Source organism: Myxococcus faecalis, assembly GCF_050039385.1.
Classification (GTDB): domain Bacteria; phylum Myxococcota; class Myxococcia; order Myxococcales; family Myxococcaceae; genus Myxococcus; species Myxococcus fulvus.
Map to the genome: position 1 here is coordinate 173015 of NZ_CP144336.1, position 115343 is coordinate 288357.

General features: G+C 69.9%; 97 protein-coding genes and 6 tRNA genes (2 of these 103 running past the window's edge). 39 read left to right on the forward strand and 64 right to left on the reverse strand.

All coding sequences use genetic code 11. From position 1 onward, the window contains the following. The 3 genes from glyS to VZQ01_RS00470 form a co-directional block, all read right to left on the reverse strand. A protein-coding gene (gene glyS / locus VZQ01_RS00460) for a glycine--tRNA ligase subunit beta (RefSeq protein ID WP_426746635.1) crosses the window boundary here: on the reverse strand, positions 1–812 show its 5' end (the start). It extends 1294 nt beyond the left edge of the window; 812 of the gene's 2106 nt are visible here — the first part of the coding sequence; its start codon is at positions 810–812; its stop codon lies beyond the left edge, outside the window. Continuing rightward, positions 802–1794: a glycine--tRNA ligase subunit alpha gene (glyQ, locus tag VZQ01_RS00465; RefSeq protein WP_046713338.1), complete on the reverse strand. Its 993-nt coding sequence runs from the start codon at positions 1792–1794 to the stop codon at positions 802–804. The genes glyS and glyQ overlap by 11 nt, the downstream gene beginning before the upstream one ends. Before the next feature lie 86 nt (positions 1795–1880). Continuing rightward, on the reverse strand, positions 1881–4181 hold the full coding sequence (locus tag VZQ01_RS00470; protein ID WP_426749041.1) for a serine/threonine-protein kinase: 2301 nt from the start codon (positions 4179–4181) through the stop codon (positions 1881–1883). A gap of 184 nt (positions 4182–4365) precedes the next feature. Here VZQ01_RS00470 and VZQ01_RS00475 point away from each other — a divergent pair, with 184 nt between their 5' ends. Next, on the forward strand, positions 4366–4755 hold the full coding sequence (locus VZQ01_RS00475; RefSeq protein ID WP_141331606.1) for a hypothetical protein: 390 nt from the start codon (positions 4366–4368) through the stop codon (positions 4753–4755). Positions 4756–4764: 9 nt separating this feature from the next. Here the strand turns inward: VZQ01_RS00475 and VZQ01_RS00480 are convergent, their stop codons facing one another. Continuing rightward, positions 4765–5964 carry a cyclic nucleotide-binding domain-containing protein gene (locus tag VZQ01_RS00480; protein ID WP_426746636.1) on the reverse strand — a complete coding sequence of 400 codons (1200 nt, stop codon included), beginning with the start codon at positions 5962–5964 and terminating at the stop codon, positions 4765–4767. 234 nt (positions 5965–6198) lie between these two features. Between VZQ01_RS00480 and VZQ01_RS00485 the strand changes: the two genes are divergently transcribed. Then, the gene (locus VZQ01_RS00485; RefSeq protein WP_426746637.1) at positions 6199–6345 is read left to right on the forward strand and encodes a hypothetical protein; all 147 of its coding nucleotides are present in this window, start codon (positions 6199–6201) and stop codon (positions 6343–6345) included. 6 nt (positions 6346–6351) lie between these two features. Here VZQ01_RS00485 and VZQ01_RS00490 read toward each other — a convergent pair whose 3' ends face one another. After that, positions 6352–7086: a TetR/AcrR family transcriptional regulator gene (locus VZQ01_RS00490; protein WP_223751576.1), complete on the reverse strand. Its 735-nt coding sequence runs from the start codon at positions 7084–7086 to the stop codon at positions 6352–6354. Between the two features lie 139 nt (positions 7087–7225). Between VZQ01_RS00490 and VZQ01_RS00495 the strand changes: the two genes are divergently transcribed. From VZQ01_RS00495 to VZQ01_RS00510, 4 genes are all read left to right on the forward strand, one after another. Further along, positions 7226–7858 (forward strand): hypothetical protein, encoded by a 633-nt coding sequence (locus VZQ01_RS00495; protein WP_267696497.1) that lies wholly within the window; start codon positions 7226–7228, stop codon positions 7856–7858. A 166-nt stretch (positions 7859–8024) separates the two neighbouring features. Beyond that, positions 8025–9152 carry an efflux RND transporter periplasmic adaptor subunit gene (locus VZQ01_RS00500; protein WP_267696498.1) on the forward strand — a complete coding sequence of 376 codons (1128 nt, stop codon included), beginning with the start codon at positions 8025–8027 and terminating at the stop codon, positions 9150–9152. Further along, a complete protein-coding gene (locus VZQ01_RS00505; RefSeq protein WP_426746638.1) occupies positions 9149–12742 on the forward strand; it encodes an efflux RND transporter permease subunit in 3594 nt (1197 codons plus the stop codon). The genes VZQ01_RS00500 and VZQ01_RS00505 overlap by 4 nt, the downstream gene beginning before the upstream one ends. 96 nt (positions 12743–12838) lie before the next feature. Continuing rightward, positions 12839–15718 (forward strand): sensor histidine kinase, encoded by a 2880-nt coding sequence (locus VZQ01_RS00510; protein ID WP_223785772.1) that lies wholly within the window; start codon positions 12839–12841, stop codon positions 15716–15718. An 8-nt stretch (positions 15719–15726) separates the two neighbouring features. Here the strand turns inward: VZQ01_RS00510 and VZQ01_RS00515 are convergent, their stop codons facing one another. Then, positions 15727–18531, reverse strand: a complete 2805-nt coding sequence (locus VZQ01_RS00515; RefSeq protein ID WP_223751571.1) for an aminotransferase class I/II-fold pyridoxal phosphate-dependent enzyme — start codon at positions 18529–18531, stop codon at positions 15727–15729. 259 nt (positions 18532–18790) lie between these two features. Here VZQ01_RS00515 and glsA point away from each other — a divergent pair, with 259 nt between their 5' ends. From glsA to VZQ01_RS00530, 3 genes are all read left to right on the forward strand, one after another. Beyond that, positions 18791–19954: a glutaminase A gene (gene glsA / locus VZQ01_RS00520; RefSeq protein ID WP_223751570.1), complete on the forward strand. Its 1164-nt coding sequence runs from the start codon at positions 18791–18793 to the stop codon at positions 19952–19954. 256 nt (positions 19955–20210) lie between these two features. Continuing rightward, a complete protein-coding gene (locus VZQ01_RS00525) occupies positions 20211–21407 on the forward strand; it encodes a porin (protein WP_223785774.1) in 1197 nt (398 codons plus the stop codon). A gap of 423 nt (positions 21408–21830) precedes the next feature. Continuing rightward, positions 21831–23249 carry a sigma 54-interacting transcriptional regulator gene (locus VZQ01_RS00530; RefSeq protein WP_223751568.1) on the forward strand — a complete coding sequence of 473 codons (1419 nt, stop codon included), beginning with the start codon at positions 21831–21833 and terminating at the stop codon, positions 23247–23249. Positions 23250–23252: 3 nt separating this feature from the next. Here VZQ01_RS00530 and VZQ01_RS00535 read toward each other — a convergent pair whose 3' ends face one another. From VZQ01_RS00535 to VZQ01_RS00555, 5 genes are all read right to left on the reverse strand, one after another. Further along, positions 23253–24653 carry a serine/threonine-protein kinase gene (locus VZQ01_RS00535; RefSeq protein WP_426746641.1) on the reverse strand — a complete coding sequence of 467 codons (1401 nt, stop codon included), beginning with the start codon at positions 24651–24653 and terminating at the stop codon, positions 23253–23255. A 3-nt stretch (positions 24654–24656) separates the two neighbouring features. Further along, complete coding sequence (locus VZQ01_RS00540; RefSeq protein WP_223751566.1) at positions 24657–26147, reverse strand: hypothetical protein; 1491 nt, start codon at positions 26145–26147, stop codon at positions 24657–24659. 165 nt (positions 26148–26312) lie between these two features. Further along, positions 26313–30194 (reverse strand): serine/threonine-protein kinase, encoded by a 3882-nt coding sequence (locus VZQ01_RS00545; protein ID WP_267696502.1) that lies wholly within the window; start codon positions 30192–30194, stop codon positions 26313–26315. Between the two features lie 13 nt (positions 30195–30207). Then, positions 30208–32079, reverse strand: coding sequence for an OPT family oligopeptide transporter (locus VZQ01_RS00550; protein ID WP_426746642.1), 1872 nt, complete (start codon positions 32077–32079; stop codon positions 30208–30210). Between the two features lie 84 nt (positions 32080–32163). Then, a complete protein-coding gene (locus tag VZQ01_RS00555) occupies positions 32164–32913 on the reverse strand; it encodes a MerR family transcriptional regulator (protein ID WP_426746643.1) in 750 nt (249 codons plus the stop codon). A 54-nt stretch (positions 32914–32967) separates the two neighbouring features. On the opposite strand from VZQ01_RS00555, the gene VZQ01_RS00560 reads away from it, so the two are divergent. Together VZQ01_RS00560 and VZQ01_RS00565 are read left to right on the forward strand one after the other, a co-directional pair. Continuing rightward, on the forward strand, positions 32968–33477 hold the full coding sequence (locus tag VZQ01_RS00560) for a GyrI-like domain-containing protein (RefSeq protein ID WP_426746644.1): 510 nt from the start codon (positions 32968–32970) through the stop codon (positions 33475–33477). A gap of 59 nt (positions 33478–33536) precedes the next feature. After that, positions 33537–34913, forward strand: coding sequence for a hypothetical protein (locus VZQ01_RS00565; RefSeq protein ID WP_223751561.1), 1377 nt, complete (start codon positions 33537–33539; stop codon positions 34911–34913). Positions 34914–34924: 11 nt separating this feature from the next. Here VZQ01_RS00565 and VZQ01_RS00570 read toward each other — a convergent pair whose 3' ends face one another. The 29 genes from VZQ01_RS00570 to VZQ01_RS00710 form a co-directional block, all read right to left on the reverse strand. Continuing rightward, a complete protein-coding gene (locus VZQ01_RS00570; RefSeq protein WP_223751560.1) occupies positions 34925–35929 on the reverse strand; it encodes a carbohydrate kinase family protein in 1005 nt (334 codons plus the stop codon). A gap of 34 nt (positions 35930–35963) precedes the next feature. Further along, positions 35964–36698 (reverse strand): DNA repair protein RecO, encoded by a 735-nt coding sequence (gene recO, locus VZQ01_RS00575; RefSeq protein WP_141326210.1) that lies wholly within the window; start codon positions 36696–36698, stop codon positions 35964–35966. 8 nt (positions 36699–36706) lie between these two features. Continuing rightward, positions 36707–37093: a helix-turn-helix domain-containing protein gene (locus VZQ01_RS00580; protein ID WP_223751559.1), complete on the reverse strand. Its 387-nt coding sequence runs from the start codon at positions 37091–37093 to the stop codon at positions 36707–36709. A 22-nt stretch (positions 37094–37115) separates the two neighbouring features. Beyond that, on the reverse strand, positions 37116–37877 hold the full coding sequence (gene tgl, locus VZQ01_RS00585; protein WP_141326208.1) for a social motility TPR repeat lipoprotein Tgl: 762 nt from the start codon (positions 37875–37877) through the stop codon (positions 37116–37118). Between the two features lie 33 nt (positions 37878–37910). Beyond that, the gene (locus tag VZQ01_RS00590) at positions 37911–38375 is read right to left on the reverse strand and encodes a social motility and stimulation tgl protein (protein WP_426746645.1); all 465 of its coding nucleotides are present in this window, start codon (positions 38373–38375) and stop codon (positions 37911–37913) included. Positions 38376–38400: 25 nt separating this feature from the next. Further along, complete coding sequence (locus tag VZQ01_RS00595; protein ID WP_426746646.1) at positions 38401–39129, reverse strand: hypothetical protein; 729 nt, start codon at positions 39127–39129, stop codon at positions 38401–38403. 129 nt (positions 39130–39258) lie between these two features. Beyond that, positions 39259–39999: a lytic transglycosylase domain-containing protein gene (locus tag VZQ01_RS00600; RefSeq protein ID WP_426746647.1), complete on the reverse strand. Its 741-nt coding sequence runs from the start codon at positions 39997–39999 to the stop codon at positions 39259–39261. Continuing rightward, the gene (locus VZQ01_RS00605; protein WP_141326205.1) at positions 39996–40346 is read right to left on the reverse strand and encodes a phasin family protein; all 351 of its coding nucleotides are present in this window, start codon (positions 40344–40346) and stop codon (positions 39996–39998) included. The genes VZQ01_RS00600 and VZQ01_RS00605 overlap by 4 nt, the downstream gene beginning before the upstream one ends. A 171-nt stretch (positions 40347–40517) precedes the next feature. Further along, positions 40518–41009, reverse strand: a complete 492-nt coding sequence (locus tag VZQ01_RS00610) for a hypothetical protein (protein WP_223751556.1) — start codon at positions 41007–41009, stop codon at positions 40518–40520. Positions 41010–41227: 218 nt separating this feature from the next. Further along, on the reverse strand, positions 41228–45442 hold the full coding sequence (gene rpoC / locus VZQ01_RS00615; RefSeq protein WP_141326203.1) for a DNA-directed RNA polymerase subunit beta': 4215 nt from the start codon (positions 45440–45442) through the stop codon (positions 41228–41230). A 133-nt stretch (positions 45443–45575) separates the two neighbouring features. After that, positions 45576–49805: a DNA-directed RNA polymerase subunit beta gene (rpoB, locus tag VZQ01_RS00620; RefSeq protein WP_223751555.1), complete on the reverse strand. Its 4230-nt coding sequence runs from the start codon at positions 49803–49805 to the stop codon at positions 45576–45578. A 178-nt stretch (positions 49806–49983) separates the two neighbouring features. Then, on the reverse strand, positions 49984–50358 hold the full coding sequence (rplL, locus tag VZQ01_RS00625; protein WP_223751554.1) for a 50S ribosomal protein L7/L12: 375 nt from the start codon (positions 50356–50358) through the stop codon (positions 49984–49986). Between the two features lie 99 nt (positions 50359–50457). Next, positions 50458–50979: a 50S ribosomal protein L10 gene (gene rplJ / locus VZQ01_RS00630; protein ID WP_141326200.1), complete on the reverse strand. Its 522-nt coding sequence runs from the start codon at positions 50977–50979 to the stop codon at positions 50458–50460. A 387-nt stretch (positions 50980–51366) separates the two neighbouring features. After that, complete coding sequence (gene rplA, locus VZQ01_RS00635; protein ID WP_426746649.1) at positions 51367–52077, reverse strand: 50S ribosomal protein L1; 711 nt, start codon at positions 52075–52077, stop codon at positions 51367–51369. A gap of 34 nt (positions 52078–52111) precedes the next feature. Further along, positions 52112–52558, reverse strand: coding sequence for a 50S ribosomal protein L11 (gene rplK, locus VZQ01_RS00640; RefSeq protein WP_015349101.1), 447 nt, complete (start codon positions 52556–52558; stop codon positions 52112–52114). Between the two features lie 134 nt (positions 52559–52692). Further along, entirely contained in the window at positions 52693–53235 is a 543-nt protein-coding gene (gene nusG / locus VZQ01_RS00645) for a transcription termination/antitermination protein NusG (protein WP_046713309.1), read from the reverse strand. Continuing rightward, complete coding sequence (gene secE, locus VZQ01_RS00650; protein ID WP_223751553.1) at positions 53235–53678, reverse strand: preprotein translocase subunit SecE; 444 nt, start codon at positions 53676–53678, stop codon at positions 53235–53237. Before secE ends, nusG begins: the two co-directional genes overlap by 1 nt. A 101-nt stretch (positions 53679–53779) precedes the next feature. Continuing rightward, positions 53780–53855: transfer RNA gene (locus VZQ01_RS00655), tRNA-Trp, on the reverse strand. Between the two features lie 23 nt (positions 53856–53878). After that, positions 53879–54043 (reverse strand): 50S ribosomal protein L33, encoded by a 165-nt coding sequence (rpmG, locus tag VZQ01_RS00660; protein WP_015349099.1) that lies wholly within the window; start codon positions 54041–54043, stop codon positions 53879–53881. Positions 54044–54144: 101 nt separating this feature from the next. Further along, positions 54145–55335: an elongation factor Tu gene (tuf, locus tag VZQ01_RS00665; RefSeq protein WP_267696508.1), complete on the reverse strand. Its 1191-nt coding sequence runs from the start codon at positions 55333–55335 to the stop codon at positions 54145–54147. 17 nt (positions 55336–55352) lie between these two features. Beyond that, positions 55353–55428, reverse strand: a tRNA-Thr gene (locus VZQ01_RS00670). 26 nt (positions 55429–55454) lie between these two features. Continuing rightward, positions 55455–55530: transfer RNA gene (locus tag VZQ01_RS00675), tRNA-Gly, on the reverse strand. A 9-nt stretch (positions 55531–55539) separates the two neighbouring features. Next, positions 55540–55623, reverse strand: a tRNA-Tyr gene (locus VZQ01_RS00680). A 75-nt stretch (positions 55624–55698) separates the two neighbouring features. Then, a tRNA-Thr gene (locus VZQ01_RS00685) sits at positions 55699–55771 on the reverse strand. 128 nt (positions 55772–55899) lie between these two features. Continuing rightward, positions 55900–56706, reverse strand: coding sequence for a 23S rRNA (guanosine(2251)-2'-O)-methyltransferase RlmB (rlmB, locus tag VZQ01_RS00690; protein ID WP_223751716.1), 807 nt, complete (start codon positions 56704–56706; stop codon positions 55900–55902). Between the two features lie 5 nt (positions 56707–56711). Beyond that, complete coding sequence (locus VZQ01_RS00695) at positions 56712–57161, reverse strand: hypothetical protein (protein WP_426746650.1); 450 nt, start codon at positions 57159–57161, stop codon at positions 56712–56714. 63 nt (positions 57162–57224) lie between these two features. After that, positions 57225–58220: an ATP-grasp domain-containing protein gene (locus tag VZQ01_RS00700; protein ID WP_223751718.1), complete on the reverse strand. Its 996-nt coding sequence runs from the start codon at positions 58218–58220 to the stop codon at positions 57225–57227. Between the two features lie 84 nt (positions 58221–58304). Next, the gene (cglB, locus tag VZQ01_RS00705; protein ID WP_223751719.1) at positions 58305–59588 is read right to left on the reverse strand and encodes an adventurous gliding motility lipoprotein CglB; all 1284 of its coding nucleotides are present in this window, start codon (positions 59586–59588) and stop codon (positions 58305–58307) included. A 251-nt stretch (positions 59589–59839) separates the two neighbouring features. Then, positions 59840–60232 carry a hypothetical protein gene (locus tag VZQ01_RS00710; protein ID WP_223784642.1) on the reverse strand — a complete coding sequence of 131 codons (393 nt, stop codon included), beginning with the start codon at positions 60230–60232 and terminating at the stop codon, positions 59840–59842. Between the two features lie 87 nt (positions 60233–60319). Between VZQ01_RS00710 and VZQ01_RS00715 the strand changes: the two genes are divergently transcribed. The 4 genes from VZQ01_RS00715 (at position 60320) to hrpB (ending at position 66306) form a co-directional block, all read left to right on the forward strand. After that, entirely contained in the window at positions 60320–60958 is a 639-nt protein-coding gene (locus tag VZQ01_RS00715; protein WP_426746652.1) for a HEAT repeat domain-containing protein, read from the forward strand. Positions 60959–60992: 34 nt separating this feature from the next. After that, positions 60993–61697, forward strand: coding sequence for an HAD family hydrolase (locus tag VZQ01_RS00720; RefSeq protein WP_223784643.1), 705 nt, complete (start codon positions 60993–60995; stop codon positions 61695–61697). A 71-nt stretch (positions 61698–61768) separates the two neighbouring features. Further along, complete coding sequence (locus tag VZQ01_RS00725; RefSeq protein WP_426746653.1) at positions 61769–63436, forward strand: hypothetical protein; 1668 nt, start codon at positions 61769–61771, stop codon at positions 63434–63436. Between the two features lie 305 nt (positions 63437–63741). Further along, entirely contained in the window at positions 63742–66306 is a 2565-nt protein-coding gene (hrpB, locus tag VZQ01_RS00730; RefSeq protein ID WP_426746654.1) for an ATP-dependent helicase HrpB, read from the forward strand. A 12-nt stretch (positions 66307–66318) separates the two neighbouring features. On the opposite strand, the gene VZQ01_RS00735 is transcribed toward hrpB, so the two are convergent. Continuing rightward, a complete protein-coding gene (locus tag VZQ01_RS00735; RefSeq protein ID WP_141332227.1) occupies positions 66319–66795 on the reverse strand; it encodes a GNAT family N-acetyltransferase in 477 nt (158 codons plus the stop codon). Positions 66796–66873: 78 nt separating this feature from the next. Between VZQ01_RS00735 and VZQ01_RS00740 the strand changes: the two genes are divergently transcribed. The 3 genes from VZQ01_RS00740 to VZQ01_RS00750 all read left to right on the forward strand — a co-directional run bounded on the left by VZQ01_RS00740 (position 66874) and on the right by VZQ01_RS00750 (position 70044). Next, positions 66874–68043, forward strand: coding sequence for an MFS transporter (locus tag VZQ01_RS00740; protein WP_223751725.1), 1170 nt, complete (start codon positions 66874–66876; stop codon positions 68041–68043). Between the two features lie 14 nt (positions 68044–68057). Continuing rightward, positions 68058–69110, forward strand: coding sequence for a hypothetical protein (locus VZQ01_RS00745; RefSeq protein ID WP_141332229.1), 1053 nt, complete (start codon positions 68058–68060; stop codon positions 69108–69110). A 124-nt stretch (positions 69111–69234) separates the two neighbouring features. Further along, complete coding sequence (locus VZQ01_RS00750; protein ID WP_426746655.1) at positions 69235–70044, forward strand: hypothetical protein; 810 nt, start codon at positions 69235–69237, stop codon at positions 70042–70044. A 90-nt stretch (positions 70045–70134) separates the two neighbouring features. Here VZQ01_RS00750 and fdxA read toward each other — a convergent pair whose 3' ends face one another. The 4 genes from fdxA to VZQ01_RS00770 form a co-directional block, all read right to left on the reverse strand. Beyond that, complete coding sequence (gene fdxA / locus VZQ01_RS00755) at positions 70135–70470, reverse strand: ferredoxin FdxA (protein WP_223751727.1); 336 nt, start codon at positions 70468–70470, stop codon at positions 70135–70137. 108 nt (positions 70471–70578) lie between these two features. After that, on the reverse strand, positions 70579–71667 hold the full coding sequence (gene asd, locus VZQ01_RS00760; protein WP_426746657.1) for an aspartate-semialdehyde dehydrogenase: 1089 nt from the start codon (positions 71665–71667) through the stop codon (positions 70579–70581). 73 nt (positions 71668–71740) lie between these two features. Next, the gene (locus tag VZQ01_RS00765; RefSeq protein ID WP_223751729.1) at positions 71741–72094 is read right to left on the reverse strand and encodes a rhodanese-like domain-containing protein; all 354 of its coding nucleotides are present in this window, start codon (positions 72092–72094) and stop codon (positions 71741–71743) included. 97 nt (positions 72095–72191) lie between these two features. Beyond that, positions 72192–73343 carry an acyl-CoA dehydrogenase family protein gene (locus VZQ01_RS00770; RefSeq protein ID WP_223751730.1) on the reverse strand — a complete coding sequence of 384 codons (1152 nt, stop codon included), beginning with the start codon at positions 73341–73343 and terminating at the stop codon, positions 72192–72194. A 160-nt stretch (positions 73344–73503) separates the two neighbouring features. Here VZQ01_RS00770 and VZQ01_RS00775 point away from each other — a divergent pair. Further along, positions 73504–73575: transfer RNA gene (locus VZQ01_RS00775), tRNA-Cys, on the forward strand. Between the two features lie 98 nt (positions 73576–73673). Here the strand turns inward: VZQ01_RS00775 and VZQ01_RS00780 are convergent. Next, positions 73674–75326: a right-handed parallel beta-helix repeat-containing protein gene (locus VZQ01_RS00780; protein WP_267696515.1), complete on the reverse strand. Its 1653-nt coding sequence runs from the start codon at positions 75324–75326 to the stop codon at positions 73674–73676. Between the two features lie 120 nt (positions 75327–75446). On the opposite strand from VZQ01_RS00780, the gene VZQ01_RS00785 reads away from it, so the two are divergent. The 3 genes from VZQ01_RS00785 to VZQ01_RS00795 all read left to right on the forward strand — a co-directional run bounded on the left by VZQ01_RS00785 (position 75447) and on the right by VZQ01_RS00795 (position 79596). Continuing rightward, positions 75447–77228 carry a SpoIID/LytB domain-containing protein gene (locus VZQ01_RS00785; RefSeq protein WP_426746658.1) on the forward strand — a complete coding sequence of 594 codons (1782 nt, stop codon included), beginning with the start codon at positions 75447–75449 and terminating at the stop codon, positions 77226–77228. Between the two features lie 121 nt (positions 77229–77349). Beyond that, positions 77350–78594, forward strand: a complete 1245-nt coding sequence (locus tag VZQ01_RS00790) for a TonB family protein (RefSeq protein ID WP_426746659.1) — start codon at positions 77350–77352, stop codon at positions 78592–78594. Positions 78595–78657: 63 nt separating this feature from the next. Beyond that, on the forward strand, positions 78658–79596 hold the full coding sequence (locus VZQ01_RS00795; protein ID WP_223751734.1) for a cation diffusion facilitator family transporter: 939 nt from the start codon (positions 78658–78660) through the stop codon (positions 79594–79596). A gap of 83 nt (positions 79597–79679) precedes the next feature. Here VZQ01_RS00795 and gcvP read toward each other — a convergent pair whose 3' ends face one another. The 3 genes from gcvP to gcvT form a co-directional block, all read right to left on the reverse strand. Next, a complete protein-coding gene (gcvP, locus tag VZQ01_RS00800; RefSeq protein ID WP_223751735.1) occupies positions 79680–82589 on the reverse strand; it encodes an aminomethyl-transferring glycine dehydrogenase in 2910 nt (969 codons plus the stop codon). Positions 82590–82677: 88 nt separating this feature from the next. Further along, entirely contained in the window at positions 82678–83070 is a 393-nt protein-coding gene (gcvH, locus tag VZQ01_RS00805) for a glycine cleavage system protein GcvH (protein ID WP_223751736.1), read from the reverse strand. 30 nt (positions 83071–83100) lie between these two features. Further along, positions 83101–84186 (reverse strand): glycine cleavage system aminomethyltransferase GcvT, encoded by a 1086-nt coding sequence (gene gcvT / locus VZQ01_RS00810; RefSeq protein ID WP_426746661.1) that lies wholly within the window; start codon positions 84184–84186, stop codon positions 83101–83103. Between the two features lie 95 nt (positions 84187–84281). Between gcvT and metF the strand changes: the two genes are divergently transcribed. From metF to VZQ01_RS00830, 4 genes are all read left to right on the forward strand, one after another. Beyond that, positions 84282–85154 (forward strand): methylenetetrahydrofolate reductase [NAD(P)H], encoded by an 873-nt coding sequence (metF, locus tag VZQ01_RS00815; RefSeq protein ID WP_223751738.1) that lies wholly within the window; start codon positions 84282–84284, stop codon positions 85152–85154. Next, positions 85151–85573 (forward strand): hypothetical protein, encoded by a 423-nt coding sequence (locus VZQ01_RS00820; protein ID WP_223751739.1) that lies wholly within the window; start codon positions 85151–85153, stop codon positions 85571–85573. Before metF ends, VZQ01_RS00820 begins: the two co-directional genes overlap by 4 nt. Before the next feature lie 177 nt (positions 85574–85750). Further along, a complete protein-coding gene (locus VZQ01_RS00825) occupies positions 85751–86302 on the forward strand; it encodes a hypothetical protein (protein WP_426746662.1) in 552 nt (183 codons plus the stop codon). 173 nt (positions 86303–86475) lie between these two features. Further along, a complete protein-coding gene (locus VZQ01_RS00830) occupies positions 86476–86988 on the forward strand; it encodes a hypothetical protein (RefSeq protein ID WP_223751741.1) in 513 nt (170 codons plus the stop codon). A 9-nt stretch (positions 86989–86997) separates the two neighbouring features. Here the strand turns inward: VZQ01_RS00830 and VZQ01_RS00835 are convergent, their stop codons facing one another. Together VZQ01_RS00835 and VZQ01_RS00840 are read right to left on the reverse strand one after the other, a co-directional pair. After that, positions 86998–88443, reverse strand: a complete 1446-nt coding sequence (locus VZQ01_RS00835; RefSeq protein WP_426746663.1) for a sensor histidine kinase — start codon at positions 88441–88443, stop codon at positions 86998–87000. A gap of 494 nt (positions 88444–88937) precedes the next feature. Next, entirely contained in the window at positions 88938–89894 is a 957-nt protein-coding gene (locus VZQ01_RS00840; RefSeq protein ID WP_408890668.1) for an ADP-ribosylglycohydrolase family protein, read from the reverse strand. Positions 89895–90164: 270 nt separating this feature from the next. Between VZQ01_RS00840 and VZQ01_RS00845 the strand changes: the two genes are divergently transcribed. The 3 genes from VZQ01_RS00845 (at position 90165) to VZQ01_RS00855 (ending at position 93067) form a co-directional block, all read left to right on the forward strand. Next, on the forward strand, positions 90165–91373 hold the full coding sequence (locus VZQ01_RS00845; protein ID WP_223751744.1) for an OmpA family protein: 1209 nt from the start codon (positions 90165–90167) through the stop codon (positions 91371–91373). A 406-nt stretch (positions 91374–91779) separates the two neighbouring features. Further along, positions 91780–92400 carry a TIGR02265 family protein gene (locus VZQ01_RS00850; protein ID WP_426746664.1) on the forward strand — a complete coding sequence of 207 codons (621 nt, stop codon included), beginning with the start codon at positions 91780–91782 and terminating at the stop codon, positions 92398–92400. A gap of 31 nt (positions 92401–92431) precedes the next feature. Continuing rightward, positions 92432–93067, forward strand: coding sequence for a TIGR02265 family protein (locus tag VZQ01_RS00855; protein ID WP_426746665.1), 636 nt, complete (start codon positions 92432–92434; stop codon positions 93065–93067). A gap of 22 nt (positions 93068–93089) precedes the next feature. On the opposite strand, the gene VZQ01_RS00860 is transcribed toward VZQ01_RS00855, so the two are convergent. Then, positions 93090–94205 carry an esterase/lipase family protein gene (locus VZQ01_RS00860; protein ID WP_426746666.1) on the reverse strand — a complete coding sequence of 372 codons (1116 nt, stop codon included), beginning with the start codon at positions 94203–94205 and terminating at the stop codon, positions 93090–93092. Between the two features lie 315 nt (positions 94206–94520). After that, positions 94521–95384 carry a bifunctional methylenetetrahydrofolate dehydrogenase/methenyltetrahydrofolate cyclohydrolase FolD gene (folD, locus tag VZQ01_RS00865; RefSeq protein WP_426746667.1) on the reverse strand — a complete coding sequence of 288 codons (864 nt, stop codon included), beginning with the start codon at positions 95382–95384 and terminating at the stop codon, positions 94521–94523. Positions 95385–95439: 55 nt separating this feature from the next. Between folD and VZQ01_RS00870 the strand changes: the two genes are divergently transcribed. The 4 genes from VZQ01_RS00870 to VZQ01_RS00885 are packed head-to-tail and all read left to right on the forward strand — an operon-like array spanning position 95440 to position 99206. Next, positions 95440–96261, forward strand: a complete 822-nt coding sequence (locus VZQ01_RS00870; RefSeq protein ID WP_223784658.1) for a molecular chaperone DjiA — start codon at positions 95440–95442, stop codon at positions 96259–96261. Positions 96262–96307: 46 nt separating this feature from the next. Beyond that, positions 96308–97042 carry a Smr/MutS family protein gene (locus VZQ01_RS00875; protein ID WP_426746668.1) on the forward strand — a complete coding sequence of 245 codons (735 nt, stop codon included), beginning with the start codon at positions 96308–96310 and terminating at the stop codon, positions 97040–97042. 46 nt (positions 97043–97088) lie between these two features. Further along, on the forward strand, positions 97089–98084 hold the full coding sequence (locus VZQ01_RS00880) for an amidohydrolase family protein (protein ID WP_046713272.1): 996 nt from the start codon (positions 97089–97091) through the stop codon (positions 98082–98084). A 9-nt stretch (positions 98085–98093) separates the two neighbouring features. Further along, positions 98094–99206 carry a quinone-dependent dihydroorotate dehydrogenase gene (locus VZQ01_RS00885; RefSeq protein WP_426746669.1) on the forward strand — a complete coding sequence of 371 codons (1113 nt, stop codon included), beginning with the start codon at positions 98094–98096 and terminating at the stop codon, positions 99204–99206. 130 nt (positions 99207–99336) lie between these two features. Here VZQ01_RS00885 and VZQ01_RS00890 read toward each other — a convergent pair whose 3' ends face one another. The 6 genes from VZQ01_RS00890 to VZQ01_RS00915 all read right to left on the reverse strand — a co-directional run bounded on the left by VZQ01_RS00890 (position 99337) and on the right by VZQ01_RS00915 (position 105606). Then, positions 99337–100023, reverse strand: a complete 687-nt coding sequence (locus tag VZQ01_RS00890) for a DUF4097 family beta strand repeat-containing protein (protein ID WP_426746670.1) — start codon at positions 100021–100023, stop codon at positions 99337–99339. Positions 100024–100129: 106 nt separating this feature from the next. Continuing rightward, positions 100130–101278, reverse strand: a complete 1149-nt coding sequence (gene exoK / locus VZQ01_RS00895) for a spore coat polysaccharide biosynthesis glycosyltransferase ExoK (protein WP_408890669.1) — start codon at positions 101276–101278, stop codon at positions 100130–100132. Further along, on the reverse strand, positions 101268–102554 hold the full coding sequence (gene exoJ / locus VZQ01_RS00900) for a spore coat polysaccharide polymerase ExoJ (protein WP_223751753.1): 1287 nt from the start codon (positions 102552–102554) through the stop codon (positions 101268–101270). The genes exoK and exoJ overlap by 11 nt, the downstream gene beginning before the upstream one ends. A 150-nt stretch (positions 102555–102704) precedes the next feature. Then, on the reverse strand, positions 102705–104372 hold the full coding sequence (locus VZQ01_RS00905; protein ID WP_223784659.1) for a DUF6178 family protein: 1668 nt from the start codon (positions 104370–104372) through the stop codon (positions 102705–102707). A gap of 72 nt (positions 104373–104444) precedes the next feature. Next, positions 104445–105092, reverse strand: coding sequence for a ribosome biogenesis GTP-binding protein YihA/YsxC (yihA, locus tag VZQ01_RS00910; protein ID WP_426746671.1), 648 nt, complete (start codon positions 105090–105092; stop codon positions 104445–104447). Between the two features lie 7 nt (positions 105093–105099). Beyond that, positions 105100–105606 (reverse strand): cytochrome c3 family protein, encoded by a 507-nt coding sequence (locus VZQ01_RS00915; RefSeq protein ID WP_426746672.1) that lies wholly within the window; start codon positions 105604–105606, stop codon positions 105100–105102. 133 nt (positions 105607–105739) lie between these two features. Between VZQ01_RS00915 and VZQ01_RS00920 the strand changes: the two genes are divergently transcribed. From VZQ01_RS00920 to VZQ01_RS00945, 6 genes are read left to right on the forward strand one after another with little or no spacing between them, the layout of a single operon-like run. Further along, positions 105740–106204, forward strand: coding sequence for a hypothetical protein (locus tag VZQ01_RS00920; protein ID WP_223751755.1), 465 nt, complete (start codon positions 105740–105742; stop codon positions 106202–106204). A gap of 10 nt (positions 106205–106214) precedes the next feature. Further along, a complete protein-coding gene (gene coaE / locus VZQ01_RS00925) occupies positions 106215–106811 on the forward strand; it encodes a dephospho-CoA kinase (RefSeq protein WP_426746673.1) in 597 nt (198 codons plus the stop codon). Positions 106812–106834: 23 nt separating this feature from the next. Next, a complete protein-coding gene (locus tag VZQ01_RS00930; RefSeq protein ID WP_194869521.1) occupies positions 106835–107965 on the forward strand; it encodes an SDR family oxidoreductase in 1131 nt (376 codons plus the stop codon). Positions 107966–108012: 47 nt separating this feature from the next. Then, positions 108013–108408, forward strand: coding sequence for a MaoC/PaaZ C-terminal domain-containing protein (locus VZQ01_RS00935; RefSeq protein ID WP_141332446.1), 396 nt, complete (start codon positions 108013–108015; stop codon positions 108406–108408). 6 nt (positions 108409–108414) lie between these two features. Further along, complete coding sequence (locus VZQ01_RS00940) at positions 108415–108897, forward strand: FAS1-like dehydratase domain-containing protein (protein ID WP_426746674.1); 483 nt, start codon at positions 108415–108417, stop codon at positions 108895–108897. Between the two features lie 15 nt (positions 108898–108912). Beyond that, complete coding sequence (locus VZQ01_RS00945) at positions 108913–109443, forward strand: AAA family ATPase (protein ID WP_426746675.1); 531 nt, start codon at positions 108913–108915, stop codon at positions 109441–109443. Between the two features lie 39 nt (positions 109444–109482). Here the strand turns inward: VZQ01_RS00945 and VZQ01_RS00950 are convergent, their stop codons facing one another. From VZQ01_RS00950 to VZQ01_RS00970, 5 genes are all read right to left on the reverse strand, one after another. Next, complete coding sequence (locus VZQ01_RS00950; protein ID WP_426746676.1) at positions 109483–110184, reverse strand: bleomycin resistance protein; 702 nt, start codon at positions 110182–110184, stop codon at positions 109483–109485. A gap of 122 nt (positions 110185–110306) precedes the next feature. After that, positions 110307–111125, reverse strand: a complete 819-nt coding sequence (locus VZQ01_RS00955) for a tetratricopeptide repeat protein (protein WP_408890672.1) — start codon at positions 111123–111125, stop codon at positions 110307–110309. Next, positions 111126–112967 carry a molecular chaperone DnaK gene (dnaK, locus tag VZQ01_RS00960; protein WP_141329672.1) on the reverse strand — a complete coding sequence of 614 codons (1842 nt, stop codon included), beginning with the start codon at positions 112965–112967 and terminating at the stop codon, positions 111126–111128. Between the two features lie 20 nt (positions 112968–112987). Next, complete coding sequence (locus VZQ01_RS00965) at positions 112988–114346, reverse strand: J domain-containing protein (protein ID WP_426746677.1); 1359 nt, start codon at positions 114344–114346, stop codon at positions 112988–112990. Between the two features lie 111 nt (positions 114347–114457). Next, positions 114458–115343, reverse strand: the 3' portion of a protein-coding gene (locus VZQ01_RS00970) for an aspartate aminotransferase family protein (protein WP_046713256.1). The gene runs 350 nt beyond the window's last position; only the last 886 of its 1236 coding nucleotides appear in the window; the start codon falls outside the window, past its right edge — the gene reads right to left on this strand; the stop codon is at positions 114458–114460.

A 115343-nucleotide genomic window follows, 5' to 3' on the forward strand; every position in this document is an offset into this window, starting at 1 on the left:
GGCAGGTCCAGGTGGCGCTCCTCGAACGTGCCCACCACGGGGCTGGGCAGCTCCACCAGGTTGGTCACCTGGTCCACCAGGCCCTCGTCCTCGAGCAGCGCGCCGCCGGCCGCCTTCGCCGCCGCCGTCACCTTCTCCACGAGCATGGCGCGGCGCCTGGCGATGTCCGCCACCACGTTCGCCTTCGCCAGCGCGGCCTCGTAGTCCGCGGGCGCCTTCAGCTCGATGGCGCCGGGCGACAGGAAGCGGTGGCCGTACGTCACGCGGCCGCTCTTCACGTCGCCGAAGACCACGGGCACCACGTCGCCGCCCAAGAGCGCCACCAGCCACTGCACGGGCCGGGCGAAGGAGGACTCCACGTCACCCCAGCGCATGGACTTGCGGAAGTTGATGGAGTGCACCGCCGCGTGCAGCGCGTCCGGGACGATGTCCGCCGCCGCGCGGCCCTTCTCCTCCACGCGCGCGGACACGTACTCGCCCTTGGCCGCCTGCGCGCGGCCCAGCTGGTCCACCGAGAGCTTCAGCCCCTCGGCGAACTTCTCCGCCGCCTTGGTGGGCTTGCCCTGCGCGTCGAACGCGGCCTTGGCGCTGGGCCCCAGCACCTCCTTCACCACGTCCTTGCCCGCGTCCGCCACGTCGCGCACCCAGACCGCCAGGCGCCGGGGCGTGCCGTAGACCTTCACCTCACCGTGCTCCAGGCGCGCGTCCGCCAGGCGCTCCGTCACCACCCGGCGCAGGTCCTCCAGCGCGGGGGCGATGAACGAGGCGGGAATCTCCTCCGCGCCCACTTCCAGGAGCAGATCACGCGCCACGGGTCACCTCCGCCTTCTCCTTCTTCTCCACCGGCTTGTTGAGCTGCACCGTCTTCCAGTAGTCGCTGGCCGCCTTGCCCTCGAGGATGGCGGGCTGCTCCCCCACCGTCCACGGCGTCTTGAGCAGCGGATAGCCCAGCCGCTCGCGCATCTGGAGATACCCCTCCGCGCACAGCCGCGCGTTGTCGCGCACGCGCTTGATGAAGGCCGCGCGCTCCGTGACGGAGATGGCGCCGCGCGCGTCCAGCAGGTTGAACGTGTGCGAGCACTTCAGCGCGAAGTCGTACGCGGGCAGCGGCAACTGCCGCTCGATGAGCCGCTTGCACTCCTTCTCGTACGCGTCGAACAGCGAGAAGAGCATGGCCGCGTCCGACTCCTGCAGCGCGTACCGGCTCATCTCCACCTCGTTCGGGTGGAACACCTCGCGGTACTTCACGCCCTTGACCCACTCGATGTCGAAGACGTTCTCCACGTTCTGCAGGTACATGCAGATGCGCTCGAGCCCGTACGTGAGCTCCGCGGAGACGGGCTTGCAGTCGAAGCCGCCGCACTGCTGGAAGTAGGTGAACTGCGTCACCTCCATCCCGTCACACCACACCTCCCAGCCCAGGCCCCACGCGCCGAGCGTGGGCGACTCCCAGTCGTCCTCGACGAAGCGGATGTCGTGCTCGAGCGGGTCGATGCGGATCTTCCGCAGCGACTCCAGATACAGCTCCTGCACGTTCTTGGGCGCGGGCTTGAGGATGACCTGGAACTGGTGGTGCTGGAACAGCCGGTTCGGGTTCTCACCGAAGCGGCCATCCGCGGGGCGACGCGAGGGCTGCACGTACGCCACGTTCCAGGGCTCCGGCCCCAGCGCGCGGAGGAACGTCGTCGGGGCCATGGTGCCGGCGCCGACCTCGAGGTCGTACGGCTGCGTGGAGAGGCAGCCCTGGTCGGCCCAGTGCTTCTGGAGCGTGAAGATGAGGTCCTGGAAATACATAGCGATGGGTGTCCTTCTCGCAGTGCGTCGAAGGAAAAGAGCCCGCGGACCCTATTGAGGGGGTCCGAGGGCGTCAAGGACGGCGCTCACTCCTTGTACAGAGGGAGGTCCGCCAGTCGAATCTGCAGCTTGGTCACCTCGCCGGGCTTCACCGGCGCGGACAGGCGCCGGCTCACCCCGTCGGGGCTCGTGGGGTCGACCAGCCGCAGCGTGTAGGTCCCCACCGGCAGCGGGAACTTCAACAGCGGCGTGGTGCCCAGCTGGGTGGCGCCGTCGAACACCGCCGCCCGGGGAACCGTGTAGAGGGTGATCCACCCCAGCCCGGCCTTCGCCGCGCCCTGGGGCGTGCTGGTGTCCATCACCTCCGCCAGCGCGTCCGGGTCCTTCGTCACCGTGGTGACGGGCTCGTCCTCCGGCTTCTCCTTGCCGGCGTACACCCGCGGCTTGCGCGGGGCGGGCTTGGAGGCCTCGGCGGTCCGGGCCGGCTCCTCCTTCGGCGTCTCCTTCCCCTTGCGCGCCGTGGAGGTGGACGCGGGGCGCACGTCGGGCACGGCCGGGGACGGCTCGGGCGGAGTCGCCACCTGGGCGGTGGGCTCCGGCGCGGAGGGCGCCTCCGCCTGGGCGCCCGGACGCGGGTCCGGCGCGGGCGTGGTGCCGGGGAAGCCCGGCGGCGGTCCCGGCTTCTGCTGGGGCGGCCACGCGGCGTTGAGCGTGGGGTCCGCGGGCGGCTGCGGATCCAGCTCCGCCTTCACCCAGGCCTTCGCGGACTCGAAGGCGGGGACGAACTGGGCGCGGACCATGGGCTGCGTCGAGGCCCAGCCCACGGCCCCCAGCAGCACGAGCAGGAACAGCCGCCCCATCCAGCGGGACTTCGGCTTCGCGGCCGGCGTCTGCACCGGCGTGTCCGAGCGCGACACGCCCCGGCCACGGCCCGAGGAGCCGGCGCCCGGGCGCGGAGGACGGGTGCGGAACTGCTGCGTCGACAGGTCGCTCGGCTCATCGAGCGAGTCCACCTCCTCCAGCGGCTCCTCGCGCGCGGCGGGACGCGGGCGCGGCGTGCGGGACGTGCCGCCCGCCTCCAGCAGCGCGCGCGGGGCACGCGGCGTCGTCGAGGCCGCCTCGGCCCCCGTACGCCGCTGCGGCACCGGCTTGGGTCCGCTGCCCGCGCGGGTGGGGACCTCCGGGTCCGTGGGCGTGGCCGGACGCCGCTGGGGCACCGGCTTGGGCGCGCTGCTCCCATCCGTGCGCCGCTGCGGCGTCGGCTTGGGCGCGCTGCTCCCATCCGAGCGCGCCACCGTGCGGGCCATCGTCGGGGTCGGCAGCTGCGCGGTGGCGCCCATCTCGCCGACGTCGTCCTGCTGCAGCTCGCCGGCCGCCTCGCTCACCCGGGCGTCCTCGGCGCGGCTGGCCAGCTCCAGGAGCGTGCGCGTCTTCTGACGCTTCTCCTCGAACAGCTCGCCCATCACCGCGGTGACGCCGTCCTCGTCGAACAGCTCCGGGCCGAGCGCCGCCTCGATGGCGCGCGCCATCTCACGGCCACTGGTGAAGCGCTGCGCCGCGTCCCGGGCCAGCGAGCGCATCACCACCGCGTCCAGCGCCTCCGGGATGTCCGGGTTGGCGGCGCGGGGCGACGTGACGTCCGCCTCCACGATCTGCAACATCACCGCGGCCTCGTGCGGACCGTTGAACAGCCGCTGGCCGGTGAGCATCTCGTGGAGCATCACGCCCACGGAGAACAGGTCGCTGCGGCCGTCCATCGCGTGGCCACGCACCTGCTCCGGGGACATGTACCCGCTGGTCCCCTTCACCGTGCCCACCTGGGTGCGCCCCAGCCGCCCCCTCGCCTTCGCGATGCCGAAGTCGATCACCTTGACGACGCCGTCGTAGGTGAGCATCACGTTCTTCGGCGACACGTCCCGGTGCACCACCGCCACCGAGCGCCCCGACGGGTCCGTGAAGTGGTGCGCGTAGTGCAGCCCCAGGCACGTGTCGCGGATCACCCGACCGATGAACCCCAGCGGCAGCCCGTACTGGCGCCGCGAGGCGGCCTTGATGACCTGCTCCAGGTTCTGCCCGGGCAGGAACTCCATCGCCAGGAACAGCTCGCCGCCGTCCTCGCCCAGGTCGAAGACCTGTCCGATGTTCGCGTGCGAGAACGCCGCGGTGATCCGCGCCTCATCCAGGAACATCTGGACGAATTGCTCGTCCTTCTTGATGTCCGGGAGGATCTGCTTGACGGCGACGAACTTGCGAAATCCGCCCGGCCCCGAGGTGAAGGCGAGGAACAGCTCCGCCATTCCTCCCATCGAGAGGCGGGTGAGGATCTCGTATTTTCCAATGCGCCGCCCCCGGTCGGGATCTTCGCTGGCGCCATCCTGCCTGGCCATGAAGCCGGACATGTTAGCCGCGCGCTGCGTCCACGTCGATGACAGTCGCGCGAAAAGGACCCACCTCCTGGGTGAGCCGAGCCACCCGCCGTGCCCTCTTCCCCACGCCCGGAAGGAGTCCTCTACAGTGCGCTGTTCTCATCACGCCGGGGCGAAAGCCGAGCCCCTCGCCGAAAGGACACCCATGTCTCGCCACGCAGCGCAGCCTCGACTCCTCGTGGGAATGCTCGCCACCCTGGTGCTGCTCGCCTGTGCTCCCGCTCACGCGGACGAACAGGCCGCGGCCCCCAAGGACACGAAAACCCAGTCCTCCCCGAAGAAGGACGGCGCGAAGCAGGAAACACCCGTGAAGGAGGACACGGAGCAGGCCGCGGAGGACGCGGCGCCGAGCAAGGGCGGCCAGTGCACCGGCAAGGCGACCTTCTGCGGCGTGTACTCGAGCGTCTTCTGCAACAGCCAGCCCGGCTGTTCCTACTCGTACTCCACCAACCGGTGCATGGGGCTGGCCATGGAGTGCACGAAGGCCACGAACGCGGCCTTCTGCGAGAAGATCAAGGGCTGCTCCTGGAAGTGAGCCGCCTTTTCAAGCGCTGAGGGCGCGCACCCGGGCCGCGAGGTTCTGCGTGAAGAGGCGGTAGATGCGCAGCGCCGCGGCCTCGTGGGTGTCCAGGTAGTGCTCGAAGGCCGTGCGGCTGATGCGCAGCGCGCGCACGGCCGTGCGCGCCCGCACGTGCGCGGACACCGGCGCGTCCTGCACCAGGGAGATCTCCCCGAGGTACTCCCCCGGCCCCAGCGAGTTGAGCAGCCGCGCGTCCGACTCCGGGCCGCTGAAGACGTCCACCGTCCCCTCCATCAGGACGAGCAGCGCCACGCCCGGCTCTCCCTTCTCCAGCACCACGGAGTCCTGCGCGAGCACCACCTGCCGGGCCTGCCGGTAGAGGTCCTTCATGTCCTCCAGCGACAGCTCGCTGAAGATGGGGATGGCCTTGAGGAAGCGATAGCCGTTGGCCACGGGCGTGGTGGAGGGCGTGTTGCGACGGCCGAGCACCGCCTCCGCCTCCGCGTTCATGCCCATGCGACGCAACAGCCGCGCGCGCTCGGTGACCATCGCCGGCTCGGCCCGCGCCACGTCGGAGCTGGCCAGCGCGTCCACCAGCACCGCGAGCGCGCGGTGCGTGAAGCCCTCGACGTCCAGCAGCCGGCACATGCGCAGCACGGCCTCGATGTAGCGCGGGTCCTCGGGCGTCACGCCGCCCAGGGCCTCCACCTCCGCGTGGGGCTGACCGAGCTCGCGGTAGAGGTCCGCCGCGTCGAAGGGGCGCTTGAGGCGCACCAGGCACTGCGCCATGGACTCACGCGCGCCCAGGCCGCGGTACACCTCCAGCGCGCGCTCCAGGGCCCCCGCGCGCTCGAAGGCCGACGCGGCGCGCTCGGACTCACCCGCGCGCAGCCAGGCCTCCGCCGCCTCCAGGTACTGGCCGCTCTGGACGTAGAGGTCGGCGGCCACGGCGTCGTCACCGCTGCCATCCATCAGCCGCGCGGCGCCCAGGAAGTCCCGGGCGCGTCGCAGCACCTCCACCAACCCGCGTCGCTCCTTCACCGGCCCCTGCGCGGCCTGCTTGCGCAGCCGCTCGCGCTGGGAGGCCCCCAGCTCCTCGTAGAGCTGCGCTGCCTGCTCCGTGTCCTCCAGCTCCACCAAAGACCGCACGGCGCGCAACGCCCCTTCTGCATCCGTCCCCATGCGTGCTCCCCCCACGCGAAGCCCCACTGTGGCTCCTGGCATGTCTCATCCTCCGGCCCGGTTGGCCGCCAGAAAAGGCCCGGTTCGACGCGTTGTATCGCGACGCCACCGACTGACACGACGCCCCCATACCTCGTACAGGCCTTAAACGTGAGATAGAAAGCATCCAGCCGGACAACATCCCATGCCCCGCGCGCGGCCCATCACCGTCTCGACCTGGACGCCCGCCGGAGCCCCCGGGGTCCAGGTCCTCCGAGTAGAGGATGACACCCGGCTGTGGACAGCCACGCCACCGCCCACGGACTCACCGTGACGTACTCGGGCACCTTCGAGCCCCTCTCCACCGAGGCCCAGGTCCGCGCCGCGTTCCGGGGAGACCGCCGCGTGCGGTTCCTCACGCCCGGCGAGCAGACCGCCCTCTGACGACGCTCAGCGGCGGGGCCGAGTGCTCGGGCGACGTCGAGGCTTCGGTGTGCCTCGACGCGCCTGGCTCCGAGTTCCCCGACGCGCTGGCGCCTTGCCGCTCCCGGGCCCGTCGACACTCGACAGCACCAGATGCTTCAGCAGCGCGTACACGGGCCCCGGGTCGAACTTCGGATCCAACAGCGCCTGGAGCGCCAGTCCGTCGAAGCACGACTTGATGATGACGGCGTAGTGGTGGTCCAGGGGCTCGGGGCGCGAGGCCTCCCCGCCCCGATAGCGCGCCACCGTGCGGGCCACCTCCAGGTCACCCTCCGCCTGGAGCTCGGAGACCGCCGAGGTGAGCTCCGCGTTGCGCAGCCCCAACGCGAACAGCTCGTAGCGCAGCCGGAACTGCTCGGGTGACGCGCGCAGGTGGCGCTCGCCCCACGCGAAGCTGGTGTCCGCCAGGTCCTCCAGCGGCGTCTCGTCCCGCAGCTTCTTGAGCTCCGCCACGTACTGCGCGCTGTGCGCGCGCGTGACGGCGAGCAGCAACGCGTCCTTGCTGCCGAAGTAGTAGTGCACCAGCCCCTGGTTCACCCCGGCCACGCGCGCCACCTCCTTCACCGTCGTCGCGTCGTAGCCCCGCTCCGCCAGCACGCGCGAGCTGGCGGCGATGAGCCGCTCCCGGGCATCCGGCTCTCCCGTGAGCGCCGGCTCCGGCGGAGGGGACGAAGGCTTCTTCGGGCTGCGTGGACGGGCCATCTGTCTCCCATAGGACGCCACACACCTACCCGCAAGCACCCCGAAGCCGGCCGCCCGGTCGCCTTGACATCACCCGGGCGCAGTCTTAGTTAGTCGTGTAACTAAATTAGTCGAACGACTAAAAACACGGGAGCGCGAGATGAAGGTCCAGTCCAAGGGAGTCCTGACGGGAGTGCTGGCGGCGGCGGTGTTGATGGGCGCACCGGCGTGGGCGGACGACGCGGGCGAGCTGATTCCCTCGCGGGAGCGGGAGCGCCGGGGCTCGGTGCTGCTGGAGCTGCAGCCGCCCGCGCTGGACGCGTCGATGTACGGCGTGCGACTGGACATCTCGCCCCGGTTCGAGGGGCCGTTCTCCTTCGGACTGATGGCGCGCGCGGGCCAGTGGGGCAACGCGGTGGGCGTGCGCACGCGCTTCGAGGGGGCGGAGCTGGGCGAGGTGAAGCTCAACTACGCGGTGGGCGCGGACGCGCGCTACACGGTGACGACGTTCGCGAACGGCACGCTGCGGCCCTTCGTCGGGCTGACGGCGGGCTTCGAGGAGTTCGTGGCGCGCACGGGCAAGGGCCCTTCGCAGAGCGCGAGCACGGCGGCGTTCGTGGAGCCCGCGGTGGGACTCATGTGGCGGCCGGGCGCGGGGCGGCTGGGCCTGACGGCGCGCGGAGGCCCGGGCTTCACCTTCACGGACGTGCGCACGCTGCGCATCTCGAATGGTGAGCTGAAGCTGCGGCAGGTCTACCCGACAGCGTCGCTCGGCCTGCTCGTCGTCCTCTGAGCATCCGGCGGCCCACCATGTCGGGCGCGCGACAGGCAAGGCCCACCCCGTCGTGCCCACCCCCTGAGTCCCTTCTTCATCGTGGTGAGCTTCCCCCCGGACGGCCCCGAATCCCGGGCGCCGTCCTTCACGTCGTCGCTTCCGACGCGTCGCTGGAGTCCGTCTCATGAGGACGTCGTTGCTGGCCCTCACGCTCGTCCTGGGCGCCCCGCTCGGGCTCGCCTGCGGGCGCTCCCCGCCCCCGCCCGCGCCTGCCACCGCCGTGCGCATCGCCACCGTGGGCCGCGCCGGGACGACGGCGGATGCGCGCTTCTCCGCGGAGATCCAGCCCGCCACGCGCGTGGACCTGGCCTTCAAGGTCGGCGGCTACGTGGAGTCCATCGCGAAGGTGAAGGACGTGGACGGACGCCCCCGCCTCATCCAGGAGGGCGACGCCGTGCGCGAGGGCATGGAGCTGGCCGCGCTGCGCAAGACGGACTACTCGCAGAAACTCACCGAGGCCCGCGCGGCGCTCTCCCAGGCCCGCGCCGCCGAGGAGCAGGCGCGCATCAACTTCGAGCGCACGACGAAGCTCGTCGCCGCGGAGGTGTCCACGCCCGCGCAGCTCGACGCCGCCCGCACGCAGAAGGACAGCGCCGTCGGCGCCTCGGCCGTCGCCCAGGCCCGCGTGGAGGAAGCGCGCACGGCGCTCGAGGACACCCAGCTGCGCTCGCCGCTCTCCGGCGTGGTGCTCAAGCGCACCGTGGAGGTGGGCGTCCTGGCCGCGCCGGGCACCGTCGCCTTCTCGGTGGCGGAGACGCGCAGCGTCCGCGTGGTGTTCGGCGTCCCGGACACGCTCCTGCCCAGCGTCCGGCTCGGCGCGCCCCAGGCCGTCATCACCCAGGCCTTCCCCGGACAGCGCTTCGAGGGGCGCATCTCCCGCATCGCGCCCTCCGCGGACCCCAAGAGCCGCGTGTTCGCGGTGGAGGTCTCCATCCCCAACGAGGACCAGCGACTCAAGCCCGGCATGGTGGCCGCGCTGTCGCTGCGAGACGGCGGCTCCGCCCGACTCCAGCCGGAGCTGCTCGTGCCGCTGTCCTCCATCGTCCGCGCGCCCGGCAAGCCGGACGGGTTCGCCGTCTTCGTGTTCCAGCAGCAGGACGGCAAGTCACTGGTGCGCGCCCGCGAGGTGGAGCTGGGCGAGTACCTGGGCAACGTCATCCCGGTGCGCAAGGGACTGGAGGCCGGTGAGCGCATCGTCGTCACCGGCGCCAGCCTCCTGTCCGACGGCGAGGCGGTGGAGGTGATTCCGTGACGCCCGAGCAGGCGGAGCAGGCGGAGCGGGAGCGCGACGAAGCGCTGGTGCGCCACAAACACAACACCGCGCGCTACTTCACGGAGAAGCGGCAGGTGGCCTGGGTGTTCCTGGCCTTCACGCTGGTGTGGGGCGTCTACGGCTACTTCAAGATGCCCAAGGCGAAGGACCCGGTCATCGCCGTGCGCGTCGCGGTGGCCACGTGCCTGTGGCCCGGCGCGGAGGCGGAGAAGATTGAACAGCTGGTCACCCGCCGCATCGAGCAGAAGATCTCCGAGAACGCCAGCGTCGAGAAGATCGAGTCCATCAGTCGCACCAGCCTGTCCGTCGTCTACGTCACGCTGAAGGAGGACGTCGCGGACCGCGCCAAGGAGTTCGACGACATCCAGGGGCGGCTCGACACGATTCGCGACCTGCCGAGCGGCGCGGGGCCGGTGCAGTTCCTCAAGGACTTCGGCGACACCGCGACGCTGATGCTCACGGTGGCCAGCCCTCCGGCGAACGACGTGGAGTTGGAGCTGCGCTCGCGCGCCGTCGCCCGCGCCATCGAGGACGTGCGCGCGTCCGCGTCGTCCTCCGCTCCACGGGCCACGCTGGTGGTGAGCTTCCCGCCCTCCATCAACGCGACGTCCATGCAGCGCCTGGGAGACCAGGCCCTGCGCTTCTTCGACGCCCTGCCCGAGACGGATGACGCGCGCTTCATCCAGAGCCCCGGCTTCATCGGCGTGGACATGGCCACGTCCCTGGACGACGACACGCTGCTGCGACACCTGCGCGCCTTCGCCCAGGACCACCTGAGCCTGTCGGAGCTCCACCCCGACGTGTGGCGCCCCATCATCGTCCGCGACCCGAAGGACGTCCGGGCCCGACTGACGGCGAACGCGGGAGACCGCTACAGCCACCGGCAGCTCGACGACTTCACCGACACGATTCAGCGACACCTCCAGCGGCTGCCCGTCGTCTCCAAGGTCACCCGCGCGGGCGTGCTGCCGGAGAAGATCTTCCTGGAGTACTCGCAGGAGCGCCTCGCCTCCTACGGCGTCCAGGCCTCGGGGCTCGCGAACCTCATCTCCGCGCGCAACATCACCGCGCCCGGCGGCATCCTGGAGATGGGCGGCAAGAGCATCACCATCGACCCGTCGGGCGAGCTGTCCAGCGAGCGTGAGCTGGGAGACATCGTCGCCACCACGAGCACCAACGGCACGCCGGTGTACCTGCGCGACATGGTGGACGTGCGCCGCGACTACCAGAGCCCGCCGCGCTTCCTGAACTACCTGGACGCGCGCAACGCCCAGGGCGAGTTCGTCCGCAACCGCGCCATCACCCTCGCCGTCAACATGCGCCCGGGCGAGCAGATCGACGCCTTCGGCCACGCCGTGAGCGAGGAGCTGGCGCACGTCCAACGCCTGCTGCCCGAGGACCTGGTCATCCGCCGCACCTCGGACCAGCCGCTCCAGGTGAAGGAGAACGTGGACCTGTTCATGTCCTCGCTCTACGAGGCCATCATCCTGGTGGTGCTCGTGGCGCTCATCGGCTTCTGGGAGTGGAGGACGGCGCTGCTGTTGGCCCTGTCCATCCCCATCACCCTGGCGATGACCTTCGGGCTGATGCACCTGTTCGGCGTGGACCTGCAGCAGATCTCCATCGCGTCGCTCATCATCGCGCTGGGCCTGCTGGTGGATGACCCCGTGGTGGCCAGCGACGCCATCAAGCGCTCGATGTCCATGGGGTGGAAGCCGCGCATCGCCGCGTGGCTCGGTCCCACGAAGCTGGCCACCGCCATCCTCTTCGCCACCCTCACCAACATCGCCGCCTACCTGCCCTTCCTCTCGCTGCCTGGAGACACGGGCAGGTTCATCCGCACCCTGCCCATCGTCCTCACGCTGTCCCTGGTCGCCTCGCGCGTCGTCTCCATGACGTTCATCCCGCTGCTGGGCTCAGCCATCCTCCGCGCGCCCGAGACGGAGACTCCCGCATCGGAACAGAAGGCCTCGCGCTTCGCGCGGAGGTACCAGCAGGTCGTCGGCTGGGCCATCGACCACCGGCTGCTCGTCGTCGGCGTGGCGCTGCTCGTCCTCATCGCGGGCGCGCTCGTGGGCACCCGCGTCCGCTCCGCCTTCTTCCCCAAGGACCTGTCCTATCTGTCCTACGTGGACGTCTGGCTGCCCGAGGACGCCACCCTCACCGCGACGCGCGACACCGCGAGGGACGCCACCCGCATCCTCCAGGAGGTGGCCGAGGAGTACGGCAAGGCCCACCCGAGCGACGGCAAGCCGCGCCAGGTGCTCGAGTCTGTGACGGAGTTCATCGGCGGCGGCGGTCCCCGCTTCTGGTTCTCCGTCGCACCGGAGCTCCAGCAGCTCAACTACGCGCAGCTGGTCATCCAGGTCCGCGACAAGGAGGACACCCGCATGCTGGTGCCCTTGTTCCAGGACGCGCTGTCACGCCGCATCGCCGGGGCGCGCGTCGACGTGCGCGAGCTGGAGACGGGCAAGCCCGTGGGCATCCCCGTGTCCATCCGCGTGTCCGGCGAGGACATCTCCGTGCTGCGCGACATCGCCGAGCAGGCCAAGGCCATCTTCCGCTCCGTCCCCGGCACCGCGCGCACGCGCGACGACTGGGGCAGCGACACGTTCTCCGTGAAGCTGGAGGTGGACCCGGACCGGGCCAACCTCGCGGGTGTCACCAACCTGGACGTGGCCACGTCCTCCGCCTCGGCGATGAACGGCATGACGGTGGGTCAGCTGCGCGAGGGCATCCATCAAATCGACATCGTCGCCCGGCTCCGCGCCGAGGAGCGCGCCCAGCTGGGTGACATCGAGAACCTGTACATCAGCTCGCGCAGCGGGCCCCAGAAGGTGCCCCTGCGGCAGGTCTCCCGCGTCGCCTACTCGCTCCAGACGGAGAAGATCCGCCGCCGCAACCAGTTCCGCACCATCACCATCTCCACGTTCCCGCAACAGGGCGTGCTCGCGTCGGAGGTCCTGAAGGAGGCCCGTCCGAAGCTCGATGAGCTCCAGCAGCACCTGCCCATCGGCTACACGCTGGAGATCGGCGGCGAGGCGGAGGAGCAGAAGAAGAGCTTCGCGAGCATGGTCGTCGTGCTCGGCATGCTCATCGTCGCCATCTACGTGGCGCTGGTCATCCAGTTCAAGAACGCCGTCAAGCCGCTGGTCGTGTTCGCCGCCCTGCCCTTCGGCGCGGCGGCGGCGCTGGTGTCGCTGGTCATCATGGGCGCGCCGTTCAGCTTCATGGCCTTCCTGGGCATCATCAGCCTGATGGGCGTCATCGTCAGCCACATCATCGTGCTCTTCGACTACATCGAGGAGGCCCACGAGCGCGGCGAGTCCCTGCGCGAGTCCCTGCTCGACGCCGGGGTCCACCGCCTGCGGCCCGTGCTGGTGACGGTGGGAGCCACCGTGCTGGGGCTCATCCCCCTGGCGCTGCACGGCGGCCCGCTGTGGCAGCCGCTCTGCTACGCGCAGATCGGCGGACTCACCGTGGCCACGGTGCTCACCCTGCTGCTCGTCCCCGTCCTCTACACGCTCTTCGTGAGGGACCTGCGCTGGATTCATTGGGAGGAGCGCTGAAGCAGGCGACGGAGCGGTCGCCGCCGCGGCATTGGTCAACGACAGGACGTGACTCCAGTTTCGTGGATGGAGGTTTCGTCGCGCCCTCTGGAAAGGGTGCTCGACTGGCTGGTCCCGCTCGTGTGCACGTTCACCGTCCTGGTGACGGCCACCGTGCTGGCGGGCTGGGCGATGGCCAGCGAGCGGCTCACCCGTGTGGTCTTCCTCCCGGGAGCCGGGGTGATGATGCCCCTCACCGCCGTGGGGCAGTTCTCCATCGGCTGCGCGCTGTGGCTGCTGAGGAGGAAGTCGGCGGAGCGCCTGGCAAGGGGACTGGGGCTGGCACTGGCGCTGCTCGCCATGGTGCTGGGCGGACTGGTGCTGCTCGAGTACCTGACGCGGCGGGATTTCGGGATCGCCCCCCTCTTCTTCGCGGACACCCTCACCCGGCTGTCGCCGCACATGCCGGGCCGGCCGTCTCCCCTGACAGCGGCGAGCCTGGTGCTGCTCGGGTCCGCGCTGCTGCTGCTGCACGTCAGGACCCGCTCGGGGTGGCATCCGGCCCGTCCGCTCGCCCTGCTCGTCGCGCTCGTCTCCGCCCAGGCCCTCATCGGCTATGCGTATCTGGAGGAGGCTCCGCTGACCGCGTTCATCGGGCAGCGGGCCTTCGGTCCCTACACGCCCATGGCGCTGCACTCGGCGCTGTTGTTCCTGCTGCTCTCGGTGGGAATCCTCTCCGTGCATCCCCGATATGGACTGATGGGGGTGCTGCTGCGGGACGATGCCGGCGGCCTCATGGCGCGCAGGCTGTTGCCCGCCGTCATCACCCTGCCACTGCTCGTGTGGGGGCTGCGGCTGGTCAGCGAGGAGCTCGGCTTTCGCAGCGGCCCGTTCGGCACGTCGGTCTTCGCGCTCGTCACGGTGCTCGCCTTCGTGCTCCTGCTGGCTCGCAACGCGAACGCCCTCTCCCGACTGGATGCGCGTCAGCGCGAAGTGGCGCAGTCGCTGCGCATCTCCGAGGCCCGCTTCGCCGGCATCGTCAACAACGCCGCGGACGCCATCATCGCCGTCGACGAGCAGCGGAACATCACCCTGTTCAACACCGGCGCCGAGCGCATCTTCGGCTACGCCGCGGGCGAGGTGCTGGGCAGGTCGATGGACCTGTTGCTGAGCGGCCCCCTGGACCTCCCGGCGCGGGAGGCCGCCGGAACAGGCCCGGGCGACGAGGAGGGAAGACCCCTGTCCGGCCGTCGCAGGAGTGGGGAGGTGTTTCCCGCGGAGGCCACGCTCGCCGACGTGCGGGTGGATGATGTCGCGTTCAGGGCCGTCATCCTGCGCGACCTGAGCGCGCGGGTGCGAGCGGAGGAGGCCCGGCGCAACCGGGAGGAGCTGTTCCGCACCGCCTTCGACCATGCCCCCATCGGCATGTCCCTGGTTGGCCTGGACGGACACTTCCTGAACGTGAACGAGGCGCTGAGCCAGATGCTCGGGTACACGCGCGAGGAGCTGTGCGCGATGACATTCCAGGACCTCACCCACCCGGAGGACCTGGAGGGGGACCTGCTCCAGGTGGGGCGGCTGCTGGATGGGGAGCTGGGCACGTATCAGCTCGAGAAACGCTACCGTCACAAGCTGGGCCACTTGGTGTACGTCCTGCTCACCGCGTCCCTCGTCCACGATTCGAAGGGCAGACCGCTGCACTTCATCTCCCAGGTGCAGGACATCTCCGAGCGCAAGCAGCAGGAGCGGGAGCAGCGCCTGCTGGCGGAGGCCGGGCCCAGGCTCGCCAGCTCGCTGGACCCGGGGACGACGGTCACCACGGTGTCGCGGCTGCTCGTCCCCGCGCTCGCGGACTTCTGCGTCGTGACGATGATCGACGAGCACGGGAAGGTCCAACGCCGCGAGTGCCTCGCCTCCACGCACGAGAGGACGCTGTTGATGGAGGAGCTGTTCGGCGCGTATCCGCAGGCCCACCTGCGGCGGGGACATGCGTTGGCGGAGGTCTTCACCAGCGGCCAGTCGCTGCTGCTGGAAGAGGTCCCCGCGTCGCTCCTGGAGAGCACCGCGGAGGATGCCCGGCACCTGGACCTGCTGCGACGGCTCGCGCCCCGCTCCATCATCGTGGTGCCGCTGAGCGCGCGCGGGCACACGGTGGGCGTCGTCGCGCTGGGCACCTCCGAGTCCGGGCGGAGCTACGGGCGTCGGGACCTGGCGCTCGTCGAGGAGCTGGCGCGGCGCGCGGCGCTGGCCATCGACAACGCGAGCCTGCATGCGCGCTCCGAGCAGGCCACGCACCTTCGCGACGAGGTGCTGCGCATCGTCGCCCATGACCTGCGCGCGCCCCTGAATGTCATCTCGCTGAGCGCGGGGACGATGATGAAGCGCTCGCCGGCGGAGCGCGCCGCGGACTCGCGTCCGCTGACCTCCATCCAGAAGGCGGTCACCCGGGCGACCGCGCTCATCGCGGACCTGCTGGATGTCGCGCGGATGCAGGGCGGCAGCCTCACCGTGGACCGTCGGCCGGAGTCGACGATGGCGCTGCTCACGGAGGCATTGGAGCTGCACCGGGCGCTGGCCGAGGCCCAGTCCGTCCATCTCCAGTTGGACGTCAGCCGCGACACGCCGGACCTCTTCGTGGACCGGGACCGGGTGCTGCAGCTCTTCTCCAACCTGATTGGCAACGCGCTGAAGTTCACCCCGATGGGCGGCTGCATCGTCCTGCGCGCGCGCCCGTGGGGGGAGATGGTGCGCTGCTCGGTGAGCGACACGGGCTCGGGGATTCCCCCCGAGGACCAGCACCACCTGTTCGAGCCCTTCTGGCAGGCCCGGAGCCGCGCCAAGGAAGGCGCGGGCCTTGGGCTCACCATCGTCAAGGGCATCACCGAGGCCCATGGCGGCCGGGTCTGGGTGGACAGCCAGCCCGGACTCGGCACCACCTTCTACTGCTCACTGCCCGCCATCCACTCGGCGGACAGCTCCCTCACCTGGCACGTCTGAGGCCGCGCTCAGTGCGTCGCGGGCGTGGACCCGTTGTGGCCCGGCGCGTGGCGTGGGCCGCGCGTCCGGGGCTCGGGGACCTCCGGTGCCGGGGTGCTCGCGGCGCGCTCCAGTGCGTCCTCCGTGAAGACACTCAACCCGAGCTCCGGCCGGTAGCCGTGGACCTCCTTCACGTCCAGCTTCCGCATGAACTCCACGATGCCCGGGCTCACCTCCTGCCCCGGCACCAGGATGGGGAAGCCCGGCGGATACGGCACCACGAAGCGCGTGGACACCAGCCGCCGCCCCGAGTCCAGCGCCTGCGCGGCCTCCGGCAACGTCACGAACTCCGCGTTCTCCTCGCGGTACGCCAGGAAGAAGGCGCTGCGCAAGTCGCCCTCCCCCACTCCGCCCGACGGCTGGAACGCCGGATGGAACCCGCTGAAGTCCGGCAGCGGCGGCAGCTCCTCGGTGATGGCGCGCACCTTCGCGTCGAACAGCCTGCGCTCCGCGCCCGTCGCCTGCGCCAGCGTCGCCTCCAGTCGCTCCGCCTCGTGCCGGAGCCCGTCCAGGAGGAACGACAGCGAGCCCCACGTCACGCCAATCGTCGCGTTCATCAGCACCGTGTTGATGGACGTGTGGTTCACCTGGATGCCCAGCCGCTCCATCAACACCTTGCTCCGGAACTCGAACCCGTTGCGCCCGGTGAGCGCGGTGAAGAGCGTCAGGCGCGTCGGGTCCAGCACGAACTCGTCCTGCGCCCACGCCCGCGTCATCTCGTCCACGCCCGCCGAGCCCGGCCCCACGTAGCGGTTCAACCCCGAGCTCCGGAACACCTCCGGCACCATCTGCTCCGCGTCCAGCAGCCGCAGGTAGCGATGCAGCAGCGGGTCCTCGCGCAGCCGCTCGCGCATCCGCATCGCCAGCTGGTAGGCCTCCTTCACCATCGCGAAGCCCTCCAGGTCCATCTGTCGGCGCGCCAGGTCCAGCGACGCCACGAGCTGGTGGTTCGGCGACGTGGTGATGTGCGTGAAGTACGCCTCCGTCAGCGGCGCGGCCGCGCGGCGCTCGAAGTCCTCGTCCCAGACGTGCAGCATCGAGGCCTGACGGAACGCCGACAGCGACTTGTGCGTGGACTGTGTCGCGTACACGCGCACGCGCACCTTGTCCGGGTCCGGCAGCAGTCGCTCCTCCAGCGCGCGGGCCCCCGCCACCGCGTCCCCGTCTCCGCGCCGTGCACGCCACGCCCGGTACTCCTCGCGGTACGCGCGGCTGCGCAGCCGCTCCGCCAGCTTCTGCGCGGCCCGCATCGCCGTGCGCTGACGCGCCAGCGGCATGAACGTGGCGTAGGCGAACCACGCCTCATCCCAGAGGAACGCCAGGTCCGGCTTGATGGCCAGCAGCTCCTCCATCACCCGCTCCGGGTGGTAGACGAGCCCGTCGAAGGTGCAGTTGGTCAACACCACCAGCTTCACCCGGTCCAACCGCCCCGCGGACTTCAGCTCCAGGAGCTTCGCCTTCAGCGTGCTCAGCGCCACGCCGCCGTACATCGCGAACTCCCGCACCGGATATGCATCCAGGTACACCGTGTGCGCGCCCGCCAGCACCAGCCCGTAGTGGTGCGACTTGTGGCAGTTGCGGTCGATGAGCACCACGTCACCGGGCTGGAGCAGCGTCTGGTGGACGATCTTGTTCGCCGTCGACGTGCCGTTGGTGACGAAGAACGTCTGCTGCGCGCCGAACGTCTTGGCCGCCTTCTCCTGCGCCTGCTTGATGGAGCCCGTCGGCTCCAACAGGGAGTCCAGTCCACCCGCGGTGGAGGAGGACTCCGCCATGAACAGGTTGGGCCCGTAGAACTCCCCCATGTCCCGCAGCCAGCGCGAGTTGTACACCGAGTGGCCTCGGGCAATCGGCAGCGCGTGGAAGTTGCCGATGGGCCGCGAGGCGTAGTGCTTGAGCGCGTCGAAGAACGGCGTCCGGTAGCGCTCGCGCACGCCGTCCACCACCGTGACGTTCAGCTCGTGCGCGGACTCGTACCGGTAGAAGACGCGGTCGAACAGGCGCTCGGTGTGCATCTCCCGCCCCACCAGGGACTCGTCGGTGATGAGGTAGACGTTGAGGTGTGGACGCAGCCGCCGCACCCAGCGCGCCACCACGAGCCCCGCCTCGTCGCCGTTGCGCTCCGCCTCCGCGAGGATGGGCTCCAGCGTGGAGCGAAGCTGCTTCACGGGCGAGCGCGAGCGCAGCGGCAGGTCCTGCCGCACCACGCACACCTGCACGTCGTCGTTGACGAGCACCGCCACCAGCGCGTCCTCCACCGAGCGCACCTGGAGCAGCTCGTAGAGGAACTGGTGCTCCCCGCGCTGCGCCTCGAGCATCCCGCGGTGGACCCGCTCGAAGTCCGCCGCCGCCATGTCATCCACCACCAGCGTGGTGAAGTAGTGCGAGCCCTCCGGCGCCGCCGCGCGCGTCCCATCCAGGTCCGTGAGCAGACAGGCGCGGTCGCGATGCAGGCTCAACAGGCCCACCAGCCGACGCACCTCCTCGGCCAGCTCCTCCACGTCGTGCCGACGCGCCATCTCCGCCAGCCTCTGCAGCCGGGCCTCGCCCGGGAACACGAAGAGCCGCTCGATGGGGTGCACCTCCGCGAAGAGCGAGAGCACCTGCTCCATGTGCTCGGGCGACACCTGCCCCTCGGCGTGCCGCGCCTCCAGCCGCGTCACCTCCTCCCGCAGCCGGTTCCACACGTCCAGTCGGACCTGCTCGGGATTGAAGACCGCGGACAACAGGTGTGCCTGGACACCGGACTCCAGCGAGCTCAGGGGCTCCGCCATGGCGGCACGCCCTCCTTTCGTCGACGGGCACGGGCGGAGCGCCGTGCGACTCGACGTCGGACAAGGTAGGCGCCACGTCATCGACGCGAAGCCCGGACGGCGGGGAGGGTTCCTGGGCCCACGCATGGACGCGAGGGCCTCTTCGCTCGTGCGCTCCCGGCGTTGCCGCGCGGCCGGGCGGCCCCCACTCCTCAACCACCGAAGCCGACGCGCCAGCAGCCTGCGCTCGCGGGCGCCCACGTCGCTGGGAGGAGATGACATGAAGCTCGCAAGTCGCGGTCGCAGAAGCTGGTTGCTCTCCACATGTCTGCTGGCCCTCACCGGCCCCGGTGTCGCGCTCGGCGCGGCGCCCAGGTCCAAGCCCGCCGCGTCCCAGACGACCGCCCGCCCCTCCCCGGGAGACGAGGCGATGCCGTCCGAGACGGACATCCAGCAGGCCCTCCAGAAGGCCCACACGCAGTTCAAGGGGAACAAGGAAGGCAAGAACGCGGACTACATCCCGTACCTGGCCACGGTGAACCCCAACCTCTTCGGCCTCGCGCTCGTCACCGTCGACGGGAAGATCTACACCGCCGGCGACGCCGCCTCGCCCTTCCCCATCGAGTCGCTCTCCAAGCCCTTCACGCTGGCGCGGCTGATGGAGGAGGTGGGCGCCAAGAAGGTCGAGGACAAGATTGGCGTGGACGCCACCGGGCAGCCGTTCAACTCCATCGTCGCCATCGAGATGAACGAGGACCACCGCGCCGGCAATCCGCTGGTCAACGCGGGCGCCATCACCTCCGTGAGCCTGATTCCCGCGAAGACGCCCGACGAGCGCTGGAGGAAGATCAGCGGCAACTTCAACGCCTTCGCGGGCGAGCCGCTCTCCGTGAACGAGGAGGTCTACAAGTCGGAGACGGCCACCAACACGCGCAACCAGTCCATCTCCGCGCTGCTGGAGTCCTATGACGTCCTCGGCTCTCCGCGCGAGCAGGCGCTCGACCTCTACACGCGGCAGTGCTCGGTCAACGTCACGGCCCGGCAGCTGGCCACCATGGGCGCCACGCTCGCCAACGGTGGCATCAACCCCGTCACGGGTGAGCGGGTCATCAGCCCGGACACCGCGCGGCGCACCCTGGCGCTGATGGCCACCAATGGTCTGTATGAGAACACCGGCGAGTGGCTCTATCAGGCCGGCGTCCCCGCGAAGAGCGGCGTGGGCGGTGGCATCGTCGCCGTGGTGCCGGGCCGCTACGCCATCGCGGCCTTCTCCCCGCCGCTCGACAAGGCGGGCAACAGCGTGCGAGCCCAGCGCGCCATCACCCATGTCGTGAACTCGCTGGGTGACAACCTGTACGCCGCCACGCCTGGCGGCGCGGGCACGATGGGGACCGGTGGCGCGGGCCGCGACGGCGCGGAGCAGAAGACGCCTCCGTCGCCATAGCCCCTCGCCGCCGTGGTTCGCGGGCGCCTCTTCCCATCACGAGGGAGGGGCGCCCTCTCACGTTGCGTGTTCGATGAGCCCCGTCCACGAGGGCGAGGCCGCTGTCCGTCAGCCATCGTCGCGCCGCGCCCGCCGTCCGCTCGCGGATAGCGCACGACGCCCCCGACTGGCGCCCTCCAGCCGCATGCCCACCGTGCCGCTCGGCCCCTGGCGAGTCGCCTCGCTTGGGGACCGCGCTCATTCGAGGGAACAGGGCATGCGCTGGATACGAGTGGCGGCGGTGGTGGCGGGCGTGAGCGGACTGCTCGCCCCGACGGAGAGTCACGCGCAGGACGAGAAGAAGGACGACGACAAGCCCACCATCACCGGAGGCTATGATGAGAAGAACGGCTTCCACGTCCAGTCCGAGGACGGGAACTACCTGCTCGGCATCGGGCTGCAGGCCGGCTACAAGCTCGAGCCCGTCTTCCTGGATGGCAAGGCCGAGTCCCGCACGGCCTTCTCGTTCCTGCGCCCCATCATGCGCGGCAACGTCTTCCGCCCCTGGATTCGCTTCTGGACGTCGCTGGAGCTGGCGGACCCGCCGCTGTACCTGCTCGACTCGCTGGTGGAGATCCAACCCTGGGACGAGCTGGGCGTGCGCGCGGGCCAACAGTACACCCCGCTGAGCCGTCACGAGTCCTGGGGCCCGCAGCAGATCCTCTTCCCCGAGTTCTCCACCATCGCCAACTACTACTGGACCGGTCGCGACAAGGGCGTGACGTTCTTCGGGACCATGGACCGGCTGGAGTACTACGTCGGCGTCTACGGCGGCTCTCCGCTGCGCAGCGTCCGCTCCGAGTCCGACAAGTATCAGCTCAACGCGCGCGCCACCTTCTCCCCCATGGGCAAGCCCGGCTACGGCGAGCTGCCGTACATCATGTCCGGCGACAAGGAGCCACCTCCACTCAACGTGTCCTTCACGCTGCAGGGGGCCGCCGGCGACGTCTCCCAGGTGAAGGAGAACTTCAACCCGGAGTCCGGCGTCTTCGAAATCCTGCGCGAGGGTGAGCGCCGCTTCGTCACCGGCGGCGTGGACCTGTTCATCCAGGCGCGGCGCTTCAGCCTCTTCGGCGAGGCGTACATCAGCCGCGTCGACCCGATGAACAACGCGCGCAACTTCTCCAGCTTCGGCGCGTGGGTGCAGGCGGACTACGTCGTCTACAAGAAGACCGTGGATGTGGGCGTGCGCCTGAGCTACCTCAACCCGAGCTTCGACCTGGACGACGACCTGCTCTACATCGGCGAGGCCCAGCTCGCCTGGTTCGTCAACGCGCCGCACCTGGCGTTCAAGCTGCGCTACCAGATTGCCCACCAGGAAGCCGCCAACGGCGCGGAGGACGCCTCCGTCGTCATTCCGAAGGACCCCGGCACCTCGCAGCTCATCACCCTGCAGCTCAACCTGGCGTTCTAGCGCCCCCGTCTTGCGAGCATCCAGGCGGCGCATGCCGTGCGCCTGTCGATGGCCAGGAGACGCCGCCGTCAGGCGCCCCATCGACGGCAGGGCCCGCACCTGTAGCGCCCCACGCTACAGGCGGGCCGGATTTGTAACCCTCCAGGCTACGCCCCTGTCTCGAGGGCGGGAGTGACCCCAGGGTGAGGGTGGAACGGCACACCCGCTGCATTGTCGTGGACTGCCACACGGTCGGGCGCAACCCACCACGACCGTGCGCTCCGTGCAGCAGGGGGGCCGGGGGGCGGAGAGGGGGGACGCGGGGCCCGGCCGGGAGACAGACCGAGCCGGGCCTCCGCGGGGGCTTTCACGGAGCAACCTGACGGATGGGACAGGATGGACGACCGGAACTTCGCGTCACGTGGCCATGGTATCTTGAAGCTCATGTCTGCTTCCGACCGGGCCCGCACACCACCTCCGATTCCCGACGTGAAGAGTGATCCGGTCTGGAAGGTCGAGGCACGGGACTCCGGCGACGAGGCGCTCCACGTCACGCTCCCCTACGAGCAGGGCCGCCGCGCGTATGACGCCTCCACCGTGCGCCGCTTCCGGCTGACGGTGGTGGAAGGCCCCCAGTCCGGCAGCACGTGGGAGTCCACGGCGGACACGTGCTCGGTGGGCTCGCATCCGCTCAACGACTTCGCGGTGGATGACTCCACCGTGTCGCGCTTCCACTGCGAGATTCGCATCGGGCCCAAGGGGCCGCAGGTGCGCGACCTGGACAGCCTCAACGGCGTCATCCTGGACGGCGTCCTGGTGATGGAGGGCGTGCTGCGCAGCGGCTCGCTGCTGCGGCTGGGCCGGGTGGTGCTGCGCTTCGACTTCAGCGCGGAGAACAACCGGCTGCCGGTGTCGGAGAGCACGCGCTTCGGGACGCTGGTGGGCGCGTCGGTGGCCATGCGCGTGTGCTTCGCGATGATGGAGCGCGCCGCGTCGCGCGACGTCACCGTGCTGCTGGAGGGCGAGACGGGCACGGGCAAGAGCCAGGCGGCCCAGGCCATCCACGAGGCGGGCCGGCGCAAGGACGGCCCCTTCCTGGTGGTGGACTGCGGCGCCATCCCCGCGCACCTCCTGGAGAGCGAGCTGTTCGGGCACGAGAAGGGCGCCTTCACCGGCGCGCTCCAGCGCCGGGCGGGCGTCTTCGAGGAGGCCATCGGCGGCACCGTCTTCCTCGACGAGATTGGCGAACTGCCCGCGGAGCTGCAGCCCAAGCTGCTGCGCGTGCTGGAGAACCGGGAGATCCGCCGCGTCGGCAGCAACACGTACCAGCCGGTGGACGTGCGACTGATGGCGGCCACGCACCGAGACCTGCGCGCGGAGGTGAACGCGGGGCGCTTCCGCTCCGACCTCTTCTTCCGCCTCGCGGTGCTGAGGATCGCCCTGCCCCCCCTGCGTCAGCGGCCCGAGGACCTGCCGCTGCTGGTGGAGGGCATCCTGGGCACGCTGGGCGCGGACAAGGAGCGCACCGCGTCCCTGCGCACGCCGGACTTCCTGGCCCGGCTGCGCTACGCGGCGTGGCCCGGCAACGTGCGCGAGCTGCGCAACTACCTGGAGCGCTGCCTCGTCTTCGAGGAGGCGGTGGAGCTGACCGAGGACGAGTCGCGCTCGGGCAACCCCATGGAGGTGGACCCCACCCTGCCCTACGCCGACCAGCGCCGCCGCGCCGTCGACGACTTCGAGCGCCGCTACCTGCGCGCGCTCCTGGAGAAGCACCAGGGCAAGGTGGCCCAGGCCGCCGTCACCGCGGGCATGGACCGGGTGCACCTCTACCGGCTGCTGCGCCGGCACGGCATCAAGCCGTGAGCCTCACCGCCGTCCGGTGACGCGGGACCAGAGGGCCCCGCCACCGGGCAACGGCGCCGCGAGGAAGCCGGACTCCAGCCCTCTCAGCGCCGACTCGGTGGCCACCAGCCCTCCGTCCGTCGCGTCCGCCACCCAGCCCGGCAGGTGCAACAGGCTCGCGCCCACGCGGCCCTCCGCGCCCGGCAGCTGGTCCACGTGGACGGTGATGGCCAGGCGGACCGGGGACGCGGTCTCGCGAGCGTCCTGGTCTCGCGCCCCCTCCTGCTCCAGGAGGGACAGCGCCGCCGCCAGCACGCGCTCGCGCACGGCGCGCTCGGAGGCCGCGTCATCGGGCAGCGGCGCCAGCGCCATCAGACAGCCGCTCCCCTCCAGCCGCACCTCCAGCCCCACCTCGCGGGCAACCAGGCCCGTGCGCTCCAGCAGGGAGTCCATGCGCTCCAGGCTCGTCGAGTCGGGCGCGTGGGACATGCGGGCCTCCGCGTAGAGCGCCACCGCGTGGCCCGGGTTCGCGCGAGGCCCCACGCCCCCCACCGCTCGACGCAGCTCCTCCAGGAACAGGGCCACGTCCGGGTAGCGCTCCTCGCGAGTCTTGGCCAGGCAGCGCGACACCACGTCATCCAGCCCCGAGGGCACGGGCGCGCGCTCGGTGGGCCTGGGGGGTGGCGCGTGCAGGTGCTGCTCCTCCACCTCGTGCCGCGTGGCGCCCTGGAACGGCGGCTGCCCGGTGACGAGCTGGAACAGGAGCACGCCCAGCGCATACAGGTCCGTGCGCGCGTCGGGCACCTCACCGCGGATCTGCTCGGGCGCCATGGACAGCGGCGTGCCCAGGGCGACGCCCGTGTGCGTGAGCGACGAGGCCCCGGGAACCCCTGGCGTCAGCGCCTTCGCCACGCCGAAGTCCACCAGCTTCACCCACGGGGCCTCGCCCCCGCCGGACAGGCGCATCACGTTCTGCGCCTTGAGGTCCCGGTGCACCACGCCCGCCGCGTGCGCGACGCCCAGCGCGGCGCCCACCTGCTCCAGCACCTCCAGCGCCTCACGTGAGGACAGGGGCCCTCGCGCGGACAGCTCCGCGGCCAGGTCGCGGCCCTCCAGCCACTCCATGGCGATGAAGGGCCGGCCCTCCGGGAGCTCGCCATGGTCGAGCACCTGGACGATGTGCGGATGACTCAGCCGCTGGAGCGTCGCCGCCTCCCGTCGGAAGCGGCGCAGCGCGGTGTCCGTGGACAAGGCCGACGACTGCAGGACCTTGAGCGCGGCGAGCGTCCCGCTCGTCGCATCCCGCGCCCGATAGAGGGTGGAGACCGGCCCCCGGTAATGGACACGCTCCACGACCCAGCGCCCCACCAGCGCGCCGGGCCGCAGCTCCTCACCGTAGAGGGCCTCCACGCCTCCGCTCGTCATCGACTAGCGCTCCTTGCTCGTGCGAATCGTCCGCGAGCACAGCTTGAGCGCGCGCTCGCCCTTCACCGGGCCGCAGGCGTCATGCAGGAACGTCGTCACCGGCTCCCTCCACAGACCGCCGAACGGATCCCTGCACCGCTCGTAGTCGCCATCCCCCGGCACCTCCGGGCCATCGTCGATCTCACACCGGCCCTCGCCCTTCGTGGCGCTCCCCCAGCAGGGGCCCGCCACCGTGGACGCGCAGTTGGCGCCGGTGCCGGGCAGCGCGCAGACGCGGTACGAGGAGTACGCCGCGCCGTTGCTCCACTGCGGGTCGTAACAGGAGTACATCCGCTTGTAGATGGCACCATCCACCACCGCGTCATCTCCCACCACGCGATAGCGCGTGATGTCGCCCTGGCGGACCTCCTCCACGTACACCTGCGTGGCCAGCGCCTTCGAGTCGAAGATGTTGCCGTAGAAGGCGCCCTCGCGAACGCCGAAGACCTCGGCCTCCGCCAGCGGATACGCCGCCAGCTCGGAGGAGTCCGCGGCCACGCTCGCGACGCCGCTGTCGTTGCTGTCATACGGCGCCGTCATCACGCTGAAGTATCCCTCCGCCGGGCAGGTGAAGCCGACCACCGGCCCCGTGCCGGAGCAGCTGGACTCCGACTCGCCGAGCGCCGTGTCGCTGGCGGAGCCACAGCCCACCACGCCCGAGCAGACCCGCAGCGCCATGCGCCCGCCGGTCGAGGCCCCCAGCGTCGGCCCCGGGCAGGAGACGGCGCCGCCCGCCCCGACCCAGACCTGCGAGCCGGGCAGACAGGAGCCGATACCGTCCGGCGTCCACCCGCAGTCGCGCTGCGCGCCCGTCTCGCCCTCATGGCAGCCCTCGAAGCTCGGCAGCTTCGTCGCCGTGGTCGGGTCGTACTCCGCCGGCCGCGACACCGGCTCCAGGTAGAAGATGCTCGGGTTGCCGGAGACCTCGCCGCGGATGGACAGCTCCACGCGGCGGCCGAACGCGTTGTTGCGCGCCAGCAGGCACGCGGAGACCCGGTTGAGGCAATCGGGCGTCGGGGCCGACGTCAGCCACGACGTACACAGGCCCGCCTTGCCCTGCCACAGGTTGGCGCCCGGCGTCGGCCCGCGAGGGTTGTAGTACCAGAGCACCTGGTTGGGCCCCAGCGCGCAGCTCACCAGGTAGCTCATGAACGTCTGGGCATCCGGATCATGCAGCTGCTTGCGGATGTACGCGTCCCCTCCCGATGCGCTGAACAGGTCCTGCAGCTTCTGCGTCGCCAACATCCGGTTGGCCAGCGCGTTGGTGGAGAGGGCGTTGAGGACCAGCGCATCCGTGGACAGCGAGTTCGCGATGCGAATCTCCGCCCGGCTCTCCCCGACGTCGGACGTCGGGGCGTCGGCGACGGGCACGCTGCTCCCTCCCCCACAGCCGGCCAGGGCCAACAACAGCAAGGACACGACACCCGACGGGGCGCGACGGACAGTGACACCCATGGACGCTCCTCCAGTGAAAAACATGAAATTGGAGAAATACCCCCCCACTGAAGCACGCTCCAGGCCAGCCGCGCCGCCCGTCACCTTGCCGGCGGGAAACCACCCTGGGAGGTCGTCCGCTGTAGCGTGGGAGGTCACTCCCCGGCGGGTTTGTGACGTCCCGCGCTACACCCGCCCCACCGTGTCGCGCAGGGCCTCCCAGCGGGTCCGCCAGAGCGGAGCGGAGGCGATGGCGCTCTCGGCGCGGGTCAGCCACGTGCGGGCTTCGTCCGGGAGGTTGGAGCGGAAGGCGGAGTGGGCGGCCTGGAGCAGCAGCTCCGCCTTCTCGTCGGGAGAGGCCAGCTCGCGGGCCTCGTCCTCCAGCGCCGTCCATGCGGGCGACTCATGCACTCCGCCTCCGCGCTCGGCCTCGCGCACCTGGAGCTCCACCAGCTTGCGCATGACGGCGGTGGGCGGCAGCGAGGCGGGCGGACAATGGAACTCAATCCAGCGCAGCTGGCGGGACGCCTCCTCCCAATCGCCGAGCGCCACGCCGATGCGCGCGAGCAGCAGCGCGTCCACGGGCACCGGATGTTCGAGGAAGAAGCGCACGCCGAGCTCATGGGCCCGGCGCGCCAACGGGAGCGCCTCCTGCAGGCGCCCCTGCATGTAGAGCACCTCGGCGAGGTTGAAGGTGGACCAGCGCTCCACCTGCGCGTGTCCCAGCTCGCGTCCCAGGCCCATCGCGCGCCGCAGGTCCTCCTCCATCCTCGCCACATCGCCCTGCCCCAGCCACAGGAGCACGCGGTTGATGAGCGTGGCGGCCAGGTGCAGCGCATCGCCCGCGGCCTCGCAGCGGGCCAGGGCCTCCTCGAAGCGCGACGCGGCCTCCTCCGTGCGCTCGAGGAACGTCAGCGACGAGCCCAGCATGGTGAGGGCCACCACCAGGGTCTCGTGCTCCCTGGCGCGCTCTGCGCCCTCGATGACGGAGTCGAGGATGCGGGCCGCATTGCCCCACTCCCCCTGGCGCACGTGCAACCGTCCTCGGGCCAGGGTGCAGCGCAGGGACAGGCGCGGGTCGTCGAGCTGCTCGATGCGCTCCAGCGCCTCGCGAGCACAGAGCGTCGAGCCCTCCACGTCCTCCATCCAGTCGCGCGCGGTGGCCTCCTCCAGGAGCAGGTCCACGCACAGGGCCTTGTCGCCGCGGACCTCCGCCAGGGCGCGCGCGGCGGCCAGGTCACCGAGCCCTTCGTGGAAGCGCTGGAGGCGATGGCGCACGCGTCCTCGTCCCGCGAGAGCCCGTGCCCGCTGCTCGGAGTCGCGGTCCGGCAGCAGCGCGAGCGCGCGGGTGTAGAGCTGCTCGGCCTCCACGGAGCGGTGCGCGCGGCGTGACTCCTCGGCCAACACGAGGAACGCGGTGGCGGCCTCGTCGTGCGCGCCGCAGGCCGCGGCGTGGAGGGCGCGACGATGACGTTCGACGGGTGAATCCCCGGTGGTCGCCAGTCGCGCGGCGGCATGCAGCGCACGCCGAGTCACCGGAGGCAGGAGCGCTTCGATGGACTCGCGCAGCAAGGGGTGACGGAACGCGAAGCGGCCCAGGCCCACGGGCCTGAGGAGCCCCGCGCGCGCCAGACGCTGCAGGCCCGCGCCCGCGTCCAGGGAGGTGGCCATGCCCACGCCCTCCTCCGCGGGCCCGAGGTGTCGCAAGGCCGCGTCCACGCGCTCGACCTCCAGCTCCGTGCCGAGCACCGCGCACAGTCGCGCGAGCCCGCCGTACGCATCCGGCAGTCCATCCAGCGCGCGACTGGCGAGCCGCTGGAAGAGCGGCGTCACGGACACGTCGAGCAGCGCGTCCGGGGCGATGTACCAACCGCCCCCGGGCGAGGCCCTCAGCGCGCCCGCGGTCCGCAGGGCCACGGCCAGCTCGACGAGCGACAGGGGCACGCCCTGGGCCAGCTGCTCCAATCGCGCGAGCACCGGCTCCGGGATGTGCTCGGCGGGACGCAGCAGGTGCAGCATCAGCGCGCGACTGGCCTCGGGAGGCAGCGGCGGCAGGACATGTCGAGCGGCGCTCGCGCTGCGCTCGCCCAGGTGGGGCCGCAGGCCGAGCAGCGCCGGTCGAGCGACGACGCAGACCCAGAGCGGCGCGGACGCGCCCGTGAGCGTGGCGACCTCCAGCGCGTCGAGCGTCGTCGGGTCCGCCAGGTGCGCATCATCCAGCAGCAACACCCGGGGCAGCTCGCGAGCGCGGTGACGAAGCGCTTCGGCGAGCCAGCGCGCCGCCGCGTGACGTGCGTCCGCGAGCGGGACGCCGCTGGTCCTGGGGGACTCGGGCAGCGGCGAGGGCCCGTCGACGAGAGCGGCGCGCAGGGTCTCGAGCAGCGCCTCCGGCGAGCGGACGTCCGGAGCCGTGGCGCGCAAGCGGATGACCTGGGCCTGGCCGCTCGACTCCAACCGCGCGGCGAGCGCTTCGATGACGCGCGACTTGCCGAGCCCCACGTCCGCGGTGACGACCGAGAAGCCCGGGACGCTCTCCGAGAGGCTGCGGAACGCCTCCTTCGCCAGCGACTCCAGCAGGTCCTCGCGGCCGAAGAGCGGAGGCGGTTCGGAGGAGGCGCTGGACGCCGCGCTGTCGAGCAGTCGCAGCCGCCCCACGTCCGAGGTGGAGTCCAGGAGGCTCGCGGTGTCGCGGCCCACGGCCTCGGTGGCGCTGGAGTCCAGGCGCGCGGCCGCGGCCTCCGTGACGCGCGTCTCACCGGGCACCCATGTCTGCGGCCACCAGTCCGCGGGCGAGTCCAGCGCGGCCCCCGCCAATCGCAACGTGGACGCACCGACGCGCACGTGCAGCTCCGCCAGATGGAGCACGGCCGAGGCCTCCGACTCCTCGAGCAGCTTCCTCGCGGCGAGCGCGCCCGCGCGCACGTTCGCCTCGGCGGTGAGCGACTCCGCGAAGGCGATGACGTAGCCACCGGGCCTCACGCGCGCGATGAGCCCTCCGCGCGGTTCGATGGCGGCCTTCACCGCGTCCAACGCCAGCGGTGTGTGGAGCCCGAGCAGCGCCACCTGCCGAGGCCCCGCGCCCGACGAGAGCGGCTGCTGCGGGGACACGGCCTCGCCCGGCGCGACGGGGCCGAGCGCGGTGGTGGCGCGACATGCGGCGTCGAAGGCCGCGAGCACGTCGGGGGCCCTGGCGAAGCGCTCCAGCGGCGACTTGGCCAGACAGGAGCGGAGGACATCGTCGAGCGCGGCGGGGACCTCCGCGCGCTCGGAGACCTTCGGCGGGCGCAGGCTGACGTGTCCGTGGCGGATCTGCTCCGGGCTGCCGACGAAGGGCGGCGCGCCCGTGAGCAGCTCGAAGAGGACGATGCCCAGCGAGTAGATGTCGGCGGGCGTGCTGGCCAGACGCGCGTCCAGACACTGCTCCGGAGCCATGTACAACGGCGTGCCCAGCCGCTGCCCCGCGGGCGTCACTCCGGGCGGGAGCGCGTCCGCGTCGTCCGGGTCCTCGAGGTCGTGGAAGCGCGCGAGCCCCAGGTCGAGGAGGCTCAGCGCGCCACCCTCGCGCAGGAAGATGTTCTCCGGCTTGAGGTCGCGGTGCGCCACGCCCGCCGCGTGCATGTGCTCCAGCGCCGAGCACAAGCCACGGAGCAGCTCCCGCACGCGCGGCAGCGACGCGGCGCCTGTGCCCGGCAGCGCCGCCATCCACGCCGCGAGCGTCTGCCCGTGCAGGTGCTCCATCACCAGGAACGGTCGTCCGCGCGCGACGCCGTGCTCCAGCAGCTCCGGGACGATGGGAGCCCCCACGCGCCGCAGCGCCGCGGCCTCGCGCGCGAAGCGCTCGTGATGCGGCCCATGCCCGACCTTGAGCGCCACCTCGCGACCGTCCGAGTCGCGATACGCGGTGAACACCTGCGAGAAGCCACCACGCCCCAGCGGCGCGGCGCCGCGCACGCCCGGCACGTCCGTGAGCGTCAGTGTCCCGGCGAGCGAGCCGCCTGGAACACTCGCGCCGTGCACGGGACAAGCCGCGCCCGGAGCAAGGCGACGGTGACAGTTCAGGCAGCGCATCGATGAGGAGACGCTACCAGAGCGACTGCGACAGGACGATGGCGACGCCCACCAGCCCCTCGCCCGCGATGCAGCCCGCCGCGAGCGTCACCACCCGCCCTTCGGCTGTCGTGGATTTCACGTAGCTCACGACTCCGGAGATGACGCCGCCCAGGAAGAAGCCGAGCGCGTACGACGCGGGCAGCAGACAAGCCAACCCCATGCCCAGGGGCGAAGGTATCCACCGGCCCCACCGTGCGGGGAGCAGTCGCTCGGCGAGCACGAGGAGCGCCGCCAGGAGCGAGGCCCACCCGACCGCGGCGCGGGTCATCGGCGGCAGGCTGTCGAGGCCCGAGGCGAGGATGCGCGCGACACCCGCCGTGCTGAAGACACCGGGTGCGGGGAAGCGCTCGCCGCCCAGCGCCTCCGCGTTCGGCACGAGCAGGAAGAACAGCGGAACCACCGCGAGCGCGCCGATGCCCGAGCCGATCAACTGCGCGAGGAACAAGCGACGGGGATGGGCCCCCAGCAGGTGTCCCGTCTTCAAGTCGGTGAGCAGGTCCGCGGACGACGATGCCGTGTTCACGGTGATGCCCGCCGTGGCGAGGTTGGCCTGCACCTGGTTCGGCAGCAGCACTCCGTAGGTCACCTGCGTCACCTGCCCCAGGGCGCCCACCGGCGTCGAGTCCGTCTCACCGGTGACACGACAGGAGATGAGGCACAGCGCGAAGGACATCGCCACGGCGAGCGCTCCGTGCGCCACGGGAACCCCGAAGCCGACGTACGCCACGGCGACGGACGCGGGCGTCAGCACGACGAGCCCCGTGAGCAACCAGCTTCGCGGAACCTGCAGCGCATCCACCGGATGCGGCCTTCCGGGCGTTCGGGAGAGGACACCGCGGAGGGCACGACCCACGACACGGCCCTGGAGCAGGAAGTGCAGCAGCGAGCCGACGACGAGCGCGGCGGTGCCGGGCCACAGGCTCCACTCGAGGTAGCTCCCCTCCTTCACGTCGACCACGCCCGAGGCGAACACGCGGGGCGCGACGACGCCGTGGATGAGCACCGCGCCCAGCAGCATCGACGTCGTGGTGCGCGGCCCCAGCAGCACGCCGGCGCCGATGGGCAGCAGGCTCAGCTCCAGTCCGAAGCCCAGGCGCTCCAGGGTGAGTCCACGCCAGGTCCCCGGCAAGGGCACGGAGACAGGCAGCTTTCCCCACGCATCGCGTGCCAGCGTGACGAGTCCGGAGAAGAGCCCGCCACCTCCGAGCAGCCGCAACCGGGAGGACGCCTCCGAATCCGTGCCATGCATGGCGCGGATGGTGGTCGCCGCGGCGGTGCCGGAAGCGAAGGGCAGCTGCTCATGGTCCACGAGCTGTCGCTTGAAGGGCACGGCGAACAGGACACCGAGCGCGGACAGGAAGAAGGTCCACGCGAGCAGCATCGGCCCGGAGGGATGGTGTCCGGTGACGACGAGCCACGCGCCCTGCACGGACACGAGCGCGCCACCGGTGGCATAGCCCGCGGCCGAGGCGACCGCCTGCGCGTTACAGGTCTCCAGCGGAGACAGCGGCGCGCCCGCGACGCCGGGCACCAGGCGCCGGAACAATCCATGGGCGCCCTGCGCGAGCAGCACGGCGGTGATGGCGACACCGAAGACGATGCCCGTCTTGAGGCCGACGTAGAGGTTGGTGGCACAGGTGACCAGACCGATGGCCGCGCCCAACAGCACCGAGCGCAGCGTGAGCTGCGGCAGTCGGTCTCCCTGGTACACATGCTCCAGCCAGTACGAATCCGTCGCCTCGGGCGAGTCCCCTGGGATGCTCAGCAGGGTCAATGACGCGGCGGACGGCGAGCGCGGAGGCGCCGTTGCCTCGGGCGATGCTTGAGGGGGGGACAAGGCCATGGGCCTCTCCATCTTTCCACCCCGCCCTCTTCCGCACGAGCCCCTCCCGTCGCTTCCGGGTGGACACGTGGTGGCCGGGAGGCGTCAGCGACGCTGCACGGCCAACATGAGCAGGTAGCGGTCCGGCGTTCCGGGAAGGTAACGCTCCAGGTGGAGTGAGCCTGGACGGAAGCCCAGCTCGTCGAGGAAGCGGAACACGCGGTGCGCGGCCACGTCGTCGCGCAGGCCGCACTCCAAGGTGGCGAAGAGCGTGGGCGGGACCTCCTGACGCCGCGCCCCCGCGGGAGTCCGCCTGCTCGCCTTGATGCGGAACCCGACCTCCCCCGACAGCGTCCCATCCTGGGAGTCGAGCGTCCTCACATAGCCACCGGTGAGCACCGGCACTCCCCGTTGCTGGAGGGCCCGCTTCCTGGAGGCCACCTCCGCGCGGAACGGGAGCGGCGCCTCGTCGGCGCTCGCGGGAAACCAGACAAGGACGGAAGGCTCGTTCCAGTGCTCCAGATGCAGCGGGGGGCGCTCGGGTGTCAGGCCGCGCAGGTACTGGTTCGCGACCTGGAGCGAGAGCAGCCTCGCGGCCATCTCCTGGCGCCATGAGGACAGCATCGCCTCTCTCGCGCGGACGTCCTTGCGGAGGAAGTCGCGGATGGCGCGCAGGGGGATGCCCGCGGCGCGAAGGCTCCCGAGGAAGCGCGCCTCCGCGACCTGCTTGGGCGAATACGCGCGGTAGCCATTCTCCTGCCGCCCGGCGGGGACGAGCAGGCCCTTGCGCTCGTAGAAGCGCAGGGCGCTCGCGGAGATGCCACAGCGTTCGGAGAACTGGGAAATCGACAGCATGCGACGACATTCTCCTGGAGCTTCAACCAGGTTCAAGGTGCAGGGTATGGCCGCATGAACATCTCCATCGTCTCCCTGGGTGGCCTGTGCCTGGTCGGCCTCAAGGTCGTGGGGCGCCGCAGCGAGCTGAGCCACCGCGTCCCCCTGGCGTGGCTCGAGCTCGTCGCGCGCCTGGACTCCATTCCCAACGCCGTGAATCCGGACGTGCTCTACGGCGTGTTCCCGGAGAGCGACCACCTGAAGGAGAGCGTCGACGGTGTCTACACGTACAGCGTCTGCGTCCAGGTCCGTCACCTCGGCTCCGTTCCCGAAGGGATGGACGGTCGGGAGCTCCCTCCGCGCGAGTACGCCTTGGCGACGGCGCTGGGCGAGGCATCCGCCATCGACGCGGCGTACATGGGGCTCGCGCAGTGGGAGACGGCGCAAGAGCGGAAGACGGATGTGGGAGCGGACTGTCTGGAGCGCTACGAGCGTCGCCGACAGTGGGTGACGCCCCCCTACGAGCGCTTCGACTACGACATCCTGCGGCCCTTGCTCGCCAGCAAGTCGCCCAGGAATGGGTGAGCGTCGAGCCTGGACACGCTGGCTTGCCTCGTGCGGAAGCGCTTTCCTAGCCTGTCCGCATGAGCTCGACATTCAGACCTTCATCCTCCCTGTTGCTGTTGAGCCTGGTGCCGGCCTGCGGTGCGCCGGGCGAGTCGGAGGTGACGGAGCGCTTACCCGTCGGACAACGGGAGCTGCTCGGAGCGAGTGAGCTTGTGCCGGCCCCCTGGACCTCCACGTACGGAGGCATCGAGGGCTTCGGGGACGTGGCGGTGCAGTCGAGCGGACAGGTGGCGTTCGTGGCCACGTCGTCGTGGGACATCCTCGTGGCGCGGTTCGACCCGAGCGGTCAGCCCCTCTGGGCGAGGCGCTTCGGTGACGAGAACTACCAGCAGGCCACGGGCCTCGCGGTGGATGGCGCGGGCAACATCGTCATCACGGGGGATTACTGGGGCTCGCTCGACTTCGGTGGAGGTCCCCTGCCCTGCCGTGGTGAGCCGGGCGTCCCGAGCGCGTTCCTGGCGAAGTTCGACGCGCAGGGCACGCACGTCTGGAGCCGCTGCTTCGGGGACGGCGGACAGCAGCAGACGGGCTCGCTCGTCACGGCGAGCAACGGCGACGTGCTGGTGAGCGGATACTTCGAGCGCTTCATCGACTACGGCGCCGGACCGATACCCGGGACGGGTGCGCTGAATCAGTTCGTCGCGAGGCTCGCCGGAGACACCGGTGCCCTCGTCTGGCACAGCCAATACGAAGCGGGCACGGCCACCGCGCTCACGTCGTTGGCGCTGGATGCCCAGGACAACCTCTACCTCAGCAGCGGCTTCCTGGACGTGCTGTCGGTCGACGGCGTGCCCTGGCTCACGACGCCGGGCTTCAACGTCTACGTGATGAAGCTGGACGCGCATGGCCTGCCCCTCTGGGCGAAGGGCTACGGCGAGCTGCGGAGCCAGACGCTCTGGCGGCTGGCCGCGGACCCGCAGGGCCAGGTCGTCGCGACGGGCGCATTCATCGGCACGGTGAACCATGGCGGCGGACCGCTCTTCAGCGCGGACGGTGACGTGTTCGTCTCCGCGTTCGACGGTGATGGCAACAACCGCTGGAGCCGGAGCTTTGGCGGGGCCGGGTTCGACTGGGCCTACGACGTGGACGTCGACCCCCTGGGCAGCCCCGTGGTGACGGGCACGTTCACCAGCCGCATCGACTTCGGTGACGGGCCCCTGACGAGCGCGGGAGGCGATGATGTCTACGTGGTGAAGCTCGGTCGTGACGGCGAGACGTGGTGGAGCCGAGGCTTCGGCGATCTGCGCAACCAGTCCGCGATGCGCGTCGCCACGGCGGGCCGACGGGATGTCGTCCTGTGGGGACGGCTGCTCGGCACGTTGGACTTCGGCTCGGGTCCGGTGACGGGGATGTCGCCCACGGACTCGTTCCTGACGCGCGTCTCGCCGGAGTAGACGCGAACCGCTCAGCGAGCGTCAGGTCGGGAGGGCCACACCGAGGAGAGCTCCTCCGCGCGTGGCAGGCCCTCCACCGCGCCGGGCTTCTCGACGACCCGCGCCCCCACGGCGCACGCGAAGGTCGCCAGCACCACCAGCTCCTCGCGCGTGGCGGACTCCAGCGCACGGGTGCCGCCGTACCAGCGCACCAGCCCGTGCAGGAGCCCCGCGACGAAGCCATCCCCCGCGCCCGTGGTGTCGACCACCCGGGTTCGAGGCGCCGGCACGTGGACGTCCTCGCCCTTCCAGCGAAACAGCGCGCCCCGCTCGCCGAGCGTCACCACCGGCAGCCTCACGCCCATGCCGGACAGTCGCGTGAGCGCCTCCTGGGGGGACTCCGTGCCGGTGACGAAGCCGATCTCCTCCTCGGACAGCTTCACCACGGTGCACAGCGGCAGCATCCGCGCGAGCAGCGTCTTGAGCTGCGTGGGGTCCTCCCACGCGTGCAGCCGCAGGTTCGGATCACAGCTGACGATGCGGTCCGCCTCGCGCGCCAGGCCGAGCATCCGCACCGTCGCCAGTTGGGCATCCTCACGCTGCAGGGAGTTGGAGCCGCAGTGCACCGCGCGGGCGCGCAGCAGGAAGTCCGCGTCCACGTCGGTCTGCCCCAGGAGGAACTCCGCGGAGCGGGTGCGGAAGAAGGTGAAGCTGCGCTCCCCTTTCGCATCCAGGGAGATGAACACCAGGCCGGTGCGCGCCTCCGTCGTCTGTCGCAGGTGGCTCACGTCCACGCCCTCGCGGGACAGGCTGTCCTTGAGGAAGTGGCCGAACTCGTCCGAGCCCACCACGCCGAGCATCGCCGGCTTCAGCCCCAGCCTCGCCAGCCCCACGGAGACGTTGGCGGGAGAGCCACCGGGACACGGGTGCCACGCGGGCACGTCGCGCACGCGCTTGCCCTGCTCGGAGGGAAGGAAGTCCACCAGCGTCTCACCGAAGCACACCACGTCCAGCGGCGACTCCTGCCCCTCGCTCATGTGACCTCTCTCGTGTGACGGCTTCGGACCCGCGTCAGTCCAGCCCCACCTGGGCCATGAAGTCCACGCTCTTGAGGCGTCGTCCCAGGTGGTGGGCGATGAAGACGTTGAGCAGTCCGCGCGCGCGGGCACGAAGGTCCGCGGGAAGCGGCGTGCGGGCCCCTTCCTGGAGCGCTCGCAGCCCGGACAGCAGCGCGGACGGGACGAGCACCGCCTCCCGAGCACGGGCGCTGCACGGCTCGCACACCGCGCCCCCGTGCGCCTGATCGAACCGGGGCCGCTCACCGGGCGCTCCGCCACACAGCGAGCACGCATCGAAGCGTGGCATCAGGCCCGCGTGGGCCAGCGCCGCCAGCTCGAAGGCCAGGAGCGACGTGGGCCCCGCCTCCTTCGCATCCAGGCGGCCCAGGTAGCCCTCCAGCAGGATGAAGAGCTCCGGGTGCGGTTCGTGGTCGCGCGTCAGCTCGCGGCACAGCTCCACCGCGTACAGGGCCCGGGCGATGAGCGACAGGTCCTCGCGCGCGGCGTAGTACCCGGCGACGATGTCCGTGGAGTCCAGCCGCACCGTGGAGCCGCGCGTCTCGACGATGTGCACGCGCAGCCGCATGAACGGCTCCAGCGCGCCCGCGAAGCGCCGCTTGCTCTTGCGCGCCCCCGCGGCGAAGGCCGTCAGCTTCCCATGCTCGCGCGTCAGCAGCGTGACGAGCCGGTCCGACTCGCCGTAGTCCACGGTGGACAGCACGAGCGCATCGTCGTCGTAGCGCTCCATGGCGTCATTCAACGCGCGAGCGGAGAAGGAAGCTTCCCGCTCAGCACGAGGAACACGTAGAGGCCCAGCGCCAGGGCCACCAGGAGGACGGACAGCCCCACGTAGGCCCGCTTGCGGCGCTCCTGCTCCAGCTGCGCGGGCGACGGCGCCGGCACCGAGCGGTCCACCTCCTCGTACCGGAGGATGGCCTCCTCGGGGGACAGGCCAATCACCTGGGCGTAGGCCTTGATGTAGTTCACCACGAAGATGCGCGAGGGCAGCCGCTCCACCTGCCCTGCCTCGAGCGCGGCGATGAGCGTCGGGGGAATCTTGGTCTCTCGCGCGACATCCTCGCGAGACATGCCTCGAAGCTCCCGCTGCTGGCTGAGGTACTTGCCGAAGTCGACGTGGTCCACGGTGCGCCCAGATAGCAGAAGACTAGAGCTTTTCGAGCAGCCTTCGGCAGTCGTCCTTCAGCTCCTGTTCTCCCGCCTTCGCCTTGGCCTCGCAAGTGGAGAAGGCCTGCCGGGCCCCTTCCGCCTGCCCCTGCTTCGCCAGGCACACGCCCTCGCGCATGTGGGCATCGGCCGCGTCCGGGCAGTTCTCGCGGTAGCGGGAGAAGTTACGGCACGACTCGTCCAGCTTGCCCGTCTCGTCGAAGATGATGCCCAGGTTGCGGTAGCCCATGCAGAAGCCGGGGTTGGTCGTCACCGCCGCCTTGAGGCTCCCCACGGCCCGCTGCGTGTCGCCCTTCTTGTAGAAGGCCCAGCCCATGTTGCCCTGCGCGATGTACGGCGTCACGTAGAGCATGTCGTTGAGGACCTGCTCGTACAGCTTGATGGCCTCGTCGTAGCGCCCCTGGTCCAGGTGCACGTTGGCCAGGTTCGTGCGGGCCTCGGAGAAGGTGGGACGCACCTTCAGCGCGCGCTCGTAGTGGCCAATGGCCTCGGCCGGGCGCGCGAAGACGAGGTGCAGCAGGATGCCGATGGCGTTGTTCGCCTCCGGATAGTCGGGATCACTCTCCAGCGACACCTGCAGCTCGCGCAGCGCGTCCTGGACGTGGCCTTGCTGCTGGGCCTGGAGCGCCAGGTCGTAGTGGATCTCCGCCTTGCGGCGCTCCTTCTCCGTGGGGACATGGGCACAGCCGGCGAGCGCGAGCACGAGCGCGAGTGGGCGGAACGCGGAGGCGAAGCGGAGCATGGGGCGGTTCTCGACGACGGGGGTGAGCAAGACTCAGAAGGCCGCGAGGAAGCGGCCCAGGGTGGTGGTGACGTTCTTCTTCTCTTCGGCGCGAGCCTTCACCGCGGGCACCAACGTGGGGTCCTTGAAGAAGACCGGCAGCGTCTTGAGCCACTCGTCCTGCTGCTCCGGGGGCTGACCGCGCCAGTTGGCGTCATCCATCATGAAGCCGAGCGACTCGACGAAGGCGAGCGCGTCCGACTCGTCCTCGCGGTACTCGTCCGCCGTCGTGTTGCGGCGGCCGGACAGGTACACCGCGCAGTCCTCGGCCTCCGACAGGTAGAGGTACACGAAGACGGCCGCCCCCTGCCCTCCGCGCAGCCCCACGACGAACGCCTGCGCCGGCCCGGCCTGCTTGCCGGGGATGGCCACGTGCGGCGTGTTGAGCGAGGTGTGCAGCGCGAGGATCTGCTCGCGCGTCGCGGGAAGGCCGCGGTAGCGCTCATCCAGGTTGAACACGTCGTGTCTCCGAGAGTCTCGCCCCTCAGCGCGTGGTGAGGGTGAACTCCTGCGTGATGTCCTTCGACTCCGCCGCCGACGTCTGGAAGCGGATGAGCGGGTTGTCGATCATCACGTTGCCACCGCCCTCGTTGCCCTCGCCAATGATGACCCGGAACAGGTGCTTGGGCGAATCGCTGCGCTTGGAACCGGTGGAAATCTTCCGGGCCATCAGCATCACCTGGTTCGCCCCGGGCTTGAGGTGCTGGGTGATGTCCGCGACCACCTGGTCCTCGTTGCCGCGCAGCTTCCGCAGCCACCGGGAGTTCACGTACACGTCGATGTCGTACTCCGTCATCCCAGGCACCGTCTGCTCCGTCACCAGCCAGTAGCGCTGGGTGATGCGCGTCGGATGGGTGGCCGTGGCCACCGCCGGCTGGGCCGAGGCCATCCCCGCCGTGGGCACCGCCTGCGCCGCCGGAGCCGCCGTGGCGGCGCCACCCGCGGGGACGGCCTGCGCGGCGCTCAGCGTGGGGACCGCGGCCTGGGCGGGAGCCGCCGGAGCGGGCGTCGTCACCGTCGAGACGCGGTAGCCCGCCGCCTCGATGTGGACGTTGCCGGACTCGTCGATGCGGACGGTGGCCTTCTCGAACTTCTGGTTGGTGACGCCGTCGATCAACACGCCGTTGAGATAGACGGAACCCGCCAGGGTGCTCAGCGGGGCCAGCGCCACCAGGGTGGCGACGAGCGCCGCGCGCGAAAAGGGACGATGCATGGGTTCACTCCTCGGAATCTTCAACAGTCCCGGGCACTTGCAACGCTTAGCGCACCCTGGGGACCGGGACAAGGCGCACATGCCTCCGCTTGGAGCGGCCATGGCGCGGCGAGATTCACACGGGGTGTATCAAGGCGTGGAAACGGCGTCCGCCTCGCGCTGGGCGAGCGCCCAGTCTCCGCCCAGGCCATGGCCCTCGCGGAAGCGGCGGAAGTCGCGCCGGACGGCCCGGGGGTAGCGCCGGAAGCGATCCAGCTCGCCCTGCTTGATGGCATTGCGGATGCGGGTGGGGCCGGCGTTGTAGGCCATCAGCGCCAGCTCCAGGTCGCCGCCGAAGCGGTCCTGCAGCGAGCGCAGGTAGCGGATGCCCAGCCGCACGCACAGCGCCGTGTCGGCCGTCACCTCTTCCCGGGAGAGGCGAAGGCCCTCCTTCTCCGCCAGGAAGTGGAGCGTGCTGGGCTTGATCTGCATCAGCCCCCGCGCGCCCTTCTCGGACACCGCCTCCTCGGCGAAGTCCGACTCCACGTCGATGAGGGCCAGCACCAGGAGCGGATCATACCCCGCCGTCCGGGCCTCTTCGGCGATGGCGTTGCCGAGCTGCCGGCGCAGGGTGAGGCCCAGGCCCGGAGCGCGCCGCGCGAGCACGAGGTCGATGAGGGACGCCTCCGGAGAGGGGCTCTCGGCGACCACGCGCTCGGACAGGACAGGCTGGACCGAGCGCTCCTCCAGCAGCGGCACCAGCCGCGCGGACACGACGAGCGCCACCCCCGCCAGCAGGGGGAGTCGGGAACAGCCTGAGCTCAGAGCGTGGAGAGATTCGAAGAAACGCGTCGCGAACGACCTCCCGCCCGTGGGGGCGGGAGAAGTCACTTGCGTTGCTCCAGGGCCTGGATGCGCTCGGCCACGCGCTCCAACCGGGAGCCGAACGCCTGGAGCTCCTCGCGACGGGGCAGCTTCATCCGGGTGAGGGCCGTGCGAACCCGGTCCTCCACGTTGTGCTCCAAATCCCTACGGTGGCCGGCCAGGCGGTCCGAGAAGGCCTGGGCCTGGCGCTTCACCTCGTCCTGGCTCCAGCCGGCCACGGACGCCACCTTCTGCACCGCGCGGGAGGCCTCCTCCTCGGCCGTGCTCACGGCGAGGAGCGCCTGACTCCAGATGCGCTCAAAAGTTTCCGCGACAGGGTTCTTCTCTCGGGGGGCCTCGGGCTTGTTGTCCAATCGGTCTCTCCGGGAGGGGGTGTACCAGACCCGTGGGCCTGGAACAGTCGAACGGACCTGCCACGTAATCACACCCCCAGGGTGAAGGAAACGAGAACGAGCCCCCTCCCCTGCCTCATGTCCACTCGTGGAGTGGGAAGGGGGCACCATGCGTCAACCACGCATCGCTGTTCAGGCGCGGGGGGAGGAGTCCGTGCCCTTCGAGGCACCCGAGCGTCGGATGGGCTTCAAGAGCGAGTCCACCTTGCGCGACAGCTTGGACAGCTCCTTGTTGAGCTCCTGCAACTGCGACTGGCTGGCCACGCCCACCGCGCCCACCACCTTGGTCTGCAGCCCGTCCAGGCGCTTCTTCAGCTCGGCGCCGGCCGCGTCCACCTTCTTGCCCAGCTCCTTCACGCGCGGGTCCGTCAGGAGCTCACCGGCCTGGAACTTGGTCCACAGGGCCTGGGCCTCCTTCGTGGCCTCCTGACGGCGGGCGTCCAGCGCCTTCACCACCTTGCCCGCCTCACCCTCCAGCTCCTCGATGCGCTTCTGCGCCTGCGCGAGCTGGGCCTTCAGGAAGACCTCCACGTTGGAGAAACCGCTCTTCGCCGCCTCGGCGCTCGCGTCCACCGCGGGGGTCGTCTCCTCGTGCTTCGTCTCCGCCTGCTTCGTCGTGGCCATGTGTCGTCCTCCCCTTTTCACCCGGCATCGCCGGGCAGTAACCCAGTGAGTCAAAAACTCTCCGCGCAAAACATAACGCGGCGCGCCATGACCGTCAAGGACGACGTCCCGGAAAGCCCGACTAACTGGGTCTGAAAATGAAACCGCCGCCCCGGCACGAAGACCGGAGCGGCGGGAGGACTGCACCCAGGCTCGCCCGAGGGGCGGCCTGGCGAGCGCTAGGCGGCGCCCGTCGTCTGGGTGCCTTCCGGACGGGGAGCCGGAGCGGACAGGGGCCCACCATCGCCGTGGGCACCGGCCAGCGCGGCCTCCATCTCGTTGACCTCGTCGGTCGGGCTCTCCACCTCGATGTCGAGGTGCTTGTAGTTCGGAAGACCCGTACCGGCGGGGATGAGCCGACCCATGATGACGTTCTCCTTGAGGCCGCGCAGGTAGTCCACCTTGCCGTTGATGGCGGCCTCGGTGAGCACCTTGGTGGTCTCCTGGAAGGAGGACGCCGAGATGAACGACTCGGTGGAGAGCGAGGCCTTGGTGATGCCGAGCAGCAGCGGCTCACCCACGGCCGGGCGCTTGCCCTCGGCCATGATCTTCTCGTTCTCCTCCTCGAACACCCACTTCTCCACCTGCTCGTCGACCAGGAAGTTGGTGTCGCCCACATCCGTGACGCGCACCCGGCGCAGCATCTGCCGGACGATGGTCTCGATGTGCTTGTCGTTAATCTTCACGCCCTGGAGGCGGTAGACCTCCTGCACTTCGTCCACCAGGTAGCGCGCGAGCTCCTTCTCGCCCAGCACCTTGAGGATGTCGTGCGGGTTGGCCGCGCCGTCCATCATCGCCTCGCCGGCCTTCACGCGGTCGCCGGAGTGGACGCTGATGTTCTTGCCCTTGGAGATCAGATACTCCTTGGCCAGGTCCGTGCGCTGCTCGCCGTTCACCTCGGGGGTGATGATGAGCTTGCGCTTGCCCTTGGTGTCCTTGCCGAACGACACCACGCCGTCGATCTCCGCGATGGCCGCGGCATCCTTCGGCTTGCGCGCCTCGAACAGCTCGGCCACGCGGGGCAGACCGCCCGTGATGTCCTTCGTCTTGGTCGTCTCGCGCGGCACCTTGGCGATGACCTCGCCCGGGTGGATCTCATCGCCGTCGTTGACGGTGATGATGGAGCCCTGCGGCAGGAAGTAGCTCGCCGGGTTGCGGGACGAGGGCAGGTCCTTCGTGTTGCCCTGGGCGTCGCGGATGGAGACGCGCGGACGCGCCTCCGGGTCCTTCGACTCGATGACCGTCTTGCGCGACAGACCCGTCACCTCGTCCAGGGTCTCGGACATCGTCACGCCTTCGATGATGTCCTCGTAGCGCACGGTACCGCCCACCTCGGTGAGCAGCGGGATGGCGAACGGATCCCACTCCGCCAGCAGCGTGCTCGCCTCGATGCGCTGGCCTTCCTTCACCAGGATGCGGGCGCCGTAGATGACCTGGTAGCGCTCGCGCTCGCGGCCGGAGTCGTCGACGACGACCAGCTCGCCGTTGCGGTTCATCGCCACGAGCGTGCCGTCCGTCTTCTGCACCGTGATGAGGCCCGCGAACTTCACGCTACCGGCGTACCGGTTCTCCAGGCTGGACTGCTCCGCGCGCCGCGTCGCCGCACCACCGATGTGGAACGTGCGCATCGTCAACTGCGTACCCGGCTCACCGATGGACTGCGCCGCGATGACACCCACGGCCTCGCCCACGGACACCTTGCGGCCACGCGCCAGGTCACGGCCGTAGCACTCCACGCAGATGCCGCGCTTGGCCTGGCACGTGAGCACCGAGCGGATCTTCACCTTGTCCAGGCCGCTGTTCTCGATGCGGCGGACGCGGTCCTCGTCGATCTCCTCGTTGGCGCGCACCAGCACCTCGCCCGTGACGGGGTCGAGGATGTCGTCCAGGGCCACGCGGCCCAGGATGCGCTCGCCGAGCGGCTCGATGATCTCACCACCCTCGACCAGGGCCCCGATGAACAGACCGTCCATGGTGCCGCAGTCGTACTCGTTGATGATGGCGTCCTGCGCCACGTCAACGAGACGGCGGGTGAGGTAACCAGAGTTGGCCGTCTTGAGCGCCGTGTCCGCCAGACCCTTGCGGGCGCCGTGCGTGGAGATGAAGTACTGGAGCACCGAGAGACCCTCGCGGAAGTTCGCGGTGATGGGCGTCTCGATGATTTCGCCGGACGGCTTCGCCATCAGTCCGCGCATACCGGCGAGCTGACGGATCTGCTGGGCGCTACCACGCGCGCCCGAGTCGGCCATGATGTAGATGGGGTTGAACGACGGCTGCTTGCGCGACTCCCGCTTGCCGTCCTTCTCCCGCGAGGCCTCCTCCTGGGAGATCTGCTGCATCATCTCCTGGGCGACCTTCTCCGTCACCTCGGCCCAGATATCGATGACCTTGTTGTAGCGCTCGCCGTCGGTGATGAGACCCTCGAGGTACTGGTTCTCGATCTCCGACACCTCCTTGCCCGCGTAGTCCAGGAACTCCTGCTTCTTCGCGGGGATGATCATGTCCTTCAGCGCGATGGAGATACCGGCGCGCGTGGCGTTGAAGTAGCCGAGGCTGCGGATGCGGTCCGCGAGCAGCACCGTCTCCTTCTCGCCGGTCAGGCGGTAGCAGAGGTCGATGAGGCCGCCGAGCGACTTCTTGTCGAGCACCTTGTTGATGGCGTCGAAGCCCACGCGGCGGGGAACCACCTCCCACAGCAGGACACGGCCGACGGTGGTCTCCTTGCGCTTGCCGTCGATGCGGCAGACCACCTTCGCCTGCAGGTGCACCTCGCCGTGGTCATACGCGGCGCGGACCTCGTCGGGCGAGCTGAACACGCGGCCCTCGCCGTTGGCGAACTCGCGGGCGCGGGTCATGTAGTAGATGCCGAGCACCATGTCCTGCGTCGGGACGATGATGGGCTTGCCGTTCGCGGGGCTGAGGATGTTGTTCGTCGACATCATCAGCACGCGGGCCTCCATCTGAGCCTCGATGGAGAGCGGCACGTGCACGGCCATCTGGTCACCGTCGAAGTCGGCGTTGAACGCCGCGCAGACGAGCGGGTGCAGTTGGATGGCCTTGCCCTCGATGAGCACGGGCTCGAAGGCCTGCATGCCCAGGCGGTGCAGCGTGGGCGCGCGGTTGAGGAGCACCGGGTGCTCGCGGATGACGTCCTCGAGGATGTCCCAGACCTCGGGACGCTCCTTCTCCACCATCTTCTTCGCCGACTTGATGGTGGTGACGTAGCCCTTCTCTTCGAGCTTGTTGTAGATGAACGGCTTGAACAGCTCGAGCGCCATGATCTTCGGCAGGCCGCACTGGTGCAGGCGCAGCTCGGGACCGACGACGATGACGGAGCGGCCCGAGTAGTCCACGCGCTTGCCGAGCAGGTTCTGACGGAACCGGCCCTGCTTGCCCTTGAGCATGTCGGACAGCGACTTGAGCGGGCGCTTGTTGGGGCCCGTGATCGTCTTGCCGCGGCGGCCGTTGTCGAACAGCGCGTCCACGGCCTCCTGCAGCATCCGCTTCTCGTTGCGGATGATGATGTCCGGAGCGTTGAGCTCCTGCAGGCGCTTGAGACGGTTGTTGCGGTTGATGACGCGGCGGTACAGGTCGTTCAGGTCGGAGGTCGCGAAGCGGCCACCGTCGAGGGGAACGAGCGGGCGCAGGTCCGGCGGGATGACCGGAATCACGTCCAGCATCATCCACTCGGGCTTGTTGCCGGAGACGCGGAACGCCTCGGCCACCTTCAGGCGCTTGGCGTACTTCTTCCGCTTCGCCTCGCTGGTGGTCTCGCGCATGTCCTTGCGCAGCGCCTCGGACAGCTTCTCCACGTCCAGGCCCTTGAGCATCTCGCGGACGGCCTCGCCGCCCATGCCCGTGGTGAAGGAGTCCTCACCGTGCTCCTGGTAGAGCCGGTGCATCTTCTCCTCGCTGATGAGCTCACCGGCCTGCAGCGGCGTCGACTTGGGGTCGAGGACGATGTAGCTCTCGCAGTAGAGGACCTTCTCCAGCTCCTTGAGCGTGATGTCGAGCAGGTTGCCGATGCGGCTGGGCAGCGACTTGAGGAACCAGATGTGGGCCACCGGCGTGGCCAGGGTGATGTGACCCAGACGCTCGCGGCGGACCTTCGACTGGATGACCTCCACGCCACACTTCTCACACACCACGCCACGGTGCTTCATGCGCTTGTACTTGCCGCAGTTGCACTCGTAGTCCTTCACCGGCCCGAAGATGCGGGCGCAGAACAGGCCGTCACGCTCCGGCTTGAACGTGCGGTAGTTGATGGTCTCGGGCTTCTTCACCTCACCGTGCGACCACTGGCGGATCTTGTCGGGCGACGCCAGCGCGATGCGAATGGCGTTGAACGACAACGGGTCCTTCGGCTTCTCGAAGAAGTTGAAAATGTCCTTCACGTTGCCTCCGAAATCTCGTGAGGCGTCCCCCGTGGGGAACGCCAGCTGATTCGGGCCCCCGCCCCGGACCCGGCCGCGCCCACCCCCTCACGGGGTGGCGGGCGGCCGGTCAGGCGGGCGCGCCGGCTCTAACTCAGGCCTCGGTCCCGGTCTTGCGCTCCTCGCCGTCACCGCCGCCGAGGAAGTCGCCGCCGAAGCTGCGCTGCCGCTCCGGGGGGGCGCTCTCAAGCAGCTCGACGTCCAGCGCGAGCGACTGGAGCTCCTTGAGGAGCACGTTGAACGACTCGGGCAGGCCGCTCTCCAGGACGTTGTCGCCCTTGACGATGGCCTCGTACATGCGCGTGCGGCCCACCACGTCGTCCGACTTGACGGTGAGGAACTCCTGCAGCGTGTACGCCGCGCCGTAGGCCTCCATCGCCCAGACTTCCATCTCGCCCAGACGCTGACCGCCGAACTGCGCCTTGCCGCCCAGCGGCTGCTGGGTGACCAGGGAGTAGGGCCCGATGGAGCGCGCGTGGATCTTCTCGTCCACCAGGTGGTGCAGCTTGAGCATGTACATCACGCCCACGGTGACGTTCTGGTCGAACGGCTCACCCGTGCGGCCGTCGAAGAGCACCATCTGGCCCGTGCGGGGCAGCTTGCCCTCGTCGAGCAGCTGGTGGATCTCCAGCTCCTGGGCGCCGTCGAACACCGGCGTCGCCACGTGGATGCCGCGCTTGGAGCGACGGCACAGCTGGCGGATCTCCTCCTCGTCCAGCTTGTCGAGGAACGCCGCGAACGGGGTCTCCGCGCCGTAGATGACCTTGAGGCGCTCCTTGATGGCCTCCGCGCCCCAGTTGTCCTCCACGTAGCGCTGCAGCGCCTCGCCGGTGCCCTTGGCGGCCCAGCCCAGGTGCGTCTCGAGGATCTGCCCGATGTTCATGCGGCTGGGAACGCCGAGCGGGTTGAGGACGATGTCCACCGGACGGCCGTCCTCCAGGTACGGCATGTCCTCCTCGGGGAGGATGCGGGACACGACGCCCTTGTTTCCGTGGCGGCCGGCCATCTTGTCGCCCACGGCCAGCTTGCGCTTGATGGCGACGTACACCTTCACCATCTTGATGACGCCCGGAGGCAGCTCGTCGCCCTTCTTGATGCGGGCGATCTTCTCGCCGAAGGCCAGCTTCACGGCCTCCTTCGTCTCCTCCAGGTTGCGCAGGATGTCGCGCACGCGGGAGTCGAGCGGGTCGCCGACGGAGATCTCACCCCAGTACTTGTAGGGCACCGTGGCCAGCAGCGCGTCGTCGAGGATGTCCCCCTTCTTCAGGAGGATCTTCCCCTTGTCGTCCACGAGCTTGCCCTGGACCTCCTTGCCGCGGACCAGCGCGCGGATGCGGCCGATGGCGCTGTCCTGGAGGACCTTGATCTCGTCGTTCTGGTCCTTGAGGAGCTTCGCCTCCTCCATGGACTCGATCTGCTTGGCGCGCTCGTCCTTCTCCACGCCCTTGCGGCTGAACACCTTGGCGTTGATGACGGTGCCCACCACGCCCGGGGGCACGCGCAGGGAGCTGTCACGCACGTCGCCGGCCTTCTCGCCGAAGATGGCTCGCAGGAGCTTCTCTTCGGGAGACAGCTGGGTCTCGCCCTTCGGGGTGATCTTGCCCACCAGCACGTCGCCGGGCTTCACCTCGGCGCCGATGCGGATGATGCCGCTCTCGTCCAGGTCCTTGAGGGCCTCCTCACCCACGTTCGGGATGTCGCGGGTGATCTCCTCCTTGCCCAGCTTGGTGTCGCGCGCGATGCACTCGAACTCCTCGATGTGGATCGACGTGAAGACGTCGTCCTTGAGGATGCGCTCGCTGATGAGGATGGAGTCCTCGAAGTTGTAGCCCTGCCACGGCATGAACGCGACGACCACGTTCTGCCCCAGCGCCAGCTCGCCCGTCTCGGTGGCCGGGCCGTCGGCGATGACGTCACCCTTCCGGACCTTGTCGCCCTTGCTGATGATGGGCTTCTGGTTGAGGCAGGTGTTCTGGTTGGAGCGCTGGTACTTGAGCAGGTTGTAGATGTCGACTTCGCTCGACACGTCGCTCAGCGAGGCCGGCACGTCCGCCTTCACCACGATGCGGCCGGCGTCCACGCTCTCCACCGTGCCGTCACGGCGCGCGACACACGTCACGCCCGAGTCGCGCGCGACGATGGCCTCGATGCCCGTGCCCACCAGCGGAGCGCTGGTGCGCAGCAGCGGAACCGCCTGGCGCTGCATGTTCGAGCCCATGAGGGCGCGGTTGGCGTCGTCGTTCTCCAGGAACGGGATGAGCGACGCGGCCACCGACACCAGCTGGTTCGGCGACACGTCCATCAGGTCCACGTCCTCGGCGCGCGCCTGGACGAACTCACCGCCGCGGCGGCTGGACACGAGCGCGTTGACGAACTTGCCCTTCTTGTCCGTCTCCGCGTTCGCCTGCGCGATGGTGTGCTTCTCCTCCTCGAGCGCCGAGTAGAAGGCCACGTCCGTCGTCACCACGCCGGCGTCGACCTTGCGGTACGGCGTCTCCACGAAGCCGAACTCGTTGACGCGCGCGTAGGTGGACAAGGACGCGATGAGGCCGATGTTCGGACCTTCCGGCGTCTCGATGGGGCAGATGCGGCCGTAGTGCGTCGGGTGGACGTCGCGGACCTCGAAGCCCGCGCGCTCACGCGTGAGGCCGCCGGGCCCGAGCGCGGACAGACGACGCTTGTGCGTGACCTCGGACAGGGGGTTCGTCTGGTCCATGAACTGCGACAGCTGGCTGGACCCGAAGAACTCCTTGATGACCGCGGTGACGGGCTTGGCGTTGATGAGGTCGTGCGGCATGAGCGTCTCGATCTCCTGGAGGCTCATGCGCTCCTTGATCGCCCGCTCCATGCGAACCAGACCGATGCGGTACTGGTTCTCGAGCAGCTCGCCCACCGCGCGCACGCGCCGGTTGCCGAGGTGGTCGATGTCGTCGATGGTGCCCTTGCCGTTCTTCAGATCGATCAGGTAGCGGATCACCTCGAGGATGTCCCGCTTGGTGAGGATCTGCCCGTCGAGCGGCTCCTCGAGGCCGAACTTGAAGTTCAGCTTGAGGCGACCCACCTTGGACAGGTCGTAGCGCTCGGGGTTGAAGAACAGGTTCGTGAACAGGTTGATGGCCGTCTCGGGCGTCGGCGGATCGCCAGGACGCAGACGACGGTAGATCTCCATGATGGACTGCTCGGGCGTCTCGAGCTTGTCCAGCATGAGCGTCTCACGCAGGTAGGGACCCACGTTGAGGTTGTCGATGAAGAGGACCTTGAACTCCTTGATGTTGCGCTTGAGGAGCTCGTCCACCTTCTCCTGCGAGACTTCCTCGTTGCACTCGAGGATGACCTCGCCGGTGTTCTCGTCCACCACGTCGTACGCGGACACCTTCGTGAAGAGCTCGTCCGCGTCGATGGGGAGCGTCTTCATCTTCGCCGCCTCGAGCTTCTTGATGGCGACGCGGGTGAACTTGCGGTTCTTCTTGACGATCAGCTCACCCGTCTTCGTCTTGATGTCGCGGGTGGCGCGCTGGCCCGGGAGCAGCTCCAGCTCGACGCTCTTCTCGAAGTCCGTCGCGCTCTGGAGGTAGATGGTCTCCGTGGCGTAGTAGTAGTTGAGGATCTCCTCGGTGGAACCCTTGAACTCCAGCGGGTTCTTCTTCGCGGTGTCGCTGACGGCGCCCAGGGCGCGGATGAGCACCGTGGCGGGCAGCTTGCGGCGCCGGTCGATGCGCACGTACAGCAGGTCCTTGTGGTCGAACTCGAAGTCGATCCACGAACCGCGGTAGGGGATGATGCGCGCGTTGTAGAGCAGCTTGCCCGACGAGTGGCTCTTGCCCTTGTCGTGGTCGAAGAACGCGCCCGGGCTGCGGTGCAGCTGGCTGACGACCACGCGCTCCGTGCCGTTGATGATGAAGGTGCCGTTCTGGGTCATCAGCGGGATTTCCCCGAAGTAGACCTCCTGCTCCTTCACGTCGCGGATGGACTGCGCGCCGGTCTCCTCATCCTTGTCCCACACCACCAGGCGGACGACGACCTTGATGGGCGCGGAATAGGTCATGCCACGCTGGTGGCACTCATCGACGTCGTACTTCGGCTTCTCCAGGTGGTAGCTGACGAACTCCAGCGACGACGTCTCGTTGAAATCCCGAATCGGGAAAACCGAGTTGAAGACACCCTGAAGGCCGATGTCCTCACGCTTCTCCGGGGCGATATCGGCCTGGAGGAACTTCTCGTAGGACTGCTTCTGGATGTTGATAAGATTGGGAATGTCGATGATCTTCGCGATCTTCGCGAAGGTCTTCCGCACGCGGAAATTGTTCTGGATCTGCGTCGGCATTCTGGCTCCGGGGACGGCTGCTCGGGCGGGGCAAACTTCAGTAACGCGCGGCGGCGCCGGGAAATTTGCAACGGTCAAATGGGCAAAGCCGGCAGCCCCCCTACTGGGAGCGCCGGCCTGCTCATCCGGTCAGGAGGCTGCTTGGAAATTCCCGGAAACCAAGCAGCCCCTGTACGACTTACTTGATGTCGACGGTGGCGCCAGCGGCAACGAGCTGGTCCTTGATCTTCTTGGCGTCGTCCTTGTTGACGCCCTCCTTGACCGTCTTGGGCGCGCCCTCGACCAGGTCCTTGGCCTCCTTCAGGCCCAGGCCGGTGATCGCGCGGATCTCCTTGATGACGTTGATCTTGTTGGCGCCGGCGTTCGACAGCACCACCGTGAACTCCGTCTTCTCCTCGACCGGGGCGGCGGTCGCAGCGCCACCCGCGGGGGCGGCAACGGCGACGGCGGCGGCGGAGACGCCCCACTTCTCCTCGAGGGCCTTCACCAGGTTGGCGGCCTCGATGATGGTCAGGCCGGAGAGCTGCTCAACGATTGCATTCAGGTCAGCCATGGAACTCGTCCTTCTGGGTTTGACTAACGGCCTGCGTCCCCGTGGGAGCTGTGGCCGTCAAGGTTGGTGTAGAGAAACTTCTCGGATGAATCAGGAAAACTAACCCTGCGCCTTGTCCGCGTGGGCCTGAACGACCCGCGCGAGCTGGGAACCCGGGGCGGCAATCGTCCGAACCAGCTTGCCAGCCGGCTGGTTGAGCATGCCGAGCAGCTGCGCCCGGAGCTCGTTGAGACCCGGCAGCTTCGCCAGCTGCTTGACGCCGTTGACGTCGACCTTGCGGCCGTCGACCACGGCGGTGCGGATCTTGATCTTGTCCTCGAGGTCCTTCGTGAACTCGGTCAGGATCTTCGCCGGGGCCACCACGTCGCCGTAGCTCAGGCACAGAGCCACCGGACCCGTGAAGTCATCAGCGATGACAGCCACGTCCGTGCCCTGCGCGGCACGGCGCGCCAGCGTGTTCTTGATGACCTTGTACTCGACGCCGCCCTCGCGGAACTTCTTGCGCAGCTTCGTCACCGTCTCCACATCCACCTTGGAGAACTCCGCGACGATGGCCGACTTGGTCCGCGAGAACTTCTCGTGGAGCTCCTTGATCATCTCCTCCTTCTCGCTCTTCAGCACTTTGACTCACCTCCTTCTTGGCCCGTCTTCCGACGGGCGTGATGCCTGGGCCAAAGTGGCAGAGCGAGAGGAGCCTCCGAGAGACACCACACCGCACCTCCAGTCTCGGCAGGGCTGGCCTTGCGGCCGTTTGAACCCGACAGAGGAAGCCACGCCCCGACCGGTTGTCCGGTTCCCAACGGGGCACTTCTCCTCTGACCGGGTCCCTGCTGTCATGAACCAGGTCGAAGCGCACGCCTCATGACGTGGCGCTCCAATTGCAAAAGCCGGGGGCCTATACCCCCGGCTTCGGCAAAGATCCAGAACTTTCGAACCTGAGACGTCAGGCAGGCGGCAGCTCTGACTCCCCCACTGCGGGGAAGTGAGCACCGCCCGCCTGCTGGCCGCCTAGCGGTGGCGGGCCAGAATCTCCTGGGTATCGATCTTGATGCCCGGGCCCATCGTCGTGGAGATGGCGATGCCCTTCAGGTACACGCCCTTGGCGGTGGCCGGCTTGAGCTTCATCACCAGGTCCACCAGCGCGTTGAAGTTGCCCTCGAGCTTGTCCACCGAGAAGGAGGACTTGCCCATCTTCGCGTGGACGATGCCGGCCTTCTCCGCGCGGAAGTCGACCTTACCGCCCTTGGCGTCGCGGATGGCCTTGGCCACGTCCATGGTCACCGTGCCGACCTTCGGGTTCGGCATGAGGCCACGAGGACCGAGCACCTTACCGAGGCGACCCACGATACCCATCATGTCCGGGGTGGCGATGACGGTGTCGAAGTCGAGGAAGCCCTCCTCGATGCGCTTCTGGAGGTCCTCCGCGCCCACGATGTCCGCGCCCGCGTTGCCAGCCTCGGTGGCGCGCTCGCCCTTGGCGAACACGGCCACGCGCACGGTGGCGCCCGTACCGTTCGGGAGGACCACGGCGCCACGGACCATCTGGTCCGCGTGCTTCGGGTCCACACCCAGGTTGATGGCCACGTCGACCGTCTGGTCGTACTTCGACGCGCGCGCATCCACCGTCTTCTTCAGCAGCGCGAAACCCTCGGCCACCGTGTAACGCTTCTCGCGGTCCACCAGCGCGGCGGCCGCCCGGAACTTCTTCCCATTAGCCATGACAGAAATCCTCGTCCGTGAGTGGGGCGGCGGCCTAGCCGACGACGTCGATGCCCATGGAGCGCGCGGTGCCAGCAATGGTGTTCATGCAGGCCTCGAGCGACGCGGCGGTGGTGTCCTGAATCTTCTTCTTGGCGATCTCCTCGAGCTGCGCGCGGGTGATCTGCCCCACCTTCTCCTTGCCAGGCTTCTTCGCTCCCGAGCCCTTCTTCTTCTCGGTGTGCAGGCCCGCCGCCTTCTTGATGAGGACGGCCGCCGGAGGCGTCTTGAGGATGAACGTGAAGGAGCGGTCCTGATAGACGGTGATGATCACCGGGATGATCAGCCCCTCCTTGGCCTCCGCCTGCGTCTTCGCGTTGAACTGCTTGCAGAACTCCATGATGTTCACGCCCTGCTGACCGAGCGCGGGGCCGATCGGCGGGGCGGGGTTCGCCTTGCCGGCGGGAATCTGCAGCTTGACCTGACCTGTGACCTTCTTCATCGGCTGACAACTGCCTTTCGAGGGGGTGGTCCAGACGGGCCTCCAGACGGGGAGGCTCTCCCACCCATGGGACCGCGTCCTGACGGACGCGGAAGTGCCGCGAGGCGCGCTCTATCCGAGTCGCCCGCGAAAAACTAGCCGGTGGTCTTCTCCACCTGCATGAAGTCCAGCTCCACGGGGGTGGCGCGACCGAAGATGCTCACGAGCACCTTCACGCGACCCTTCTCCGCGTTGACCTCTTCCACCGTGCCGTTGAAGTTGGCGAACGGGCCGTCCACCACACGCACCGTGTCGCCGTCGTCGAACTGCACCTTGGGCTTGGGCTTGAGCGTGCCCTCGGAGATCTGCGACGTGAGGTTCGCGACCTCCTTCTCCGAGATGGGCCGCGGCTGCTCGTTCTGCCCCGTCCCCGGGAAGCCGGTGATCTTCGGCGTGTTCTTCACCAGGTGGAGCGTCCGGTCGTTCAGCTCCATCTGCACGAAGATGTAGCCAGGGAAGAACTTGCGGCGAGAGGTCTTCTTCTCGCCCTTCACCATCTCCACGACCTGCTCCATGGGGATGAGGATCTCACCGAACTGGTCCTGGAGCCCCTCGAGGCGGATCTTCTCCTCCAGGCTCTTCTTCGCCTGGTTCTCGAAGTTCGAGTAGGTGTGGACCACGAACCATTTCATCGCCATTACAGCTTCCCCCACAGGGACGGCAGCCACTCCACCATCAAGTTGTATGCGACGGTGTCGATGCAGAAGAGCAGCACCGCGGCCACGAGCGAGGCGACGACCACGGCCACGGTCGACGTCCGGGTCTCCGGCCAGGTAGGCCAGGACACCTTCATCAGCTCGGACGCGACCTCCATGGAGAGAGTGTGCGTCTTGGGGTGGAAGTAGCCGGCCAGCGCGAGGCCCACGGCCGCCAGGTAGCCCACGAGCGTGGACACCTTCCAGTCCAACCCCTCGACGAGCACCGCATCGGGCCATCCGAAGCTGGCCCACAGCGCTCCGAACAAGCGCTCCAGGAACAGCGCCAGGATGATGCCGGCGAGGAGGTAGAAGATGACCACGAGCCGCTTCGGATCCATCGCCGAGCGGTTAGCCTGCTGGCTGGCCTCTGATGCCGTCGCCATGGTGCCTCACGAGGTACTGCGAAAGCGAAATTTCACGAACTGCGGAAACACAGGAACCCCCGGTACCTCCAGGTACCGGGGGCCCCGCTCCCACTGAGACTTGGCAGGCCAGGAGGGATTCGAACCCCCAACACGCGGATTTGGAGACCGCTGCTCTACCGTTGGAGCTACTGGCCTAGAATCTCTCAGGAACTACCGACCTAGACCTTACCTTCCTTGTGGTCCGTATGCTTGCGGCACCGCGAGCAGAACTTGCTCAGCTCGAGCTTGTCCTGGCTCTTCCGCTTGTTCTTCGTGGTCGTATAGTTCCGCTCCTTGCACACCGTGCACTCGAGCGAAATGATGGAACGATTGCCCTTCGGCATGGCCTACCTCTTCAGACACGGAAGGGGAAGGTTACCATCAGGCACCTTCCCCTCGGAATCCGGTGTTTGGGGCCAGGGAGCTCGAAAGCTCCCCGGGCGGGTTACTCGATGACTTCCGCCACGACGCCGGCGCCCACCGTGCGGCCACCCTCGCGAACGGCGAAGCGCAGCTCCTTCTCCATCGCGACAGGGGTGATGAGCTCCACCTCGATCGCGATGTTGTCGCCCGGCATCACCATCTCCACGTTCTCCGGCAGCTTCACCGTTCCCGTCACGTCCGTCGTGCGGAAGTAGAACTGGGGACGGTAGCCCTTGAAGAACGGGGTGTGGCGACCACCCTCTTCCTTCGACAGCACGTAGATCTGCGCCTTGAACTTGGTGTGCGGCGTGATGCTGCCAGGCTTGGCAATCACCTGCCCACGCTCCATGTCCTCACGCTTCAGGCCGCGGACCAGCGCGCCGATGTTGTCGCCCGCCATGCCCTCGTCCAGCAGCTTGCGGAACATCTCCACGCCCGTGACCACGGTCTTCTGCGTCGGGCGCAGGCCGACGACCTCGACCTCCTCGCCGACCTTGATCTTGCCACGCTCCACGCGGCCCGTCGCCACCGTTCCACGGCCGGCGATGGAGAACACGTCCTCCACTGGCATCAGGAAGGGCTTGTCCGTCGCGCGCTGCGGCGTCGGGATGTAGCTGTCCACCGCCGCCATCAGCTTCAGGATGGCCGGCTCGCCGATGTCGCTCGTGTCACCCTCGAGCGCCTTCACCGCGGAGCCCGGGATGATGGGGATGGTGTCGCCGGGGAACTCGTACTTCTTCAGGAGGTCACGCACCTCCATCTCCACCAGCTCGCGCAGCTCCGGGTCGTCCAGCAGGTCCACCTTGTTCAGGAAGACCACGATGTACGGAACACCGACCTGGCGCGCCAGCAGGATGTGCTCACGCGTCTGGGGCATCGGGCCGTCCGCCGCCGACACCACCAGAATCGCGCCGTCCATCTGCGCCGCGCCCGTGATCATGTTCTTCACGTAGTCGGCGTGGCCCGGACAGTCGACGTGCGCGTAGTGACGGTTCGCCGTCTGGTACTCCACGTGCGCCGTCGAAATCGTGATGCCGCGCTCGCGCTCTTCCGGCGCCTTGTCGATCTGGTCGTACGCCAGGAACGTGGCGCCGCCCGTCTTCGCCAGCACCTTCGTGATGGCCGCCGTCAGCGACGTCTTGCCGTGGTCCACGTGTCCGATCGTGCCGATGTTCACGTGGGGCTTGTTACGCTCGAACTTCTCCTTGGCCATGACACTCCTCTAAAAAATGGAGCCCTGAACCAGGATTGAACTGGTGACCTCATCCTTACCAAGGATGCGCTCTGCCAACTGAGCTATCAGGGCTTGGCGATGCTATGAACTACAACGTTTGGAGCGGGAAATGGGATTCGAACCCACGACATTCAGCTTGGAAGGCTGACGCTCTACCAACTGAGCTATTCCCGCAATGCCGAGTGGAGGGAGATGGATTCGAACCATCGAAGGCGTAGAGCCGGCAGATTTACAGTCTGCTCCCTTTGGCCGCTTGGGTATCCCTCCAGAATTTTGAACCATCGACTTCAACTGCCCCCGCACTGCTCGTCCCGGGCCCTCATCCGCGGCCCCGTCCTGCTTGGCCGGCGGCGGGACTTGAACCCGCGACCTACTGATTACAAATCAGTTGCTCTACCGACTGAGCTACACCGGCACTCATCGGCTCCTGCCCTACCCTACCTGCACCGAAGCCGTCAACCACCCGACTCCGATGTGCGAGGCGCGCCCTTTTAGAAGTCCCCATCACCCAAGTCAAGGAGATTGATCCCGGGTTCAGACCGACTAACGGGATGAGCTGCTCCCCCGCTGGCGGGCGACCTCGTATAGCAGAATGCCGGCCGAAACGGACGCATTGAGTGAACCGACCTGACCCGCCATGGGAATCCGCAGGCGGTGGTCGCAGTGCTTGAGCACACCCTCCCTCACCCCTCCCCCCTCGGCGCCCACGACGAGGGCCAGGGGGCCGTCCAGCCGGGCGCTCCACATGGGCTCGGTCGCGTCCACGTCGGCCGCGGCCACCCAGAGCCCTGCCTCCTTCAGTTGCTCCAGGGCGCGCGAGATGTTCACCACCCGGGCGATGAGGCAGTGCTCCACCGCTCCGGCGGACGCCTTGGCCACCGTCCCCGTCACCTGGACGGCCCGGTCCTTGGCGATGACCACCCCATGGGCCCCGAGCGCATGGGCCGACCGGATGATGGCCCCCAGGTTGTGCGGATCCTGGATGCCGTCGAGCACGACCACGAGCGCGGGCCGCTTGCTGGCCTGGGCCGCGTCGAGGAGGTCCTCGAGTTCCGCGTACTTGAAGCCCCGGAGCTCCAGCACCACGCCCTGGTGCACGCCGCCGTCGGCCATCACGGCCAGCCGCTCGCGCGACACCTTCTCGACGCGGACGCCCGCGTCCCGGGCGCGGCTGAGCAGCTCCCCCGCGGCCTTGGCCGCGAGCTGTCCCTCCACGATGAACAACCGCTCGACCTCATCCGGCCGGGCCCGCAGGGCCTCGAGGACCGGATTCACCCCATAGACGTGCCGCGCGGAGGAATCTCCCCCCTCGCGCTCGCCTCGACCACCTCGGGAGGAACGCTCACGCATGGGGACTAGAGGACCTCGACAGGGACGGAGAGGGTCTTCTGCTGACGCGCGCAGATCTTCTCCGTGCAGATGAAGAAGACGAGCTTGGCGTCCACCGAGCCCTTGCCCGCGGCGGCCGCGGTGAAGGGGACCTCGAAGCGGGGGTCGGCGAACTCCTGACCCGCGGCCTTCTTGGAGACCGAGTCCTCGCGGCCCAGCTTCTCCTTGGCCACGGTGAGCTGGGTGCCCTTCACGTCCAGCTTCAGCGGGGCCTCCTCGGAGACATGCGCGCCGGACTTCGTCTTCACCGAGACCACGAACACGCCCTTCTCTCCCGCCTTCACCTGGGAGGAGGAGCCGTCGGTGGACACGTCATAGAGGCTGGCGGGGTCCACCTCGTTCGCGGACGCCGGGGGCGCCCAGACGCAGGCCACCAGCAGGGCGGCGACGGAGGTGACGCTTCGGATGTGCGACATGGCTGGGTCTCCTGGATGCGGGGGTTGCGTATCACGCCTCGACGTGAGGTGCCGGGATTCTGTTCACGCGCCCTCCGAGCCGCTCCGCGGCGCACGGCTCGCGCGCTTCTTGCGCGGTGATGGGACGAGGGCACTCGCGAGCGGGCTCGGTGGGAGCAGGTCCGGCATCGACACAGGCTCCGCGCCCGCGACCAGCTCCTCGGCCCGGATGATGATGGGGGTGGCCAGGTCCATGCCCGTCACCGCCTCCATCTCCGGCAGCGCGGGAGAGCTGTTCACCTCGAAGACCTTGGACTGGCCCTGGACGTCCAGGAGGTCCACGGCCGCGACCTCCAGGCCCACCAGCCGGGTGGCCTTCTCCGCCGTGGCCCGCTGCCCCGGGGACAGGTCCATCTCCTCCAGACGCGCGCCCTTGATGAGCGTGTGGGCGAGCCGGCCCGGGCGAGGACGCCTGCGGACGGCCGCGATCGCCCTGCCGCCCACCACCAGCACGCGCACATCCTGGCTGGTGCTCTTCACGTACTCCTGCATCACCAGGTTGTGCCCCAGGCCCAGCACCGCCTCGAGCGCGGCCTCCAGGGACTGGAGGCTCTCGCACACCATCACCCCGTGCTTCTCCTGCCCCTGCAGCAGCTTCACCAGGACGGGGACACCGCCCACCAGGCCCACCATCTCCTTGAGCTGGGCGGCGTCGCGCGCCATCACCGTGGCGGGGATGTCGATGCCGTGCGCGGACAACAGCTGCAGCGAGCGCATCTTGCTGCGCGACTGCGCGATGGCCTGCGCGTGGTTCACCAGCGGCACGCCGTGGAGCGCGAACTGGTTCACCACCGCCAGGCCATAGGTGTTGATGGACTGGGCGATGCGCGGCAGCACCACGTCGGTGGGCGCCAGCTTCTTGCGGTCGTAATAGAGGGTGGCGCTTCCCCCTCCATCCAGGTGCATCTGCACCCGGAGAGGGTTGAGAACGCGGAGCTGATGCCCCCTCGCGCGCCCCGCCTCGACAAGACGTCGGGTGGACGGAATGGAAGCGGAGCGCGAGAGAAGGGTGACTTTCATGGGCAGGGGCGGCAACCGGGCCGGAGGCGGACGGGACCTATAATCCCCACCACCCCCGGGGTAAAGCCGCCCCCGGCCGCCTGCTCAGCGCTGACGGATGGCGCGGATCTCGATCTTGATGGGATCTTCCGGGCGCGAGTTCTTGATGCGGTCGCAGGTGGCGCCGTTGAAGAGCACACCTTCGTCCGTGAGGCTCCACGTCCCATCACCCGCCTGGAGCCGCTCTTCCTCGACGTACACGACGATGAGCTGGGGGTTGGACGGCAGCTGCGGGCCCTTCAGGGGGATCAGGCACGGCTCGGGGTTGATGACTTCCTTGCTGATGCGCTCGAGCGCCGCCGCGAGCTCCTCTTGGTTGCCCGCCTGGTAGAAGGTCCGGCTGCACAGGCCTGTCGCCGCGATGCAGGTGTCATTGGCGCCGCACGCCGTCGGGTCATCCGCGCAGGAGCGGGCGAAGCCACCCGCCGCGGCCATGGCCTGCAGCACCGCGGTGCCCTCGCCCGTCGCGGTCTCCGCGCCGAAGCCGATGACGATGGTCGTCACGCCCGCGGCCTTCAACTCCTGAACCGCCGTCACGGAGGCGTTCGTGTCCAGGCAGCCGCGCCGCTCGAAGGCGGTGCCCGCCGTGGAGCAGCCGGTGGCGGAGATGGTGCACTTGCACTGGGCCGGGTTCTCCGCACCGGAGTACTCATTGGCCTCATTGCAGTTGGGCAGACCATCCGTCAGCAGGATGACGAAGTTCTTGCGGTCCGGGTCCTTCAACGCCTCCAGGCTTCCGACGAACCGGAGGCTGCCACTGGTGGGCGTGCCGCCGATGGGCTGCCCCGTGCCGAAGTTGGGGATGCCCTGGAGGATGGCGTTGATGGAGTTGGCGTGCTCGAGCAGCGAGCCGTCGTCCTCGACTGCGGGAAGGTCCTTGCGCACGGACGTCGCCGAGGCCTTGGTGCACGCCTCGACGCCCGAGTTGCCCGTGGCCTCCGGGTAGGTCGTCAGGCCGAAGCGCACGAACGGACCGCTGGTCGCGAGGAACTGGGGGACGGCGGCCTGGAGATCCGTCCAGCGCGTGGGGCACGTGTCCGTGGGGCACGCCAGCGACTGGCCGCACACCACCAGGTTGCCCTGGTTGTTGCGCACCATGCAGGTGGGCTCGCTCGGATTCACCGGCAGCGTCATGGAGCCGGAGACGTCCACCAACAGCATGATGTTGGGCTTGCTCGACAGGGCCGAGATGGTCTCCTCGACCGTCGTCTGCGCGATGGCGAGCGGCTCCACCGGCTCGAAGTCGTAGGACTGACAGCCCGTGACGACGCCTGCGAGGGCGCCCAGAGCAAGGGCGCTCAGGCTCAGGAGGTTCAACTTGGCGCGCATAGGTGATGAATTCCTTCTGCTTCTATGGGGGGACGCGGAGCTCCGCGCGGCCGGGCTCTTCAGGGGGACGGCTTGGGCGCAAGAGTAACGCGTGACTCCCCCTGGAGGCTACAGCCTCAAGAGGAGGGGTCCGAGGGTTCGGATGAGACTGCGAGGTTACAGCAGGAGCCGACGCGCCTCGTCGACAGGCGCACACCCGGAGCGGAGCAGACGACATTGTCGCCTGCCTGGCGCGCCTCGGGGTGGAGAGGCTAGAGCGACAGCGTGCGGGCGCCCTGCGTGAGGCGCCAGAGGGAGGCGAGCCCCATCACCTCGTCCAGGGCGCCACTCAGTGCCTCCGGCGGGTAGCCACACAGGCGCACCGTGGTGTCGCAGGCGATCAACCTCGCCCCCAGCGCCCTCGCCTCCTCCAGCATCTTCGCGGGGGCCAGCACGCCCAGCCTCTCACCTCGCGCGTGCTCCTCCCGCTCGCGCTCGCCGTCGGGGTGACCGAAGGTTCCGTCCACCCAGGCACGGAGGGCATCGAAGGCGAGGACGAAGTAGACCTCGTCCCCCATGGCCACCGCGGTGATGCCCATGGAGGCGGCCTGGAACGCCGGCTCATACGTGGCGTGCTGCAGAAAGAAGAAGACCCGTCCAGCCATCGACGAAGCACCTTACCGGGGTTCGAGTCCGGGCGGGCAAAAGGCGTATAACCCTGGACCTCCCCCCTCCCCTCGCCGAGGCGCCCCATGTCGACCCCGACCTCGCCGCCCCCCTCCACCTTCGCTCCTCGCGCCACGCGGGGACGACGATGGCGCGCCCTCGTGCTCGGCGCCGGACTGCTGGCCACCTCCGCTGGCTCCGCGCTGGCCTACTCCCGGGGCGCTGGCGAGCCTCCTCCCACGGCCACTCCTCCTCGCGACCTGCGCGCGCAGGTGGAGTCCCTGCTCGATGCCTCCCAGGGCACACCGCGCGACGAGCAACTCCGACGGCTCGGGCCTCAGGCCGTGCCTGTCCTCAGCTCGCTGGTGATGGATGGCTCCGCGCCCTCGACGCGACGGGCCCGGGCCGTGGCCTCGCTGGCATTGGTGGACCCGACGCAGAGCGCGCACTCCATCCAGGAGGTGCTGGAGGACGCACGCGCTCCCGCGGACGTTCGCGCGAGCGCCGCGGGAGCCCTGGCGCGCTGCCTGGGAACCGACGCAATTCCTTCGCTCTCCGCCCGCCTCACGGACCAGCAGGAGCCCGTGCGGGAGGCCGTCGCCCTGGCGCTCGGACGGCTCGGCGGACAGCAGGTCCGACAGGCACTCGAGGAACGACTCCCCTTGGAGGAACGTCCCCTCGTGCGAGAGGCGCTCCAGCGCGGCCTCAGCCTCGCGGAGCCGTGACTCGGCGCTCGCCTCGGCCCGAGCCTTCCGTTAGATGGGGTCCATGCGTCCCACGGTCCTCCTGTTCGATATCGACGGCACCCTCATCACCACTGGCGGCGCGGGCCGCCGCGCCATGGACCGTGCCTTCGAGCAGCTCCACGGCCGCCGCGATGCGTGCGACTCGTTCCCCATGTCCGGCATGACCGACCGGGGCATCGTCCGGAAGGCCCTGCGCGTCATCGGCGTCGAGGACACCGAAGCGGCCATCGACGCGGGCATCGCCGCCTACCTCACGCACCTGGCGGACGAGGTGCGGAAGGTCGACGCGCAGCGCTACCTCGTCTACCCCGGCATGCGCGAGGCCGTGCAGGCGGCGCGTGGCCTCGAGGGCTTCGCGGTGGGACTGGGGACCGGCAACGTGCGCGAGGGCGCTCGCGTGAAGCTGGAGCGCGTCGGCATCCATGACCAGTTCGCCTTCGGTGGCTTCGGCTGCGACCACGAGGACCGCGTGGAGCTCATCCGCCGGGGCGCGGAGGCGGGCGCGGCGCTGCTCGGGGTGCCTCGCGAGGAGTGCCGGGTGGTCATCATCGGCGACACGCCCAAGGACGTCGACGCGGCCCTGGGCATCGGCGCCGAGTGCATCGGCGTGGGGACCGGGACCTTCACCGCCGAGGCCCTGTTGAAGGCCGGCGCTCACGCGGCCTTCGCCGACTTCTCGCACCGCGACGCCCTTCCGACCTTGCTCGGCCGAAGCTGAGGCCCCCGCCCGCGCTCGGAGCCGAGCCCGGGCTGTGGTATCTCCCGCCGCCCTTCCGAGGAGCCCGCCGCATGTCATCCACGCTCGAGTCCTATGAGCTCATCCGCTTCGCCGAGGCCTTCGAGGCACGGCTCGCCACCGCGGGGGAGATGCTCGCTGGCCGCCCCGGCCTCGATGCAGAGAAGAGCTGGCTGGCCACCGCCCTGGAGCTGGTGCGCACCACCCGCGCTCCCGCGGCTGGGGTCGTCGACCGGGTGAAGGACCTGCCCGAGCTCGATGAGGCCCGCGAGGAGTTCGCCTTCCACCAGCAAGGCCTGTGGGTCGATGCGCTGGAGAAGCTGCACGCGGGCATCACCTTCACCGCGAGCAGCCGCGCGCCCGTCATCGAGGCGCTCTTCCCCCACCTCAAGTTCGCGCAGCTCCGCCGCGCCCCCCGGGACACCATCTTCGAGTACGCGACCTCCTACGACCGTCGCACCCGCAGCGCCTACGTCACGCGCATCTTCGCTCGCGACGACTTCGCGCTCGTCCGGCCCGTGATGGAGCAGGTGGCCACGGCGCACGCCGCCTGGCGCTCCAGCCATGAGCCCGCGCCGCTGTCCCCGGAACAGGAGGCGGTGCTGCGAGAGGAACTGGTCAACCTCGGCCGCAAGCTGGAAGTGGCGCTGCGCCAGGCGCGTCTTCTCTCCGAGGCCGCGCTCGTTCCCGTGCCCAGCGTCCATGAGGCCGCGGCGCTCGGACTCAAGCCCAAGCGCCGCGCGGGACGCGGTCTTGCTCCGTCCGACGAGGGACTCGGCGCGCTCGACCTCGAGCCCTCGGACTCCATGGAGCCCACCGAGGCGGAGCTCGCCGAGGTCGCCGCGCTCGACTCTCCTCTCGAGGAGGGTGACGCGCCGCCCGCAGCTCCGCTCGAGACATCCGGGGTGGGGCAGCCGGCTCTCGATGAGCCCACCGAGGCGATGGAGGGAGACTCCGCGGACCTCGCCACCTCGTACGATGCGGACTCCGCCACTGTTGACAACGACGTGGCAGATACAACCGAGAATACCGATGGGGGCTCCGAGGAACACGTGAACGGGCGCGCCACGGCCGCCGTCATGACGGCCCCTGTCGCGACAGGCGCGCATGCAACGGCGGAGGAGCCCCGCGCGAAGGCGGGTCGCGGACCCCGACGTCCTTCGGGTGCGGCCGAAACCGGCGCGGCCACCACCCGCGCTGCGTCGACGCCGGGTGTCCATCTGGGTGTGGCCGACGCGGGGGCAGATGCGCCTCCCGTCGCTTCGGCGGAGGACGCTCGGCATGGCGCGTCCACCCTCTCGGGCTCCAATGAGGACCCGGCCTCTGTTTCGATAGGTTCCGAGGAAGCGGCTTCAAGCCCGAGCGATGGAGCGGCTTCTTCCGAAGGGCCTCGCGGCTCGACGGGACGTGGACGGAGGCGTGAGGGCAGAACGAACCTGACGGCGAATGACAGCGCGGGTTCGGACGACGCAGGCACCTCGACCCCACGCGGCCGGCGAGGCACAGGCGCATCCCCGGGCGCCCCATCCGGTTCCGGAGAGGATACGGGTGGCACTCCTCGTGGCCGGAAGCGTGAGTCGAGCGACGACACCGAGGCCCCCCAGGAGCACCGCACTCGCGGCGCCCGAGACTCCGAGGCGGCTCGGGCGCAGGCGCCCTCCGTGCGGAAGAAGCGGAACGCGACGTCGCCTTCCGGCGGGGCAGGCAGCGAGACACCGTGAGCGAGCCTCCGCGCGCGTTGAGCGGAGACCGGACATGACGGATGCCGACCGCCCCTTCCAGCGGGCTTCTCCACATTGGCGAGGCCCGTTCACCCATGCGAGCCCAAGGCGTGCGCGAGAGCACTCCGGCCAGGATGGATGCCGCCCTTCCCCACTGCGTGCCGCACGCGCCATCGTGCGACGCCCCGTGAGCGAGCCCCGGCTCGCGCCTGAATGGATGCCGCCCTTCCCCACTGCGTGCCGCACGCGCCATTGTGCGACGCCCCGTGAGCGAGCCCCGGCTCGCCCCTGAGAGGACACCCGCCATGGCGGATGCCACCCTTCCCATCGACCCGCTCCTCCCGGAGATCGTCTCCACACTGCGCGGCGCTCGCTCGCTCGTGCTCGAAGCACCTCCCGGCGCGGGCAAGACGACCCGAGTCCCCCGCGCCCTGCTCGAAGCCGGTCTCGGCGCGGGCAAGGAGATCGTCGTCCTCCAGCCGCGCCGACTGCCCACCCGGCTCGCCGCCCAGCGTGTCTCCGAGGAGATCAGCGAGCGCGTGGGAGAAACTGTCGGCTACCAGGTCCGCTTCGAGGATGTCCGCAGCGCGAAGACGCGCATGTCCTTCGTCACCGAGGGCGTCCTCGGCCGACGCCTCCTCTCCGACCCCACCCTCCGCGACGTCGGCATCGTCGTGCTCGATGAGTTCCACGAGCGCCACCTGTCCGCCGACATCTCCCTCGCGATGCTCCGTCGACTCCAGGAGACGCGTCGCCCGGACCTCAAGCTCGTCGTCATGTCCGCGACCCTGGAGGCCGAACCCGTCCGGGCATACCTCGGAGGTTGTCCCTCTCTTCGCTCCCAGGGACGCCGCTTCGACGTGAGCGTCGAATACCTCCCGACTCCCGATGACCGGCACCTGGACCAGCAGGTCCTCTCCGGCATCAAGCGCCTGTTCACCCAGGGCGTCGACGGCGATGTGCTCGTCTTCCTCCCCGGCGCCGGAGAGATCCGCCGCACCCGCGACGCCTGCGCCGAGTTCGCCGAACGCCACGACACCGACGTCCTCCCCCTCCACGGCGACCTGTCCCCCGCGGAGCAGGACCGCGCCGTGCGCAGGAGCTCGCGCCGGAAGATCATCCTCTCCACCAACGTGGCCGAGACCTCCGTCACCATCGACGGCGTCGCCGTGGTCATCGACACGGGCCTCGCGCGCGTGGCCAGCCACTCGCCCTGGTCAGGACTCCCCACGCTCAAGCTGTCCAAGGTCAGCCGCGCCTCCGCCGTCCAGCGCGCAGGCCGCGCCGGCCGCACCCGCGCCGGGCACTGCCTTCGCCTCTACACCCAGCACGACTTCGACGGTCGCCCGGAACAGGACGCGCCCGAGATCCGCCGCATGGACCTGGCGGAGACCATCCTGTCCCTTCGCGCCTCCGGCGTGACCGACCTGACCGCCTTCCCCTTCTTCGAGCCACCTCCCACCGCCTCGCTCGACGCGGCGGAGACGCTGCTGCGTCGCCTCGGCGCGGTGGATGCCAAGGGGGCCGTCACCGACGTGGGCCAGCGCCTCCTGCGCTTCCCTGTCCACCCGCGCCAGGCTCGCATCATCGTCGAAGGCGAGCGACGCGGTGTCGGCGCCGACGCGGCCACCCTCGCGGCCCTCATGGGCGAGCGCGACATCCGCCGCGAGGCTCGCGCCAACCTCGGGGGTGGCCAGCGCGCCGCCGCCGTCGTCAGTGGCCCCTCGGATCTGCTCGAGCTCCTCGAACGCTTCCGCGAAGCCGAGCGCTCCAACTTCTCCTCCGGACGCCTCCACTCCCTCTCGCTCGAACAGGGCGCGGTGCAGTCCGTGGACCGCGTGCAGAAGCAGCTCCGCCGCGCCGTGCGAAGCCAGGGCGAGCGCCCGCACCGACCCGAGGACGTGGAACAGGCCCTCATGCTCAGCGTCCTCGCGGGCTACCCGGACCGCGTCGCGCGACGTCGTCGACCCCGCGCGCCCGAGCTGCTGCTCTTCGGCGGCGGCACCGCGTCCCTCTCCGAGCTGAGCGTCGTCCAGGACGCGGACCTGATGGTCGCCGCGGACGCGGAGGAGCGCCCCGGCCGCGGCGCCGTGGTGCGACTGGCCAGCGCCGTGGAGCCCGAGTGGCTGCTGGACCTCTACCCGGAGACGCTCGAGGAGGTGGACACCCTCCAGTGGAACGCCGAGGCGCGCCGCGTGGAGCGCCTCACCCGCCTGTCCTACGGCAACCTCGTCCTCGAGGAGACCCGAACGCCCGCGCCCGCCTCCGAGGCCACCGCGCGCGTCCTCGTCGAAGCCGCGCTCGCCGCCGGCCCCGGCCGCTTCGCGGAGCCCGAGGCGCTGGAGCAATGGCGCACCCGCGTGGCCCTGCTCGCCCAGTCCTTCCCCGAGGCGAAGTTCCCCACCGTCGACGACACCTTCCTGCGCGATGCGCTCGCGTCCCTGTGCTCGGACGCGCGCAGCTTCAAGGACCTGGAGGGCGTCTCGCTACTCGACGCGCTCTACGCGCGCCTCACCTCGGAACAGCAGCGACTGCTCGCCACACACGCTCCCGAGCGCGTCACCCTCCCGGGCGGCCGGGGCGTCAAGGTGAACTACGAGCCGGGCAAGCCGCCCTGGGTGGAGTCACGGCTCCAGGACTTCTTCGGGATGGCGCAGGGGCCCAGCGTGTGCGCGGGCCGCGTGCCGCTGGTGCTCCACCTGCTCGCGCCCAACATGCGCGCCGTGCAGGTGACGACCGACCTGGCGGGTTTCTGGGAGCGACACTACCCGGCGCTGCGCAAGGAGCTGGGGCGCAAGTACCCGCGCCACTCCTGGCCGGAGGACCCCAGGCACGCACAGCCTCCCGCGCCCCGTCCTCCGCGCCGCTGAAACCACGGCCACCTAGAAGCGCTTGCGCATCTCCAGGTGGTCGATGCCGCCCTCGAGGAACACGGTGCCCACCTCGGTGTAGCCGTGCTTCTTGTAGAACTCGAGCGCGTAGAGCTGCGCGTGCAGCATGATGCCCTTGACCCCGCGGCGGACCGCTTCCGCCTCCAGGGTCGTCAAAAGCAGCGAGCCCACGCGGGCCTTGCGATGCGCCTGCAGCACCGCCATGCGCCCCACCTGCCCCCAGGGGCCCTGCTCGCCCTCGGGCGCTTGAGGCAACATCACCAGCCGCCCCGTGCCGATGGCGTGGCCTCCCTGGTGGGCGATGATGTGGTACGCGTTCGCGTCCTCGGCGTCGCGCTCGATGCCCTCGGGGACGTGCTGCTCCTCGATGAACACCACCTCGCGGATGGCGAGCGCCTGCATGAGCTCCGCCTCGTCCCGGATCTGGGCGACGGTGACGGGCGCGGAAATGTCCGTGGAACTGGCCATGTCGAGGGCAAGGTACACAAAAGGCAGCGAGGTCAACAGGCGGAAAAGCACCCGGACATGTCAAGGTCCCAACCGTCCATGAGCCCCCGCCCCGTCGCCAGCCGCCTGCCGCTGGCGGGCTTCTACTTCCTCTACTTCGCCGCGGTGGGCATCGTCCTCCCGTTCCTGCCCGCCTGGTTCAAGTCGCTGTCGCTGTCCGCGACGCAGGTGGGGCTGCTCCTGTGCCTCAGCCCCTTGGCCTCCCTGCTCGTTCCGCCGATGTGGGGCCACCTCGCCGACCGCACCGGCCGTGCGTCCCGGGTCCTCACCGTGCTGGCGCTCGGCGCGGCGCTCGCCTTCGCGCTCGTGGGCCGCGCGCGGACCTTCGACACGCTCGTGCCGGCCATGGCGCTGTACGCGTGCTTCGTCTGCGCCTTCACGCCCCTCATGGACAGCCTCACCCTGCACCATGTCGCGCGCACCGGGGACAGCTTCGCGCACGTGCGGCTCTTCGGCTCCGTGGGGTTCATCACCTCGACGGTGCTCTTCGGCTGGCTCGTCACGGGCGTGAACGAGTGGGTGGTCCTGGTCCCGCTCGCGCTGCTGTCCGCGCTCGTGCCCTGGAGCTTCACCCTGCGGGACACCGCCGCGCCCAGCCGGGGCCTGAGCCCGCTGGCGGGCCTGGCGCTCCTGAGACACCCGGACCTGCGCTGGCTGCTCGCCGCCACCAGCCTGCATTGGATGGCGTGCGCGCCCTTCCACGGGACCTTCTCCATCCACGTCATGTCGCTGGGCCTGTCGCCCGCGGTGGTCGGCACGGTGGCGGGCATCGGCGTCATCGCGGAGGTGGCGGTGATGGCGTTCTACTCGCGCGTGGCCAAGGACACCGCGCCGCGCGTCGTGCTGGCCGTGGCCTTCGTCGCGAGCGCGGTGCGCTGGGGCGGCATGGCCCTGGTGTCGTCCCCCGAGGGCATGGTGCTGATAGCGCCCTTGCACGGGATGACCTTCGGCGCGTTCTACGTGGCCAGCGTGGCGTTCCTGTCGCGACGCGTGCCCCCGGAGCTGCGCGCGTCCGGGCAGGCGCTGTTCGCGGCGTTCACCTTCGGACTCGGCGGACTGGTGGGCTACCTGTCGTCGGGAGTGGGCTACGACTGGCTCGGCGGCCATCGGCTCTTCGCGGTGGCAGGCGTGGTGGAGCTGGTCGCCGCGGGCCTGGTCCTGCGGGCGTCCGCCGTGCCCGCCCCACTCTCCACGACGAGCCCGGGATGATAGGCTGCCGGGTGATGCGTACCGCCCGACTGCTCGTCCTCGCCCTGGGGCTGCTGGCCAGCCCCGCACTCGCCCAGCCCGAGTTCTTCTTCGGCACCGGAGAGGCTCCCGTCTTCCGCGAGGAGGCCATCGACAAACGCTTCCTGCGCACGCGCCTGTTCCAGGCCCTGGACCAGGGCACCGCCGACGCCAACTGCGCGCAGGTGGTGGGCGCGTACCTGACGCTGCTCGGCGAGGTGGGCACGCAGTTCCACAAGCGCGACGAGAACTTCATGCTGGATCCGGCGCTCGTGCAGGCGCTGAACACCCAGCTGGTGACGGACCGCTTCCCGGGCAACAGCTACTTCGTCACCATGGTGCGACGGGTGCTCATCGACAAGCAGCTGCGCCCCGACTGGTTGAAGACGGCCGAGTCGCTCGTCCCCTACTACCCGGCCATCGACATGGCACGGCTGCGCTTCCTCGCCGACGGCACGAAGCCGGTGGACAGCTTCCTGCTCACGCTGCCGGTGCTGCGAGAGCGGTACAAGGAGGAGGTCCAGCGGGTGAACTCGGTGGCCGTCTCCACCGCCGAGGCCCTGTTCCGCGACAACTACCTGGACCACGAGCTGGCGTTCAGCGGCCTGGAGCTGGTGGACGTGAAGCTGGAGAAGCCCAAGAAGAAGAAGCTCAAGAAGGGCGAGGAGCCGGAGCCGGAGCGCATGGTGGCCCGCCTCATCTGGACGGAGCCCGAGCCCGCGCCGACGGCGACCTACGAGTTCCAGTTCGGCAAGCCGCGCAAGCGCGAGCGCGTGGAGGTCGTCGCCATCCTCCAGGACAAGCAGTACGTGGACCTCAACAAGCTGCTCAAGGGCAACACCGTCCTCGTGAGGGGTCGCTTCTGGGAGTACAAGAAGGGCCTGTCGTCCATCGAGCTGCGCGACGCGCTCCTCTTCCAGGAGCGGGACTGGGCGCGCATCGGCGGGCTCGTGGAGCCCATGGCGCTGGCCTCCTGTCCCCTGGCCGTCAACGACCTGACCGGCATCGCACCGGTGCAGCCCGGAGCGTTCGGCTCGAAGCCGCGCTGAAGGCCCATCCCACGCCAGAGCCTGGACCTCCATCGGCTGGGACGGTGACGCCACCGTCCCATGGGGAGAGCCTCCTGGCATGACCGCTGCTTCGTGTCGCCCCCGCACGCCAGCGAGGGATGACATGAAGGTCGACACCGACGCCTCCACCGACAGCGGTACCTCCACCCGACGGCCCGCCGACGGCGAGCGCTTCCAGCGAGCCCTCCAGGAGTCCGCCCCACGGCGTCCTCCGGCCACCCCACCCCGGCCCGCTCCCGGCGAACCCAAGGCTGCGGCAGGGGTGAAGGCGCGTCCGCCGAGCCTCCCGCTCGGAGCCCGGAGCCTCGCCACCGTCCGAACCACCACCACCGTGCTCTCGACCTCCCGCGGGGTGCTGGCCAGTCCCGAGCGGCTGGGCATGGTCCGACAGGCGATGCACGTCGAGTCCCACCGGCTGGGTGCGGTGCGGAGTGAAGCGCAGGTCCTGAATCAGGAGCGGACCGAGCAGCGCCTCACGGAGCTCGTCGTCCGGGAGGTCTCCCGTCAGGCGGCGCAGCTCCCCACGACGCCCGGGTCGAGCACGCCCAGGACCGAGTCCGTCCCCGTGGACAACCCACGGCCGGTCCCTACCCAGGAGGGCACGCCTTTGGAGGCGCGGCAGTTGGCCCCGGCGTCGACGGGAGCAAGCCCACCCGAGCCACCGAGCCGCGTGGAGTCGACCCTGGAGGTCATCGAGCGCATCGAGGTCCTGGTGAAGTCACAGCGCCCCGCGCTGAGCCTCAGCGTCCGAGGCAGCCTGCACGCCACGGTGGAGGTGGAGCGGACGGGTCCCCGTGAAGTCTCGCTGCGCATCCAGGGCCACCAGGGGCCCGTCCCCGACACGGAGCTCACCCGACTGCGCGAGGCCCTGGAGGCACGCGGGCTCCGGCTGCGTTCGCTGAGCGCGGGCTGAATGAGGCGCCCCGCAATGGCGAAGGCCCTCGCGCCGGAAACAAGCGGGAGGGCCTTCTCGAGACTCACGGGCGCGACAGGCGCCAGCGGACTACTTGCCGGGCGCGTCACTCAGGAGGGAGCGCTTGTCCTCCTTGTCCTTGTACTCCTCGGCCTCGGGGAGGGACGTCTTCTTCTCCGCGATGTTGGGCCACTTGGACGAGAAGTCCGCGTTCAGCGCCTTGTAGTCCTTCCACTTCGCGGGGAGCTCGGTCTCCGGGAAGATGGCCTTGGTGGGGCACACGGGCTCGCACGCGCCACAGTCGATGCACTCGTCCGGGTGGATGACCAGGAAGTTCGCACCCTCGTAGAAACAGTTGACCGGGCAGACCTCGACACAGTCTGTGTACTTGCACTTGATGCAAGGGTCCGCGACGACGTAGGCCATGAAAGCTCTCCTCTAGAAATCTTCAGCGCGTCCGTGGGCGCGCAGACTAATGGTTCGTTACAGGGATGGCACCCTGAATTTGTGCCATCGGTCCGACGCGCGGCGGTGTCAGCCGAGCAACCCCTGGGCCCGCAGCTGCTCGGCCACCAGGATGGACCCACGCGCCGCTCCCATCTTCGTATTGTGGGAGACGAGCACGTACTTGAAGCCGTTCTCCAGGACACCATCCTCGCGCACGCGTCCGACGGTGGTGGCCATGCCTCCATGGGTCTCCCGGTCCAACCGGGGCTGAGGACGGAACGGGTCGTCCAGCACCTCGATCCAGCGGGGGGGCGAGGACGGCAGGTCACGGGCCACCTCGGCGCCGCGCCACTCGCGCATCGCCTGGGTGACTTCAGCCACCGTGGCCTTGGTGCCCAGCGAGACGAAGACGGACTCGGTGTGGCCCTCCATCACGGCCACGCGGGTGCAGGTGCAGGAGACCCGGAGGTCGTGGGGCGTGAGGGCGGAGCCGTCCGCGCCCAACGCGCCGAGGATCTTCTTCGTCTCCACCTCGACCTTGTGCTCCTCCTTGGGGATGTAGGGGATGACGTTGTCGAGGATGTCCATGCCGATGACGCCCGGCGAGCGGCCGGCGCCGGACATGGCCTGCAGGCTGGTCATCAGCACGGCCTTCACACCGAAGCGCTCGACGAGCGGCGCGAGCGTCACGGCCAGGCCCGTCGTCGTGCAGTTGGGGCTGGGGACGATGAAGCCCTTCCAGCCGCGGCGCCGCTGCTGCTCGCGCACGAGCGGCGCGTGCGCGGCGTTGACGGGCGGGATGAGCAGCGGGACGTCGTCCTCGTAGCGGAAGGCGCTCGCGGCGGAGAAGACGGGGATGTCCCGGGCCAGCCGGGGCTCGAGCTCCCGGGCGACGTCCGCCTCCACGGCGGAGAAGACCAGGTCGTAGTCCTGGGCCTGGAGCGCGTCGCCGCTGATGACCTGCATGCGGGCGATTTCAGGCGAGAGCGGCTCGGAGACGAACCACGCCGTCATGCCGTTGGCCGTGCGCAGGGCGTCCCCGTAGGATTTTCCCGCCGAGCGAGGCGACGCGGCCAGGCCGGTCAGCTCGATGAACGGGTGGTTCCTGAGGGCGGCGATGAACTGCTGCCCCGCGAGTCCGGTGGCGCCGATGAGGGCGGCACGAAGCTTGGCCATGGGAACGGTTCTCCAAGGGAGGAAGTCCGCCGCTCCATACACCCTTTGACGACGCACCGCATCCAGGAGAAACCTAACGGTGCAGGCCCGCCACCTGGGCACGGACGTGCCGCTCGGTGGGATAGCCCCCGCGAATCCAGGCGGGGAGGCCTCCGTCGAGGCAGACGGCCTTGCGCCCGTGCATGCGCAGCAGGCGACAGACGCGGCGCACATCCGAGCCGTCCGGCGCGCCGCCACAGAGGACGATGAGCTCGTCGTCGGGCAGCATCCGGTGGTCCCGGGCCACCTCCGTGGGCAACATCCTCAGGGCACCGGGGATGTGCAAGTCGTGGTGCTCCCAGTCGAAGGGGGCCCGGCAGTCGATGACGAGCAGCTCGTCATCTCCCAGGCGCAGGTACAGCTCGGTACACAGGATGGTGGGCTCCACCAACACCTCCGCGGGGGCTCTCCGGTCTCAACCCGGGGCCCCCGGGGCCTCTTCCGTCCCGCCTGGTCGCCTGCCCCTCCCCCACGTCCCGAACGGCCTACAGGCCGAGCTGCTTGGCGATGATTTCGTTCATCACCTCGCTGGCGCCGCCGCCGATGGGCCCCAGGCGGGCGTCGCGCCAGTGACGCTGGATGTCGTACTCCATCATGTAGCCGGCGCCGCCGTGGAGCTGCAGGCACTCGTCCGCGACGCGGCACGCCGTCTCGGTGGCCACCTTCTTGGCCATGGAGGTCTGGGCGACGGCCCACTCCCCCGCCGCGTGCAGCCGGAGCGCGTGGTAGGTGAGCTGGCGCGCGCACTCGCGGGCGGTGAACAGGTCCGCCAGCTTGTGCCGCACCACCTGCATCTGGCTGAGCGACTGGCCGAAGGCGCGGCGCGACTTCACGTGCTCGACGACGCGCTCCAGCATGTCCTCCATGGCGCCCACCGCGCCCAGCGCGAGCGACAGGCGCTCCCACTGGAAGTTGCCCATGATCTGCGAGAAGCCCTGGTCCTCCACCCCCAGCAGGTTCTCCGCGGGGATCCGGCAGTCCTCGAAGAACAGCTCGGCGGTGTCCGAGGCGCGCCAGCCCAGCTTCTTGAGCTTGCGGCTCACCGTGAAGCCCGGCGTGTCCTTCTCCACCACCAGCATGGACAGGCCCTTGTGGCCCCTGGAGGGGTCCGTCTTCACGGCCAGGACGATGAAGTCCGCGCGCACGCCGTTGGTGATGTACGTCTTGGAGCCGTTGACGACGTAGTGCGCCCCGTCACGGCGCGCGGTGGTGCGCAGCCCCGCGACGTCCGAGCCGGCGTCCGGCTCCGTGATTCCGAGCGCGCCGATCTTCTCGCCGCGAATCGCGGGGGCGAGCCACCGGCGCTTCTGCTCGTCCGTGCCAAACAGGTGCAGCGGTCCGGTGGAGATGGTGAACTGGGCGCCCAGGCCCGCGGACACTCCACCCGAGCCGCAGCGGCCCAGTTCCTCCAGGAGCACCGCCTCGTAGAGCACGCCGGCGTCCGTGCCGCCGTATGCCTCGGGGTACTTCAGGCCCAGGAAGCCCAGCTCGCCAAAGCGCGCGAAGAGCTCCCGGGGGAACTCCTCCGCCTCCTCCCAGCGCGCCACGTGAGGGAGGATCTCCTTCTCCACCACCGCCCTCACCGTACGGCGAAAGGCCTCGTGCTCCTCCTGGTACACCCCATGCCCATGCAGCATCACGCGACTCCTCGGTCGTCTCGAGCACGCGACGTCCACCCGAGGCGGACATCACCGTTTCAGCGCGAATCGTACCGTCACGTCAGGACCCGGGGGCCGGTTCCGTTGATTCCTTGACCGGGTGGTGGCTGGCTGCGTATAAACCCGGCCCCAAGCCGTTGGCGCCATAGCCAAGTGGTAAGGCAAAGGTCTGCAAAACCTTCATTCCCCGGTTCGAATCCGGGTGGCGCCTCATAGAAAAGGCCCGATGCGGAGAGTCGCTCCGCATCGGGCCTTTTCATTTCCGGGCGTCAGGTGAGCCCTCCCCCGCCGAGCAGGCCGTCGGACGGGTCAGCAGCCCATCTCGACGGCGCCGATGTCGGGGGCGCCGCCGCAGAACGGCAGGCCCACGTCGACGCCCCGGTCCACGGCCTGGGGACCGGGACCGAAGGCCTCGCCCAGGTCGGCGGAGCCGCTGGAGGACGACGCGTCCCCGGTGGTGGCGAGGAACTGCTCGGTCCCCACCATGGCGCCCTGGCTCTTGAACTGGCCGCTGGCCGCGAAGAGGTTGTTGCCCAGCTTCAGGCCCGGCGCCTGACCGCCCAGGTCCACGGCGACGGAGCCATCCAGGATGTTGTTCTGCACCACCGCGGACTGGGTGGGGCCGCCGGTGCCGTGGCCGATGATGAGGCCGGTCGTCGTGCCGGTGACGGTGTTGTTCACCACCACGGTGCCCTGGGAGTTCTCCAGGCGGATGCCGGTGCCCTCGCCGCCGTTGGCGTTGGAGATGCCGTGCACGCGGTTGCGGCGCACGACGATGCCGGAGGGCACGGGGCCCTCGTGGTTGCCGCCCACGGAGATGCCCTTGGCGCCGTCGTAGATTTCATTGTCCTCCACCAGCACGTTGCTCGCGGAGTAGTGGATGACGACGACGTCCCCCTTCGCGGTGCTCGAGGGGCGGAACTGGTGCATGCGGTTGTTGCGGATGACCACGCCGTAGCAGGTCTTGATGTCCACCGCGTTCTCACGGTTGGCGTAGAAGTGGTTGTTCTCCACGACGAGGCCATCCGCGGGCGGCAGCGAGCTGAAGCCCTCCGGCCCCAGGCACTGCACGGAGTCGCCCGAGTTCGAGTGGATGTCGTTGTTGCGCACGGTGATGTCCTTGGACGTGGGCTGCACGACGACGCCGTGCGAGTCCTGGTTGCCCGTCGTCTTCAGGAAGTCGTGGATGTGGTTGTTCTCGATGATGGCGCCCGTGGCCTTGTTGAAGGTCGTCACGGCCGCGCCGCCGCCGCCGTGGTGCAGGTGGGAGTTCACCAGCATGGAGCCGGTGACGTCGCCCTCGAAGGTGACACCGAAGATGGGCTGGCGCTGCACGTCCAGCTCGAACCCGTCGATGACCCAGTGCGGCTGGCGCACCTGCACCATGCCGCCGCTGCCGGGGCCCGGGACGATGCGCGGGCTGCCCTCGCCCTGCAGCGTGATCTTCGCGCCCTCGGTGCCCGCCTTCGCGTTGGCACCGATGATGACGCGCTCGGCGTAGGTGCCGGCCTGCACGCGGATGACCTCACCGGGGCCCGCGAGGCTCACGGCCCTGGTGATGGTCTTCAGCGGCTGCGCGGCGCTGCCGTCCCCGTTGTCGTCGCCCGAGGGGCTCACCACCCACTCGCGGGTGAAGGACTGCGCAGACGCGGAGGCGGGCGCGAGCCCGTTCGCCTGGATGCCCGGCTGCGGCGAGGGCGTGGCGATGACGGCGTGGTCCGCATGGTCCGGCAACGCCTCCACGGGAGTCCCCGCCACGGGCTGCACGCCGATGGCCGGCAGGCTGCCCGTCGTGGGCTGCGACGCGGGCGCGCGCGTCGTGGAGACGCCGGGGATGTTCGGCGTGGGAACGAAGGCATCCAGGCCCGCTGCGTGAGCGGTCGTACCGAGCATGAGCAGGCTGGTGGCCACGGCGGCCACGGGAGTCTTCAGCTTCAGGAAGTTGCCTTTGGAAATTCGCATGAGCAGGACCAACGCGAGACGCGCCGCGTTCTATTCGCCACAGGACAAGTGGACCCGGACGGGCTCACGGGCGTCCGGTCCGTGACACGCCCCGGACTGACGGGTACGGTGTCGCCCCCCGTGCGCACCGCCGTCCCGCTCCTGCTCTCCGCCCTGCTGCTCGCCACCTGCGCGAGCCCCAAGCCGCCGTCCCGAACCATCACCCCGGTGGACGGGCGAGCGGACGAGCGCCAGGAGGTGCCCGTCGACGCGGGCACGCAGCCGCCCGTGGACGCAGGGGTCGCGGACGCGGGCGAGGAGCCCCCTGCTCCCGCGCCGCTCCCGGACGCGCTGTCGCAGGGCATCCCCGGTCCGGGAGAGCTCAAGCGCCTGGACTTCCGAGGCGGAGAGCCCCGGCTGCCCATCCGCCTCATGGAGGGCCGGCGCGAGGCGACGTTCTCGCCCCGAGGGCGGATGCGGATGCGCTTCGGCGGGCCGGAGGACAAGGTGCTGGACGCGGCGGCGGGCACGCGGTGGACGGTGCGCGTGACGCAGGCGGAGGCCGCGGTGCTGTCCGCGCGGGTGCAGCTGAGCGAGCACCGCTTCGCGGACAAGGAGGGTCTGGCCGCGGCGCAGGAGGAGTGGAAGGCGCGAGGCCTCGCGGTGCGCACGCACGTGCTGGGCGCGGTGTACGGCATCGCGGGCAAGGTCATCGACAACCGGCGCACGCTGCTGCTCGTCGACGAGACGCTCACGCCCGAGGAGGCGGCGGCGCGACAGGCGGAGCTGTTGCGCACGTTCGGCGTGCGCACGACGCTGTTCGAGGAGGCGAAGACGCCGGGGCGCGGCATCCTCGAGGTGCGCGACGAGTCCGGCGCGGTGGTGGGGCTGGCGCAGGACCGGCTGGACACGGAGACGCCGGACGGCGCGGGCTTCGACGTGCGCCAGGTGGAGTTCGGCGTGGGCTACGACTTCCACGGCTTCGAGGACCGCACGTTCCGGGGCTCGCTCCAGTTCGCCGTGGACCGCGCGGGCCTGCTCGCGGTGGTCAACGTGGTGCCCCTGGAGGACCTGCTCAAGGGCCTGGTGCCGGCGGAGATCTTCGCGCGCGCCCACTCGGAGGCGCTCAAGGCCCAGGCCGTCACCGCGCGCGGCGAGGTGCTCGCGAAGGTGGGCATCAAGCACCTGGCGGACCCGTACCTGCTCTGCTCGGAGCAGCACTGCGCGGTGTACCGGGGACGCACGGGCGAGGCTGTGAGCACCACCGCCGCGGTGGAGGCCACCCGGGGCGAGGCGCTCTTCAGCGCGGAGGGCCGGCTGGTGGACTCCGTCTACAGCGCGGTGTGCGGCGGCCACACGGAGGACAACGACATCGTCTGGGGCGGCCCTCCGGACCCGAGTCTCCGGGGACGTCCGGACATCCTCGTGCCGGTGGCCTCGGGCCCCTCCCCTTCCCGCCTGGCCGCGTGGCTGGCCACGTCGGAGGTCAGGGCCGCCTGCCGGCTCTCCAGCTTCGCGCAGCCGAGCAAGTTCCGCTGGGAGAAGCGCTTCACGGCGGCCCAGGTGGACGCGCTGGTGGCCCGGCTGGGCGTGGGCCGCGTGCAGGCGATGGAGCTGACCGAGCGGGGCGTGTCCGGCCGGGCGCGGGTGCTGACGCTGTCCGGGGACAAGGGGGCCACGCAGGTGCGTGGAGAGCTGAACATCCGCAGGCTCTTCGGGATGCTCAACAGCAGCATGGCCCTGGTGGACGCCGAGCGGGACGCCGAGGGCCGGCCCACCCACTGGCTTTTCCGTGGCGGCGGCTGGGGCCACGGAGTAGGGATGTGTCAGACTGGCGCCATCGGCCGAGCCGAGGCCGGACATCGCTACCAGGACATCCTCCGCCACTACTTCAATGGTGCTGAAGTCGCCCCCATCTACTGAGCTCGAAAAAGGGGCGCGCGCGGGGAACCGTGCACGTTTCGCGAATGTCCCTCCCAGTCCACCTGTTCTGCCGCGAACGGGACGGGACTAGGCAGCGGGCCCGGAGGTTTATCATCGCGCCGTGAGCACGGGTTCTTCTCCCACAGACTGGCGCCGCAAGCGGCGGCGAGGCTCTCCGTGGCGCTTGGTCGCCGCGGTGGTGCTCGCGCTGCTGGTGCACGGCGGCTACCTGGCCGTCGTCCTGTTCACCGGGACACTCCCGGTGACGCCCCGTGAGCGCAAGGTCGTCACCCGCCCTCCCACCTCCGTGGCCGTCCGGCCGATGACGGAATCCCAGTGGGCGAAGAACCGGGGCCAGGCGAACACCAAGACGCAGCCCAACCTGTCCAGCCGGCCGCGCGTCGAGGAGAAGAAGCCCGAGGAGAAGAAGCCGGAGACGCGCCCCCAGGGACAGGTGGTGGACCTGGCGCCGGGCAACGAGCAGGAGGCCCCGGACGCCAAGTACCTGGCCGAGCACAACAACCGCGTCGACAAGGAGACGCGGGCCCGCGAGCAGACGCCCTTCTACCGCAACGCCATGCCCCAGCGCACCGCCCCCCAGAAGCAGGACGGCGCGGACGTGGAGCCCACGGCGCCGCGCATCGCCGGCAACAACGGCATGGGCAACGATGATCGGCCCCTGGCCGAGGGCGGACAGAAGTTCGCGTTCGAGATCCCCGACATCCACAAGAAGAACGAGGTGAAGGTGAAGTCGGACCCCACCTCGCCGGGTGGCGTCGCGGTGAACAACCAGACCGAGAGCGACGAGCTGACGGGCAACTCGAAGCGGCTGCGCATCCAGCCCGGCACGGGCGGAGAGGAAGAAGGCTCCGCGGGGCGCGTGGGCTCGCCGGGAATCGCCGCGCTGATGCCCTCGCGCGCGGCCATGGACAAGGTGCTGGGCGCCGCGCCCAATGACCACCTGAAGGACGTGGAGGAGGGCGACGGCACCCTGCTCAACTCGCGCGAGTGGAAGTACGCCAGCTTCTTCAACCGCGTGAAGCAGAGCGTGGGCATGCACTGGAACCCGAACGAGTCGCTGCGCCGCAGGGACCCGACGGGCCGCACGTACTCCGGTCGTGACAGGCACACGCTGTTGGAGATCACCCTCGACGAGAAGGGCCGCATCACCGACATCCAGGTGGAGAAGAGCAGCGGCCTGGACTTCCTGGACATGGAGGCGGTGTCCTCGTTCCAGCGCGCGCAGCCCTTCCCCAACCCGCCGCCAGGCCTGTTGGGTGACGACTCCCGGGTGCGCTTCTCCTTCGGGTTCTTCCTGGAGATGGGCGGCGGGCCCCGCATGCGGTTGTTCCGCCAACCCAACTGACGTCGCGCGGAACACGCGGCAGGTCCTCGCGCCCGAGCGCGGTTCTGGTTACGGTGCCGCGCCGTGGACACGACCCTCGCCGACCGGAGCGCCGCGCTCCAGCAACGCAGCCAGCGCATCCGCGGGGTGCTGCTCGCCATCCTCGCGGCCAACTGGGTGGTGGCGGGCGCGAAGCTCGTCTTCGGCCTGCTGAGCCAGTCCGCCGCGGTGACGGCCGACGGCCTGCACTCCTTCATCGACGGCGGCTCCAACGTGCTGGGGCTGGTCGCCATGGGCGTGGCCTCTCGGCCCGCGGACGCGGACCATCCCTACGGACACGGCAAGTTCGAGGCGCTCGCGTCGCTGGGCATCGGCGCGATGATTGGCATCGGCATGTTGGAGCTGGGGCGCATGGCGCTCGACTCGCTCCTGCATGACGTGCACGCGCAGGTGACGCCCGCCATGGCGGTGGTGATGGGGCTGACGCTCGTGGTCAACATCACGGTGACACGCGTGGAGAGCCACTACGGGCGCAAGTACCAGAGCAGCCTGTTGATGGCGGACGCGAGCCACACGATGTCCGACGTCTACGTCTCGCTGGCGGTGCTCGCGTCGCTGGGGCTGGTGGCGCTGGGCTACCCGAAGGCGGACGGCATCATCGCGCTGGGCGTCATGGTCTTCGTCGCGTGGGTGGCCTACGGCATCGTCCGGCAGGCGGTGGGCATCCTCTCCGACACGGCGCGGTTGGACCCCGCGCAGGTGGCGCAGCACACCATGGGCGTGGCGGGCGTGCGCAGCTGCCGCGACGTGCGCAGCCGGGGCATGGAGGAGAGCGTCTACGTCGACCTGAAGATCGAGGTCGACCCGAACCTCACCACCGCCCAGGCCCACGAGGTGGCGGACCGCGTGGAGCGCACGCTGCACACCGCGTATCCCCAGGTGGTGGACGTGGTGGTGCACGTGGAGCCCGAGCACGACGGCGCCTCGGCACACGCGCGGGCCCCGGCCACCGAGTCCCACTGAATCCAGTCCCCACAACGACAAGGGCCGCCTCCCGCTGAAGGAGACGGCCCTTCGGTGTCACGCTCGAGCCCCGCGGGCCCGCGTCAGGCGACGGCGGGCTTGGGCTCCGGCGTCATGTAGTCCTCGATGGGCGGGCACGAGCACACGAGCTTGCGGTCCCCGAGCACGTTGTTGAGGCGGCCCACGGACGGCCAGAACTTGTTCTCGCGCACCCACGCCGCCGGGAACACGGCGAGCTCGCGCGAGTACGGACGGTTCCACTCCGGCCCGGTGATGACGCGAGCGGTGTGGGGCGCGTTCTTCAGGACGTTGTTGTCCTTGGGCATGCGCCCCTCCTCCACGTCGCGAATCTCCTGGCGGATGGCGATCATCGCGTCGCAGAAGCGGTCCAGCTCCGCGCGGGACTCGCTCTCCGTCGGTTCGATCATCAGCGTGCCGGCCACGGGGAAAGACACCGTCGGCGCGTGGAAGCCGTAGTCCATCAACCGCTTGGCCACGTCCTCCACCTCGACGCCGGAGGTCTTCTTCAGCGGGCGCAGGTCGACGATGCACTCGTGCGCCACCCTGCCCCGCTTGCCGCGGTACAGCACCGGGAAGTGCGGCTGGAGCCGCTCGGCGATGTAGTTGGCGTTGAGGATGGCCAGCTTCGTGGCGCGGGTGAGGCCCTCGCCGCCCATCATCGAGATGTAGACCCAGGAGATGAGCAGGATGCTCGCGCTGCCCCACGGGGCCGCGGAGATGGCGCCGATGCCGTCCGAGCCGCCCGTCTGGATGACCGGGTGCCCCGGCAGGTGTTTGACCAGGTGGCTGGCCACGCAGATGGGCCCCATGCCCGGGCCGCCGCCGCCGTGCGGGATGCAGAACGTCTTGTGCAGGTTGATGTGGCAGACGTCCGCACCGACGAGGCCCGGCGCGGTGAGCCCCACCTGCGCGTTGAGGTTGGCGCCGTCCATGTAAACCTGGCCGCCGCGCTCGTGGATGATGGAGCAGATCTCCTTGATCTCCTCCTCGAACACGCCGTGCGTGGACGGGTACGTCACCATCAGCGCCGCCAGCTTGTCCTTGTGCTCCTCGGCGCGGGCGCGCAGGTCCGCCACGTCGATGTTGCCGTTCTCATCGCACTTCGTGACGACGACCTTGTAGCCGGCCATGACGGCGGAGGCTGGGTTGGTGCCGTGCGCGGAGGACGGGATGAGGCACACGTCGCGGTGCCCCTGGCCCCGGCCCTGGTGGTACGCGCGGATGACCAAGAGGCCCGCGTACTCGCCCTGGCTGCCGGCGTTGGGCTGCAGCGAGCAGCCCGCGAAGCCGGTGATGGCGGAGAGCATCTGCTCCAGCTGCTCGAAGATGACCTTGTAGCCGGCCGCCTGCGAGGTGGGCGCGAACGGGTGCAGCCGGCCGAACTGCGGCCACGTCACCGGAATCATCTCCGCGGTGGCGTTGAGCTTCATGGTGCAGCTGCCCAGCGGAATCATCGAGTGCGTCAAGGACAGGTCCTTGGCCTCGAGCCGCCGGATGTAGCGCAGCATCTCCGTCTCGGAGTGGTAGCTGTTGAAGACGCCGTGCGTGAGGAACTCGCTCCGGCGGCGCAGCTCCGGGGAGATGGAGCTCTCCACGTTGGCGCCCACGTCGTCCAGCGACGGCACCTGGGAGGCCTTGCCCGCGCCGGTGGCGAAGGCGGTGAGGATGGCCTCCACGTCGGACGCGCGCGTCGTCTCGTCCAGGGCCACGCCCAGGGTCTTCTCGTCGATGCGGCGGAAGTTCATCCGCGCGGACTCCGCCGCCGCCAGCACCGCGCGCACCTGCGGCGCCGTCAGCTCCACGCACAGCGTGTCGAAGTACTGCTCGTGCCGCGTCTTCAGGCCCAGCTTCGCCAGGCCCCGCGCCAGCACCACCGTCAGCCCGTGCACGCGCTCGGCGATGGCCTTGAGCCCCTTGGGCCCGTGGTAGACGGCGTACATGCTGGCGATGACGGCCAGCAGCACCTGCGCGGTGCAGATGTTGCTCGTCGCCTTCTCGCGGCGGATGTGCTGCTCGCGCGTCTGCAGCGCCATGCGCAGCGCGCGCCGGCCCTGCGCGTCCTCGGACACGCCGATGAGCCGGCCCGGCATCACGCGGGTGTACGCGTTCTTCGTCGCGAAGTAGCCCGCGTGCGGACCGCCGTACCCCATGGGCACGCCGAAGCGCTGCGCGCTGCCCACCGCCACGTCCGCGCCGAACTCGCCCGGGGGCGTCAACAACGTGAGGCTCAGCAGGTCCGCGGCGACGATGAGCAGGCCGCCCGCGGCGTGAACCTTCTCGCCGAACGCGCGGTAGTCCACCACCGCGCCGTCCGTGGCCGGGTACTGCACCAGCGCGCCCACGTACTTCTTCGCCGTCAGGTCCACCGTGCGGTGGTCGCCGACGACGATTTCGACGCCCAGCGGCTCGGCGCGGGTGCGCACCACGTCCACCGTCTGCGGGTGGCACGCCTCGGAGATGAAGAAGGCGACGCCCGCGTCCTCCCCCTTGACGTGCAGGGCCAGCGACATGGCCTCGGCGGCGGCGGTGCCCTCGTCGAGCAGCGATGCGTTGGCGACCTCCAGCCCCGTCAGGTCCATCACCACCGTCTGGAAGTTGAGCAGCGCCTCCAGCCGACCCTGGGCGATCTCCGCCTGGTAGGGCGTGTACTGCGTGTACCAGCCCGGGTTCTGGAAGATGTTGCGCAGGATGACGTTGGGCGTGTGCGTGTCGTGGTAGCCCATGCCGATGTAGGACCGGAACACCTGGTTCTTCGCGGCGATGGTCTCCAGCTGCGCGAGCAGCTCGTGCTCTCCGCGCGCCTGCCCCAGCCGCAGCGGCTCCTTGGAGCGGATGGCCGGGGGCACGGTCTGGTCGATGAAGGCATCGAGCGAGTCCACGCCCAGCGCGGACAGCATCTGCTTCAGCTCCTGCTCATCCGGACCGATGTGCCGGCCGGCGAACGACTCCTGGTACTTCCAGTTCAGGGACATGGCGGTGGTGACTCGCTGGCGACTCGAAGACATCCGAGTCGGAAAATTCGAGGACCGTCACTAACAACGGCCGCTCGGCGTTTCCCTCTCAGGCGTTCTTGAGCAGCTCGGCGTAGGCGGCGGCGTCCAGCAGCTCGCCCAGCTGGCTGCTGTCCGAGAGCTCGAGCTCGATGATCCACCCGTCACCGTAGGGGTCCTCGTTGAGCGTCTCGGGGCTCGCGGTGAGCTCCTCGTTCACCTTGGTGATGGTGCCGGACAAGGGGCTGAACAGCTCGGAGACGGCCTTCACGGACTCGACGGTGCCGAAGGGCTTGCCCTTCTCCAGCTTGGCGCCCGACTTGGGCAGCTCCACGTAGACGACGTCACCCAGGGTGCTCTGGGCGTGGTGGGTGATGCCCACCACCACCTTGTTGCCCTCGATACGGGCCCACTCGTGCTCTGCGGTGTACTTCAGGTCGCCGGGAATGTTCGCGTCGGACATGGGGTGCTCCTGCCAGGGGGCGGGAAGGGTTCAGGACTTCTTGAGGAAGGGCGTCTTGACGACGACGGCGGGCACGGCGCGGCCGCGGATCTCCACGTCGAACGTGGAGCCTTCGGCGGACAGCTCCGTGGGGACGTAGCCGATGCCGATGGGCTTCTTCACCGTGGGGCCCATGGTGCCGCTGGTGGTCTCGCCCACCAGGGCGCCGTCCTTCTTGATGGGGTAGCCGTGGCGGGGGATGCCGGCGCCGGTCAGCTCGAAGCCCACCAGCTTGCGCTTCACGCCCGCGGCCTTCTGGGCCACCAGCGCGTCCTTGCCGATGAAGCCGCCCGCCTTGTCCAGCTTGACGATCCACCCCAGGCCCGCCTCCAGCGCGGTGTGGGCATCGTCGATGTCGTTGCCGTAGAGGGCGTACTTCATCTCCGTGCGCAGGCTGTCGCGCGCGCCCAGGCCGCAGGGCTTGACGCCGTCCTGCTGGCCTTCCGTGAGCAGCGCGCTCCACAGGGCCGCCGCGTCACCCGGAGCGCAGTACAGCTCGAAGCCGTCCTCGCCCGTGTAGCCGGTGCGGGAGATGATGGCGGGCTTGCCAGCGACCTCGCCCTCGGCGAAGCGGTAGGTGCCCACCTTGGACACGTCCGTCTTCGTCAGCCGCTGCACCAGGCCCACCGCCTTGGGGCCCTGCACGGCGATCTGCGCGTACTCGTCACCCCGGTCCACGGGGGTGACGCCGCGCGCGTGCTCCTTCATCCACGCGAAGTCCTTCTCGCGGTTGCTGGCGTTGACGCAGATGAGGATGCGCTCGGGGCTGAAGCGGTAGGCGACGACGTCGTCGACGAAGCCTCCCTGCTCGTTGAGCAGGCCCGCATAGACCGCCTGGCCGTCCGCGATGCGGGCGAGGTCATTGGAGATGAGGCCGTTGACCGTCTCCAGCGCGCCTGGGCCTTTGAACTCCACCTCGCCCATGTGCGACACGTCGAAGAGGCCGACGGCGTTGCGCACCGCCTCATGCTCGGCGATGACAGAGGAATACTGCACGGGCATGTCCCAGCCCGCGAAGTCGACCATCCGAGCGCCCAGCGCGCGGTGGGCCTCGTTGAGCGGCGTACGCCGGGTCATCGGCTTCTCCTGAAGGGGGGATGAAAACGGCGCGGACTATAGCCGCGCACCTTCGCCGATCAAGGCCGACGCGGAACGTCTACACTGGGTCCGACATGAAGATTCGTAATCGGTTGAATCCGTCCAACCCTTGCTTCTCCTTCGAGTTCTTCCCCCCGAAGACGGACGAGGGGGTGGCCAACCTGCTCCGGACACTGGAGGACCTGGCGCCCCTGGAGCCGGGGTTCGTGTCCGTCACGTACGGCGCTGGCGGCAGCACCCGCGACAGGACGCTGGAGCTGGTCAGCCGCATCAAGCAGCAGACGGGCATCGAGGCGATGGCCCACCTGACGTGCGTGGGGCACACCCGGGAGGAGCTGCGGGACGTGCTCCAGCGCCTGGCCGACGCGAAGCTGGACAACGTGCTGGTGCTGCGCGGGGACCCGCCCCAGGGCCAGACGACCTTCCAGCCCACCGAGGGCGGCTTCTCCTATGCGTCGGAGCTGGTGCGATTCATCCGAGAAGAGGATTTCAACTTCTGCCTGGGGGGCGCGTGCTATCCGGAGGGCCACGTGGAGACGGCCTCCCGTGACGACGACCTGCGTCATCTGAAGGCGAAGGTCGACGCGGGGCTGGACTTCGTCGTGACGCAGCTGTTCTTCGACAACGCGTTCTACTTCGACTTCGTGGAGCGGGCCCGCCGCGCGGGCATCAACATCCCCATCGTCCCCGGCATCATGCCCATCACCAACTACGAGCAGGTGCAGCGCTTCACGCGCATGTGCGGAGCCACGGTGCCCATGCGCCTGGGGCTCCAGCTGGAGCGGGTGAAGGACCAGCCGGAGGCGCTGGTGCAGCTGGGCGTGGCGCACGCGACGGTGCAGTGCATGGAGCTGCTGTCGCGCGGCGTGCCCGGCATCCACTTCTATACGCTCAACAAGTCCCCGGCGACGCGGATGATCGTGAGCGCCCTTCGAGCCCATCTATGAGCGGTCCTGGTCTCCATCTTCCCCCCGATGATCCCCGCTACAAGGTCGTGGAGATCATCCGGGCCCCGGCCTTCTTCCTGCTGTGCACCGGGGTGCTGAACGTCTTCTTCAACCTGGCGGGCTTCGTGCTGGCCGCGATGCACGTGACGTCGCCGCTGGTGCCAGCGGGCGCACCCGCGACGACGCTGGAGCTGAGCTGGTCACTGGCGCTGATGCTGGTGGTGGGCATCCTGTGCGGCGTGCTCTCCGCGTGGGGCGCGATGAGCGCGATGAACCTCAAGGGCTACGGGCTGGCCACGGTGGGCGGAATCACGGCGCTCTACATCCTGTCGCCCGCGTGTGTCGTCGGCGTGCCGGTGGCCATCTGGATGCTCTTCACGCTGCGACGCGAGGGCGTGCGCGAGGCGTTCCGGAGCTGACGGACGGCGCGCGCAAGGGGCACGGAGGAGCCGACAGTCATCCGGCACCCGTGGTCCGGGTGATGGGGACCGGGTGGGGCAGCACTCATTCGGAGCCCCGATGACCGGCCCATCCAGCGTGTCGGCCCGGGGTGCTGGACCGGATGCACCGTCCAGCCCAGTCCTCACGGAGCCGTCATGTCGCCGCGTCACCTGCTGTCCATCCTTCCCGCGCTGCTCGCCGCCGTCCTGCTGCACGCCGCCCCCGCCTCCGCCCAGGTCCAGCTCACGGACATCACCTGCAAGGGGACCGTGAAGCAGACGTGGACGCCGGGGTTGAAGGTGCTGCCCTCGGACGTGCGCTACACGAACGACACGGACTTCACCGAGTGCACGTCGGCGTCCACCAGCATCACCTCCGGGAGGATCCGCGTCGACGAGACGTTCAACAACAGCTGCCTGGCCAATATCGAGCGGGTCGAGGCGGTCATCGAGTGGAGCGACGGGAGCAGGTCCACCGTCTCGCTGCTGGGCATCGGCGTGAACGTCGTGGGCAACCTGCAGATCTTCACCTCGCTCGGCCGGGTGACGTCGGGTCAGTTCGAGGGCGGCCTGGTGTCCCTCACCAACGCGTTCGCCGCCCGGGACTTCCTGGCATGTCTGACGCCCATGGGCCTGCGGGCGCTGCAGGGCAGGGCGGCCCTCATCATCAACACGCCGTCACTGCCGCTGCCGCTGCCCCAGCCGTGACGCGGCGGACCGCGCACCTTCCGCGCGGCCGATTCCCGACAGGCGCATGGGACCGAAAGGCGGACTGGTGACGCTCCCGGAGGGGCACCACTCATCCGGCGTCCCCGCACCGCCACTGGCGAGCGAGGCACGGACGGCTCACCCCGAGCCGTCCGTTTCCACGGAGCCGACCCATGCCCTCGAAACTCCTCCCCGTCCTCCTGGCCCCGCTCGTCCTCTTCACCCCACCCGCCCGGGCGCAGGTGGGCATGACGGACCTGACGTGCACCGGCGCCGCCTATCAGGCGTGGGACCCGGGCCTGCGGCTGTCGAACCGGGACGTCATCTACTCGAACGAGACGACCTACGAGCGCTGCTCCTCGAGTGATCCGCTCGTCACCTCGGGCAGGCTGGTGGCGCTGGCCCGGCACACCACCAGCTGCGCGTCCAACCTGGGCCCCCTCCAGGCCACCGTGACGTGGGACGACGGCTCCATGTCCACCCTCTCCGTCCAGGGCGCGGGCATCCACAACATCGACGGGACGCGCGCCTACGTGTCCATCGGCATGGTGACGGAGGGCCGCTTCCAGGGCGACGCGGTGGTGATGACCCACGCGCTCTCCACCATGGACCTGGCGCCATGCCTGTACTCGGGCCTCCACTCGTTGTCGGGCCCGACGACGCTGCGCCTCACCCGGCTGTTCTGAGCCGGGCCGTCACGACGGACAGGCGACACCGCTCGCAGCCTGCGTCCCGGGCAGGCTGACCGTGAAGACGCTGCCCTCCCCCTCGCGGCTCTCCACCCGGAGCGTGCCGCCGTGCTGCCGGAGGGTGGAGGACACCACCGTCAGGCCCAGGCCGGTGCCGTGCTCCTTGGTGGTGAAGAGCGGCTCGAAGATGCGCTCCAGCACGCTCGCCGGAATCCCATCCCCATTGTCGGCCACGCGGATGTGGAAGGCGCGCCCGGTGGCCATCTCCGCGGAGACCTCCACCCTGCCCTCGCGGCCTCGCGGCATGGCCTCCACCGCGTTCTGCACCAGGTTGATGAGCACCTTGCGCAAGAGCTCGCGGTCCACCCAGGGCGGCTCCAGGCCCACGGACACGTGGTTGACCACGTGCACGGCCTCGCGCGCGGGCACCAGGTCGATGACCTCCTCCACCAGCCCATGCAGCGAGCACGGCTGGAGCACCAGCGGCCTGTCACGCACCAGCTCCAGCATCTCCGACGTGAGGCTGGCGCAGACGGACAGCTCCCGCTCGATGATGCCCAGGAAGCGCTGGATCCGCTCGTCCTCCTGCGCGCCACTCACGCTGCGCAGCCGCCGCACCACCGCCGCGTTCGCCGTGCGCGCCGCGGCCAGGGGGTTTCGCAGCTCGTGGCTCACCGTCGCGGTGAGCTGCCCCACCGTCGCGAGCTTCTCCATCCGGGCCACCCGCTCCCGCGAGTCGCGCAGCTCCCGGCCACTGTTCTCCACCAGGCGCACGCGCTCCTGCCGCTCGCGCTCACACGCCCGCTCCAGCAACACCTGCCGCTCCGCGACGCGCGTCATCTCGCGCACCGCGCCCTGACACGCGAGCACCAGCACCGCATCCACCAGCCCCACCCAGAACGTCAGCTCCAGCGCGCCCCACGTCGGCCCGCCCGCGAACGCGGCCCCAGGCTCCGGCCAGCCGATGCTGCGCGCCACGTGCACCACCCCCGCCGTCACCCCCGCCGTCACCAGCACGCGGGTGTCCCGGTAGAAGCTCAGGAGCGCCAGCGAGCCGAAGACATGGAAGTACGTCTCCAGCCTCCCACCCGACAGGTGCACGAGCAGCACGGACCACAGCACCTGCGACACCGCCATCACCTGCCGCGTCACCACCGCGCCCGGCCGCAGGAACGCCAGCGTCACCGGGATGATGGACAGGGGCCCGCCCAACAACACCGCCCCCCAGAAGGGCTGGGGCGACAGGTGCGGCTCCGGCCCCCAGGAGGGCATGGACGTCACCCACGCGAGGCCGAGCGCGAAGAGCCACTGGCCCACCATCAGCCCCAGGCACAGCCGGTCCGCGCGGGCCCGCACCGCGGCCAGGTACTCCGCCACCACCGCTCGCACACGCGCCGCCATCGCCCCATCGGACGACAGCGAGGCCAGCCGCCCGGACTCCGTCGTCGGCACGGTGGGACTCGAGCGGGACTCCCGCTTGCCCGCATGAGCCGACGTCGCCCGGCCCACGAGCGATTCCACTTCAAGATTGGTCGCCATCCTCAGGCTCACCCCGGCCGTACTGGCCCCTCAGGATCCGCGCCATCTTAACGCGACGCACCTATCCAGCAATACAGTTATTTCCACTTAGACCGGTTGTGGTGCCGACGACATCTCCGTCGCGCTCCAGGACCAGCCGACACCCTGGCTGCAATGACAGGCACTGTACCCAGGTACAATTCCAAAGCCAGACGTCCACACATCCCCACAATCCCGTTTTGAATCGAGTTGCAGGAAATCACCCGGGTCATATCATCCGCGCGTGGTGCTGGCGTAAGGACCCGGCTCGAAGCCTGTCGGAGTCAGAAGGGCGATTCCAACCCGGGCCCGAGGTCCCGCCGACGGCTGGCGTTGGTTCAGGGCTCCGCTCCGCCCCCGGGGGGGTGGGCGGAGTGGAGCCCGTGGTTTCACTGCGCCGAGGGGCTCGCGTGGTGCGCCAGCAGCTTGCGCAGCAGCGGCGCCACCAGCTCGGTGCCCCGCATGGCCGAGCGCCAGCGCGAAGGAATCGCCCCCACGCCCCCGAGCACGCCCGCGATTCCGCCGGCCACCGCGGCCGTGGTGTCGGTGTCGTGGCCCAGGCGGATGGCGCCGCGGACCACGCCTTCAAAGTCACCGCCCGTGGCCACGCAGTCGCGCGCCGAGCGCAGGCAGTCCACCACGTAGCCGGTGCCGTGGCCCGGCGTGTCCTCGGCGCCGAGCGGGAGGATGGCGCCGTCCAGCTCCTCGCGGGCCTCGCTGCCCGGTGGGTACAGCGCGCGCATGCCCGACACGGCCTCGGCCCAGGGACGCGCGGCGCCCTCCAGCGCGCGGCGGGCCCAAAGACAGTACAGGGCGCAACACACGCGAGCGCGCACGTGGCCATGTGTCACCAGGGACTGGTGCATCGCGTCCGAGGCGAGCTGGGCGTCACTGCCCCGGTGCCACAGGGCCAGCGGCAGCACGCGCATCAAGGAGCCGTTGCCGTTGTCCTGGACGCCCGAGGGGCCGGCGCTCGTGGCGGGGGCGCCGGCGCGAAACATCGCCAGGGCCCGGTCCGTCTGGATGCCCACGTCGAAGACCTGCCCGTCCACGGCCAGGTAGCCCCACTCGCGCCAGTTCACCAGCCGCCGGCCCAGGTCGTCCAGGTCCAGGTGGCCCTTGAAGAGCAACGAGTCCAGCAGGCACAGCGCATGGGCGCCGTCGTCCGACCACGTCCCCGCCGGCACGCCCGGGTGCGCGCGGTGGAAGCCCGCGGGCGGCTCCAGCTCGATGTCGCGCGCCGGGGGAATCGCCTCCGGGGCGTGGAACTCATAGGGCACCCCCAGGGCATCTCCCACGAGCAACCCCCAGAGCCCGCCCTCCAGCCGCTCCTCACGCGATGGCACGCTCGTCCTCCCTCGAACCGACAGGAGGCGACGCTCCCGCCGAGCCCTCCCGGCGTCAAGCCCCGCCAGCGGCCTGGCTGGACGCATGCGGCCGGACGGGCGGAGGCCTCCGCGCCCGAGCGCGACAGCGGGGCGATGTGCCCTGGCGACGCACTCCGCACCTTCGTTCCCTGAAGAGTCGTTCGCACCGGAGCCCGGAGCTCCATGCCGTCCGAGAGCGACTCCCCGCACCGGGGCGACTGGTGCCGAACGAAGCGGAGGAGAAATCACATGTTCAACCTCATCGACATGGTGCGTGAGCGTTTCACGGGCAACGTGATGCAGAAGATGGGGTCCTCGCTGGGTGAGGACCCGATGTCGCTGGGCCGGGCCCTGCCGGGCGCCATCGCCGCGATTGGCGGGAGCGTGGCGGAGCGGGGCTCCACCGAGGGCGGCGCGCAGCGGCTCTTGTCCCAGCTCAACGAAGGCGGCTTCACGGGGCCCAACGCGGGCAACGAGGACATCTTCGCGCCGGACATGGCCGAGCGCGGACAGGGCATGCTCAGCGGGCTGTTCGGCGACAAGCTGGGCGCCGTCTCCAGCGCGCTGGGCCGCACGGGCGGCTTCAGCAACAGCAGGTCCGCCACGGGGATGATGGCCATGGTGGCGCCCATGGTGATGGGGGTCATCGGCAAGCACGTGCGCGACAACCGCATGGGCGCCTCCGGCCTGTCGCAGCTGTTGGGCGGCCAGCGCTCCCTGCTCGCGGCGGCGATGCCCGCGGGCCTGGGCAGCATCCTGGGCATGGGCGGCGCGGGGCCCCGCGTCGTCGAGGAGGTCCAGGAGGCGCGCTCCATCCCCACGGTGGAGACGGTGCGCCGGCAGCAGCCCATCGAGCGGATGCCCGTGCACCATGACGAGCCCAAGAAGCGCAACCTGGGCTGGGTCATCCCGGTGGCGCTGCTCGCGCTCCTGGCCGGGTGGTTCCTCACCCGCTCGCGGCGCGACGAGCCCCGCCGGCAGCAGGCCAGCGTCACCCAGCCGGCGCCGCGCCAGCAGACGGACACCGGCGTGGGCGGCGCGGGCACCGCGGGCATGAGCACGCCCACCATCGCCCGGGACGCGCAGACGATGCGCCAGGCCATCGAGGGGGGCGCGAAGAGCTTCGTGCTCGCCGGCGTGGGCTTCGAGGAGGGCTCCGCGCGCCTGACGCCGCAGAGCGACGCGAGCGTGGGGCAGCTGGCCTCCGTGCTGCGCGAGAAGCCCAACGCGCGCGTGCGCATCGAGGGGCACACCGACTCCACCGGCGACGCGAACGTGAACCGGCAGCTGGCCCAGCAGCGCGCGGAGGCGGTGCGCTCGGCGCTCGTCGCGGACGGCATCTCCGCCAACCGCGTGGACGTGGCCGCCGTGGGCTCCGGGCAGCCGGTGGCGTCCAACGACACGGCGCAGGGGCGCGACATGAACCGCCGCATCGAGGTCCAGGTCCTGAGCCGCTGAAGCGCCCTCCCCTCCCTGGGCATCCAGGCCCCTCGCGCGAGCCCTCGCGCGGGGGGCTTGTCGCATCGCGGCGTCCGCCCTGGATGCCTTTTCCATGCGACACGCCCCGTCAGGCCCCGTTTCCTCCAGGCGTGGTCCTCGAGGAACGACCAGAAAACGCCAGAACGCCCCCGGCCCGCAGCGCGGGCTGTGCATTGGCCGTCACCTCGCGCCAAGGACGTCTGCACGCGTCGCGCCCTGGCCCTCCGTCTGGAGGCGCCCTCAACTGTCCCCACAAGGACAGCGCACACCGACTCGCGTCGCAGCCAGGCGGGCTTTCCAGGCTACGCGGTTTGCCTCACCTTCAAGGGGAGGCAGCCCGGGCGCGAAGAGGCGCGGGGTGCGAGTTCCATGACGGGGGGAGTCCATGACTGTGATTGCGTTCCGGAGCCGGGAGAGGGAGGTCCTGGACCCTGGCTGTGAGCTGGAGCGCCGGCTGGGGCTGGCCGCGAGCGAGGACCGCGCGCGCGGCATGTTCTTCCTGGGCGTGCTGGACGTGGTGCGGCGCGAGGCGGGTGAGACGCAGGCGGCGCGATGTCTCGCGGCGTCCGGGGAGCGGCGCTTCGTGCCGTTCTTCCTCTACCCCGTCGGCGCGTTCCTGCGGATGTCCTTCGCGGCGGCGGAGATCCTGGCGCCAAGGTTGGGAGGCTTCGAGACGGCGATGCGCATCATCGGCGCGCAGGCCACCCATGACTTCCTGGACTCGGTGGTGGGGCGCAGCTTCCTGATGCTGGCGGCGGGAGATCCGCGTCGGCTCGTGAACAACCTGCCGTCGGGCTACCGCACGGCCGTCACGTACGGCGAGCGCCATGTCACGTGGAAGGGCCACCAGGAGGGCTGCATCAACGTGTTCAGGGACTTCATGCCGCACACCTACCACGAGGGGGTGTTGCTGGCGGTGTTGCAGGCGGTGGGCACGCGGGTGGCGCGGGTGCGTGGACGACCGCTGAGCCTCCTGGATTGCGAGTACGTCGTGTCCTGGGCGTAGGAAGCGACGCAATCTCATCCGGGACATGGACGTGAGCACGCAATCGGAAGAGGCGGCGCAGGCGGGCTCCGAGCCCGGCAGGGTGGTGGATCCGCTCACGCAGCTCGCGCGGAGGCTGGCCTCGGCCACCGCCCAGGACAAGACGCGGGGCATGTTCTTCCTGGGCACGCTGGACGTGGTGCGCGCCATCGCCGGCGAGGCGACGCGGGAGCGCTGCGCGCGGGCCTCGAAGGAGCGCAGGTTCGTCCCGTTCTTCCTCTACCCCGTCAATGACTTCCTGCGGCTGACGTACTGCGCAGCGGGGTTGCTCGCGCCCCGGCTGGGGGGCTTCGACGCGGCGATGAAGACCCTGGGCGAGAAGGCCACGAAGGACTTCCTGGAGTCCGCGGTGGGCCGCACGCTCTTGAGCGTGGCCAATGGCTCACCGCGGAGGCTGGTGGACAACATGCCGTGGGGTTACGCGGCGTCCGTCAGCTACGGGAAGCGGACCGTGTCATGGAGCAGCGAGCGCGAGGGCTGCCTGCACGTGCGTGGGGACTTCATGCCGCCGCCGTATCACCAAGGCGTGCTGAGGGCGGCGCTCGAGGCCCTCGGCGCGCGACACGTGCGCATCGAGGGCCGCGAGCTGGAGCTGCTCGACTGTGATTACTCGTTGTCCTGGGAGTGAGGCGCCACGCGCACGGCGGCGGTCACTCGTTCTGGCTGATGTACTGGATGATGGCCGCGTAGAACGAGCGCTCGCTGAAGAGGTCCGGCCCGAAGCCCACGACATCCAGGTGGTCCTGGTCGATGACGCTGGACAGGGACGTCATCTGCGCGGGGCCCGGCGCGTTCAGGTCCGTGACGGGGCCGAGGGACGCATCCACGGTGACGGAGCCCAGGCCCAGCAGGGACTCGGTGTAGCGCAGCCGCGGGCCCATCTGCTGCGAGTTGATGCCGACGACGCCGTCGTCATCGCGCTCGTCGCGGATGCCGTCGCCCTGCCCCGCGGCGCCGTCATTGTCGCAGTCATCCACGCAGTACCCATCCCCGTCGATGTCATAGACGGTCTTCTGGACGAGGAGGAAGACGGGGCTGACGTCCAACCCCGCCTGCGCGGTCATCAACGACGCGTAGTGGGACGCGTAGCGCGGGTCCATGGGGTGGTTCTGGTTGAACGCCTTCGCGCCGGTGGTGACGCCGTCATTGGCGTCGTAGTCGTCGTAGACGAGCTGCTTGAGGGCCGCGAAGCCGTCATTGCCCGCCTCGTAGATGATGTTCCCGTAGACCGCCGCCAGGAGGTTGGCCAGCTCCGTCACGGTGGGGTTCAGGTCCAGCACGAACTTCGCCACGGGCGAGCCCCGATGCGGCGAGGAGACGCTCACCAGGACATCCACCACGGGCCGTCCCCGCCGCTCGGCGAGCACCCGCGCCGCCTTGCGCGCGTCGATTCCGCCCTGCGAGTGACCGATGAGGTTCACCCGCGCCGCGCCCGTCGTCGCCAGCACGCCCTCGATGTCGGACGCCAGGTCCAGCCCGCGGACATCCGAGTTGTGGAAGGCCAGAACCTGCGCGGCGAAGGCCTTCTGTCCGGGATTCAGGAAGGGATTGCAGGCCAGCTCCAGCAGCTCGTCACAGGCGTCTCCCACGAAGCTGCCCAGCTCGTCCCCGAAGTAGTCGAGCACCAGCAGCTTGTCGAACCCGGCAAGGCCATGCGCGAAGACCACCGGATGCTGCGTGCGCTGCGCGCGCTGGGCCCACGCCGTCTGCGGCCCCGCGATGAACCAGACACAGGCCAGCAGTCCCACGCTTCGAATGACACTCATGTCGCGACTCCATGCCCGCGGCACTCGCCGGGCGCAACGCCATGCGGGCATCCCCCTTTCCCGCACGGCTCGTGTCCGGCCCGCTGAAACCAGGCAGGGGCCCGCCGACGGTCAAGGTGCGGCGCGAGACGACGGGCCAGGGTGGCCCGGGCGGAGGACTCGCCGGTGAGCGTCTGTCTTTCCTACGAGGGAGCCGCCGACGGCGCGGGCATGGGCGCCAGCGACGTCCTGAAACACACACACCCGCCATGATGCCTCACGGAGGCGTTCACTCCGTGAGTCTGTCAATGGGAGAAAAGGACAACCACCGTCGGTTCAAGCCGAGGAAGGGCCCCCGCCACGCACCGCGGCCTCGAGCGTGTTGCGGATGAGCATGGCGATGGTCATGGGCCCCACGCCGCCGGGCACGGGGGTGATGAACGACGCGCGCTCGGCGGCGGCCTGGAACTCCACGTCCCCCACCAGCTTGCCGTCCTCCTCCTTGCGGTTCATCCCCACGTCGATGACGACGGCGCCGGGCTTGATCCACGCGCCCTTCACCAGCTCCCGCACGCCCGCGGCCACCACGAGGATGTCCGCGCGGGACACCTCGGAAGGCAGGTCACTCTTGCTGTGGCACAGGGTGACGGTGGCGTTGCGCTGCAGGAGCATCAGCGCCATGGGCTTGCCCACGATGTTGCTGCGCCCCACCACCACCGCGCGCTTGCCGGAGGGCTCGCAGCCGATCTCCTCCAACAGGCGCATCACCCCCAGCGGCGTGCACGCGCGCGTCGCGGGACGGCCCAGCACCAGGTTGCCCGCGTTGAGGGGATGGAAGCCGTCCACGTCCTTCTCCGGCCGCACCGCGGAGATGATGACATCCGGGTCGATGTGCCGGGGCAGGGGCAGCTGCACCAGGACGCCGTGCACGGCGGGGTCCTCGTTGAGGCGACGCACCAGCGCGAGCAGCTCGTCCTGGGAGGCGGTGGAGTCGCGGTGGTGCTCCCAGGAGCGGAAGCCCACCTCCTCGGCCGCCTTCTTCTTGCCGGTGACGTACGTCTTGGACGCGGGGTCCTCCCCTACCCGCACCACCGCGAGCCCGGGGACCAGGCCCTGCTCCGCCTTGAGGCGGTCCACCTCCGCCTTCACCTCCGCCCGGACGCGCGCCGCCACTGCCTTGCCATCGATCAACTGGGCCATAGGTCACCCCACTCTATGAGAGACTCCCCGGCGAGCAGGGAGGTAAACGGCGGCCATGGGCTCAGGAAAAGTGCTGGGGGCGATGATAGGTCTCATGGTCGGGCTGCTCATCGGCAGTCCCTGGGCCATCATCCTGCTCGGTGTCGTCGGCGGCGTCGTCGGCCACCGCTTCGACGAGATGAACGCCCTGCCCGCCGAGTCCCCCGACGCGCTCGCGGACTTCCCACCCCTGGCCCACCCGGGCTTCAGCGCCCCCAACGCGCCACTCGACGCGCGCTCCGTGCAGGAGGAGGCCGACGCCCACCTCACCCGCAGCCTGTGCGCGCTCTTCGTCGAGGTGGCCCGCGCCGACGGGGAGGTGCGGCGCGAGGAGGTGAAGGAGATCCGCCGCTACTTCGAGGAGGTCCTCAAGTACGGCCCGGACTCGCTCGACTTCGTGCGCGGCCGCCTCAAGGACTTCATCGCCGTCCCGCCCGACCTGGAGGACGCCGCGGCCGCCTGCCAGGAGGCCCTGCCGTCACTCGAGCGGCGGCGCCTGCTGGACGCGCTGTACGAGCTGTCGCTGGTGGACGGGGCGCTGCAGCGCTCCGAGCGCGAGGTGCTCGCCCGCGTGGGCGACGCGCTGGGCCTGTCCGCCGACGAGCAGCGCGCCATCGCCGCGCTGCACCTGGGGGACGCCTCGGCCCACTACGAGGCGCTCGGGCTGTCCTCCGGCGCCACGGACTCCGAGGTGAAGAGCGCCTTCCGCCGGCTCGCGGCCGAGCTGCACCCGGACAAGCATGCCCACCTGAAGGGCGAGGACGCCGACGAGGTGGCCCGCCGCTTCCAGGAGGTCCGCGACGCCTACGAGGAAATCCGACGCCTGCGCGGCCTGTAGCCCTGGGTTACAACCCGCGCGAGCGACTCGAAGAGAAAGCCCCCCCATGAGCCAGCACCGCAAGCCGCCCCCGCCCAAGAAGAAGGAAGAGGCCTTCCACAACAACCCCTTCAAGAGCGCCATCAAGGGCATCCAGGAGCAGGAGAAGAAGGAGAAGGAGGCCCAGGCCCGCGCGGCGGAGGAGGCTCGCAAGCAGAAGGCGCCCCCGCCCGCCGCCCCCGCGCGCAAGAGCAAGGCCGCGCACGAGAGCCCCGAGGACGAGGCGTCCCTCTTCTTCTCCGCCATGGACGGCGTGGCGCAGATCACCCACCGCGGCGAGCCCCCCAAGTCCAACCCCCGCCTGCCGGAGCTGGTGGACGAGAACGCGGAGGCGCTCGCGGAGCTGAGCGAGCTGGTCGCCGGGGGGCCGGGCGAGTTCGACATCGCCGAGGTGGGCGAGCACATCGAGGGCCTGGGGCCCGGCGTCGACCGCAACCTGCTGCGCTCGCTCCGGCGCGGGGACTTCTCCATCCAGGGGCAGCTGGACTTGCACGGCATGACGCAGCTGGAGGCCCGCGCCGCGCTGGAGCGTTTCCTGTCCGACAGCCGCCGCGCCCGCCGCCGCTGTGTGCTGGTGGTCCACGGCCGCGGTTTGCACTCCAAGCAACAGCTGCCGGTGTTGAAGGAGCTGCTCAAGGCGTGGCTCGCGCAGAAGCGCATCAACGCGGCGGTGCTGGCGTTCTGCACCGCACGTCCGCAGGACGGTGGGACGGGGGCGCTGTACCTGCTGCTGCGCAGGTGACGGCCGTATCCTTTACGCGCGCCCGGCACTGTGCATACATGCCGCCATGGCACGCGAACTGATCGACCTGCACATCCACGTGGGCGGCTCGGTGGCCCCCCACATCCTCTGGTCCATCGCCCATCAGCAAGGCTTCAAGCTCCCCGTCAAGACGTACTTCGACTTCGTGGAGCTCATCACCTCCCGTCCGGGCAAGGTGGGCAGCCTGGATGACTACCTGAAGATCCTCCACACCTGGACGGAGAAGATCCAGTCGTCGCCGAGCGCGATCGAACGCTCCGTCTACGAGATCATCGGCAAGGAGTACCGCGGCAGCCGGGTGACGCAGATCGAGCTGCGCTTCAACCCGATGAAGCGCAACCTGCACTCGGAGCTGGACCTGGACCACATCATCCACGCCGCGCTGCGCGGCATGGACCGGGCGGTGCTCGAGTACGGCGTGAAGGTGGGCTTCATCTTCTGCCTGGCGCGCGAGTTCGACCACCGGCTCAACAGCATCCTCGTGGACAAGGCCATCAAGTACCGCACGCGCGGCGTGTACGGCATCGACCTGGCCGGCACGGAGACGAACGCGATGGAGCTCAAGCCGGAGGTGGTGGCCCAGTACGAGGACCTCTTCGGCCGGGCGCGCAAGGCGGGCCTGAAGTGCACGGTGCACACGGGTGAGACGAAGGGCACGGGCGCCGAGGGCGTCATGTCCGTGGTGGACAAGCTCAAGCCGCACCGCATCGGCCATGGCATCCGCGCGGCCTATGACGAGAACGCGATGAAGGTGCTGCGCGAGCAGGACATCGTCCTGGAGCTGTGCCCCACCTCCAACCTGCACACCAAGGCGGTGGAGGGCATCGAGGAGCTGCGCCACATCGTCCGGACGTTCTGGGACCGCAAGGTGAAGTTCACCATCAACACCGACGGCCCCTACCTGCTCGAGACGGACATGCGCCGGGAGATCGAGCTCATCGAGAGCCACGGCATCCTCACGCCGGAGCAGGTGGACCAGACGCTGGCGTGGGCGCGCCAGGCGTCGTTCATCCCGGGCTGAGCAGCGAGCATGTACGGACTGACTCGCTCGCTGCTCTTCAAGCTGGACGCCGAACGCGCGCACCGGCTGGGGCTCTGGGGCCTGCGCCAGCTGGGGCACTCGCGCGACCTGTGCGAGTCCCTGCGGGAGCGGGCGCTGGAGGGCGTGCCGGCCTCGCTCGCGGTGGAGGTCGCCGGGCTGCGCTTCGCCCACCCGGTGGCCCTGGCCGCGGGCCTGGACAAGGACGCGGAGGCGGTGGACGGCCTGTTCGCCTGCGGCTTCTCCGCCGTGGAGGTGGGCACCGTCACCCCCCGCCCCCAGCCCGGCAACCCGACGCCCCGCCTGTTCCGCCTGCCGGAGCACCAGGCCGTCATCAACCGCATGGGCTTCAACAACCACGGCGCCGCCGTGGCCGCCCAGCACCTGCGCGCGCGCACCTGGCACCCCGGCCCCGTGGGCGTGAACCTGGGCAAGAACAAGGACACGCCGCTGGAGCGCGCGGTGGAGGACTACGTCGCGTGCGTGGACGCGCTCGGGCCCCTGGGAGACTACGTGGTGGTCAACGCGTCGTCCCCCAACACGCCGGGCCTGCGCAAGCTGCAGGAGCCGGAGGTGCTGTCGGCGCTCCTGGGCACGGTGCGGGCGCGGCTGGACACCGTGGCGCCGGGCAAGCCGCTGTTCCTCAAGATCGCCCCGGACCTGACGCCCGAGGCGGTGGACGAGGTGGTGGACGTGGCGCTGGCCCAGAAGCTCGCCGGCCTCATCGCCACCAACACCACGGTGGCCCGGCCCTTCGAGCACCCGCTCGCGAAGGAGGCCGGCGGACTGTCCGGCGCGCCCGTGCGTGAGGCCTCCAACGCCGTCATCGCGCGCGCGTACCAGCGCTCGGGCGGGAAGCTGCCCATCATCGGCGTGGGCGGCGTCTTCACCGCGGCGGACGTGTTCCAGAAGCTGCGCGCGGGCGCGTCCCTGGTGCAGGTCTACACGGGCTTCATCTACGAGGGGCCGGGCATGGTGCGGGGGCTTCTGCCCACGCTGGCCCAGATGCTCGAGAGGGATGGGTACCAGAGCGTCGCCCAGTTGGTGGGCGCGGATCATCGCGGAGACCCGGGCACCGTCCAGGGCGACGGCGACGCGCCCTGAAACACGAAGGGCCCCTCGCTCCGCATGGGAGGACGAGGGGCCCCGCGTAAAAAAGTGAGCGCTCGCCGGCGCCTTGGAGTTTCACCGGCGAGCGCCCCGGGCCGTCTGACTTGGAGACGGGCCTCGAAAGCTATTCCTGGACGGTCAGCGAGCCTCCGACAGTGCTCACTTCCACCGTGTGGGTGCCCGCGCCGTAGGTCTTCTTCTTCGACCCGAGGCTGACAGAGCTCCCGTTGAAACTGCCCCCCACGGAACTGAATTCCACCCGCGCGTCCGCTCGCTCCGGCAGCTTCAGCCGGACGTTGCCCGACACCGTGCTGACCTCCGTGTCCTTGAGCTTCCGGGGAGCCAGTACCACCTCCCCTTCAACGCTGCTCACCGACAAACGTCGCTCCGAGCCGTTCACTTCCACACGGCCGTTGACGGTGGAGTGCTTCTGCGGGCCCGTCACCCCCTTCACCACCACCCCCGCGTTCACCACCGACACTTCCAGCTCCGACGCCTTCGGCACCTTCACCACGAAGCGCACCGCCCCCGCCGTGCCCTTGCACGACTGCCACCGCTCCTCGCAGGGGCCGCAGCACGCCCTCGCCCGCACCTCGTCACCCTCCTGGGTGACCTCGACGTCCATCCGAGGACCGGAATCTCCGGGATTTTCCGGAACAGCCTCGATTACCACACTATTCCCGTCTACCGCATCTACGCGAACGGCGCCATTAACATTGGACAGGTGAACCTGAGGGGTTCCGTCCGTGTCGAACTTCCAGGTCTGGGTCGCCGGCGCGGCGGCGAGGATGGCCAGGAGGGGCAGCAACATGGCGGGTGCTCCGAGGTAGGGTAGGTCCACCCCACCCTACGGAGGAGCCGGCCCCCCATTGCCGGCGAACGACGCGAAGTATCCACGGCGGTCTGACATTCCCTGGCTAGTGGCCGTGGACCACCCGTTGATACAGCGCGTCATGGAGGCGGATCAGCCGCTCCAGGGACAGCTCGCGGGCGACGAAGTCCCGGGCGGAGCGGCCCATGCGACGGGCCTTCTCGGGGTCCGAGAGGAGCTGGCTGATGGCCTGGGCGAGCTGGGCGGGGCGCTCGGGCGGGACGACGAGCCCGCGCTCGCCATCGCGCACCAGGTCGGTGTTGCCGCCCACGCGTGTCACGACCATGGGCAGGCCCGCGGCCATGCCCTCCATGACGGCGTTGGACATGCCCTCGGCGCTGGAGCACAGCACGCCCACGGTGGCGCGAGACAGGATGGCGGCTACGTCCGTGCGGTGACGCAGGAAGTGGACGGTGTCGGAGACGCCCAGCTCCGCGGCCAGCTTCTCCAGGCCCTTCCTGCGGGGGCCGTCGCCCACGAGGAAGGCATGCAGCGGCGTGCCGCCGTGGTGGAGCATGGCCAGGGCGAGCAGCAGGTCCTCCTGGCGCTTCACCGGGTGGTTCATGTTGGCCACGTGCACGAGCACCGGCGCGTCACCGGTCTCCGGCAGCGGCGCCTTGAGGCCCTCGCGCATGCGCGCATCGAAGCGGGCCAGGTCCAGGCCGTTGTGGATGACGGACACGCGGGAGGCGGACAGGCCCTCCTCCTCCACCAGCATGCGCCGGATGGCCTCCGCGTTGGCCACCACGTGGTCCGCCATGGCCGTCAGCCGCGAGTGCACGGCGCGCCGGGCGGTGCCCTGCCAGTGGGACAAGTCCAACCGGCCGACGATGACCTTCACGCCGGCGAGCTTCGCGGCGGGCACGGCGATGAGCGTGGAGTAGAAGTCGTGCACGTGGACCAGGTCCACGCGGTTGGACTTCAGCCACCGGGCCATGCGCATCACCTGGTACGCGGTGTTCGGCTGCGCGACGGAGCCCTTGAGCGGGAAGCTCTCCGCGGTGTGGCCCAGCTTCCACACCGCGCCCATCAGCGGCCCCGCGTCCTCGAGCACGGCGACCTGGAGCTGGTAGCTGGGGGGCAGGCCCCGGAGCAGCTCCAGCACCTGCACCTCCGTCCCGCCGATGTGGAACGAGCGGGTGAACTGCACCAGGCGCATGGGCCTGGCCCCCATCATCACCTCTTCACGCCGCATGTCCCGACCCCTCCCACGCCCCCACCGGTGCGGCGGACGAGCGCCCCTCTGGCACACCCAGCGACTCCTTGGCCTCCTCCGCCCGGGCGATGCGGTGCGCGGCGGCCGCCAGGCCGAAGAGCACGTAGCAGTGCGCGGACAGGATGTAGCCGGAGAACAAGTCACACACGAGATAGCCGGCCACCGAGGCCGACAGCGCTCGCGCCATCCACCCCATCGTGCGGCTGGCCGACGCGGCGAACGCCCCACCCGACGCGCCTCCCGCGAACACCAGGAAGAAGGCCAGGCCCACCCAGCCCAGCTCTCCGATGACGTCCAGGAAGATGTTGTGCGCCACGTACGCGCGCGTCGCCTCCGGAGGCGCGTACTCCGCCCACGCGTAGCGGAAGCTGCCCGCGCCCACGCCCAACAGCGGCTTGTCCAGGCTCATGCGGCTGGCCACCTGCCACGCGTAGACGCGGCCCATGGCGGACGCGTCCTCGTGGAAGGCCGCCACCGTCTCGTTGCGCGCCCAGAAGCTCTCCGGCGCGAACACCACCAGGCCCACCACGAAGAGCGAGCCCACGACGATGGCCTGGATGCGGCGCTTCTCACGGAAGGCCCACAGGCCCATCGCCACGGTCAGGCCGATGAAGCCGCCGCGCGAGTGCGACAGGACGATGGCCACCACCGCCAGCACCGCCGCCACCAGACAGGCAATCCGCCACACCCAGGCGCTGCCCTTGCGGGCCACGAAGGCCACCGCCAGCGGCACCACCAGCACCAGGTTCATGGCCATGTGGTTCGGGTCCGCGTACACGCCCACCCAGCGCGCGCGGAAGCCCTCCACCAGGTCCTCCCCCACCATGTACCAGTTGATGACGCCGATGGACGTCACCACCGAGGCCAGCACCATGGCGCCGCACACGACGACCAGCCGCTTGCCGCTGGTGATGACGTTGACGAGCGTCAGATAGATGGCCGTCAGCTTCAAGAGCTCGATGCCCGTGTAGCGCGCGACCTCCGCGTTCACCGCCCACGACACGGACAGGACCGCCAGCGAGGAGAAGCCGATGAGCGCCCACCCTCGCGCTCCGTCCAGGTAGAGCGGCTCGCCGCGCCCCAACCTGCGAATCAACATCAAACCCGCCGCCACCACCGACGTCATCAGCGCCAGCCGCAGCGGCGCCATGGCCGGAATCCATTCGCCCGGCACCGCGTACATCACCGCGGCGAAAGCGGTCAGCGAATAGAAGGCCCACACGTCACGGCGCTGCCCCTGCTCTCCCGGCACCATGTCCCTCCTCCTCTGGCAGTCACGCGCGTACACCTCCGCGTGGGGCTGCCTGAAAGCAGAGGGCGTGCCAGGAGTCGGGCTCGCAACCGCCTGGATCTCCACGGGCCCGGAGGGCCTCCGGAGCCCGGAGACCCTCCCAGGCTGAAAAAGCTACGGGACCGGGCCGCTCTCCATCGGGAGCACTTCGGAGGCCACGGGGCTCCACGTCGTGTCCTCGAGCCACGCCGCGCCCAGCTCCTCCAGCAGCTTCGCGAGCGTCACGCCCACCATGCGGCGCAGCTCCTCGCGGGCCGTCTGGGGCACCGCGCCCTCCAGCCCCGCCAGCGCGCGTTCAGCCGCGGACGCATGCAGCCGGGGCGCCTGCGGGGTGCCCTCGAAGAGACGGGCGCCCAGCTCCGCCCCACGGCCCAGGGGCACGGGGCGCGCTTCCGCCCGGCCGTCCAGGATGGCCATGGCCACCACGGCGGCGAACAGGCGCGGGACCCCCAGCGACTCGAGCGGCGCGCCGAAGCGGGCCACGGCCTGGCGCGCCGCCTCGGGCGTCCCGCCCAGCACCCCGCGCAGCACGTCCACCTGCGCCTCCGCGCGCGTGAGCACCGCCTCGCTGGCGGAAATCTCCCGCAGGGAGCGGAAGGGCACGGGCTCCGCGCCCTCCACCTTCAGCGCGCGACGGGGGCGCTTGCGGCGCAGGGCCTCCAGCGCGGCGGCCTCCTCCGGCAGCACCAGCAGCACGCCGTCCACCACGGCGCCGGGAGACTTCGCCAGCCGGTCCGCGCGGTACTTGAGCTGGAGCGTCAGCGTGAAGCCCGTCTGGAAGACGCGCCTGAGGGGCACGTCGCGCAGCACCTCCGTCGCCTGCGAGGGGTCCGCGCCCGTCAGGTACTCCAGGCCGAGCGACAGGGAGTCGCGCGTCATCTCCCCCACGCGGCGCACGGCGTCCAGGTCGCCAGGGTCCTCCAGCTCCGCGACCAGCGCCGCGTTGGCGACGCCCGCGAGCTCGTCCTCGGCGTTCTGCCGCTCCAGCGTCGTCAGGCCCCGGAAGGACGCATCGAGGTAGTCCACGTGGCCCTGCGAAGCGGCCAGCGCGCTGGTGACGAGGGGCTTCTTCGGCGCGGCCAGGTCCACGCGACTGAAGAGCGCCACCGCGTCCTCCAGCGACGGGAAGCCCATGTCCACCAGGCGCCCCCTGCGGAACTGGAAGGCCGTCTCCTCCAGCTCACCGGGAATCTCCCAGCGCACGGCCTCCAGCAGGCGCACGGCCTCGAAGGGGTTCTCCGCGATGAGGTCGTTGACGAGCGCGCGCACGGCGGACATCTCCACGCCCTCGGCGGTGATCTCCACCAGGTAGCGCCCCTCGGGCGTCTCCAGCGTCACGCCCTGCGGGTTGACGTCCGGGTTCTCCTCCCGGTCATGCAGCACGACGAACTCGCGCAGCACCAGCTCCAGCACCTCCAGGTCCAGCGCGTGCAGCTTGCGCAGGTACTCGGCGGTGTCGTCGAAGCCGCCGCGCGCGGCGCGCAGCCACGTGAGCGCGGCGTGCGGGTCCACCTTGTCGCGCTTCCACGCGCCCAGGTCCACGAAGGCGCGGAACTGCGCGGGGGACGCGAGCTGTACCAGCTCCGTCGCGTCCGCCAGGCCCACCTCCTGGATGGTGAGGTAGAGGCTCTCCGGAGGCAGCGCGCGCACCACCGCGCCCGCATCCGCGCCCTCCAGCAGCGCTTCCATCCGCCGCCGGGGCGACAGCCCCATCAACCGCTGCTGCAGCTCGCGCAAGGCGAGCTGCGAATCCCTGCCATTTCCCTTGCCGTTCTCGGACACGGCGGCGTGCCTACCACAGGGCCCCTCCCACCGGGAGGGGAACCCCGCCCAAGCGGCCACTACCCGATGGAGTCAGTCCGGGTCCTGGGCGGCTTCGGCGCGCACCCTCGAGGCGCGGCCGAAGGTGTCCAGCAGCGCGCCCCAGACCTCGTCCACGCCCCGCCGCTCCGTGGAGGAGAAGGGCAGCACCGCCTCCAGCGGCAGGTCCATCAGCTTCGCCAGCTCCTGGAGCCGGGGGTGCGTCTTCGCCTTGGTGAGGCGGTCGATCTTGGTGGCGACCACCATCACCTTGCGCTTGTGGGCCTGGAGGTAGTCGAGCGTGGCCAGGTCGTCCGGCGTGGGACCCACCTCCGCGTCGATGATGCTCACCACGACCTCCAGGCGGTGCCGCTTCTCCAGGTAGGTGGTGATCATCTTCTCCCACTGGGCCTTGTCCGTCTTGCTGGCGCGGGCGAAGCCGTAGCCGGGCAGATCGCACAGGCGCACCTGGTAGCGGGCGGTGCCGCGCTCCAGGTCCACGTCGAAGAAGTTGAGCGTGCGCGTGCGTCCGGGGGTGTTCGACACGCGCACCAGCTTCTTGCGGTGGGTGAGCGTGTTGATCATGGAGGACTTGCCCACGTTGGAGCGGCCCACGAAGGCCACCTCCGCGGTGTGCCCCTGCGGATAGCCCTTGGGCTCCACGGCGGTGATGACGAAGCGGGCGTCGAGAATCTTGATCACGTTGCGGCTATTTCTTCGCGGTGGCGGGAGGAGGCGTCGCCGGGGTCGCCTCGGTCCGGGCGGCCCTGCGGGCGCGCTCGGCGGACCAATGGTCGATGGCCTTCAGCGACTCCTTGAAATCGAACGGCCGCAGGGAGGGCGAGGAGGCGTCATGGCAGGAGCGGCACTGCTTCTCGGATGGGTCCACCAGCCCCACCAGCCGCGCCAGCTCCGGGTCCTTCATCACGTACTCCGGCGAGTAGTACTGCCCCCCACCGTGACATGTCTCACAGCTCACACTCACCTGCGTCTGGGCCACCTGATCCGGCGAGTGGCATGACAGGCAGCGGCCGTCCTTCTGCTGCTGCTCGGACAGGGAGCTCACGGCCCGGGCGTGCTTGGACTGCATCCACGCCTCGTAGGCCTCCGGGTGGCAGCCCTTGCAGCTGTCAGCGCCGACGAAATCAGCCGCCCCCGCCACGCCGCAGAGGGCCAGCAGGAGGACGGGCAGGAGCCGGATGCCAGGAGCGCACATGACCTCGCGAAGTAACACTCCCCTCCGGACGGGGCAAGGCGTCTCGTGGTTGAATGCCAGCGGGAATCGTCCGTTGAAAAGAGAGGGCAGCGCTTGAGCCCCGCCCGCCCTTTCCATTAGGGAGGATGTCGTGATGAGGACCTTGATTGCGCTCGCCGTGGTGGCCGTCTCCCTTCCCGCTGTCGCCAAGCCCTGGCAGGGCGTGGAGCCCGGCGTCACGAAGAAGGACGAGGTGGTCAAGAAGTTCGGTGAGCCCTCGCGCACCGTGAGCCAGGACGGCAAGGAGACCATCGCCTACCTGGGCAAGGAGGCCATCAAGGGCACCAGCCAGGCACAGTTCAAGGTGGACGCCGGCGGGGTCATCGAGCGCATCGACGTGTTCCCCGGGCCCATCATCGACAAGGAGACCATCGAGACGAGCTACGGCCCCGCGTGCCCCTCGGGTCCGGTGCCCTCGGCGCCCTGCTACCAGCGCAAGCTGACGGACGACTTCCGCACCTACTTCCTCTACCCCAAGCTGGGGCTGGCCATCTTCTTCAACGAGGACGGCAAGACGGTGCAGTCGCTCACGTTCACCACGCAGAAGGCCGCGAAGTAGGTCCGCGCCCGTGCACGTCTTCGGGCTGACGGGCGGCATCTCCTCCGGCAAGAGCACCGTCACCCGGATGCTGCGGGAGCTGGGCGCGGAGGTGCTCGACGCGGACGTGCTCGCCCGCGAGGTGGTGGAGCCGGGCACCCCGGGGCTGGCCGCCATCGCCGAGCGCTTCCCCGGCGTGGTGGGCCCGGACGGCCGCCTGGACCGGGCGAAGCTGGGCGCGCGCGTCTTCGGGAACGACGAGGAGCGCGCCTCCCTCAACGCCATCACCCACCCCCGGGTGCGCGAGGCCTTCATCGAGAAGGTCCAGGCCCTGGAGGCCCGGGGCGTCACCCGGGTGGTCTACGACGTCCCGCTGCTCGTGGAGTCCGGGATGCACGCCTGGATGGAGGGCACGGCGGTGGTGTGGGTCCCCCGGGACGTGCAGAAGGCGCGGCTGATGGCGCGCGACGGGCTGGACGCGGCGGCGGCGGAGGCGCGGCTGGCCTCCCAGCTCCCCCTGGACGACAAGCGGGCGGTGGCCACGTGGGTCATCGACAACAGCGGGGATCTGACGTCCACCCGGGAGCAAGTGGAGTCGGTCTGGCGCGCCATGCTCGCGCGCGGCTGACGGGCGAGTATGCTGCGCGCGCAATGAGCGAGACGCGCAAGAAGGCCGGCGGCGGGACGTACTTCATCACCGGCTACCCCGGGTTCATCGGCAAGCGGCTGGTGGAGCACATCGCCCGGGAGGACCCGAAGGGCCACGTGTACGCGCTGGTCCAGCCCAAGGCGCTGAAGGAGGCCCAGAAGCACGCCTCCAAGCTGAAGGGCGCCACCGTGGAGCTGCTCACCGGCGACGTGGTGGACATGCACCTGGGCCTGTCGGGCGAGGAGTACCAGCGCCTGTGCGAGCGGGTGACGGACATCTTCCACCTGGCCGCCGTCGCGCAGCTGGGCGTGCCCAAGGACACCGCATGGCGCGTCAACGTGGACGGCACGCGCAACATGCTGGAGCTGGCGCGCGACTGCGAGCACCTGGCGCGCTTCAACCACTTCTCCACCTGCTACGTGTCCGGAGACCGGCTGGGCGTCATCGCCGAGGACGAGCTGGACCGGGGCCAGGGCTTCAGGAACCCGTACGAGGAGACCAAGTTCCAGGCCGAGCGGCTGGTGACGCGCGCGGGGGCCACGCTGCCCGTGACGGTGTACCGGCCCTCCAGCGTGGTGGGCGACTCGCGCACGGGGGAGATCGACAAGTTCGAGGGGCCCTACTACCTGGGCATCCTGCTGGTGACGTCGCCGCTCGTCGTGCCGCTGCCCCTGCCGGGCAACGGCGTGGCGCCGCTGAACGTGGTGCCGGTGGACTTCGTGGTGGAGGCGGTGTGGCGGCTGTCGAAGGACCCTCGCGCGGCGGGGCGCACCTTCCACCTGGTGGACCCGAATCCCATGAGCGCGCGGCGCGTGTACGAGCTCATCGCGGAGAAGGCGAACAAGAAGCTGCCGCGCTTCAACCTGTCCGCGCGCGCCGCCGACGTGATGCTGCGGCTGCCGGTGCTGGAGAAGCTGGCGCGTCCGCAGCGCGCGGCCATCAGCTACGTGAACCACCTGGCCATCTACAACTGCCACAACACGCTGGAGCTGCTCGATGGCTCGGGGGTGCGCTGCCCTCCCCTGTCGTCGTATCTGGACCAGCTGGTGGCGTACGTGCGGGAGCAGTACCGCAAGCGCCGCGAGGGCTCCGAGGTGGAGGATCCGCTGGACCAGGGCACCGCGACGGGGTGAGTTCGTGGGCTGGGCGTGGGGCCGGCCGTGCTAGACAAGACGGCCTCATGGCACGCACGTTCCAGGTAGGCGACACCTTCACGCATGTCCGCGAGTGCGACCTGTACCGGCCGATCTACTACGCGGGCGCATCCGGGGACTTCAATCCCATCCACATCGACCCGGAGGTCGGCAAGGTGGCCGGCCTGGGGGGCGTCATCCTCCAGGGGTTGTGCACCCTGGGCTGGGCGGTGGAGGCCGTGGCGGTCTTCGTGGGAGACCCGGGCCGCATCCGCAGGGTGAAGGTGCGCTTCTCGCGCCCCGTGCGCCCCGAGGACACCGTGACGTTCGAGGGCAAGGTGACGTCCATCGAGGGCGACCGGATGGTCACCGAAGTCACCGCCACCAATCAGCGCGGCGAGGCCGTCCTCAAGGGCGCCGTCGTCGAAGCCTCCCTGGGATAGACCACCATGGCCATCGACAAGCGCTTCATCGGCCGGGAATACGGCCCGTACACGTACACGATTGGCGCGGAGAAGCTGCGCGAGTTCGCGCTGGCATTGGGCGGCGCGCACCCGGCCGCGGGCACGCCGGGCGAGGCTCCCGCGCACGTCAGTCCCCTCCTCCACGACGAGCAGGCCGCGAAGGCGGGGCCGTATGGGGATTTGATTGCGTTCCCCAGCTTCGCCGTCGTCTTCGCCATCCGGCCCTTCGGCTCGGCGGTGGCGGACCCGGAGCTGGGCGTGAATCTGCTGATGCTGGTGCATGGCGAGCAGGAGCTGGAGTTCCTGGACGTCATGCGGCCGGGCGATGTGATGACCACATCGGGCCGCATCGCGAACATCTATGAGAAGGCGGGCATGGAGTTCGTCGTCGTCACCAGCGAGTCGCGCAACCAGCGCGGCGACGTGGTGGTGAAGGGCACCTGGACCGCCGTCATCCGCGGTTCGTAGTCCCCCGCTCGCGCCATGAGGATCGCCTTCTGCGGTACCCATCGCGCGGGCAAGTCGACGCTCCTCGAGGAGCTGGCGGAGCTGCTGCCCTCTTCCTACGTGACGGTGGATGAGCCGTACCACCAGCTGGAGGAAGAGGGGCACGAGTTCGCGCAGCCCCCGTCCCTGGAGGACTTCGAGGCGCAGCTGGTTCGCTCCCTCGAGAACCTGGCGGAGGAGGACGGGCGCGACGTGTTGTTCGACCGGTGCCCCGTGGACCTCCTCGGCTACCTGCGGGCCCACGAGGACGGTGACGCGTTCGACCTGGACGCGTGGCTGCCGCGGGTGCGCGAGGCCCTGCGCAAGCTCGACCTGGTGGTGTTCGTCGGCATCGAGTCGCCGGATCGGATCGCGCTCTCCGCCTCGGAGGACGCGGAGCTGCGGCAAGCCGTGGACGAGACGTTGAAGGAGCTGCTCCTCGACGACCCGCATGGGCTCGGCGTGGCGGTGCTCGAAGTCGAGGGGAGTCCGAGGACGCGCGCGAAGCAGATCCTCGAGCACCTCTGACGGTGACGAGGCGCCCGCCGCGGACCGTGGGCTGACGGCTCAGCCTCGGAGGAGGCGCTCCAGGGACTCACGCTCGTCCTGCAGGGAGCCCCGCTCCGGCTTCGACAAGGTCAGGGAGTCCAGCTCTCGCAGCAGGGACTTCGCCCTCGGCGCGTCGTCCAGCACCACGGCCAACTCAGCGCGCGCCAGGCATGCGCGTGCCCGCTCCACCCCCGTCCCGCCGTCGGGCTTCTTCAGCGCGACATCGAGGACCTTGGCCGCGGAGGCATCGTCGTTCTTGAAGTCGCGCAAGCGGCGCGCGGTCTTCAGCGCCTTGGCCAGGGCGGACTGGGGCTCCTGCCCGTCATCCCCGTGGCCCGAGGGCTCGTCACGACGGATGAAGATGACCGAGTTCCCAGAGGGGTCGACGATGGTGAAGCGCGACTGCCCCGTCCGCATCCGGGTGATTCGGGGGACGCCACGCAGCGGCAGCTTTCCGTACTGCTCGCGCAAGGCGCTCGCGAAGTGCTCGTGCAGACGTTCGACCTCGTCCACGATGATGAGACAGGTGCTGAAGGCCGTCGCCGGGTCCAGGCCCTTCAAGCCGAAGAAGTGGAGATGAGCGCCCCCTCGTCGGGTCGCCGCGTAGGGATTCGGCGTGCGCTGCTGGTACGTCACGTCGAAGCCCAGCAAGCCGTAGAACGCGAGCGTCGACTCCAGTTCCACACAGGGCAACGCCGGGATGCTGGCATCCGCGTGCATGGCAGGTGCTCCTCTTCAACGGCGGTCCTGGAAAGCCGCACGACAAGACAGGAACCTGTCATCCAGACAGCCAGCTGTCAATCAGGCCAGACGGAATGGAGGTGCAGCAGCCGAATCGGGACTCAGGCGGCGGCGATGACGCCTTCGTCGAGGAGCTGCGCGAGGATGCGGGCGGTATCCAGCCGCGTCATCCCCGACAGTGAGAACAGGTCCTCGAACGTCACGGCGCCGTCGATCTGCGCGAGCACGAAGCCCGCGCGGTGGTCCAGGCTGAGCCAGATGATGTCGTCGGCCTGGAGCCGGACGCGAGGCACCCGCCCCAGGTCTCCGAGCTTCGACTCCAGCATCGCCATCAGCATCCGCTCGCTGCGCGCCCGCAGCGCCTCGACGCGAGGGTCTCCGGGCGCCAGCTCCTGCGCCTTGAACAGCAGATCCACCGCGCCCGAGTGGTCATCCAGCTCCAGCAGGTCCGCCGCCCCGCGCAGCAGTCGCTCCAGCTCGCTCTCCGTGGCGGGGACGCCGTACTCGTCTGTCTCGCCTTCGGGGATGCCGTACTCCTGCGTCGTGGACTCGTCGCGCGCGAGCAACTCCAGCACGTCGCTCCCCGGAGAGGGCTCGTCGACGTCGGGAATCAGCACGCTGGGAGAGCGCTCCTCGTCCTCCTCGTCCAGCGGCCCGCCCTCCCCTTCCGCCCACGCGCCCCAGTCGCCCTCCAGCGAGGCCAACGGCGTGCCGCGCGTCCCCGCATCCAACGGGCCCGGCGAGAACGGAGAGCTCTTCCCCGGCGAGGCCTCCAGCGAGGCCAGACAGTCACGCGCGCGGACGTTCTGCGGGTCCAGCTCCAGCGCCCGCTCGAAGAGCTTCTGCGCGCCCTGGGCGTCGCCGCTCAGGCGCAGCCACAGTCCGGCCTCGACGAGCTGGTTGGCGCGCTGGCTGCCCATCTATCGCCCCACACCGCCACGCGCGGAGCCCTTGAGCTGCGCCAGACACCCGGCGAGCAGCTCACACGCCCGGCCCAGCGCGGCCACGTCTTCGTTGGCGCGGACCTGGCGCGCGTGCTCCAGCACCTGCTCGGCCCGAGGCACCGCGTCCGGCGTCAGCCCACCACCGCCCGGCAACAGCCTCGCCCGCGTCAGCGCGTCCATGACGTCGCGCGCGAGCGTGTCCAGCTCCACGCGCTTGACCTTCAGCTCCTCGGAGATGCGCGCGGCCATGAGGTAGCCGCGCTGCTCGTCCATGATGCGCTTGAGCTCCTCCTCGGTGAGGCCGCTGGACGCGGTGACGGTGATGGACTGGCGCAGCCCCGTCTCCCTGTCGCGCGCGGAGACGGACACGATGCCCTCCGCGTTGATGTCGAACGTCACCTCGATCTCCACCTGCCCGCGGAGCGCCTCGCGCAGGCCGGTGAGGACGAACTCGCCCAACAGCTCGTTCTGGTGCGCCAGCTCGTGCTCGCCCTGGAGCACCATGATCTTCACCAGCCGCTGGAAGTCCTTCGACGTCGCGAAGACCTCCGTGGCGGACGTGGGCACCGTGGTGTTCTTCGGGATGATGCGCCGCACGAAGCCCCCGGCGATGGCCACGCCCAGGCTCTGGGGCGTGACGTCCAGGAGCAGCAGCTCGCTCTCCTGCGCCACCAGCGCGTGCGCCTGCACCGCCGCGCCCAGGGCCACGACCTCCTCGGGGTGCACGCCCTTGCACGGCTCGCGGCGGAAGTAGCCGCGCACCGCCTCCACCACCTTCGGCATGCGCGACATGCCGCCGACCAGGATGACCTCCTTCAGCTCCGACGCGCGCACCCCCGCCTCGCCCAGCACCTCCGTGGTGATGCCCACCACGCGCTCGGCCAGGTCCGCCGTCAGGTCCTCCAGCTTCTCTCGCGACAGCGCCGCCTGCAGGTGCAGCGCCGCGCCTCCACCCGGGGGCGTGCTGATGAACGGCAGGTTGATCTGCGCCTCGCGCACGCTGGACAGCTCGACCTTCGCCTTCTCCGCCGCGTCCTTGAGCCGCTGCAACGCCATGCGGTCCTTGCGCAGGTCGATGCCGTGCTCCTTCGCGAAGCCGAAGACGAGCCACTCGATGATGCGGTTGTCCCAGTCCTCGCCGCCCAGGTACGTGTCGCCGCCCGTCCCCACCACGTCGAAGACGCCCTGGTTGATCTCCAGCACCGACACGTCGAACGTGCCGCCGCCCAGGTCCAACACCGCCACGCGGCCGTTCACCGTGCGGCTGAAGCCGTACGCCAGCGCCGCCGCCGTGGGCTCGTTGATGATGCGCAGCACGTCCAGCCCGGCGATGCGGCCCGCGTCCTTCGTCGCCTGGCGCTGGGCGTCGTTGAAGTACGCCGGCACCGTGACCACGGCCTTCGTCACCGGCCTGCCGAAGTGCGCCTCCGCGTCCGCCTTCAGCTCCTGGAGGATCATCGCGCTGATCTCCGGGACGGACAGGTCCTTGCCCCCCATCCGGATGCGCAAATCGTCGTGCTGTCCGACGACCACCTCGTAGGGCAGCGAGCGCAGCGCGTCCTGCACCTCGTGCGAGGAGAACTTCCGGCCGATGAGCCGCTTGGCGGCGTACACCGTCTCCTGCGGGTTGGTGATGGCCTGGCGCTTGGCGATGCCGCCCACCAGGCGCTTGCCGTTCTTCGACACCGCCACCACCGACGGCGTCAGCGCCATGCCGGTGCGGTTCTTGATGACGATGGGCTGCCCGTCCTGGACGGTCGCGACGATGCTGTTCGTCGTGCCCAGGTCGATGCCAATGAGAGGTTCGGACTCAGCCATGGGTGAGCGTGCTCATCCTACTAGAACGTCCAGCGCAGCTTCTTGAGCGCCGCCTTGGCCTCGGCGTTGTCGGGGTCCAGCTTCGCCGCGTCCTCGAAGACCCGCTTGGCCTGCTTCTTGGCCCCTGACTCCATCAGCACCCGCCCCAACAACACCTGGTGCTCCACACGCCCCGGCAAGAGGTCCACGGCGCGCTGCGCCAGGACGCGCACCTCTCCGACATCCTGGCCCTGCTGGAGCCCCAGCTTCGCCGAGCGGAAGGCCGCCTCGGCGCTCTGGTTGTCCAGCGAGAAGGCGAGCCGGTACGCCGCGAGCGCCCCGACGTCGTCCCCGTGCTGCTCCAGCTCCCGCCCCCGCGTCACCTCGACGGAGGCCCGCTGCTCGTCGTGACGGCGGCGCGCCTCCACCAGCAGCGTCGCCACCTCGCGGTTCTTCGGGTCCATCGTCTGGACCTGGTGGAAGTCCTGGTACGCGCGCTCCCAGTCCCCTCGGGCCACGGCCGCCTTGCCCCGGGCCACCAGCTCCGTCAGGCGCACGTTCTTGGCCATGTACGGGTGACGGGCGAGCCGGGCCTGTCGCTCGGCGCGCCGGGCCTCCGACTCCGCGTCGTTCACCGGTGGCGGTGCGGGCGCGCGCGGCGGCGGCGGCGCGGGCCGGGCCATGCGCAGGGGCGAGGGCGCGGGCGGCGGCGTGAGGCCAATGGGCGTCAGCTCCGTGGCCGGATACGAGGCCGCGGCTGGAGCCGGCGAGGAGGCCACGGGCGGCGGCGTCGAGGGAGCCGAGGCGGCGGCGGCGGCCTGTGCGAGCGCCGGGTTCGCCTTGAGGTACGCGTCGCGCTTGTCCTGCTGGCTGAGGACGTTGTGGGCGTCGGTGAGCTTGCGGAAGATGCGCTCCATCCGCGCGCGGAAGCTGCCCAGGTTCTTGCCGAAGTAGCGGTCCGGGTGGAAGCGGCGCGACGCGTTGTAATACGCCTGCTTCACCTCGGTGGCGGGGGCGCCCGGACGCAGGCCGAGGACGGCGAAGTAGTCCAGGCCGTCCAGCGCGCGCTCCAGGTCGATGATCTCCTTCTTGCGCTCCGGCTCGAGGTCCACCTCCTCGGCCATCGCCGCGTCCACGGCGGGCGCCGGCTGGTTTCGCTGCACCACGCGCGCCGGGACGATGGCGCCCTTGGCGCGCAGCGCCAGCAGCACGGCGATGGTGCGCGCCTCACCCAGGGTGGAACGTGACAGCACCTGGTCGATGCGCTCCACCCTGCCGACGAGCGACAACACGCCCGCCTCCTCCGGCGAGAGCTGGAGGCGAGCGAGGTCCAGGTTGGGCACGGTGGCGATGTGGTCCGTCCGGGCCCCCAGGCCGACAATCGTGTTTGACGCGCTCACAGGACGGTCCGCTGAAGGGTTGCCGAATGGAACAGCCTAGGTTTGGGGGACGCGGGGCGTCAAACACCCAGTGTCCCCCAACCCGCGGCTCCGGCCGAGGGGAGGCCGCCCTCAGAGGGCGGTCAGCACCCGCTCGATGATGGCCAGGCTCTGGTCCAGCTCCTCCCGGCTGATGGTGAACGGAGGGGCGAAGCGCACGGTCCGCTCCCCCGCGGCGTTGCCGAGCACCCCCGCCTCGCGCAGCTTGCCGAGCACCTGGGGCGCGTCGCGGTCCATCTCCAGGCCCACCAGCAGGCCCTGGCCCCGGACCTCCACCACACGGCCCGCGGGCAGCCGGGACTGGATGCCCCGCAGCTTCTCCAGGAAGTACGCCCCCTTGGAGTTCACCTCGTCGAGGAAGCCCGGCTGGCGGATGACCTTCAGCACCGCGTTGGCGGCGGCGGCGGCCACCAGGTTGCCACCGAAGGTGGACCCGTGGCTGCCGGGCACCATGCTCGCGCCCACGTCGTCGCGGCACAGCATGGCGCCGATGGGCAGGCCGTTGCCCAGCGCCTTGGCCATGCTGATGGCGTCCGGGAGGATGCCGTCGCGCATGAAGCCGAACGGGATGCCCGTGCGCCCCATGCCCGTCTGGATTTCATCCACCAGCAACAGCAGGCCCTTCTCGTCGCACAGCGCCCGCAGGCCCTTGAGGAAGCCCGCGGGAGCCTGACGCACCCCGCCCTCGCCCTGGACGGGCTCCACCAGGATGGCGGCCGTGGTGGGCTTCACCGCGGCGCGCACCGCGTCCAGGTCTCCGTAGGGCACGTGGTGGAAGCCCGCGGGCAGCGGCTCGAAGCCCGCGTGGTACTTCGGCTGTCCGGTGGCCGTGACGGTGGCCAGGGTGCGGCCGTGGAAGCTGCGCTCGAAGGTGATGACCTCGAAGCGCTCCGGCGTGCCCCGGTCCTTCATCACCTTGCGGGCCAGCTTCAGCAGGGCCTCGTTCGCCTCCGCGCCC

Bases quoted from the DNA above. Each gene is read 5' to 3' on its own strand.
- glyQ (WP_046713338.1), bottom strand. From the start codon at position 1,794: ATGTATTTCCAGGACCTCATCTTCACGCTCCAGAAGCACTGGGCCGAC.
- VZQ01_RS00470 (WP_426749041.1), bottom strand. From the start codon at position 4,181: ATGGCCAGGCAGGATGGCGCCAGCGAAGATCCCGACCGGGGGCGGCGC.
- VZQ01_RS00475 (WP_141331606.1), top strand. From the start codon at position 4,366: ATGTCTCGCCACGCAGCGCAGCCTCGACTCCTCGTGGGAATGCTCGCC.
- VZQ01_RS00480 (WP_426746636.1), bottom strand. From the start codon at position 5,964: ATGCCAGGAGCCACAGTGGGGCTTCGCGTGGGGGGAGCACGCATGGGG.
- VZQ01_RS00490 (WP_223751576.1), bottom strand. From the start codon at position 7,086: ATGGCCCGTCCACGCAGCCCGAAGAAGCCTTCGTCCCCTCCGCCGGAG.
- VZQ01_RS00495 (WP_267696497.1), top strand. From the start codon at position 7,226: ATGAAGGTCCAGTCCAAGGGAGTCCTGACGGGAGTGCTGGCGGCGGCG.
- VZQ01_RS00500 (WP_267696498.1), top strand. From the start codon at position 8,025: ATGAGGACGTCGTTGCTGGCCCTCACGCTCGTCCTGGGCGCCCCGCTC.
- VZQ01_RS00515 (WP_223751571.1), bottom strand. From the start codon at position 18,531: ATGGCGGAGCCCCTGAGCTCGCTGGAGTCCGGTGTCCAGGCACACCTG.
- glsA (WP_223751570.1), top strand. From the start codon at position 18,791: ATGAAGCTCGCAAGTCGCGGTCGCAGAAGCTGGTTGCTCTCCACATGT.
- VZQ01_RS00525 (WP_223785774.1), top strand. From the start codon at position 20,211: ATGCGCTGGATACGAGTGGCGGCGGTGGTGGCGGGCGTGAGCGGACTG.
- VZQ01_RS00530 (WP_223751568.1), top strand. From the start codon at position 21,831: ATGTCTGCTTCCGACCGGGCCCGCACACCACCTCCGATTCCCGACGTG.
- VZQ01_RS00535 (WP_426746641.1), bottom strand. From the start codon at position 24,653: ATGACGAGCGGAGGCGTGGAGGCCCTCTACGGTGAGGAGCTGCGGCCC.
- VZQ01_RS00540 (WP_223751566.1), bottom strand. From the start codon at position 26,147: ATGGGTGTCACTGTCCGTCGCGCCCCGTCGGGTGTCGTGTCCTTGCTG.
- VZQ01_RS00545 (WP_267696502.1), bottom strand. From the start codon at position 30,194: ATGCGCTGCCTGAACTGTCACCGTCGCCTTGCTCCGGGCGCGGCTTGT.
- VZQ01_RS00550 (WP_426746642.1), bottom strand. From the start codon at position 32,079: ATGGCCTTGTCCCCCCCTCAAGCATCGCCCGAGGCAACGGCGCCTCCG.
- VZQ01_RS00555 (WP_426746643.1), bottom strand. From the start codon at position 32,913: ATGCTGTCGATTTCCCAGTTCTCCGAACGCTGTGGCATCTCCGCGAGC.
- VZQ01_RS00560 (WP_426746644.1), top strand. From the start codon at position 32,968: ATGAACATCTCCATCGTCTCCCTGGGTGGCCTGTGCCTGGTCGGCCTC.
- VZQ01_RS00565 (WP_223751561.1), top strand. From the start codon at position 33,537: ATGAGCTCGACATTCAGACCTTCATCCTCCCTGTTGCTGTTGAGCCTG.
- VZQ01_RS00570 (WP_223751560.1), bottom strand. From the start codon at position 35,929: ATGAGCGAGGGGCAGGAGTCGCCGCTGGACGTGGTGTGCTTCGGTGAG.
- recO (WP_141326210.1), bottom strand. From the start codon at position 36,698: ATGGAGCGCTACGACGACGATGCGCTCGTGCTGTCCACCGTGGACTAC.
- tgl (WP_141326208.1), bottom strand. From the start codon at position 37,877: ATGCTCCGCTTCGCCTCCGCGTTCCGCCCACTCGCGCTCGTGCTCGCG.
- VZQ01_RS00595 (WP_426746646.1), bottom strand. From the start codon at position 39,129: ATGCATCGTCCCTTTTCGCGCGCGGCGCTCGTCGCCACCCTGGTGGCG.
- VZQ01_RS00610 (WP_223751556.1), bottom strand. From the start codon at position 41,009: ATGGCCACGACGAAGCAGGCGGAGACGAAGCACGAGGAGACGACCCCC.
- rpoB (WP_223751555.1), bottom strand. From the start codon at position 49,805: ATGCCGACGCAGATCCAGAACAATTTCCGCGTGCGGAAGACCTTCGCG.
- rplL (WP_223751554.1), bottom strand. From the start codon at position 50,358: ATGGCTGACCTGAATGCAATCGTTGAGCAGCTCTCCGGCCTGACCATC.
- rplA (WP_426746649.1), bottom strand. From the start codon at position 52,077: ATGGCTAATGGGAAGAAGTTCCGGGCGGCCGCCGCGCTGGTGGACCGC.
- rplK (WP_015349101.1), bottom strand. From the start codon at position 52,558: ATGAAGAAGGTCACAGGTCAGGTCAAGCTGCAGATTCCCGCCGGCAAG.
- nusG (WP_046713309.1), bottom strand. From the start codon at position 53,235: ATGGCGATGAAATGGTTCGTGGTCCACACCTACTCGAACTTCGAGAAC.
- secE (WP_223751553.1), bottom strand. From the start codon at position 53,678: ATGGCGACGGCATCAGAGGCCAGCCAGCAGGCTAACCGCTCGGCGATG.
- rpmG (WP_015349099.1), bottom strand. From the start codon at position 54,043: ATGCCGAAGGGCAATCGTTCCATCATTTCGCTCGAGTGCACGGTGTGC.
- tuf (WP_267696508.1), bottom strand. From the start codon at position 55,335: ATGGCCAAGGAGAAGTTCGAGCGTAACAAGCCCCACGTGAACATCGGC.
- rlmB (WP_223751716.1), bottom strand. From the start codon at position 56,706: ATGCGTGAGCGTTCCTCCCGAGGTGGTCGAGGCGAGCGCGAGGGGGGA.
- VZQ01_RS00695 (WP_426746650.1), bottom strand. From the start codon at position 57,161: ATGTCGCACATCCGAAGCGTCACCTCCGTCGCCGCCCTGCTGGTGGCC.
- VZQ01_RS00700 (WP_223751718.1), bottom strand. From the start codon at position 58,220: ATGAAAGTCACCCTTCTCTCGCGCTCCGCTTCCATTCCGTCCACCCGA.
- cglB (WP_223751719.1), bottom strand. From the start codon at position 59,588: ATGCGCGCCAAGTTGAACCTCCTGAGCCTGAGCGCCCTTGCTCTGGGC.
- VZQ01_RS00710 (WP_223784642.1), bottom strand. From the start codon at position 60,232: ATGGCTGGACGGGTCTTCTTCTTTCTGCAGCACGCCACGTATGAGCCG.
- VZQ01_RS00715 (WP_426746652.1), top strand. From the start codon at position 60,320: ATGTCGACCCCGACCTCGCCGCCCCCCTCCACCTTCGCTCCTCGCGCC.
- VZQ01_RS00720 (WP_223784643.1), top strand. From the start codon at position 60,993: ATGGGGTCCATGCGTCCCACGGTCCTCCTGTTCGATATCGACGGCACC.
- VZQ01_RS00725 (WP_426746653.1), top strand. From the start codon at position 61,769: ATGTCATCCACGCTCGAGTCCTATGAGCTCATCCGCTTCGCCGAGGCC.
- hrpB (WP_426746654.1), top strand. From the start codon at position 63,742: ATGGCGGATGCCACCCTTCCCATCGACCCGCTCCTCCCGGAGATCGTC.
- VZQ01_RS00735 (WP_141332227.1), bottom strand. From the start codon at position 66,795: ATGGCCAGTTCCACGGACATTTCCGCGCCCGTCACCGTCGCCCAGATC.
- VZQ01_RS00740 (WP_223751725.1), top strand. From the start codon at position 66,874: ATGAGCCCCCGCCCCGTCGCCAGCCGCCTGCCGCTGGCGGGCTTCTAC.
- VZQ01_RS00745 (WP_141332229.1), top strand. From the start codon at position 68,058: ATGCGTACCGCCCGACTGCTCGTCCTCGCCCTGGGGCTGCTGGCCAGC.
- VZQ01_RS00750 (WP_426746655.1), top strand. From the start codon at position 69,235: ATGAAGGTCGACACCGACGCCTCCACCGACAGCGGTACCTCCACCCGA.
- fdxA (WP_223751727.1), bottom strand. From the start codon at position 70,470: ATGGCCTACGTCGTCGCGGACCCTTGCATCAAGTGCAAGTACACAGAC.
- asd (WP_426746657.1), bottom strand. From the start codon at position 71,667: ATGGCCAAGCTTCGTGCCGCCCTCATCGGCGCCACCGGACTCGCGGGG.
- VZQ01_RS00770 (WP_223751730.1), bottom strand. From the start codon at position 73,343: ATGCTGCATGGGCATGGGGTGTACCAGGAGGAGCACGAGGCCTTTCGC.
- VZQ01_RS00780 (WP_267696515.1), bottom strand. From the start codon at position 75,326: ATGCGAATTTCCAAAGGCAACTTCCTGAAGCTGAAGACTCCCGTGGCC.
- gcvP (WP_223751735.1), bottom strand. From the start codon at position 82,589: ATGTCCCTGAACTGGAAGTACCAGGAGTCGTTCGCCGGCCGGCACATC.
- gcvH (WP_223751736.1), bottom strand. From the start codon at position 83,070: ATGTCCGACGCGAACATTCCCGGCGACCTGAAGTACACCGCAGAGCAC.
- gcvT (WP_426746661.1), bottom strand. From the start codon at position 84,186: ATGACCCGGCGTACGCCGCTCAACGAGGCCCACCGCGCGCTGGGCGCT.
- metF (WP_223751738.1), top strand. From the start codon at position 84,282: ATGAAGATTCGTAATCGGTTGAATCCGTCCAACCCTTGCTTCTCCTTC.
- VZQ01_RS00820 (WP_223751739.1), top strand. From the start codon at position 85,151: ATGAGCGGTCCTGGTCTCCATCTTCCCCCCGATGATCCCCGCTACAAG.
- VZQ01_RS00825 (WP_426746662.1), top strand. From the start codon at position 85,751: ATGTCGCCGCGTCACCTGCTGTCCATCCTTCCCGCGCTGCTCGCCGCC.
- VZQ01_RS00830 (WP_223751741.1), top strand. From the start codon at position 86,476: ATGCCCTCGAAACTCCTCCCCGTCCTCCTGGCCCCGCTCGTCCTCTTC.
- VZQ01_RS00845 (WP_223751744.1), top strand. From the start codon at position 90,165: ATGTTCAACCTCATCGACATGGTGCGTGAGCGTTTCACGGGCAACGTG.
- VZQ01_RS00850 (WP_426746664.1), top strand. From the start codon at position 91,780: ATGACTGTGATTGCGTTCCGGAGCCGGGAGAGGGAGGTCCTGGACCCT.
- VZQ01_RS00860 (WP_426746666.1), bottom strand. From the start codon at position 94,205: ATGAGTGTCATTCGAAGCGTGGGACTGCTGGCCTGTGTCTGGTTCATC.
- folD (WP_426746667.1), bottom strand. From the start codon at position 95,384: ATGGCCCAGTTGATCGATGGCAAGGCAGTGGCGGCGCGCGTCCGGGCG.
- VZQ01_RS00870 (WP_223784658.1), top strand. From the start codon at position 95,440: ATGGGCTCAGGAAAAGTGCTGGGGGCGATGATAGGTCTCATGGTCGGG.
- VZQ01_RS00875 (WP_426746668.1), top strand. From the start codon at position 96,308: ATGAGCCAGCACCGCAAGCCGCCCCCGCCCAAGAAGAAGGAAGAGGCC.
- VZQ01_RS00880 (WP_046713272.1), top strand. From the start codon at position 97,089: ATGGCACGCGAACTGATCGACCTGCACATCCACGTGGGCGGCTCGGTG.
- VZQ01_RS00885 (WP_426746669.1), top strand. From the start codon at position 98,094: ATGTACGGACTGACTCGCTCGCTGCTCTTCAAGCTGGACGCCGAACGC.
- VZQ01_RS00890 (WP_426746670.1), bottom strand. From the start codon at position 100,023: ATGTTGCTGCCCCTCCTGGCCATCCTCGCCGCCGCGCCGGCGACCCAG.
- exoK (WP_408890669.1), bottom strand. From the start codon at position 101,278: ATGCGGCGTGAAGAGGTGATGATGGGGGCCAGGCCCATGCGCCTGGTG.
- exoJ (WP_223751753.1), bottom strand. From the start codon at position 102,554: ATGGTGCCGGGAGAGCAGGGGCAGCGCCGTGACGTGTGGGCCTTCTAT.
- VZQ01_RS00915 (WP_426746672.1), bottom strand. From the start codon at position 105,606: ATGTGCGCTCCTGGCATCCGGCTCCTGCCCGTCCTCCTGCTGGCCCTC.
- VZQ01_RS00920 (WP_223751755.1), top strand. From the start codon at position 105,740: ATGAGGACCTTGATTGCGCTCGCCGTGGTGGCCGTCTCCCTTCCCGCT.
- VZQ01_RS00930 (WP_194869521.1), top strand. From the start codon at position 106,835: ATGAGCGAGACGCGCAAGAAGGCCGGCGGCGGGACGTACTTCATCACC.
- VZQ01_RS00935 (WP_141332446.1), top strand. From the start codon at position 108,013: ATGGCACGCACGTTCCAGGTAGGCGACACCTTCACGCATGTCCGCGAG.
- VZQ01_RS00940 (WP_426746674.1), top strand. From the start codon at position 108,415: ATGGCCATCGACAAGCGCTTCATCGGCCGGGAATACGGCCCGTACACG.
- VZQ01_RS00945 (WP_426746675.1), top strand. From the start codon at position 108,913: ATGAGGATCGCCTTCTGCGGTACCCATCGCGCGGGCAAGTCGACGCTC.
- VZQ01_RS00950 (WP_426746676.1), bottom strand. From the start codon at position 110,184: ATGCACGCGGATGCCAGCATCCCGGCGTTGCCCTGTGTGGAACTGGAG.
- VZQ01_RS00955 (WP_408890672.1), bottom strand. From the start codon at position 111,125: ATGGGCAGCCAGCGCGCCAACCAGCTCGTCGAGGCCGGACTGTGGCTG.
- dnaK (WP_141329672.1), bottom strand. From the start codon at position 112,967: ATGGCTGAGTCCGAACCTCTCATTGGCATCGACCTGGGCACGACGAAC.